This window comes from Reichenbachiella versicolor (assembly GCF_003171675.1).
GTDB classification, from domain to species: domain Bacteria; phylum Bacteroidota; class Bacteroidia; order Cytophagales; family Cyclobacteriaceae; genus Reichenbachiella; species Reichenbachiella versicolor.
This window is the reverse complement of the sequence record NZ_QFZQ01000005.1, coordinates 57,672-173,014: the sequence shown is the minus strand read 5'-3', so window position 1 is coordinate 173,014 and position 115,343 is coordinate 57,672. Positions and strand designations below refer to the sequence as shown.

The following is a 115,343-nucleotide window of genomic DNA, read 5'->3' as shown; positions in this document are numbered from 1 at the left end:
CGGGTCACCTTCTTTCTTGAAGCGCAGGATAGCGTCTTCTATTTTGTCTTGGTTCAAGTCTCCAGAAAAGAGACGAGTTTCTGATGGTATTGCTAACTCAGGGATGAACTCACTAACATCCTCGATAGAAATCTCATTATTAGTACAACCAATAGTAGAGAGTGACAATAGGAGAACTGCGATTGATACTAAGTAGTTCACTTTTATCATGATTCGTTTCTAATTGAATTTTTCAGGATGGCTCGAATTTCATTTGACTGGTTGTAGAAAGTAGGAATGATCCCTACAGAACCATCATAGTAAGCCAAGCAAAGCAGTCACATGGAATATCTCTGAAAAGTACAGGAAAGAACTTATTTACCTTGAAGCTTCTCTTCCAGTATAGCCAGCTTACCTTTTAGCATTTGTATCTCTTTGTCTTTATCCTTGATAAGTTCTGTATCCGCACCATAGTAGTAATTTGTCTGACTACCTAAGAATACCCCTCCTTGATTTTTTGTAATTGTAATGGTATCTGGTAAGAATTCCTGAATAGGCACATCGAGCGTAGAAGCTATTTCGACGATTTTGTCTAGTTCTAGAGTGGCTTTGTTGGCCTCCACCCTGCCGTAGGTAGAAGAAGAAATACCTAATAAGTGAGAAAACTCTGACTGAGACATGTTTTTTTCTTTCCTTAGTTCTAGCAGTTTATCGCCTACTCTCATTTTCATAGTGTTGTGATTGTTTGAGCCGTAAGTAACGAAAAAATACGGCTAACCCAAAATTGGGTCGAGGTATTGCAGGGCTGATTTGTGATGTCTCAGGACGCTTTTTTACTTTGTATCTGTACATAACCCTTAGAGGTTAGATTAATTGTTCGCCCCTGACATGTATGTGTCAGGGGAATGTTTTTTATACAGTCAGTTCGATTAGATTTCCTTCAGGGTCTGATATCACACTTTCATAATACCCATCTCCAGTGGTTCGAGGTTCTCCAATTACATCAAACCCATTATTTCGTATCAATTCAGTAAGCGAATCAACCTTTTCTTTTGAGCCTACGGATATTGCAAAATGAGTTAATCCTAATTTAGAATCAGCATTTTGAATAAACTCAGAAACATCGGGTCTATGCATTAGCTCTATCCGCGCACCATTTCCAAAGGATAAGAAATACGAGCTAAACTTTTTCCGAGGATTGTAATATTTCTCGTTTGATTTTAAGTCAAAAAACTGAAGGTAAAACGCCTTCATCTTTTCCAAGTCCAAAGTCCAAATGGCTATATGTTCTATTTTCATTTGTTTTTTGATTTCAATAAGGTCTCGAATACCAATAGCACGGAAGTTTTTTAATCTCTGAACCGCCCAGCGGTCACTGTTGATTATTATATGCTATCATTGACTCGTTATGTTATAAATATTCATAGCTTATCAAATATTGTAACCTAAAGCCGTGATTATCGCATTCTGTTATTCTTGGATTATTGTATATGGTTTCACAGCACTGATTGAGCTATCGAATGTTTGTTTCACGGATTCAATAGTTCGAATATTAGGAAGTTCGTTACGTTGATAGTTTTTCATCATTGGCACTGTAACCATGATTTTCATTAAGATTTCCAAGTTGTTGAGTGTTTGCTCTATGGAGTCTATCTGAGCTACTAAAGTATCTAGTTCTGACGTTTTTGTGGATTGATCGTCTTTTAGTGTTTCCACAAGTTTCAATAGATCTTTTTTAAGTGTTGTATCACTTATTTGATTTGTGTATTTAGATAAGGTGATCCAGTAGTTTTGGTTGGTTTGCATATAAATATGATAACGCTCTAGGCTATCGGATTTTATCTTTGGGACTTCTTGTAGCGATGAAGTTATTGCCTTTAACTTCTGATCCTTTTCTACAGCTTCGTCAAAAAGCTCTTGAATAATATCAGGACCATAGCCAGACCTTTTGTTAAAAGAGGACAACCCTAAATCATTTTTTTCATGGAGGGTTTGTGGTGTTTGTTCGTTAAAGTCTTCCGTTTCAGTTGTTTCTTTTTTCTCAGTACATGATATCATTGAAATGGAAACAAGAAAAATTAAAAGGTTCTTTTTCATAATGGATTCTGATCTTTCTTTAGCCCTTAGCAGAATGAGTTGAGTTTTCACTTTGTTGCTTGATTACCAGTCTATTTATGTCACAATCTAAGGAAATCTTTGATTTTGAGTGCTATTTTTTGATTCAGAGAGGAGAGCAGGAATTTTTCTGATACGAGTAAAAAATTAAGTCTTTGAGATCGGAGGCTTACTGTTTGTTATGTGCCCTAGTGAAGAGTCATCTTGTAGTATCAAATAATTTCATAAACGTTAGTATTTTAATTCATAGCCTGATCTGTAGAGCCTTCAGTATATCCAGATACATTTGAGCGTAAATATGAATTTATGATTGAAGTAAAACATTTGCGCTTGATCGATACAGTGTCAAAGGTAGGGTCATTAAACAAAGCTGCTGATGAATTATGTTTAACCCAGTCTGCGCTCAGTCACCAACTCAAGGAGCTTGAACTAAAGCTAGGTGTTGAAATTTTTTATCGGAACAAAAATCAATTGCTTTTTACAAAAGAAGGAAAAGAACTACGGGATGCTGGTGCTGGCATTTTAGATCAATTAAAAGGCCTTGAGAAAAAAGTAAAAGAAATAAGCCAAAGTCAATTGAAAAAATACGTTCACGGTTATTCTGAGTTTGAGAGTAGGAGATTGAACAATCAGGCCAAAACTATGTCTGACCTGCTTCACTATGATTCAGTTTGGGATGAAAATTCAACAGTATTAGAAGTTGGCTGTGGAATTGGTGCTCAAACGAGTATTATAAGTGTGAAAAACTTAGCGACCAATTTCACTTCCATTGACCTTTCAGAAAGTTCTTTGACGAAAGCCAAAGAAACTATAGATGCACTGGGAGTTGAAAATGTCACGTTTCGTCATGCTGATGTATATGATTTACCGTTCGATACTGGTTCGTTCGATCATATCTTTGTTTGTTTCGTTTTAGAACACCTGGCTGACCCTACCAAGGCACTTTTGGAAATAAAAAGAGTACTAAAAAAAGGTGGAACCTTAATGGTGATAGAAGGAGATCATGATTCGACGTATTTTTATCCAGAAACCAAAGCGGCAAAAAAAGCTATCCAAGCTCAAGTTGATTTGCAATCAAAAAATGGGGGTAATGCCAATATTGGAAGACAGCTATTTCCATTACTTAAAGATGTAGGCTTTTCCAACGTTCATGTAGATCCAAGACAAGTATATGTAGATCAGTCTAGACCTGAAATGGTCGAAGGATTTATAAAAAATACTTTCACAGCAATGATTGAAGGGGTCAAAGAAGAAGCCGTAAATGCAAAAATCATATCTAGTTTAGAGATGGAAGAAGGTATTAATGACTTACTCAAAACAGCAGATGGAGGAACGTTTTGCTATACTTTTTTTAAAGCCAAAGCATTTAAGTAGCATCCTTTGTTCCCAACCAAGCGCAACGACACTTGAGATGATTTACTAAAAAGACCGGTATCTCTAGACAAAGCTTATTTAATAATACACTGTATCAGAATATCGTGTCAGGAGTATTTTATCTTTCAAGAATAACTGTTCCCAGAACGGCTTTCAAAAATGCCTCAGGTTTTCTACTCTTTATCTTTAGCTTAGCTTAAAAAAACTAGGAGAAATCTAATGAACAAAACTGATCTCTAGGTTAGCAAGCACCATATACAGCATGACGGCAGCTAGGGATATTCTGTTAATTTTACAGTCCTATTTTCTCCCTGTATCAAAAAAAATCGAATATTTTCCTCACTGAATTAAAAAACACAACGATCAAAATAGAAGTTCTTCCTACATTGTAGCCAAAACTAAGCGTTAATACCACAAATGATAGGTGAGTATTAGCGGTAATTCTCTCACTAAATTGAAATAATGATAAGTACCGAAGTAATATCATATGAAGATAGCCAAAACGCCTATGAAGGTTTCATCGCTTACAATACCGAAATTAAAGCTAAAGCTCCTATTATTCTTATTGCTCATGCGTTTGGTGGACAGTCAAAATTTGAGGAAAGGAAGGCCATAGAATTAGCTCAATTAGGATATATAGGTTTTGCAATTGATATATATGGTAAAGGAAAAAGAGCAAGAGACTCAGAGGAAGCGCAAGAATTGATGGACTCCTTAAATTCTGATAGGAAATTGCTGTTAGAAAGAATGAAAGTATCTTTAGAATGCGCGAAAAAGATCAAACTTGCCGATATACACAGAATTGGAGCTATTGGATTCTGCTTTGGAGGTAAATGTGTTTTAGATCTGGCTAGGTCGGGGGAAAAGCTAAATGGAATAGTTAGCTTTCATGGACTGTATGATACTCCGGCGTTTAATCAAGATACAAAAATTACGACTCCTGTTCTTGTATTGCATGGATGGGATGATCCTTTAGCATCACCAAACGAGACAATTGCCTTAGCTAACGAACTTACGAGTAAGGATGCGAATTGGGAAATCAACGCTTATGGAAAGACCGGTCATGCATTTACAAATCCAAATGCCAAGTTTCCTGATAAAGGATTAATGTACAGTAAAAGTGCGAACGATAGAGCTTGGAAAAGAATGATGACTTTTTTTGAGGATGCATTCAAGTAAAAGTTCCGTTCCCTCCATTTCAGCGTATTGGTGTACATTCCAACTCTCCACGACCTAAAAAAAAGCGGCAGCATATAGACTCTGAATATCATGGTTAGATGTTTTAGTCTGCTCAATATGACCATTTTTTTACTTTATTTGGGATCCATATAAGGGGGGCAAATAGCGCACGTTAAAGTGCGATGGCAACGGAAATACGTGTACTGCCTTGATCTGTACGTCCTTCAGACTATAGCTCTTTGTTCTTTCAAGAGGAACCCTTGAAAGAACAGGGCGCCATAGACGGATAGGTCAATAACCTTAGATTAGATCATCTATGAATGATTTGACCTCCCTTATGTATTTTTCTTCCTGCTCGAGCCAGCCGTAGTGTCCACATTTATTGAGTAACACTAGCTTAGAATATTTGTAGATGTTGTGAGCCTTATAGGCTGTTTCAGAGCCCACTAGATCTTGTTGTCCCTGTATTATCAAGACGGGTGTTTTCAGTTTTGACATTGAGATACTCCAGTCGTAATTGTTCTTCGATAGATCCTTAAACATCAATCCCCCAATTTCTGGATTTGCTTGTGTAAGTCGGTGTGCTATTCGATCAATATGTTTTCTTTCATATAAATAAACAGGAGCTCTAAATTTTCCAGCATTGTATTTAGCATGATAAGTAGTGTCACCTTTCCTGATTTTGTTATTCCAGTAAGCCAAAGAATCCCGCTCCAAATCACTCATACGAATGTGCATGTTAGCGCCGAGATAAGAAAAAATCTCAAGGTCAATACCTCCAGATCCAGATAGAATCATCCCTTTGAGTCTTTTTTCATGTTTAGAGGCATAATGTTGGGCAACAAATCCTCCAAAAGAATGACCAAGTACAAACCATTTTTCTACTCTGAGATGCTCCCTTAATGTTTCCAGATCCTCGACTAATAGGTCCATGGAAAGCGTGGTTGAGTCAACTACGGTTAGTTCCGATTTTCCTGTACCCCTTTGGTCATAAAGAATAACTCTAAAATTATCATCCAAAAGAGTAGCCAGAGACGAAAAACCATTGCAGTTCATTCCAGGTCCACCATTAATTATGAGAAGCGGTTCACCTGACCCAAAAGTCACATAGTGAATTGTTCCAGAGTTGGTTTTAATAATGTTGCTCTTTTGTCCAGTAGCGAAATGAAAAGAAAAGAGGGCGATTAAAAGAGGAATAAAAAATAACTTTTTCATGATTGAGATTACTGGTGACTAAAGTGTACAGAACACTCAGTTTTTGTTTCAAGCTGATACACAATACTATAAACCACTACTATCAATTACAAATGACGGGAATAAGCTGTTTTGTTTCGGTGTAAGTGCTATGCTACTTGAAATACTTTATGAAAAAACCAGTCTCCCATCAGGGCTTGTTTAGCAAATACGGTTTTTTTATTCAACGGGTATATATAGATCAACTACAAACTTATTTTCAGGGTGCTCTCTGTAGTCACTTTGGTAAATTTCAAATGGATTTTCGTTGCTCTTTTTGTATCCGTTATCATTCATCCATACGAAGAGACTCGTCCAAGACTTTTCAAGTTCTACAGGTGTGATTTCAAAACGTCCAACGATACACTTTCCTTCTTTTATTGTGACCGTATTAATCTCGCCTTCCGCTTCAAAAGGCTCATTAGTCGCTAAAAAAATGCTCATTCGAACCTTGTCAGGTGCAGTGATTTTGAAACTATCGTAAAAAAACCTTCCCATCTTAGCTTCTGAATTGTTAAGTAACCCTTTAGGCATAGCCCATCTTGTAAGTTTTTCAAAAGCGGTTTCAATTCCAGTTACGCCTACGTGCGTAACTCCTGCTAATCTCAATTCTGGTGTTTCTCTAACTTCAATTTTTGCATTCATTTCTGTCCATTTTTTTAGATCATTAATGATGCAAATGTATTTTTCATGCTCAGGGTACTCTTGTCCATTCTTGCTTTCGAGTTGACGAATCTTGCTATGTCTGTTAGGGTTTTGCCTTTTAAATTCGGTAGGGCTTACACCGTAAAACTTTTTGAAAGCCCTTGAATATGATGAAATGTCACTAAACCCATATTTGTGAGCTATTTCAGATGTTGAAATATTTTTATGCAGTAGGTCAGAAGAAGATTTTTCAATTCTTCTTCTCATTACATATCCGTTTAGGGTTTCCCCAGTTATGAATTTGAATACTCGATGAAAATGAAATGGTGAAAAAAAGGCGATTTCAGAAACTTTACTCAGCCGCAAGTCAGATTCCAAGTTTTCGTCAATGAACTCAAAAACCCGATTGATTCGACTTTGGTAATCAGCTTGTAAATGTTTTTCAGTTTCTGTCATTTCTCTTATGCTGTACAATGATAAGGTAAGTTAGCTATGTGGTGTAGTGAGCGTTTTGGTTTTAATAATTGCTTTTTTAAAATTCTTAAAATCAAAATAGTGAATAAGTCTTACTGCTTGTTGTGTTGATTTTTTCTTTACGGCTTTGAAAGTCAACTTTTCTCTATTTTTCGAAAACCTTCTTTAATTCAACTCCCGCCGCCGGTCGGCGGCAACAAAAACGGGCGTCATTTTTCTTGCCGCCGAGTGAGGGACGAAAAACGAGCGTCGTTTTTGCTGCGGACGGATGAGGCTCCGAAAATGGCCGTCGTTTTTGTTGCGGACGGGTGAGGCTCGAAAAACAGCCGTCATTTTTCTTGCGGACGGATGAGGGAACAAAACTGACTCTCGTTTTTCTTCCCGCCGCATGAGGCTACCAAAACGACAGCTGTTTTCCTTGCCGCCGAGCTGCGACAGCAAAAAACCAAACAAAACCACTCCTCCTTAAGTTGTTTTCTTGGATTCGTGCCCAGTTTTTCAAGTGTAAGTGCAACGACGCCTGAAATACTTTATTAAAGACCAGTATTTCCCAACAGCGCTTGTTGAGCAATACATAGTGTCAGAGTGTTGAGTCAATAGGGACTCTTGAAAGGACAGGGTCTTGTTGAGCAGAGCGAAACATCTACCTAGCGTCTGCAGAGTCTCTTTGCTGTACCTGTTTTGAGGTGATTGAGAGTTGAAATGGTAAACCACCCTGAGTGTGGCGGGAACGGGGGTAAGGAGTATTTTATGTTGAGCAGTAGCGGACTACTAATATGAACATTGACTTTAAAACTCGGGTTAATCTGTTTACTTCTTCGTACATGGTTTTTTGAAAATCATCTGAGTATTCTTTGGGGTTAATTCGTGACTCATTGAGGCATTCAAGTGTATTTTGAAAATCAAGTATTGGTTGTTTGGATTCGGATGTGGCAATGTCGTAATATAAAGCAGTATAGCCACAGATCTCACCACCTCCAAGATTCACAAGTTTTGTTGGGGTATTAATCCAAGACTTATCGGAAGTGCTGAGTCTAGTAGATATGAAATAGTATGGATCACATAGGTAAATGTTCGAAACAAATACTTTGCTTATGCTATCGATATTTAATTTGAAAGGTTTTCCAATTGGTCTGATGACTTGAACGGTATATCTTCTAGGTTTGAATGTCAGAGTTTGTATGTCAGTAAAATACCTTGCTGAGTTTTGCTTAAGTGTTAACAAGTGCCATGAAAAAGCCGAGTCATAAGTAAGTTCAGTCCTGAATTCATCATGTCGTAAATGAGGAAGTTCTTTCCAGTCTCCATTTGACTTGTATTCATGCCTACCTTCGTAATGTCTAATAAGAAACTTGTAATCACCAACCGAAAAATAAGCGGAAGTAGATGTGCTGTCTAAAAAAGTAACTTTAGCTTCTATATAGTAACATGGTCCAAAGTCGGCGAAACAATTTGAGGCAAGGAATATAAGTGTTAAGGTTAAAAAAGACTTCATGTGGTAAATTGTTACTTCTAACAACCGAGTAAACATCACTCAGTTTTCTCGTCATATTGATGTACAATACTATAAACACCAACAAACAATTACAAACGGTATAGCTGACATATAGCTAATCCCAAAACAGCCAGTAATCTCATAAAAACACACCTAATCTCTCAAAAATGGTATCCCAAATTGTTCTAAGGATAAGTGAAATGACGCTTGAAATGCTTTATGCAATACCAGTATTTCCCGACAGGGCTTGTTGAGAAATACATAGTGTCAGAAGGCGTGCTCCGTTCCTAATGAAGGACGGAGCCGTCTACTCGATTGTAAGTAGTTTTTACTTCAACTTTTCAAATAATAATTCGGCAACTAATTCGGAAGATGCAGGGTTTTGTCCAGTGATTAATAAACCATCTTCAACTGCATGAGGATTCCAATCTGCTTTTTGAGAGTAAATTCCACCATTACTTTTTAGCATATCTTCTACCAAAAATGGAACAACAGAAGTTAGTTGAACAGCTTCTTCCTCACTATTTGTAAATCCAGTTACTTTCTTGCCATCAACCAAAGGCGTTCCATCTGTGCTCTTTGTATGCTTGAAAATAGCAGGAGCGTGGCAAACAGCAGCGACTGGTTTATTGTTTTTATAAAAATCTTCTATCAAGGCAATTGAATTTTCATCTTCAGCTAAATCCCATAAAGGACCGTGTCCACCTGGATAAAAAACGGCATCATAATCTGCTTGATTTACATTTTCCAGTTTTAACGTTTTTGACATCGCTTCTTGAGTTTCTTTGTCCTCGTTAAATCTAACGGTTGCTGGAGTTTGAAAATCTGCTTCGTTACTTTTTGGATCGATAGGAGGTTGTCCACCTTTTGGAGATGCCAAAGTAATTTCAATTCCTTTATCTTTTAATAAATAATAAGGCGCTGCAAACTCTTCTATCCAAAAACCAGTTTTGTGTCCAGTATCTCCTAAATCTTCGTGGCTTGTCAATACAAATAATACTTTTTTCATTGTTTCGTTTTTTTCTGAGTTCACACTTAAACCTTCTCCGTTAGAATTAGTCTCTTTTGTGCTTTTGCCACACGCAGAAATTAAAACTAAAGCGATTACAAATGTTGTTATTCTTTTCACTTGAGGTTTTTACTTTATTAAGAAGACAAAGCTATCGTCAAACTAATTGCTAAAAATTGATGTATGTTAATAAAATCAGTCAAGAGATATTTCTTTTCTGATTCTACTTAAGCTTTCGGTAGTAATTCCTAGATAAGAAGCTATATGGTAGTTTTTTACAGTCTGTTCGATATTTGGGTAAGTGTTGATAAAAGAAAGGTATCTTTCTTTAGCTGATTGCGCTAAACTCGCTAAGATTCTATTTTGAAAACTAGCAAAAGCTTTTTCCATTTTTTTCCTAAAGAAAGTTTCTAGCTGGGGGATCTCGATGAATAAATCTTCCATACTTGTTCTAGAAATTCTATATAAAGTTGCTTTCTGAATCGTCTCAATATGCATAATCGCTTTGGATGCAGTGAAGAAAGCTGTGTAATCACTTATCCACCAATCATTGATGGCAAATTGCAATGTATGTTCTTTGCCAGATTTGTCGATAAAGTAGGTTCTTAAACATCCATCGTAAACATAATATTGACTGTTTACTATTTCTTCTGCTTGTAGTATTGTAGTTCCCTTTTTAAGCTCGAGTTTTTTGAGTTTACTTTCGATAAGGTCGACTTCTTTATCTGAAAAAGTGATGTCTTTAAAAATTTCTAATATTATTGACTTTTCGATATCCATATACATTACTCACAAAAACCAAGTATACAACGCCCAGTCTTTAGTTTGATATTGGCGCACAATACTAAAATCGTCAACAACCAATTACAAACTGTAAAACGTGACTATAGTTAATTCCAAAAAGAGCCAGTACCCTTAAAAGGACAGGGTCATGTTGAGCAGAGCGAAACATCTAACTAGCGTGTGCAGAGTATCTTTGCTGGCCTGTTTTTATTTGACTGAAATGGTAAACCACCTGCAGCCTTGGCACAAATGGAGCTCTAAACATCTTCAGTGCAATCAATATCGTGTCAGAGGCACTACTGATTCATTTCCTGTTTCAAGACGCAGTCTTAAAACAATGAGGTAGGTTGTGATCATTTAGTTCTCATGATTTTTTGAATTTTCAGCCTCAACTTTGATGTAATTACAAATGTAATTTGTTTGAAAATGTATTTGCTAAATGAATTCTGAGGCATATTCAACTTGAATTTTTTGGCGAGTCTTGTCAATCTTTCATTGCTTTTATTGACTTGCTTTTCAATATCTTGAATCCATTCTTTTTCTTTCGGTTTATGTTTTTTTCGTATGTTTTTGGCAGTATTTTCAGAATATTTCTTTGCTTCAGTTACCTCTTCCATCATATTAGAAATGTGTTCAAAAAGAAGAGAGTTATAAAGCATATGGAATTTAAAATAACTAAAGTAGCTTTCTGATTTTAGAGATTCAATAATTAGGCTTTCCAGAATGTCATAGCATTCATCTAAAAAAGAATGGAATGTTAAAATATAGTTTGAATAGGCCATACTAATTTGATTGTAGGAAGGGTTAGGTAAATGAGTAAGAACTATGTTAGTGTTTTGAGCGTTCTTGTATAGCTTCAGGTACTCAATTTCTGCATCCTTACTTTTCCTAAAAGAATAAATTCTAGGGGGCTCGTCTTTGTTAGTTTCAATTAGAAAGTATCGATGGTTTTTTTGGTTTTCTATTTTGAACCATTGCTGTCGAACTTTCAAATAGTTTCTTGAGAATACATCGCTCAGTTTCCCGAAATAGTTGAAAGATTTAAGGGTTTTAGCAATTTCTCGTTTTTCTGAGGTGTTCAAGTTGGGTACTTTAGACAGTAAGTAATGAAATTCAACTAGTTCTGGGTTATCACCCAACTCCTTAATTTTTGATTCGTGTAACAGGTCAGTAATTTCTACTAAAGTTGCCCAATTATGATCTTTGGTGTTTCTAATTTGAACCTCGATTATCCTTTCATTGCTATTACACTTAATGAATAAATGAAGTGCTTTATATCCATTTTTTTGAGGTTCTTTTATATAATCATATTCTTTAACAATGGAAATTCGATTATCCTGTTCTATTAGAGCTTTGACTTTATAAACATGTATATCAGATCTTACTATGAATCTGCAGCCTCCAATGTCCCACATTCGGCTGAACCTCATTTTGGGATAGCGGTTTAATTTGCCAATTATTGATTCGAACCGTTTGATTCTGTATGTAACAATTGAAGTTGGGTGAATTTTACGGATATAAGAGCAGAGAATAGTGAAAATTGAGGATAAAGAGTCTTGGTGTGATATCCTATGTTCTTGAAGCTTATTTAGAGTGTCATCACTAATTGAAAAGTGCTCTTGTCTAATGAGGTTACCTAATCGGTCGATTTCTGCCTTAGATATACTCATAGTTTATTGATCATAACTGAACCACCCAGATTTCATTTTTAAATTGACATCCACAATATAAACGATAACAGTGGATTACAATTGAAGGACATACATTAATTATATTAATGTTCCCCACCAAAAAAAACAGCGAATACCCCTTCCAAAAGTGCGTAGAGCCATTTTTTTTAGCAAATAGGGGCAGAATAATAGCGAGTGGCGGTTTTTTATCGTTTTTGGTGAGATGATCGAACCAGTTCGTCAAACTCCATGTCCATGATGTCATTCACTGTGTGGGAAAGAATATGTGCATTTGCCCTAGACTTCCCATCCTTCAGCGCTCGGATAGTCCTACTTGGAATGAATATCAGATCCAGTAAGAACCCCACTATTGGGTAGAAGTTGCTCAGGTAAAAAACCTTTCGGCTCCCACTACCAAGTTCCCATGCCGCTATCTCAAACTCAGAAAGCCAATCAATTCCATATCCACTGAGGAGGTGATTGACATCGTGCAGTAGATATCCCTTTTTGCTGAGATTAGGAAAGTAGAATCCAAGCCGACCTATTTTGAATAGATTCCAAGAAGCATCGATCTTGCCATCTTTGCCAAGATTATTTTCCTTCCAGAAGACTTCTAGCTTTTCTTTTACTTTCATCCTGCATCGATTAAGGTTGTAAAGCTACCGAGTTAGCCTTGATAGAAAACCTATTTTCTGTAGAGTATATCTAGTGGCTTGACAAATTGTAGTGAAAAGACTGGCGCAACCGTTACATCTGAGGTCTATTCACAGCAGTAGTGAAGGGAATGCAGTGATAAGTAGACAATGGACTATGAAATCCGTTATGTTCTACTTAAATTTAGAAAACACTTCACCAACTAAAACCAATATGAAAAACTGCGCACTACGGAGGTTATATCCTTACATTCATACCTTCTATCCTACTTACTGTAAATAATTTCCTTTCAACCCTCAAAAGCTGCCAGCGATCGCATTACAAAACTGCGAGCCTCTGGCCAAACCTACATTTGTACCAATGATAAAATCAGGTAAACATATCAGAGAGAGTTTCTGGGCAGAAGGCCCATTACAAGGTCTTTACCGACAACGTATTTTGAAAGTTTTCTTTGTTATGATCGGACTGTTGTTTTCGATGGCATTGGTCTACAAACTACAGATGCTTGGTTCCATAGCCGTACTAGGATTGCCGATAGCCGCATGTGGAGGTTATCTGTTGTTCAAGTACCCAGGAGCAGCGGTTTGGGCTTCATTGATTATGGCATTTCTGACCTCAGGTATCGCGCGATACGTCAGTGCCCCATGGGGACTGTCGTTGGACATACTACTAGCCGCGGCATGGATAGCCCTGATCATGAACCCCAATACGCAATGGAAAAGGCTCGACAATGAACTATTCTATGCTTCAGCCATTTGGTTCCTGTACATCATGTTTGAGATCATCAATCCATTTGGCAATGGACTAGAAGCTTGGTTTTATGCTATGAGAGGTATAGGTTTTTATCAGGTGCTCAGTGTGGGTATAACATTGTTGCTCTTTCGGGAGCGCAAGCACTTGATTTTGTTTTGGAAAATACTCTTTATCGCTTCGGTGCTGGGAGCTTTTTGGGGATTGAAGCAGTTTAATGGAGTGTTAGATTATGCCGAAAATCATTGGCTTTTCGCTGAAGAACACCACGAAGAGCATATCCTACACGGCGTACTTAGGGTATTTTCATTTTATAGTGATGCAGGACAGTTCGGCGCATCTCAAGCCATGATGGTATTGGTTTGCGTCATCCTAGTCCTTAGTCCAGTACCCGTCATTACAAAAGTGTGGTACTCAGGTTTTGGGTTGTTGTTTTTAATAGGATTTGCCATCTCTGGTACCAGAGGAGCATTGGCAGTACCATTTTGTGGTGCCATTACCTATTTGATCATCAAAAAGAATTTTGCCTTGCTACTTACAGGAGTAGCTGCGATCGGGATAGTGTTTTTTATTCTCAAATACACCTTTATGTTTCAGAGTGTCGAGCAAGTGAGAAGAATGCGATCAGCACTAGATCCCAACAATAGATCGCTAGAAGTAAGGCTAGAAAATCAAGTGACTTTTGGAAGATACTTGGCCAATAAGCCCTTTGGAGGAGGAGTAGGCACCGCAGGATATTGGGGAGCCAGATTCAATCCAGAAAGCTTGATGGCCAATACAGCGACAGACAGCTGGTATGTAAAGATTTGGGCAGAAACAGGGGTGGTAGGCATTTGTCTCCACCTCGGTTTACTCGGCTTTTTGATGGGGCGAGGAGCCTATAGGATCAGTCAAATCGGAGACCCTGTCTTGAAAGATCAAATCATATCACTGTACGCTGCCATATCTGGAGTTTTATTCTCCTCCTATGGTAATCAAGTTTTTGGTCAGATGCCCACAGGTATGATCATGAACGTCGCTTTACACTTTGTATTCATCGCATACACATTCGAACCTTCAGACCAATTAAAACCTTCAGACCATGAAAATAATCATTGAAATACTTACCCTTTTGTTATTGACGTATGTCTCCCTATCTGTCATCTATCAATTTATACTTGCCATCAGTGCTAAGTTTTACAAGCCGCTGACGAGTAAAGTAGATGTTTACAATAAATTTTTAGTGCTAGTGCCATCATACAAGGCCGATGCGGCAGCTCTGAGAAGTACCAAGATGAATGTCAATGTGCAGTATCCCAAGGATAGCTTCGATATTGTGGTGATCAATGATGGGCTGGAGGATTCGACTCAAGTACAGCTTGAAGAAATGGGTGCCAGTGTATTGAATGTAAGTTTTGAGAAAAGCACAAAAGTTAAGGCATTGCAGGAAGCTGTTAAACGAATTAATTCCATTAGCTATGACGGAGTAGTTGTTCTGGATGTTGATAATATCATGCAGCCAGATTTCTTGACACACATCAATCATTCATTCAATGAGGGAACTTATGCGGTACAGGGTAGAAGGATCGCTGAAAACCTGACAAATAGTACTTCTGCGTTCGATGCGGTAGCAGAAACCGCCAACCACGAAATGCTCTGTAAGGGTGTAACGGTGTTCGGTCTGTCAAGTAAACTGTCTGGCTCAGGCATGGCTTTTCGACAAAATATTTTTCATGGAGTCATAGAGGAGTGTACTGCCATAGGAGGATTTGACAAGGAAATGGAATTGGTTTTGACTTACCTTGGGATCAAAATTGATTACAACGACGAGGCGATAGTATTAGATGAGAAGGTCGATTCTTATGAAGCTATGGCTAAGCAGAGAAGTAGATGGCTACAGGCTCAGTACAACTTTTTGGCTAAATTCTTAAAGTCTGGTTTTCGTAACCTTTTCAAAGGAAATTTCGACCACTTTCACAAGGTGTTGCAGCTGGCTCTTCCACCTAGAGCACTCATGGTAGTGATATTATTGATCGCTGGTATTATAGGTCTGGTACTAGGTACCAGCTATATAGTGATAATAGCCGCTCTAATGATCGTAGCTAATGTCATGACATACGTAATTACAGTACCTATTCAGTGGTTGTTGAAATTTGGATTCAAGATGATCATCGACCTCCCCAAGATGATCTGGTCGGCTATCAAAGCATTGTTTTTGATGCCAGCAGCAGCTAAGAAGTTCATACATACCCAACATTAAATCTAAGACACTATGGTTTCATTTTTAGGAGATGGAATGCCTTGGCCACTGATACTCGCATGCGTAGCAGTAGGATTTGTGATGGGCCTATATGGAGTCAAAGATGAAGATCAATCTAAACCAGAGTAAAATGGAAAAGAACCTAAAAATCCTTATGATTTGCAAAAGCCTCCCCTGGAGTTACAAAGGAGGGATTCAGAGTCACACTTGGGACTTGAGTAGAGAATTGGTGACACTTGGGCATGAGGTACACATACTCACAGCGGGTAGTCTATTGAAAGGTCAAAAGGCTTATCAAAAACAAGGAGTAGATATCGTAGAGATTCCATACATACCAGGAAGATACCTATGGCCTTTGAGCAAATTGGCAGAAGAGTTCTTTTTTAATTACGAAGCTAAAAATTGGATCAATAAACACGAGCAGGAGTTTGATGTCATTCATCTACAGGGACGAAGTGGGTATTTATACGGTAGACAAAAGACTAATAAGCCTGTAGTCAATACGGTACACGGATTATGTGCCAATGAACTGTCTCAAAACATGGGACTCCAAGATGAAATTTATAGGAAAGTAACTGCCGATGCAGAGCAGCAACTGATTGACAACGCCGACAAGTTAATTTCAGTAAGTCAAGCTTTGAAAGCTGAGATGATCGAAAAAAATAACTGCAATGCAGAAAAAGTGGCTGTGATCAACAATGGTGTCAATATGTCTACAGAACAGCTAGCTTCTAAATCATCAAAAAGTAATAAGCTTCTTTTTGTTGGTAGAATAGCTGAGGTAAAAGGGCTCGACACATTGATCGAGATGATGGAGTATGTCGATGAAGAGGTAGAGTTAAATGTTATAGGTGATGGCCCAATGAGAAGTTCTTTCGAGCGAAAAGTAAAAGAGTCTTCGTTCAGTCATAGAATCCATTTAGTAGGAGAAAAGACCAGAAGCGAAATAGATGAGTATATGAAGGATTCATTGGCTCTTGTATTGCCTTCTAGATATGAGACACAGGGTATCGTATTATTAGAGGCGGGTGTCAATGGAATTCCTGTCATCGCATCCGATTTGGAAGCGATCAGAGAATCGGTGCTAGATGGAGTCACAGGGTTTCTTTGCAAAGTAGGATTTGCTAACCAATTTGGTGAGGCGGCTGATTACCTCTACAAAAACCAAGAAAAAGCAGCTCAGATGGGTAAAGAAGCTCGGGAGCATGTAGCATCTAATTTCTCTTGGACCTCAATAGGAGCACGTACCGAGAAAGTGTATTTTGAACTATTACCAGTGGCATGAGATGATAAAGAAACTACAACATTTCTTCGCACAAGGGTCAATGGTATTTGGTAGTCAAATGCTCATGCTCGGGTCTAACTTTTTGATCTTTATCATATTGGTCAGGAGTAATTCACTAGAGCAAATGGGAGCATTTGCTATCTATATGGCTATAGTCACTATGGTGGATACACTCCGACAAGGCTTTATTCATCATGCATTTATCAAGGAATATTTAAACGCTACTGAGTCTAAGCCCCGCGTGGTGTCAGGTTTTTTAGTGATTAACTATGGAATGGTTTTCTTATTTACTTTACTATCCTTCTTATTCACTCAATTTGGATCTCTTATTGGTCTTAGCGATGGGCTACTTGATTTCTTGCCACTTTTTGGATTGACCGCTTTTAGTATGGCTACGCTTCAGTTGATGAATAGTAGGTCTACAGGCCAAGAAAAGTTCAGAAAGCAACTTATCTACAATGGTATTCATGCTGCTATCTTGATGAGTATAATAGGAGTGCTTTGGTGGTCTAATAAATTAACTATCTACAACTACTTCATTAGTCAGTTTGTAGCTTCTTCTATCATGTTCATCATAGCATTTGGGAAAGACTTAGTTCACTTTGTTTTACCATCAAAGGCTTGGTTCGCGAAAGTGTTGAACTATGGGAAATTTACTGCAGGCACCAACCTTTTGTCAGTCATATTTCACAAAGCAGACGTACTGATCATCAGCATCTTTTTGACTCCAGCAGCAGTAGCCATCTTTCATTTCGCGGCTAAACTGATCAACTACTGTGATCTTCCTATGAACGCACTGGCTCAAGTTATATTCCCAAAAATTGCCAAGACAGATAAGGCTGACTTAGTACCAAGGTATTTCTTTTCGGTGCTTTCGATCATGGCAGCTATGCTACCGGGAGTATTGATCACATTCTTCTTCTCGAAAGACATTATTCTGCTGATAGGCAATGAAGAGTATTTACCTTCAGGTACTGTGCTTCATATTCTTTTAGTGGCTAGTCTGATCAAGCCGTGGGGTAGGGTATTTGGAATGACCTTAGACGCACTTGGTATGCCAAGGGTCAACTTTGAAATGTTGGCACTGAGTACAATTATCAATGTGGTCATGAACCTGGTTTTGATACCGATATGGGGACTCAGTGGAGCAGCTATAGCAACTGTAGCCAGCATATTTATTACCATTTCGATAGGTCAAATCAGACTATATAGAATATTAAGATCTTGGAATTTGAATCCACTCAACCAGTTTATGGAAGTTATCTCAACCATTAAATCAAAGCTTCATGGAGTCCATGAGGCGATAACACAGAATTCGGCGTAAGGCGATAGATAAACCTAAATTCCCTAAATGAAGCTCCTCGAAGTGCAAGAGGTGTCTTCTGTATTTTTTGAACTCGGCTCTAAGGTCGAGAAATTAAAACCAATAGGCTTATGGCCTTGAGGTGAAACTTTTTTAAAAAAACTGATATGGAATTAACACTAGGAAAAGAACAGGTATTTACCAGCAAACGAATGATTAAGTACCCTCTACTGGGGCACGTATTTACTAAAATATTTGGGTATACTAATGTAGGAAATTACGCGAGATTTACCATTTTCAAGAAACTCGTCAATCAACTTCCCATTGATAAAATGGATAAAGTCTTGGATGTAGGGTGTGGCTATGGTGAATATGCCATCGGACTGGCCAAGGCTATGGAAGAAGCGGAGATTCATGCATTGGATATTGATTCAGAAAGGACAGAAACGGTAGTAAATGCTGTAGATAAATCAGCCATTCACAATATTCAAATTCATAACCGTTATCTCGAAACACTTAGGGAGGAAGATTTTGATTTTATTTATTCAATAGATGTATTCGAGCACATGCATCCTGATATGATGCCTTTCAAGGCGGCTCGTGAAAGGTTGAAAGAAGGAGGTTACTTTTTAGTCAAAATTCCTAACAAAGTTCAAAAGACGATTTTGCCAGAGCATTGGTTTGAGGATCATAATCACTGGCTGGAAGAGGAGCATATTGGTCAAGTATATGATTTAGATGGTCTTCAGGAAAGATTCGTGGAAGAAGGGTTTGAAATAGTGAGTGCTTCCCATTCAGATGGGTGGATATCAAGGTTTGCATGGGAATTAGCATATTTAGGAAAAAAAATGGGTGTGATTACACAGCTTTTGACTCTTCCATTGAGTAAATTACTAATACATGCCGATCGTATTTTCCACAACAATAAATGGGGAAATGCTATTCAAGTGATCGGTAAAAAACCAACTACCAATGATAGATCAACCTCAAATCTCAATTGTTACGGTTAACTACCATCAACCTACAGTTACTTGTGAATTGTTAAAGTCAATAGCATTATTAAGCTATCCTAATTTAGAAGTAATTGTTGTAGATAATGGGCAAAAGACCGATAACACTACTATTTACAAAAGTTATTATCCATATGTTACCGTAGTCACTAGCGAAGCTAATTTGGGCTTCGCTGGTGGTAACAATCTAGGTATCGAAAAGGCAAGTGGAGAATTTATTTTTTTACTAAACAATGATACAGAGATAAGTGATGGTACTATAGAGTCGATGCTCAAGGCTTTCACTGATGATACGGTCGGAGCGGTGAACCCGATCATTAGATACTACGATGAGCCTGATAGAGTTCAGTTTAGTGGATTCACAGCGATAGACCCGGTGACTGGCAGAAATGATAAGCTTACTGATGTACCTGATGATTATCGTGAGTCAGTATACTTTCATGGTGCCGCCGTAATGATTAGAAAATCTGCTATTGATAAAATGGGGCCTATGCCTGAGCGATATTTTCTCTATTACGAAGAGCTTGATTGGTCGGTAAGGTTATCAGAGTCAGGTTATAAAACGGTGGTGGATCCGTATTCTATCATCCTTCATAAAGAGTCAGTATCTACAGGTAAAATGAGCCCTTTGAAAACGTATTATCAAAGTAGGAACCGACTCTTTTTTATGTTCAAAAACAACCACTTTTTGAGCTTCTGTCTTTTTGCTAGCTATTATCTTTTTCTAGTAACACCAGTCAAATTATTTAAGCTGTTAATAGCTCAAAACTGGGCATTATTAGTGGCTCATGCCAAATCCATACCTGACTTTTTTAGACTGGTGATTCACCCGAATAGAGTTATTCAGTTTTAGTCGCAATGCGATAGTCTATGGGGTTTAATTCACAGACCCTGAGGTCAGTTTTAATCAATTTTTGAAAAACCTCACTTTTTTAGGTTGTGAGGAAACTAATCACCAAACACTTAAGATATGGAGTCTTTGTTTATCATTTGTTTAGCAATAGTGTTTTATACCTACCTCGGGTATGGAATAGTCTTATTCATCTTGACCAAATTAAAAAGAGCTTTACAAAAAGAAAGTCCGAGGGAAGAGTTTCAGGAATTACCAACGGTAAGCCTTTTGGTAGCGGCATATAATGAAGAGTCGGTCATTGAAGCAAAGATTCAAAATGCACTTGCGCTTGATTACCCCAAGGATAAGCTTCAAGTCTTGTTTGTCACTGATGGAACCACAGATGGAACTAATGAGATCATAAAAGCACATCCAGAGGTAAAATTGTTTTACTCACCAGAAAGAAAAGGCAAGATTCATGCAGTAAACCGAGTGATGCCTATGGTAGACTCTGATATCACTATATATTCGGATGCTAATGTGCATATGAATAAAGAAGCGGTTTCCTTGATGGTTGATCATTTTAGTGACCATAAAGTAGGAGCTGTCTCTGGTGAAAAAACGGTATGGTCTGATACTTCTGACAAAGCTAGTGCAGCTGGGGAGGGACTATATTGGAAATATGAATCTTATTTAAAGAGGAAGGATGCAGAGTTGAATACGCTGGTAGGAGCTGCTGGTGAGCTATTTGCGATTAGAACTTCATTATATGAAACGGTATCAGAGGATTCGATTATTGAGGATTTTATGATGACAGTTGGTATAGCTGCCAAAGGGTATAAGGTAGCCTATGAAAAAAACGCAGTAGCCCTGGAATCAGCCTCTGCTTCTATAGAAGACGAACAGAAGAGAAAGGTAAGAATAGCTGCAGGAGGAATTCAGTCCATAGTTCGTCTGAGGTCATTGTTAAACCCATTTAAACATGGTATGTTGACCTTCCAATATATTTCTCACAGGGTCTTGCGCTGGACACTTACTCCTTTGTGTTTGCCAGTACTTTTGTTGGCAAATATTGCCTTGGTTCAAGCAGGGACATTTTATCAGTTAATGATGCTGGGACAGATACTTTTCTACACCTTGGCATCAGTTGGTTTCTTTCTGAGAAGAAGAAAAATCAGAATCAAGATTTTTTACATACCATACTACTTCCTATTTATGAACTATTGTGTCATACTAGGATGGCAACGGTACTTCAAGAATAATCAATCCGTAGTCTGGGAAAAAGCACAAAGAGTAGTAGTCGAAGAAAGTAAAATGACTACTACAGAGAATTGATCTTTGAGAATAATATCGGTTTCTGGTTTCTAGAAACCGGTATTACATGATCATTGATCAATAGATTGTTTTCCTCGATATCTATGATTTTATCTACGTTCACGATAAAGGATCTGTGCACCTTTACAAACAGATCTGGATCTAGTTTCATTTCTACATTCTTGAAAGTAGTATGCACTATATATCCCTTATCAGTAGTCTTGAAAATCACATAATCACCCTTGGCTTCGGTATAGAGGATCTCACTCATTTTGATGCGTATCATCTTGGAGTTTGCCTTTACAAAAAGACTTTCGGAGTTGAATAGCCCCTTTTCCTCTTCAGGCTTCTGATTCTCTAGTAATTTATGATTTTCAATAGCTATTTCGATACTAGCATTGATATCCTTCATACCATATGGCTTTACGATATACCCATACGGGCTATGCTGAGATGCTTTTTTGATTGTTTCCTTATCAGCATAGGCAGTGGTGAAAATAAAAGGAATCAAAAAATCTGATTTGATTTTTTCAGCAACATCAATTCCAGTTTTATCACCTTTGATCTGGATATCCAGAAGCGCAATTTCAGCTGTTCCTTCAGATAGTAGTTTAACAGCGGCATCGTAAGATTCTGCTATGCCTACTACTTCATGATCTAAAATCTCCAACATATCAGATAGGGATTCTGCTATCTGAGGATCATCTTCTACTATTAGTACTTTGTGTGACATTTTGGTCAGTTTGGTTTATGTAAGTGAAATATAAACTAAAAAATGTTCCCTTTCCAACCTCATCAGACAGGTTTATTTATATATCTCATAGTTCTGCCGTATGTTTTTATTTTTAGACCGATTCTTTGCACAAAGCCTAGATTTTTTTGTTGTCTGCATATGTGATCGCAGTTAATGGCTTTAATGACATTCTTAAATAGAATAGTGTTTTCTTACTACCGTATTATCTTTGTGCATTCAGTAGTGTAAAGAGTTCTTTCAAAATGCAAATTGATCAAATGCCTGGGCTTGACCAAGCCAAGACTATTCTTAAAGAAACCTTCGGATACAAGGCATTTAGATTGCTTCAAGAGCAGATAATTTCAAATGCTCTTGAAGGAAATGATGGTTTGGTAATTATGCCTACTGGGGGAGGAAAATCCTTATGTTATCAGATTCCTGCGCTTGTTTTAGAAGGAGCTTGTATTGTGATATCTCCTTTGATATCCTTGATGAAGGATCAAGTTGAAGCTTTAAGGCAAAACGGAGTAACGGCTGCATATCTAAACAGTTCGCTTAGCGGAAAAGAACAATTACAAATCGAATCGGATTTTTGCGAAGGGAAAATAAAGTTGCTCTACGTTTCTCCAGAGAAATTACTCACGCGAGATTTCTTCAACGTCATGAAGTCTGTTCAGTTGAATTTGTTGGCAGTGGATGAAGCACATTGTATTTCACAGTGGGGACATGATTTCAGACCGGAATACACCAAGCTGGATTTTCTCAAAAAACAGTTTCCTAAAGTACCGGTGATGGCCTTGACTGCTACAGCAGATAAGGCTACGAGAAATGATATACTTAAGCAGCTAGGTGTAGAAGGAGCAGAGACATTTTTAGCGTCATTTGATCGACCCAATATTGATCTTAATGTACGTCCAGCTCAAGGTCGAATAGATGCTATTATATCTCATATCAAACAACGACCAGATGAATCTGGGATAGTTTATTGTCTGAGCCGTAAAAGCACAGAGAAAGTCGCTGCTAAATTACTAGCGGCAGGAATAGATGCTGACTTTTACCACGCTGGAATGCCATCAGATGTTCGTGACAAAACACAAGAAAGATTTGTTCGAGATGATCTCAAGGTTGTTTGTGCAACCGTTGCGTTTGGGATGGGAATTGATAAGTCTAATGTTCGTTGGGTAATTCATCATAACCTTCCTAAAAACCTGGAAAGTTATTACCAAGAAATTGGTCGTGCGGGTAGAGATGGTCTGGAATCTAAGGCTGTACTGTTTTTTAGCTACGGAGACATAGTACAGTTGCAAAGTTTCAATGCTGACAGTTCTCAAAAGGAGCTTTTAGATGCCAAACTGAAGCGAATGCAACAGTTTGCGGAGGCAACTACCTGTAGGAGAAAAGTGCTGTTGAGTTATTTTGGTGAACACCTTGAAGAAAACTGTGGCAAGTGTGACGTGTGTCGAAACCCTCCCAAATTCATGGATGGAACCATATTAGCACAGAAGGCTCTTTCGGCTAGTATTCGCACTGGAGAGAAAGTTGGTATCGGAATGCTAATCGATATTTTACGTGGGTCTGGAAGGCAGGAGCTTTTTCAAAAAGGTTATCACCAAATCAAGACATATGGGGCTGGAAGTAATGTTCCTTACTTTGACTGGCAACACTATATGGGTCAATTTCTAAATCTTGGCCTATTTGAGATTGCTTTTGATGATCACAATACATTGCGTACGACAGGTTTGGCTAAGAAAGTTCTTAAAGGGGACTTTCCCATTCACATCACTAGACCAGAAACTGCGGAACAGCGAAAAGCTAGGACAGATACTCCGAAGAAAACCAAGCAACAAGAGCGATCGGAAGAGCTTTTTGTTAAACTTAAGACACTCAGAAAAGAAATCGCAGAAGCTCAAGGTATTCCAGCATACTTAGTGTTTAGTGATGCTACACTAAATGAAATGTCTGCACAGCGTCCGACAACGGATGAGGATTTTATTGAAATATCAGGGGTCGGTCAGCAGAAGCTTGAGAAGTATGGTACGGATTTCATGAAAGAGATCATCGCCTACATCAAAGCCAAAACAGCAGAGGGTGAAAAGATAAAAGGTGCTACTCATTTGGTGACATATGAGTTTTATAAAGAAGGACTTTCTCCTGAACAAATTGCTGAAAAGAGAAACCTAAATCCAGTTACTATTTATTCTCATTTGTCAACCTTGTATGAACAGGGCAAAGAAGTAGATCTTGCTCAATTTCTTACAACAGAGGAGAGAGGAAGTATTACCAGAGGAATAGAAGAGCTTAAGATTGAAGATTCATTGAAACCACTCTTTGAACATTTCAAAGAAGAAATTCCATATCATAAATTAAGGGTAGCCTTGACACTTTATAAAAGTGAAAAGTAACCTATGCTTTTATTTAAGGAAGGCTGAGCTATGTTATAGAGTAAGTCAATAAATTATCTTAGCACATCAAAAATTATCAATATGTCTAACAGCAATTTCCCTAGTCAGTCATCCGATTTTACAATAGTATTTCTTCATGGTAATTCAAGTTCATCGAGGGTCTTTGAAGAAGTATGTGATTTGTTGACAGTATCATGTGATGTTCTATTGATTGATTTACCTGGGCATGGGGAAGGTCCTATGACGGGTGAGTATAAGATTTCTGATCATGCCGATTATGTACTTGAGTGTTGTGAAGATGTGACTGGAGATATTTTATTAGTTGGGAATTCATTAGGAGGTCATATTGCTATTCAAGCTCTCGAGAGATTGACTCAGGTCAAAGGGCTCGTTATATTTGGAACCCCTCCACTCAGGAAGCCTTTGAATATAGAAGAGGCCTTCAAGTTTTCTTCACATATGTCCACGTATTTGAGTGGACAAATTACAGAAGAGGCATTGGATGCAGCGATCGATGCTTCGATTCAGAATAAAGAAGTAGCCCCATTACTCAAGGAAGATTTTTTATGTACTGATCCTGCTGTTAGAGTTACAATAGGGAAAGAAACTAGCAAGCCTGATGAATATTATGATGAGGCGACAGTTTTTAAATCAGTGGAAATCAATAAATGGGTAATTTATGGAGAGCAGGACCCAACCTTTAAGTTGGAGTATTTGGATACTTTGAATGATGAAGCTGAGGTCAAGTTTGAATTAATAAAGATGGAAAACTGTGGGCACTATCCTTCAATAGAGAAACCGGATGAGTTCTCAGATATACTTTCAGATATTTCAAAGGAATGTTTTAATGTCTGATCAAAGGTTTGAAAAGCCTATTGCATCTATTGTTGTCTGATCAAAATCACTTTGATTTCTGATAATTAAAGACTTTTTCGCTAACTGTATTGGCTACATTGAATGAATAAGAATTTCAAACCAAAACAGTGCAGTCATGGATAATCAAGACACAATAGCGAGCATTATGACCAAGGAGCTGGTCACTTGTGATATTAATGATTCCTTACAAAAAGTCAGCAATCTTTTCGCTGAGTATCACATCAGACATATGCCCATCACCTCAGAGGGTAAACTGATAGGAATTGTGAGTAAGACTGATATTATGCGAATCAGCTTTGGTAATATTTATGGTGAAGATCAAATAGATGCTGATCATGCAATCTTGGACATGCTGTCTATCAATCAAGTAATGAAACATAGTCCAGTTAGTGTTGAAGCTCATCAATTGATATCGGATGCTTCAAGAATATTTACTGAGCATGAGTTTCATGCATTGCCAGTTATTCAAAATGATCAATTGGCAGGAATAGTAACTACGACAGATGTGATCAGTTACTATGCGCAGAAAGAAAGTACATTAGTTTAAAAGTCTGAAATAGTTTTTTCAATTATATCACAACATTCATGGATTTGTTCTTCTGTCATGACAAGCGGAGGAGCAAATCGGATAATATTGCCATGAGTAGGTTTGGCAAGTAGTCCGTTATCACGGAGTTTAAGACAAATATTCCAAGCTGTTTCAGAATCTTCAGTATCGTTGATAACTACAGCGTTCAATAAACCTTTTCCTCTTACTGATTTAACAATGTCATTTTTTGTGATGAACTGATTCATGCGCTTGCGGAAAATGTTTCCAAGCCGCTCTGCATTTTCTGCCAGTTTTTCATCTTTAATGATGTCAAGTGCAGTGATAGCTATCTTAGCAGCCATTGGGTTGCCTCCGAATGTAGATCCATGCTGTCCTGGGCGAATAACATCCATGATTTGGTCATCTGCAAGTGCACAGGAGATAGGATAAAAACCTCCGGATAATGCTTTGCCCAGAATCAGAATGTCAGGTTTCACTCCTTCGTGATCACAAGCGAGCATTTTACCAGTACGGCCGATACCAGTCTGGATTTCGTCTGCTATAAAGAGAGCACCATGTTTTTGGCAAAGGTCATAAGCTCCTTTCAAATAGCCATCATCGGGAACATAGACACCAGCTTCACCTTGAATGGGCTCTACTAAAAAACCAGCGATGTTTGGGAGTTTGAGAGCTTCGTCAAGAGCTTCTAGGTCATTGTATGGGATTCTAATAAAGCCGGGTGTGTGAGGTCCAAAGTTGTTATGTGAACCAGCGTCAGATGAAAAAGAAATTATAGTAGTAGTACGACCGTGGAAATTTTTCTCGCAAACAATGATCTGTGCCTGATTTTCGGGAATTCCCTTGACTTCGTAGGCCCACTTTCTTGTTAGTTTGATAGCTGTTTCTACTCCTTCGGCTCCAGTATTCATAGGGAGCATTTTATCATAGCCGAAGAGTTTTGTTATGTATTCCGAATATGGGCCGAGAACATCATTAAAAAATGCTCTCGAAGTAAGTGTCAAAGTTTGAGCTTGCTCTGTCATGGCTTGCACGAGCTTAGGATGACAGTGGCCTTGATTTACAGCACTATAGGCTGATAGAAAGTCATAGTATCGTTTCCCTTCTACATCCCAAAGAAAAACACCTTCACCTTTTGCTAGAACAACCGGTAAAGGATGGTAATCATGGGCTCCATATTGATCTTCGAGCTGCATCGCTCTTTCACTAGTCATTTCATCAGTCATATCGGATGCTTTAGGTTCGAAAAAAGCTACTCATGTATCATCAGCTTAGCAAAGCTCAGAAGCAAAGTCTTATCTCCAGCCTTGTCAAAACTGATGTGTGCCTTCTTATTGATACCTTGAATTTCGATTTTTGTTACATTACCGAATCCAAACTTAGGGTGTTCTACCTTCATACCTACCTCTAGTCTAGAAGTATCACTGGGTTTGAAATTACCTGATGGCTTATGCAACAAAGCATTCGGAGATGGCTGGGGTCTAGCTGCGACTTTATTATTTCTTACAAAGCTTTTAGAGAAACTAGAATTACCTCCATTCAAAGTAGCTAGCGGGCTTGCTTCAGTAGATTTGAATTTATGACTTGCCTTGAGGAAATGCGAATCAATATCTTCCAAGAATCTACTTGGTTCACAAGTTTTCAATCTTCCGAAACGGTAGCGCGTCAACGCATAGCTCATATATAGCTTCTTTTCTGCACGAGTTACGGCTACGTAGAACAACCTTCTTTCTTCTTCTAAATCTTGGCGTGAACTAATCATCATCTGTGAAGGAAAAAGGTCTTCTTCCATTCCGACAAGGAAAACGTTTTTGAATTCTAGCCCTTTAGACATGTGAATAGTCATCATAGTCACGACATCCTTGTCTTCGCCTTTTTCATTGTCAGCATCTGTAAGAAGAGCAATGTCCTGAAGGAAGGAAGCCATTTGTTTGTCTTCATTTTCAGGATTGTCAACGAATTCTTTGATTCCGTTTAATAATTCCTGTACGTTCTCATATCGATTTCGACCTTCAATTGTTTTGTCATCGTAGAGCTCCTTTAGTAGTCCAGAGTTCTTCGCAATCAAAGAAGCTGCTTCAAAAGCATCTCTTTTCTCGATCGAGATCATAAAGCTCTTGATGAGCGTTACAAATTGATCGATAGCAGTAGCAGAACGCCCACCTATAAAGTGCTGCGCATTTTCCAGTACATTCCAAATAGTTGTATTGTTCTCCGCAGCAGCTACTACTATTTTATCAACAGTAGTAGGTCCTATACCTCTCTTGGGAAGATTGATTATTCTACGGAAAGCTTGTTCGTCACTCTGGTTGACAGAGTATCGGATGTACGCTAAAATATCCTTAATCTCTTTTCTTTGGTAGAAAGACAAACCTCCAACTATTTTATACTTGATGTTGTTCTTTCTGAGAGCTTCCTCCAGTGCCCTAGATTGGCTATTGGTTCGGTAAAGAATGGCAAAGTCTGAGTTTCTTTCTTGATTGGTGACTTTGGATTCAAATATGGCAGAAGCTACTAATTTGCCTTCTTCATTGTCTGAAGTAGCTTTTATTACTTCAATGAGGTCACCTTCGTTATTGTCCGTCCAGACGCTTTTACGTAGCTGGTTTTGGTTTTTACTAATGACAGAGTTAGCAGCGTTGACGATGTTTTTTGTAGAACGGTAATTCTGCTCTAGTTTGATGACTTTCAGCTCAGGATAGTCTTTCTCGAAGTTTAGAATATTCTGAATATCTGCACCACGGAAAGCATAGATACTTTGAGCATCATCACCTACCACTGCAATATTTCTCCGGACAGCAGCTAATTTTTTTGTAATGACATATTGAGAAATATTGGTGTCCTGAAACTCATCTACCATTACATACCTGAATCGCTGCTGATATTTATTCAACACATCAATATGGTCTCTGAAAAGTACATTGGTATTGAATAGAAGATCATCGAAATCCATAGCATCTGCCTTGAAACATCGCTGGCAATATTCTTTATAGATTTTCCCCATTTCAGGCTTGCCGTTTTCATTGTCATCAGCTGCGTAGATGGGGTTGCGATTGTACTCTTGCCAAGAGACTAGACGGTTTTTGGCACTTGAGATTCTGTTGAGTACCACATTGGGTTTATAGACTTTATCATCAAGACCCATAGCTTTGACGATATTCTTGATTAATGATTTAGAATCATCAGAGTCATATATAGTAAAGTGACTTGGGTATCCCAATAAATGAGCTTCTGCTCTTAGGATTCTAGAGAATACAGAGTGGAAGGTTCCCATCCAGATATTGCGGGCATCATTTCCGACTACACCTTCAATACGTTCACGCATCTCACGAGCGGCCTTATTGGTAAATGTCAGAGCGAGGATAGAAAATGGGTCGACTTGATGGTATTTGATCAAGTGCGCTATTCTATATGTCAAAACACGAGTCTTGCCAGATCCCGCACCCGCAATAATCATCGCAGGGCCTTCAGTTGTTTCTACTGCTTCACGCTGGGGCTTGTTCAAGCCATCCAGATAACTAATATCTATTCCTTCCATTGAGCGTTATTCTTTTTCGGCTATTGTCTGCTCTAGTTTTTTGTACCACTCTTCGCCATACTTGCGAGTAAGAGGGCCTTTTAGAAATTTATAAACAGGTACTTTCAACTTGTCACCTAGTTTGCAAGCGTCACTACAGATGTCCCACCTGTCGTAGTTAAGCGCATCATAGTGATCATATTTGGTGATTCGGATAGGATAGAGGTGACAAGAGATAGGCTTTTGCCAATTTACTTTTCCATCGAGATAAGCTTGTTCTATTCCACATTTTAAAGTTTGATCGTTGTCATAGTAGGCATAAGCACACTCACGACCATTGATAGTAGGGGTAGAATAGTCTCCTTCCTCGTCTATAACATAGGCTCCTTGATCTTTTATAGCAGCTTGTCCTTCTGGAGGGAGATATGGCATTACTTCTGGGACAGAGTCTGTTAGTATCTGTAATTCTTCTTTTTCTAAAGGAGCTCCCAAATCTCCTTCAACACAGCACGCTCCTTTACATTTGGTCAGGTCACAGACGAAGTGCTGTTCTTGCAAGTCGTCAGATAACACGGCATTATCTACTATAATCATTGACTAAAAACTCTAATCCAAGCTGCAAAACTATTAAACCCAGACTACTTATAGAGTGTGTATTGGTAGAGTTTAAATGGATTTGTCAGAAACAAAAAAGACTTGCTATTTAGCAAGTCTTTAATTTCTTAGGCTGTTCCTATTTTAAATAGGTACTAATCTCATCAAGGATCTCTCCTGTCAGAGGTTTTGTGAAAAGTTTTTGTACTTCCCTGTATTGATCCGCCAGTTCTGCATCCTGATAGTATTGTGATGAGGTCAAAACAAAAAGTTTGATTTTTTCACTTTCTACAGCGGTCATCATTTTACGGTATTCACGAATAAAATCCCATCCACTGATAGTAGGCATATTGATATCCAAAAGAATGATATCAGGGAGTCCTTCTTTATTGTTTTGTACCAGATCTTCAAGGTAATCTAGTCCTCTGGCAGAACTAGTCACAGACTCTACCTCAAATTCTGAGTTATAGTCATTGATTACTTTGGTACAGATCAAATTATTGATCTCGTCGTCGTCGATAATTAGTACTTTAGTATGGTCACTCATTGAATAATGTCTGTACAGTGGTGGATAATGTGCGAGTTTCAATATACGTTAAAAACAGGAAAAAGCTGTAAATACTGCACAATTCCATTTTTTCGCTAACTTAAAAAAATAAATCTAACCTGAAGTTGACTAATAGCGTCTAATCACTAATCAAAATTAAAAAAAATGAATTTAATCCGTGTAAACAAAGTTTTAGTTCTGCTTATTCTTGGAATAGTTACAAGTTACACTCTTCAGGCACAGAAAAGAGCAAGTCCGATGAAATATGTAGATCAGTCATTGGGTGATGTGAATTTGAAGATTGCATACAGCAGTCCATCCGTAAAAGGTCGTACAATTTGGGGTGATTTGGTTCCTTACGACAAGGTTTGGAGAACTGGTGCCAATGAAGCTACCGTTTTTGAAGTCTCTGCTGACTGTACAGTCAATGGTGAAAAATTAAAGAAGGGTAAGTATGCTCTTTTTACTATTCCTAATGAAAAGAGTTGGACAGTTATTATCAATAGCGTGTGGGATCAATGGGGAGCTTATAAATACGATTCGTCCAAGGACGTTTTGAGGTTTAATGTCAAGCCTAGCCAGAGCTCAATGACTGAGGCTTTCACTATTGCAGCTAGCGAGGCTGGAGTTGTATCTCTTGCTTGGGATAAACTGAAGGTATCGTTTGAAGTAAAATAATCATGTCATTCTCTAGATGAGGATATTATTAAACTAAAGGTGTCTCAAAAGTAGTTATTACGAATTGTGACACCTTTTTTAATTCAACATGCTGTCGTGAAGCTATGTTCTCTTAAGTGGTTCAGGTCTAGGCATGGTAGAACTATTGATTTTGCCCCTATCCCTCAAGAAAGATGGACGTCTCGAGGTGAATAGAGATTTTAATATGGTCCTATCCCATTTTTTGTTGGTCCTGAACGATTTTTGAGTGGTACTATGTCATTTTACACCCGTCCTGAATGAATTTAGAGCCGTTCTCAGTCATTTTTTAGTGGTACTGAATGATTTCTGAACCGTCCTCATTTATTTATCAGTGGTACTCAGCCATTTTCTTGCAGTCCTTAATCAATACTTATAGGTTCTTAATCAATAAATAGCCGTTCTGTGACAAATTCTCACGGTTCTGAGGGTTTTACAGTCCTGTTCCAGTTCCTTGCATAGATGCATCATGATCCCACATGATGATCCAAGGGTCTCTTGTACGGAGCTGATATTCTTTAAGCTTTTGCTTCATGTTTTCAAGTAACTCTTCTTTCTCCGGTACCAATGCCAAATTGGTGATTTCATCAGGATCATTTGCTAAGTCGTAAAGCTCAAATTCTGACCTTTGTAAGTAATCATGAACTTTTCGCTTGCCATAGGTTTCAATACCATTTCTATAAATCGCCTGCCAAGTCGACGAAGCCCAAAGGTCAGAGGCGAAGGGGTATTCTAGCTGGTATGCAGTATTGAATATCAGCTTATAATCTCCACTGCGAATAGAGCGCATCGGATAGTACATAGTAATCTCATGAAAGGTATGTGAGGCATATACTTCTTGCCGACTAGCGTCTTCCTCTACAATTGCATTCGCAAAAGATACTCCATGAAAGCTCTCTTCATCAAACTCAGCTTTGGCCATATCTAAGATGGTTGGGGTTAAATCCACCCATGAAACCAAAGTATTATTGACGATTCCTTTTTTGTCCTTTGAAGGATCTTTGATGATACATGGCAATTTGATTCCTGGTTCATATAATGTGGTTTTAGCACCAGGGAAAGCAATTCCATTATCAGATATGTAGATGAAGATGGTGTTGTCGAGCTTTCCCGCTTCTGCTAGTAACTTATTAAGCTGACCTATACCTTTATCTATTCGTGATACGCTTTGATAGTACTGTGCCAACTCTTCTCGACACTGCTTGGTATCTGGTAAGAAGTCTGGAACAATGACATCTTCAGGTCTATAAATAATTTCTTCCACTCCTTCGTATCCCTCTGGTCTATTTCCAAAATTGTTAGGAGCATCCCAAGGATCTGGTTTAAATGGATTGCCTCTATGCGGATCCCCTGTGCAGAAGTATAAGAAAAAAGGTTCTTTGGAGTCAATTACTTCCTTACACTTATTGGCCATAGTGACTGTACTTCTTTCATTATCTTCTAGCACTGTATTGAAGTCATAGACAGACTCTGGAGCCAAATGATATTTGCCTATCCGAGCAGTATGATAGCCAACTGCGTCCAATAGTACGGGTAAAGACTTGACATCAGGAAAAGTGCTGAAATGATGGTAATCGTGTGTATGTCCATATGATCCCGTAGCATGTCCAAACTTACCTGTCAGTATCACTGATCTACTGGCTGCACAACTGGCGCTAGTGCAATATGCATTGGTAAACCGAACACCTTCTTCTGCCAGTTTATCCATATTCGGAGTTTGAATGACTGGGTTTCCATAAGCCCCGATTGCATCCGTTCCATGATCATCCGAAACGAATAAGATTATATTGGGGCGACCTATTTCTGGAACATTCTCCTGACCGGATTCTTTAATTTGTGAACAAGAAGCACTGATCAATAGTGCTATTAGTAATATGTAGTATTTCATCATCATTAGAAGTTAATCTAAGAGCAATTTAATACAGTAGACAACATGTTGTCTTACTTATTGCATTGGATGAGTATTCTAATAAGAAATGAGGTTGAATAGCTTACAAGAACATCTCCAAATCCGTGTGAGGAATCCCGTCTTCTAAATATTCTTTTGAACAAACTTTGAATCCAAAACCTTCATAATACGGAATTAAATGACTTTGAGCATTGAGTAAAATGCTTTTAGCTCCTTCTATTGATTTTATATCATTGATAGCTATTTCGATAAGTTTGGCTGCCAATCTTTGTCCGCGGTAATTATGGTCTGTTGCAATTCTACCAATAGCATATTGCCCTGATTTACGTTCGTAAGTTCTCAAACAAGCAGCTAGATCTTCTCCTTCTTGAAACCAATAGTGAGTGCTCTGTTGATCTTTCCCATCTAATTCTGGGTATGCACAATCTTGCTCTACGACAAATACATCTACTCTCAACTTTAAAAGTTGATAAAGTTCATCTATGGTTAAGAGTTGGAATGGTTTTTTAAATAACTGCATGGCTATAGAAATGTACGAAAAAGTAATATTTATAAAACACTAGTCTCAGCATATGGCAAATGGAATCAAAGTAATCTATTTAACAGGTATATCATTAAACGGATCACTTCGCTCCAAATAACCTTTCTACTCCTAAGACTATTAGTAGACTAGAAAGTACTACAGTTTTATCTTATTGATAGAGAAACTCATATCAGACACATCAGCCGAAGCTTCATGAATTCTAGAGTTGGTGTAGTACAAGTACCCACCACCAATTGTAAATGTATCTGCCCAAATGACTTCTGCACCAGAGACTACTTCTGAAACCTCTTTAGTCTTAAGATCCATTTTTAGGATTTTATGATTCTCAAGATCTGCGTAATAAATCGCCCCTTCATATATGATCATACCATCAGGTGCCGCAGTCTTGGCTACTAATTCAGCTTTTGACTGAATATCTTTTTCTGTGGCATTGATTAGTGCATTTGTAGGCACCCTATACAGATTATACCCTGTCAAAGAATGATAGTACAGCATTCCGTTTTCAGAATCTAGTGCTATACCGTCAGAATGAACCATATTACTCCATTTCTTATCGTTGATAGTCAGGTATCCAACTTCAGCAGTAGTCGAGATATGTTCATCCAATACTCGTTTAGCACTACCACTTTCTAAATCAAGAACGATAAGTCCAGCTCTTCCCGAATCCGTGAAAAAGGCTGTCTGAGTACCTTCATCTATTCTCACGTCATTGACATATGAGTTATCATAGAATACACTGTCAGAAAGTTGGTAAGCCTCAGAAAGTTTGTCTGTTTTTAAATCAAAAACATAAATCATAGGTGATTCTATTACTCCTTTGAATTGAGGGTTTCGAGTATCAATGACAAATAGTTTATCATTTGACATTACCACTGATTGTACACAAACGAAACTAGAGTCAGTAACTGCATTTCCTATAGTCCAGCTATTCCAAGATTCATTTGGATAAGCTTTAGATTGTACATCAGATAGGACTTCTACTACCGAATACTTTACTCCTTCTCTCCATCTTGGGAAATTCGCAAAGAGCCTTTCATCTCGACTAATCGTCACACCAGTCACCTGTTGTCCCTCAAAGGCAATTACCCTTTCCACCTTAGTTTCTACATCTTTTTTGGCTGTTGAACACGCAAAGAATACAACAGCTAATAGCATTAATTGGGTTATTTTTTTCATGTGGAGAAGTTAGAACTGCATAGAATGAATGACAAGATTCTTTATAAGTTCTTTAAGGACAAAATTCAGAATTAAGCGTGAATTGTCTTCTTCAATAGAGTCCCTTCTAAAAACAACTACTTTCGAACTGTTAATATGTCTCAAACGTTAAATGTCAGAGTAATAAATTTAAAATTTAAAGGATGTAAAATTTCTCTTACAAGTAAACTTAATCACCTGATGACAAAGAAAATTACCCTTGTTACACTCTTGATCTTAATTAGCAGCTGTGTTTTGATATTTTATCTCACAGAAAATCGCTCTTTCTGCCCTTCAGAGAATGAATTGGTCAAGAACAAGAAAATCATTCCCATTCAGTACTCAGTGCCTATTGAAGAAGCATTATCCTTCTATCCTGAGCTCAATGACATCCATATCAAATTCGAAGTAATCGAAAACGGAATTCCTTTTGTCTCTCGCCCAACAATATTCAGTACCTTATTTCGATCTGCGAAAAATAGAAGGTACCTAATTCTAATAGCTAAGAAGTCTATTCCTTTATTTGACTCAGCTTTGATGCATACAATGCCTCGCAATGCCCAAGTAGGCGTCATAGGTCATGAACTAGCTCATACATCTGACTTCATCAATAGAAATACTTTAAGAATGCTAAGAGTGGCTGTCGGTAATTTATCTTCAGAGTACCTAGATGAGTTCGAACAGCAAACTGATATTAGAACTATTGATCATGGTTTGGGTTGCAATTTGCTGGCTTGGAGCAGCTGGATAAGGACTCATATTAATCTAGATAGTAGTCCGAAGATCAAATCCATAATGGAGGACTTGGACAAAACGGAGCGATACTTAAAACCAACTTCTATCGTTAGAATAATGAAAGAAAAAGGATATACTCAATGTGAAGATTCTATGTACTACCAATAACTCTAATGAGCGGAAGTCGTACTAGATTCACGAGATAAAACCTAGCCTCTAATAAACTGTAATACTTAAATCGTCAATTAAAAAATGAAAACTCTCAGCATAGTTCTTGCCATCACAGCTCTATCGTTTGCTCCAAAAAAACTTCCTGATCTCAATGAAAAGATCATCAAATATGTGGATTCAGTTATGGGAACCAAAGTTGACCGAGGGGAATGTTGGGATCTAGCAGCAGGAGCATTAGCTTATTCTGAAGCATACTTTGACCGATCTTCTATGAAAACCATCACGACATACGGTCGTAGGCTGAATCCTGACAAAGAAGAAATTTTACCGGGAGATTTGATCCAGTTTGAAGGCGTATTACTCAAATGGAAAGAAAATAATACTACTTTCTCTGAAAGCATGGGGCAGCATACTGCTATAGTTTATAAAGTCAACGCACCAAAGAACTACGAAATAGCACATCAAAACACCAGTTCATGGGGTAAGAAAGTAGGTGTGAGTACATTCAGACTAGACCGAATGCAAAAAGGGAAGGTTTTTATTTACAGACCTATTAAAGAAAAGTGAGATATTCGTGTCTAGATGGCACGACTTATCACCATATCGAATAGAGTCACAGACTCCATCAAGCAGTTATTAGCCAATAACGTCCTAGGAACCCCTGGGCGAAGTATGGTTTATCAACAACTAAACACACTTATCAAGATTGGCCGTATCCCGTCTCCTATTTTCACTTCTATTGTTAGAAACGATAAGACATTAGGTACATGCTGTTTTTGCGAAAGAGAAGAGGAGAATCAAAACAATTATTACGTTCGGTATTTTTCATTTGATCATAATTACAGGTCCTCATCAGCCAAGCGGTATAAAACAAAGAAAAATTCTAGACTGAGAACAGAAATAAAGGACTTTCTGTCTGGTAAACTATTCAGTAGTAGTAGATCAAGTCTTTTCTATGCCTATGTCGACCCAAATAACACACGATCTCAGACTCTTTGTGATGAGTTTGGTTTTGAAACAATACGTAAATTTCGAACATACAACTTCTCTAGGTTTAACCCATCTCGGAATATCAAAGTAACTAAAGCTACTAAGGAAGAATATCCTCAGATACAAGAGTTGCTGCAAGACCAATATAAAAAGCACTCTTGCTATACCGAAGAAAACCTTTTTTATAATGGAGACTATTACATTCTTAAAAACTCAGACAACCAAATAATTGCGGGCGTACAAGCCAACCCAGAGTACTGGAATATAATTTCATTGGCCGGCAAGCACGGAAGAACCTTGATTGAAACAGTAAGTAAATTACCATTTGTCAACAAGTTGATTAACAATAACTTCAAGTTTGTGGCCCTTGATTATTTATTCTCGAAACAAGCAAGTAAAGAAGAAATTCAATCTCTAATAGAGTCTACATTAGTTATTCATCAAATGAACACAGCTATCATTTCAGTAGACTTAGATTCTTATGAAGCTGCCCTGATGTCAAGTATGAACTTGGGCTTACTCAACAAAATCAATTCCGCAGTAGATGCTTCCGTTATATGCAAGATCAATAACTTTTCTACCGAAAAACGTAAAGAGTTATTTAATAGACCGTTTTTTATTTCAACCTTTGATTTGACATGATTTCGTCCAAAACTATATTTGCAGATGAAGACATCAAATTAAGAGAGTATGAGTTGTCTTCAGAATGTTATTTAGGCTTGTTCCATGGGACAGAGAACTAAACCCAATGGGCTAGGCTATGCGATTAAATTATTAAAATATATCCGCCGATGAGAATCGCTTCACTTGCACGCAAAATCAAGATCGCGCCCTCTAAAATATCAACCTATGCAGAGTCTATCGAGATAGACCTAAGTAAGGGAAGTAATACTAAACTCAATGATGAAGAAGTTCAGCAGATTCTTGACTATTTCGACAAGACTTTAGAGGAGCCGAAGCAAGAAGTAATAGAAAATATAGTTGCCGAAGTTCAAGTGCATGAAGAAGAAACTATAGCAACTCCTTCCTTAAAACAAGAAAGTATTATTCTAGAGGAAATAAATCTTGTGGAAGAGGTAGAAATAAGACAAGAAATAGAAGCACCTATAGTTTCTAATGAAAAAGTAGAAACTACCAAAGAGGAGGAAGTCATTCCTCCAGTTAAAGAATCAGTAGAGGAAAGTATAGTAGAAACCGAACGTTCTGAAGAAGTCCATTCATCCCTAATTGAGCGTAATGATGATGAAGTTGAGGATCTTTCATATGCAGAAAAACTGGCACTTGATGAAAATACAAATGTCATCAAGCCTAAGAAAGTACAACTTCAAGGACTGACAGTCAAAGGGAAAATTGATCTTCCAGAGCCAAAGCCGAAAATGGAAGCTTCCTCTGAAGAGGATAAGAAAAAAGAGGAAACTTTAGCTGCGACAGATGAAATCCGTTACACCAAAGGCCCTGATCGCAAGCGTAGAAAACCACAAGACAGAAGGAGAAGAAGAAAAAACAATATTAACCCAGTTGAAGCTGAAAGAAGACGCAAACAGCGAGAAGCAGAAATAAAAGAAGAACAACGAAAAAAGAAGGTTAAACAACAAAAAGCTGAACACTATCAAAAATTAATGGCTGATCAAAAGCCACCCACTCAAAAAGTCAAGAGAAAGCCTTCTAAAAAAGCCCCTCAACAGCCACAATTGGAACCTACTAACAATGTTTTTAAGAAGTTTTGGAGATGGATGAATACTTAACTTCAATTGAGTTTGAAACTTCATGATTCGCATTCTATTATCCTAAATAAGTTTCACTGAAGCACCTTCAAATATTGTTTGTTGTTAAGTGTTGTTCTTTTATCTCAAGAATCTCTTTTCTTATCTGACTGCTTAGATTCAAATACTACTAAGTTTTGTATTTTTGGCTGGTTCAATTCCTTGATGAAAAAAGTATGATGAGACACTTACTGATAATTGCATTTGTACTATCAACTTTCCTTTCCTACTCACAAGCAGATACAATTCCACAATTAGTCCTAAAGCGTAAATTCTATCAGACGCAAATAGGGGAATCTGTTTACTTTGAAATTAATAAAACAACTGCCGGCTCCCATATCGAAATGGACAATGCTCCTGAAGGAGCCATGTTAGATTCTACCAAGTTTTCATGGGAAGTGCCGAATGAGTACGTTGGACAGAACATTATAATCGATTTTAGACTTGTGCAAGACGGAAAACTGTTAGACAAAAACTCAGTTTTCATCTCCATTGATACCGAAACTAATCCTCCTACCTTTTTGATAGAAAGCAACCTTCCCGATGACAAAGGGATTTATCATTTGACTCCAGACACTAAACTCACGCTAAAAATCACGGCTGAATCACAAGTGTCAAGGAAAAAGGATAAAGTGAGTTTCGACTATTTCTTCAATGAGAACAAAAATCTTAAGTCTCTAGATAGTGTTAGTATTAATATTGATAATAATGTACTTACTCTTGAGTGGACACCTCTAAGATCGCAGTTGGATGACAAATATTATAGTCTTACTGTACTTGCAGTAGATGAAGAGCATCAAGTCAATGAGAAGAATATTCTATTCATCCTCAATAGAAATAATCAGCCTCCATATTTTATCTATCCTGTAATGGATGAATATTATATCTCACCAAGTGAAAAGCTTGAAATCGACTTAGCGGCCAGAGATCCAGAAGGTGATTCTTTACTATACAAACTGGATATTCCTACCAAAATGGGAAACCCCAAATTATCAGGAGATGGAAAATTTACTTGGAAACTGAATCAAGATCAAATAATGCGTTTAAGGCGATTCTTCCCTGTTGAAGTCACAGTAGAAGCAACAGAAATTAGCTCAAACAATCCGCATACCATTATCAAGAGATTTAAAATCCAAAAGAACGTAAGAAATCAACCTCCAAAAATTCTAAACCTACAAAACCAACGCATCAAAGAAGGGTTGACTTTCCAGAAAACAGTTTTTATCCAAGATGGAAATGATGATCCTCAAGAGCTAGAAATAGATATAAGAGGAGCTCCTAAAGGAATGGACTGGACATTCAAAGACAACATGTTGAATATAGAATGGACGCCTGGGTTTGATGTAGTAGGAGTGGAAATGAAACCAGAGTCTTTCGATATGCTCCTTATTGTCAAAGATCCTTTTGGATATGTTGACCAACGTGCCTTTACAATCACTGTAGAGCATCGTGAAGATACAGAATTGACTTATCGAACCTATATGGAATATAGGAACGATGCTGTGCAAATGGTGGAGGTTCTTTCACAAATCAATGCTGAGATGCAGGATAGAGAGTACAAAGTCCAAACCATCAAAAAAGGACTCTCAATCGTATCAATGTTCTCTGCGACCTATACTGCAATGGGTAATGTCTATGAAGAAGATGGTACTGCTCAGAAATTAGTGCCATATGTCGGTGCAGTGGCTATTATTGCAGGTGGTATCAATGCTTTCGGATTCAACGACTTTCCTAAATATGTGGATTTAAGAGAAAAGTCTTACGTGCTTCATCAAAAGTTAAGATACGTACTGGGTGTTTTAGGAGAGTATCGTATCGATGGGCCTAATAGTCCAAACCTAGAAAATGCTGAGTTTAGAGACCAACTTAGGTCATTTGAACAAAGTATGATTAACGACAAACTAGACTTCAAGCGCTACTATGCCAAGTTCCATACATTGAACTATGTCAAAAAGCGAATGAGCAGGGAAAGAAGAATTGCAGCTAAATACAACCGCAAGCCACAGGGTATATTGTTTTTAGATATGGACGAATTTTAGTCTAATCTACATTTCGAATGCTAAAAATTGTTAAATAGATTTTGGAAACCTTGGGCAAGTAGAGCGCTATTATATATTTGCCATTCATCGAAAAAGTGTACGCATGGTTTGGAGTGGTGAACTTGGAATACTTGAGTTAAGCTTCATTTTAATATTCATTATACTATACATCGTTTATCTCTGGCGAACGATCAGTGCTGCGCGCGCACTTAACTCGGGCTATCGAAGAGTATTTTACAAAATTCTGCTTCGAAGTTCCTTTTTCATACTTTTGATCATTTCCCTATTAGGACCATCATTCGGTGAATCTGAAAAAGAAATCAAGTCAATAGGTAAAGACATATTTATTGCAGTCGATTTGTCGGAGTCTATGAATGCATTTGACATTCAGCCTAGTAGACTCGAAAAACTAAAGTTTGAACTTAAAGAAATCATAAATGCTTTTGCATCCGACCGTATTGGTATAATTATGTTCTCAAGCGAGGCCTATGTACAATGTCCTTTGACCTACGACAAGAGTGCGCTAGGATTATTTCTGGAGACATTACATACTAGTTTAGTCCCTAATGCAGGTACAGACTTTGGACCACCACTGGAGATGGCATTGGAGAAAATTAATGCTGAAGAAGAATCAGTAACCCGCCAGACATCTAAAATTATTATTCTGATTAGTGATGGTGAAGACTTTGGAGATAAGACAGCCGATATTGCTAAAAAAATAGAAGAGCAGGGTATAAAATTGTTTACACTAGGAATTGGTACAGAACAGGGAAGTAAAATTATGACTCGCCGTGGATTCAAAAAAGATAAAAACAGTCAGGATGTGATTACTAAACTTAACTCTAGTTCACTTAGAAAGCTAGCTTCAGCTACCAATGGTCAGTATTTTGAAATCAATGCACAACAAAACGATGTCAAAAAGCTCATCAACAAAATAGATGATATCGAAGGAGAACTAAGAGATGCTAAAAAGATGGATGTTTCTTCTAATAAATACTATCTGTTTCTCTTAGCAGCATTAATTCTATTCTTGATCGATGCATTAGTAAGAACTAAAACCATGACAGTATGAGGGGAGTCATAGTGATAATATTGTCTTTAATAGTGTCATCAAGTTTGGCCAATGATATCAGTAAAATTAATGGCCTCAAGAAGGACGCTGAAAAGGCTTTTAAAGCTAAAAATTACGAAAAGGCAATCAGCACATACGCTACCTTGTTAGACTCAATGGATGTTAGTGATGATGCCTCCAGACTTAATATGGCTCATGCTCAATTTGAGACTCAGGACGCTGAAGGTGCATTAAAAAATTACCAGAAATTAGTCTTATCGAAAGATGATAAAATCAAGTCTTTAGCCTATCAGCAATTAGGGAACCTATCTAGTAATCCGAAAGATCTTAGCAAGGCCTTGTCCTACTTTAAAGAATCGATAAAGTCCGACCCTTTCAATGAAGCTGCACGGTACAACTATGAAATGGTCAAGAAAAAACTAGAAAATCAGGAGGATCAAAACCAAGATCAAGACCAACAAAACGAAGATCAAGAGAATCAGGACGAAGAAAATCAGGAAAACCAAGAGAATCAAGATCAGCAAAATCAAGAAGGGGATCAAGACCAACAGGATTCTGATCAACAACAAGACCAGGAAAATTCGGAGGAACAAAATCAAGAAAACTCTGAACAGAATCAAGATCAAGAAAGCCAAGACCAATCTGAACAAGAAAACCAAGATCAACAAGGTCAAGAGGGAGAAGAAAATCAGGATCAACAAGAACAGGATCAGCAACAAGGAGAACAAGGCGAAGAGGGTGAGCAAGAGCAGCAACAGTCTCAGGAAGGCGAGGAACAAGAGGAGCAGGAAGGAGAAGAACAAGCTACACCTAGCACTAAACAGAAGTTAGAAGAAATGAATCTTTCCGAGGAAAAAGCCAGAATGATCCTAGAAGCTCTCAAAAACAGTGAGATTCAATACATCCAGCAAAATCAGCGTAGATCTACTCAAAAGCAAGATAGTGGCAAGCCTGACTGGTAAATAGTTTTGCTCCACAATTGTCACAATTAATCTTATAAAATGTCTGTAATAATAAATTGCAGATCGTATGAGTAAACACCCTCAGACAAAATTCGAAGAGATTTTTAATTCTATCTCACATGGGGTTACAGCATTGCTGGCAATTGCTGGTTTGGTAATCTTGATAGTGCTCGGAGCTCAAAGCCAAAAAGAGTGGAGTTTATTCAGTGCTTTGATATATGGTATCAGTCTAGTTGTATTGTATACGTTTTCCACGTTATACCATAGTTTAACTAACAAGACCGCTAAGAAGGTCTTTGAAGTATTAGATCATATAGGAATATTTTTGTTGATAGCAGGAACCTATACACCAATCGTGGTTATGAGCATAGGAGGTACAGTTGGGTGGACATTTTTCGGAATTCAATGGGGACTCGCAGCCGTAGGAATTGTACTAAAAATATTCTTGACAGGTAAATATAATTTACTATCGACACTGCTTTATGCTGCTATGGGTTGGTCTATCATGGTTAGGTTAGATGCATTAAATGTAGCATTAAGTGAAGAACCGTATTGGTTACTTGTGGCAGGAGGACTATCCTATACTATTGGGATTATATTCTATATCATTGACTATAGAATGAAACTTGCTCATTTCATCTGGCATCTATTTGTTACTGCAGGTAGCTTACTTCATTATGTTATGATGGTCGTCTATATTATTTAAACATCCTTTTGAAGAGTTAAATACGAAGAGAAGCCACGATTAAAAGGTTGAAGTTTTCTCAATCATCCTGACCATTGATTGTTCTTGAAACGTCAGTTCTCCGACCTGTTCAATTGAAACCCATTGGAGATCGTTAGATTCATGATTCTTTTGAATTTTATCGAAATCATGTGCAATAAAAGCATACCGAACATCATAATGATCATGGGTAGGAACTTCTTTTCTTTCGGGAATAGTATGAATATCTAAATCAAAGAAACTCTCTCCAATCAACTCCAAATTAGACAGTCCCGTTTCCTCTTCAACTTCTTTTTGAGCTACTTGGAGTAGGTTTTGATCTCCATCTGCATGCCCACCAGGCTGTAGCCATCTATCCAATTTGGCATGATGAAGTAGCAATACCTGATTTCGCTTTGGGTGTAATACCCAAGCCGAAGCGGTTAGATGTCTATCCAGTAGATTTCTTTCATAAGCATTAGGATAGTCGAGTATATCAACAAAAAGAGGAACAAATTTTTGCTCCTCTTGAAAAGTAGTTGCGTAATTATTGAGCTGATCTAAGAAAATCTTTCGTGTCATTCAATGATGGTATTTACTTTATTAGTTTTTCCCTCAAGCAATGTATTAGTCAGGACACCAGCACCGATATTCGACTTCTTATCAAGCTCAGCAAGAACGTAATATGGAATCGGCTCTAAATTCTTGAACTTAACGATTCCTTTCTCATCAGTCAACATAGTCTCGGTAACAGGGTTAGTTTCGGCTTTATAATCCTCTTTGGTCTTGTACAAAGTTACTTTTGCACTCTCTACAGGATTTCCTAGTTCATTGAGAACTGTGATTTTAAGAGATGTCGGTAACAGACCAATGTTGGCTCTGAACGAAGAAAGGGTCAAAAATGAAATAATTAGGAATGAAAATACTTGTAAATACTTATTCATAGCTTTGAAATTTATACTAGCCGATTTCCAGCACAAACCGTACCAGATACGAATCTAAAAATGAAAGTATTCCTACCCAAGGGTACGGAGTAGCTTATGAAGAGAAATTATACCTCTCTATATTCGAAAAATTAACTTAATAAGTTCCTTTCTACGATTAAAATTAGTCTAATGGGGAAATACAAAAGTCCTTTGATCATAGAAAAACCTTCTTGTAAAAGAAGAAACAGCTAGTTTACCTTTTTCAACACTTGAACACTTCTACTAACTGTATATATGCTCAGCTGATTTCCATGTTCTGTTTTTTCAGTAATAAAAGTCGTAGACGGGTCTATTCTAGCATGACCACCTAATTGTCCAGCATCAGAATCTAGAATAATTTCATACGTCCCTTTCTGATTACTTATGAACTTATAATCTGGGATAGATTTATCCGTACTAAAATTGAATACGAAAAGGAGATTATTCCTCTCGAAGACTATTACCTTATTCTCAGCATCCATATTCAATTGTTGAGCTCCATAGGCTGACAAAATATCATTATCCTTTATCACTGAAATCATTTCCTTGTCAAAATTATTCAGATATTGATATTTCAGTTTTTTGTTATCCACTAAGTGCCACTGTCTACGAGCGTATTTATAGCTCCAGCCATTACCCTCTCTAGGGAAATCAATCCACTCAGGATGACCAAACTCGTTTCCAATAAAGTTCAAGTAACCTTCGCCACCCAATGCCGCGGTGAACAGACGTAGCATTTTGTGAAGAGCCATTCCTCGATCTATGATTAGATTATCATCGTCCTTGGACATGTGCCAATACATCTCTTTATCCATTAGCCAAAAGGCCAAAGTTTTGTCTCCTACAAGTGCTTGATCATGCGATTCTGCATAAGCTATGGTTTTCTCTTTGTATCGACGATTCGTCAATACGTCCCACAGTTGATGAATGTCCCATCCTTCATCGGGCGTATGTTTAAGTAACTTGATCCAATAGTCAGGAATCCCCATGCCCAATCTATAATCAAAGCCAATTCCTCCTTCAGCTACTTTTCTAGATATACCTGGCATTCCACTCATATCCTCAGCTATTGTGATAGCTCCAGGTTTGATTTCATGGGCTAATTCATTGGCCAACTGAAGAAAGCAAATAGCATCCCAGTCTACCATATCTTTGAAATATTTATCGTAATGGTCAAATGAGACATGATCTCCATGATGATGGTACATCATAGACGTCACGCCATCGTAACGGAATCCATCAAAGTGAAATTCCTCAATCCAGTATTTTACATTGGAAAGCAGAAATTGAAGAACTTCAGTTTTGCCATAATCGAATAGTTTAGAATCCCAGCCTAAGTGATAACCTCTACCTCCTTCATGGAAGTACTGTGCGTCAGAACCATCGAAATTATTTAGCCCTTCGGCAATATTCTTGACTGCATGAGAATAGACAGCGTCCATGATCACGGCCACTCCAGCATTGTGTGCTTTATTGACTAAGTATTTAAGATCTTCTGGGGTGCCAAACCTAGATGACGGCGCAAAAAAATTAGATACGTGATAGCCGAAAGATCCATAATAAGGATGTTCTTGAACCGCCATCATTTGCAAGCAGTTGTATCCATTATCTACGATTCTAGGTAGAACATTATCAGCAAACTCTCTATAGGTGCCGACACCTTCCTTTTCTTGAGCCATGCCAACATGACATTCGTATATTATTGGTGCCCCTATAGAGGAAGGATCAAATTTCTTATCAGTCCAGCGAAATGCTTTAGCCGGCTTCCAAACTTGACCAGCAAAGTCATGCGTATCCGGATTTTGAACCGCCCGCTTGATGTAAGCAGGTAATCTATCGTTGACATCAAAGCCTTTTTGTACTTGTACCTTTAGTAGATCCTCATGTTTAATAGGATTGTCTGAATTGTCATCAATAAAGATACCCCATACACCGTGCTCATCTTGGGTCATGGGGTGAGTTAAGGGATCCCAATTGTTGAAATCGCCAATAAGAGATAGAGAATCTGCAGCAGGTGCCCATTCTCGGTACCACCAGCCTTTTTCACTCTTATCATAATTCAACCCAAAATAGGAATCAGCCGAAGCAAATTTCTTTAGAGAATTGTGTGATTTCTTGATTTGTTGAAGGCGATCTTTATAAAAGTCGTATCGTTGATTAATCTCATATTCGTAAGGTTTTAACCAGCCATCATCAGTGATCAACTGAAGTTCTGGAGTTTCTATTGTTGGCATATAGTGATAAGGTTTATTTTACCGAATTGGTCATTAAATATAGTATTTAGATATCACTACTAGATAGGGGCTGCTGAAAAACAGTTGAAAGAAGTTGAAAATGCTCTTTCATTCACCACGCTATGTTGATATAAAGATTAAATACTATGAAAGTGCAAGATGTATTGAACAAAACCTCAAAAAAGAAAGTAGAGAAATCTTCTAGTTTGAGCAAGGGTGAGTTTCTCATCAAGCTCTAGATACCAGCACCAGTATTTCTAAAATAGGGTCAAAACCTCGAAATCAATACAAAAGACCACCTTTGGTCCTTAGACTCAAATGAAATGAGTATCTGTCTGTTCTTATTCCCCCCATTCTTTCTTTGAACTGAATCAATGAAAATTGTGGTTTTCCATGAATAGAAGATATTCCTAGATCAATGACCTTATATCGATCCGCAGAAAACCGATAAAGCTCAGAAAACAAAAAGCTCAGTGGGCTGTAAGAACTAAATTGTCTATCAAATCCAGGTAAATATGAATAGATGACATGTTCATTTACTTCAATAGTGACCAGTGCCGCCATAATTTGGCCATGTTCATCTCGAACCGTATACATATTATAATGATCTGGAAAATTATTGACCAAGTTGTTGAACTTAACGGCATCTATATTGATAACGAGACCTTGTTGATCTCTACACCTTGATAAGAATTCATGAATTTCTATAGCTACATGAGGCGACTCTTGTACAAATGAAAATCCACTTTCCTTACACTTTCTGATTCTTCTTTTTTGCATAGGGTCGAGAATAATCTCTCCATCTTTTAACAAGACATGGTGATTGATCTCGCTACTCAATTGAAACTCATTAGTGGAAAATGCTTCACGTAAAGGCAGACTAGCAGGGTGAAAAAAATCTGGTGCTTGTTTGATAATACACTCACTAATATTTTCCGCTCTCAAAAAATCCTTCAATGACTCTACAAAGAATGAAATATCTTCTTGTATGAAAGTATTGGCAAATTCTACTCCAGCATATGGAGTCATCGGCAAGCTGATAGCCAAAGCAGCGTTATTTTCTGCTCTTGAAAAAACTATTTTAGAAATTTGACCATCTCGCTTCCACTCAAACTCCAGTGTATTGAGTATGCCGTTAATTCTATGAAATGAGGATTTGTTAAAGATCATTAATGCTAGACAAGTCTGTTAGTATCAATTCCTTTGACCTAAGTGAATACATTAAACCAATCGCCACAGTTATTCTGAGAGGCCGCTAGAGAAGTCCAGGTGATTTGAGTCAAATAATGACTCGGATAAACATAAAATCTCAATACTCTAGAAGCCGATTTGGCTCGACAATATTAACATAGGTTACATAATTGATATTCGGATTCGTTTTATTCTCTGTAAATTTAAACTTCGCCAAGATACTACGTTACTTAATTAAGTCCCTTTAACCTCTGCTCTATTATTTTTGTTCCACACCTCACTCGTAATTTGAACCCTCACCGCAGCCTGCAGCGGACTTTCAGACTTACCCGAAACCTTGCTGCAACCTGCAGCGACCTGTCGGGAAGACCTGAAAGCTTCCTGCAACCTGCAGCGACTTTTCAGGAACATCTGAAAGCTTCCTGCAACTTGCAGCAGACTTTCAGGAACGTCTGAAAGCTTCCTGCAGCTTGCAGGAGACCTTCAGATTGAAAAAACTATACTAATCATTCAAACGGGTACGTTTATGATTTTGGACAGGAATAATGATTATCCTCCGAATTGGCATCTAATTTGATGAGAACCTTATTTTTGTAAGCTAAACTAATGGCATTGATCATTCGAACATTACTTTTAACAACGCTCGCCTTATTTACGCTCGAAGTAGGATACTCTGAGAATTATCCTGTCTTTGATAGTCCTAAAATACTAGCTATCATGGACTATGGTGGAGATTTTATCTACAATGAGCAATACGATTCTGCAGAATATGTCATAGACTCATTAGAAGTTTTGATTCCTGATCACCCACTGATTTTCATGATGCGAGCTTTCAATGTATCATGGAAAGACCAACCCATTCGTACCACTAGCATCTATTTTCCTGAGCATCGTGCATATCTTGATACATGCTTAATGATGTCCGAAAAGCTACTGGACAAAAACCCTAAAAATCTTGAAGCCAAGTTTTTTAAAATGTCTGTTCATGGTCTATATGCAGAGTATTACGCCAAAGAAGGAAGTTACATGAAGGCCATGGGACATGCCCAAAAGACTTACGGACTTATCAAAGAAACCATGGAGAAGACTGATGAAAGTTCTGAACTGTACTTTCTTGCAGGTTTATACAATTACTTCCGAGAAAAATATCCAGAACGTCATCCAGTCTATAAACCGCTGCTATGGTTCTTCAAATCAGGAGATATAAAGCTGGGGCTGGAGCAATTAGATAAGGCAGTTTACGATTCTAAAATCGTCAAAATAGAGGCTTGCCTTTACGCCTCGTACATTTACTTGAGGTATGAAAATAACTTAGACAAGGCAGGACAATATCTCCAGAAAATCAATGCCGAATATCCAAGAAATAAATATTTCAAGGCCAAATACTTGGAATGCCTAGTACGACAAAAGAAATACGATGAAGCATTACCATTGATAGATTCATTAAAACAAAGTGAGGTTCCGTATTATCAACTGTGTGGATATACATATGAAGCTATCTATACAGAAACAAAGCTTCACGAAATCGAAAAAGCTGAAGAGCTCTATCTCAAGGCGATTGAAAATGGTATTAACTGTGTTCGCAGAGGAGAATACTATAAAAGTTTAGCGTATTTAGGACTTGGTCGTATTACAGAGTCAAGGAATGATCACCAAATCGCTGCTGCGTACTATAACAAAGCCATCGAAGAAGATGATGACCCTAGAGTATCTGCGGAGGCTAGAGAACGATTGAAAAGACTTAATTTATAATTGAGAGTTTACAATACCATTCAAGAACCCACCGAAGGACTGTACAAGGAAAAGGGTAGCAAATTTTTATCATTCGCATATCCTGTGGAGTCTGTCGATCAGGTAAGAGGAATCGTCAATGAGCTCAAAAAGGAGCATTATGAAGCAAGACATCACTGTTTTGCACATATCATCGACCATGCTGAACAACAAAAAGTTCGAGCCAATGATGATGGCGAACCGGGACACACCGCAGGCGACCCAATATTAGGACAGATCAAATCTTTTGAACTAACCGATGTATTGGTTGTAGTAGTAAGATATAGTGGAGGTACAAAACTAGGAGTCCCAGGATTGATCAATGCCTACCGAACTGCGGCTCAAGATGCCTTACAACAAGCTGAAATCATAACTGTAGAGGTCAAATCCAAGTTCCATTTAGAATATGGCTATGAAGTAACCAGTGAAGCCATGCGAATCATCAATGACTTTCAAGTTGATATTTTGGATCAGCAGTTTACCGAATCTTGTTTGCTAACGGGAAAAATTGAGCCAGAAAAAGTAAATCCTCTAAAAGATAAGTTGAGCCTGCTGGGGCTAAACTTAATAATAGACTGAATTACGACTTCTTGTTAGCCAGCTGTCCACAGGCAGCATCAATGTCTTTGCCCCTGCTTTTTCTCACATGAACATTCACACCACGATCTGTTAGATACTTCGAAAATTTATCAAGCGTGTGTTCATCAGCCTTTTGGTAATTAGCCTCTGAAATAGGATTGTACTCAATGATATTGATACGCGCAGGCACTCTTTTCCAAAATTCATATAACTCCTTAGCATCTTGGATAGAATCATTGAAATCGTAGAATAAGATGTATTCAAAAGTTATCTTGTTTCCAGTCTTCTTGTAGAAGTAGTTCAGGGCATCACGCAACGCATCCAATGTATTAGTCTCATTGATGGGCATGATTTTATCACGCTTTTGATCATTAGCGGCATGAAGTGACAGAGCAAGGTTAAACTTCACTTGATCATCCCCTAGTTTCTTAATCATCTTAGCTATGCCAGCTGTAGATATCGTAATTCTTTTAGGAGACATGTTTAGCCCATCAGGAGAAGTAATCCTTTCCACGCTATCCAAGACATTCTTGTAATTCAGCAAAGGCTCTCCCATGCCCATATAGACAATGTTCGAAAGCGGAATGTCAAAATGCTCCATTGACTGATTATGTACAGCCACTACTTGGTCGTAGATTTCTCCAGCGTCTAGGTTTCGAGCACGATCCATATAGCCCGTCGCACAAAACTTACAACTAAGAGAACACCCTACCTGAGAAGAAACACAAGCTGTCGTACGGCTATCCGTAGGAATAAGAACGCTTTCTACCAAGTGGTCATCATGCAGTTTGATAGCTGACTTGATAGTCCCATCAGTACTTTTCTGAGAGTGATCTATCTTGACAGCATTGATTACAAAGTCCTGCTGTAGGCGCTCACGAGTCGTCTTAGACAAGTTGGTCATTTCATCTATAGATTGAGCAGACTTTTTCCAAATCCATTCTTTTATTTGCTTAGCTCGAAATGGTTTCTCACCGATTTCTTTTAGATAGGATTTGAGATCCTCGTCAGATACCTTGCGAAGATCCTTTAATTTTTTTGCCTTTACTTCCACAGATTGACTCATCGTGCAAAGATAGAACGATTCCTTCCTTATTGATCTCTCGAACCCACAATTGAAATCGCTCCTGACGGACATTTTTTTACTTGAGCCTCAATTTCATCCAATGAAGCAGCATCCATATCTATCCAAGGAGTCTCCTTAGGCTTAAAAACTTTGCTAAGCCCTGCTACGCAAACTCCCGAATGAACGCAAATACTTGAATCCCATTTGATGGTTAATCCGTCTTTGGTGTAATGTCTAATTGGCATAATGATTGGATTTTATGTTAAGAAACCATACGTAAATTTATGGAAGCAGTTAAATTGCCAGTTCTATTATTATCAAACATCCTAAATTTAACATTGTCAGTCAAGCGAATATTTGTCTTCATCCTGCTAATACATGCTGTATCTGGTCTTAAAGCACAGTCTTTATACTACGATATCATCAAAGGAGATAAAATAGCAGGATACATGACTGTTAAAAAAGTAGTCTCTGGAGATAAGATAGATTACAGCATAGAAAGCCGAACAGCAGTCAGAGTAGTTTTCATGGTGAAGGTAAATTATGATTTATTTGAAAACTTTGAGAATGGCGTGCTCATAGGCGGAAAATCAAAGAGTACATTGAATGGAGCTACCCAAAAGAGTACTATTATCAAAAAGTATGATGATCGCTATGAGTTCGAACTAGAAAGTGATCGTGTCACATTGCATCAAAAAGAAATTACATATTCTATACCGGAGATATATTTCTCCAAACCCAAAGGTCACGTAAAAGTATTTTCTCAGGTGTTTGCACAGTATTTAGACTATGAAAAGATCAATGAGAACACATGGGTGTTAATCTCCGAAGATGGCAAAAATGTATCTACCTACAATGATGATGGGATATTGGAAATGGTCAATATTTCTAGAGTCTATGCCAACTTCAACCTCGTATTGAACAAAGAAAAATCAGAATTCTAGAGACCTAGAATCACTTCATTATGCAGCAGTCCAACAATTCAAACCATATCAGCCTGAGTGCAGTTGACTTTGTTGGTAGCTTCGCATGACCACTGAAACCAATTTTATTAGATGAAAATCACTACACAGTATTTATTAGTCTTTTGTCTAGCGTTTACTACGCTATTCGCTCACGGCCAAGTTGAAAATAAGCCACTTCCATTTGATGAGAGCATTCGTACAGGGACACTTGACAATGGGCTAAAGTATTTTATTAAGAAAAACGCCAAGCCAGAAAAGCGAGTAGAACTAAGACTTGCCGTCAATGCAGGGTCTGTTCTAGAAGACGAAGATCAATTAGGTCTAGCACACTTCACTGAGCACATGGCCTTTAATGGATCCGAAAACTTTGATAAAAATGACTTAGTAGATTATCTACAAAGCATAGGTGTCAAGTTTGGAGCACATTTGAATGCCTACACTTCTTTCGATGAGACAGTCTATATACTTCCAGTTCCTTCAGATGATCAAGAGATATTGGATAAGAGTTTGACTATCCTTAAAGACTGGGCGGGAGGAATAGCCTTTGAAGTAGAAGAACTTGAAAAAGAAAGAGGGGTCATTATAGAAGAGTGGAGAATTGGTCAAGGTGCTCAAATGAGAATGATCGAGCAATACCTTCCTGTCATATTCAAAGGCTCTAAATACGCTGAAAGAATTCCGATAGGTAAAAAAGATATTCTTGAAAAATTTGATCAAGCTACGATCCAAAGGTTTTATAAAGACTGGTACAGACCCAATCTAATGGCAGTCGTAGCCGTCGGAGATATCGATGTAGATGAGATGGAGGCTAAGATCAAAGAGAAGTTTTCAAGTCTCACGAATCCAAAAAACGAAAGACAAAGACCAGAATTTGACTTGCCTGACAATGTCAAGCCTATCGCTACAGTAGTATCAGATAAGGAAGCTACTAACTACGTTTTCAACATCATGTTTAAAACAGATACGGAAGACTTCAAGACTACAATGGAGTACCGTAAGATGATGATCAATAATCTTTTCTTGATGATGATCAATCAGCGTCTCAATGACAAAACTCAAGAAGCAAATCCTCCATACCTATATGCTACATCATACATAGGCTCTCCGGTGTCTAGAAAGAAGACAGCCTTTTCTGCCATCGCAGTTCCTAAGCCAGACGACATCGAAGGAGGTGTCAAAACATTACTCGAAGAGATAAGAAGAGTGCAGCAGCATGGATTCAACCCTTCTGAGTTGAAGACTGCTAAGCTTGATATGTATCAAGGCTATGAGAGTTCATACAAAGAAAGAGATAAGGCTTCCTCTAAGCCATTGGCCAATGAGTTGGTAAGACATTTCCTAGAAGGAGAGCCTGTACCAGGTATTGCTTTTGAGTTTGAATTTGTCCAAGAAGTGTTGCCAGGTATTAAACTAGAAGAAATCAATGCATTGATCAGCACTTTGATCAAAGAAGAAAACAGGGTGCTACTGATGACTGCACCCGAATCGTCTGATGTTACCTTGCCAACAGATCAAGATCTATTGTCTTGGGTATCTGAGATAGAGAAAAAAGACATGGATGCGCTCGAAGAAAGAGTAATCGACGAGAATTTGATCAAGGGTGAGTTGAAATCAGGTACAATTTTGAGCCATGATACCATTGAAAGTGTTGATGTTCAGAAGTTGAAACTATCAAATGGTGCTGTAGTATATCTCAAACAAACAGACTTCAAAGACGACCAAATTATATTCTCAGCATATCGAGAGGGAGGTATCTCATCAGAAGAAGATGATAAGTATTGGTCAGCGTCTATGACTACTGATGTGATCACTATGAGTGGTATCGCAGATTATAGTTTCTCAGATTTGGAAAAGGCGCTAGCAGGAAAGTCTGCTGGAGTAGCCCCATACATGAGGAATTTGGAATCAGGCTTCAGAGGCAAAGCTTCACCTGACGATATCGAAACCTTGCTTCAACTAGTTTATTTGTACTGCAATGAACCTAGAGAAGATAAGGATGCATTCCAGTCGATGATGCAGCGAAACGAAGCAGCGCTTTCAAATGTACTCTCAGATCCTAAGTATTTCTATCAAGACAAATTAGCTAGAATAATGACTCAGAATCACCTGAGAAGTGACGCTATCCCTACGATTGAGGATTTGAGAAAGGCTGATTTGGATGAAATCATGGCGATCTTCAAAAAACATTTCAGTAGTACTGGAGACTTTACTTATTGGTTTGTTGGGAATTTTGATACAGCGACACTTCTTCCTTTGATTAAAAAATACCTTGGTTCGCAAGACGCTAAGCGCGAAGAAATCAAATGGGTAGACAGAGGTGTCAGAACTCCTTCTGGAGTAGTAAAAGAAAAAGTGTTCAAAGGTTCAGACCAAAAGAGCAACGTCACTATACGCTATACTGGTGAGACGAAATACGACAAGGATCAAGCCTATTATTTGAGATGCTTAGGTGAAATTCTAAGTATTCAATTGATAGAAGAACTGAGAGAAGAAAAGGGAGGTGTCTATGGAATAGGCGCCAAAGGAGGAATGAGCAAAAAGCCTTACAGTAGATATAACCTCAAAATCTCCTTTCCTTGTAGTCCTGATAGAGCAGATGAGTTGATTGCCAGTGCTCAGCAATTGGTCAAAGACATCAAAAAGAATGGGATTGATCAAAAATACCTCGACAAGATCAAAGAGGCGCAAAGAAGAGACGTAGAGCTACATTTGAAAAGTAATAACTACTGGGCAGGAGCTTTGAAGACCTATCACATTAGCAATATCGATTACGATAAGCTAAATCACCTGACAGATAGAATAGAAAAGCTGACAACTAAGGATATTCAAAAAGCAGCGAAGAAATACATCAAGGATAAAAACTACATTCAGGTGGTATTGTATCCTGAGAATATGAAAGAATAACTAACAGTGCAAAAGATTCCATTAGCAGAGAGACTAAGGCCTACGACGCTCGAAGAGCTCGTAGGGCAGGATCATCTTAAGAGTATCCTCAAGCGTGCTGTGTCTTCTGGAATCGTGCCCTCAATGATTCTTTGGGGGCCTCCTGGTGTAGGCAAGACGACTATCGCCAATATCATTGCCAACTCTGCTAAGATGCCATTCTTTACCCTGAGCGCGATTAGTTCAGGGGTAAAAGACATTCGAGAAGTCATCCAGCGATCCAAGTTTGGGTCTAGAGCCATTCTATTTATAGACGAGATTCATCGATTCAACAAGTCTCAGCAAGACGCCTTGCTAGGAGCGGTAGAAAAAGGACATATAACCTTAATCGGAGCTACAACAGAAAACCCAAGCTTCGAAGTCAATGCCGCTTTGCTTTCAAGGTGTCAGACCTATGTGCTAGAAGCTCTCACAAAAGATCATCTCAATCAGCTCATCCAAAATGCGCTGATGAAAGATGAATTTCTAAAGAATGAGAAGATAGAAATCAAAGAAGACCAAGTGCTAATGCGCTTGTCTGGTGGTGATGGTCGTAAGCTGCTTAACCTCCTAGACTTGGTCATCGATTCGCTCGAAGAAGGAGATAAAGTCATTACCGATGATTTCGTCACTGAAGTAGCTCAAAAGAAAGCTGCTATATATGACAAGAGTGGCGAGATGCACTATGATATCATCTCTGCGTTCATCAAGTCCATCAGAGGTAGCGACCCAAATGCCGCGGTCTATTACTTAGCTCGAATGATCGAGGGAGGTGAAGATGTGAAGTTCATAGCACGTCGTCTGTTGATATTGGCTTCAGAAGATATCGGTAATGCCAACCCCACGGCATTGGTCATCGCCAACAATGCTTTTCAAGCTGTCAATGTGATAGGCTATCCAGAATCCAGAATCATTCTGAGTCAGTGTGTGACTTATTTAGCTTGTTCAGCAAAAAGCAATGCAGCCTATGAAGCGATCAATCAAGCCCAGCGATTAGTTCAGCAAACAGGGGATTTGTCTATTCCGCTAGATATCAGAAATGCACCCACCAAGCTGATGAAAGAAATAGGTTATGGAAAAGGCTATCAATATGCACATAGCTATGAAGGTAACTTCGTAGAGCATGAATTCATGCCTGACCAACTCAAAGGGACAAAACTGTACGACCCCGGAAAAAACCCCCGTGAAGAAGAAATGAGAAAGAAATTAAGATCCCAGTGGAAAAGTAAATACGGGTATTGATATCCTCTACGTGTTTTACGCAATACCTTGCTGTTTTAGGACTTGTTGTTTTAAGTCTTCCGGAGGGTGACTTAAAACTTGAATATGAGCTCCTAGTGTCTCCGGACACGGCTTGCTTATAAGATCTCCGTTTGTGATTAATTCCCGTCGTTTTTAGTATTGCGCACGAATGTAAAAGAAAAACTGAGGTGTTATACTCGGTTGTTTGCTATTAATAAATGAAACGGTTCCTTCAGGTAATAATTTTTATTCTACTTTCTACCTGCTCAAGGAGCAACATGTTTGCACAAAAACAGGGTGACTTTTATAAGGTGAGCAAGGTTAAGTTTCGCTATTTCGCTGGGGTTTATAATAAGGAGGCTGAACTGCACTTAAAGCAATATTTGGAAAGAAAATCACGTATTTTTAATCTTAGAGTGGAACACGTTCGAGATAACGCTATTGATACTCTAAATTCACTTTGGGTGGATAACAAGAGCAGTTCTTCAACAAACTACATAAACTTTGACAATGGTGAGAGGTGGGTATTTTCGCAGGGATTTCCAAAGTATCCTAACATTATTGACCGAACTAAATCTAAAGAATACGATTTAACTGAAGACGAAGAAGTTTTTACATGGGTGTTCTACATGCAGGTTCTTGACTATTGGCGAAAATATAAGAAATTTCCAAATCAAGTTGTTGAGGCTTTCGGGTACAGTGATACGCTGTTGTTTGAAAACAAAAATAGATATAGCTTCAAGTGTGAATACCTTTATGAAGGTGATTCTCTAGTAGATCTGCAAGTCCAACTTACATTGCTGAACGAATAAAAATCGCTATTGCTTTAATTCTTCCAAAGGATAACTTAAAACTTAAAAATGAGCTCCTAGTGTCTCCCGACACGGACTGCTTATAAGATCATCTCTATATCCAATAGCCCCTGCTGATTAGCATAATCTTTAGCACTAGAATAAACATAATTCTCAGGTTCATCAACTATCCTTGCCGCTACAGGATTATTATGAATGTAATCAACTTTTTGATCCATAAACTTATTAGAAATCAACTGTTCTGGATGACTATCCTGTCTCCAAAACTGATACTTTTTATTGTTTTCATTTTTTGACCCCACAGATTCGAATATCCAAAGCATCCAATTTCGACGACTTTCATGCTTATTTTCCTTAACTGCCTTCAAGATTGTAGTTGAGGTATACTTCTTGAAGTCTCTGACTATATCTGATAGTTGTTCCCCATCCTCTTTTCTTGAAATGATCATATGCAAGTGATTTGACATAATGACCCAAGCATGAATAATCAACCCTTTCTCTTATTGACAATATTTTAGACTATCGATTACAATCTCCTTGTACACATCTCTCGAAAACACATCCACCCACTCTACCACCGTGAATGTTACAAAATAATACCCTAAGGGGTCATTGAACTTATAAGCTGACATGAAGGTAAATTACCCAAACAGGGTGTCTCTGCTAAGAAATCTTCTTGAAAGATTAAATAACCTTAAGCCTCATTAATTGGTGCTTTGGTTTAACGATACTACTAGATAAACCGTGTCAGGAGACACTAGGGATTCATCTTCAATTTTAAGTGCCGTTGCACTTACACTTAAAATAACGGGATGTATTCCCGTCGTTTGCTATTGATTGTTAATGGTTTTAGTATTGTGTATCAATGTAAAAGAAAAACTGAGTGCTACAAACACGATTGTTATAGCCAATAGAAAAAACCGCCATGATCGAAATTTTACTAATTGTTCTTATTGCCCTCTCAATAATCAATATAGTTATTGCTGCAACCAAGAATACGAAAATTGATATCAAACCTCAACTCAAGGAGATTGAGAACTCAATCTTAAAATTCGATAATTCGCTCGAAAAGAATGAAAACTCAGTAAAGGATGAGTTTCAGCGAAACCGAAATGAAAGCAATGAAATTGCCAAAACTAATAGAGAAGAACTAGCAAATTCACTAGAGGTATTTAACAAACAATTGGCTGACGGAAGTCAGACGAATCGTGAAGAACTCGCAAAAAATTTAAAATCATTCGAAACCAAATTCTCTGAGAATATTAAAGGTCTTAATGAACTTTTGAGACAAAAGTTTGGCGACTTTAGTAAACAGCAAATCGAGCAGAATAAGCAATCCATTGATATCATCAAAGAAGTCAAAGGAGGGATTGAAAAACAATTAAAAGAAATTAGAGATGATAATACTAAGCAGCTTGATGAAATGAGAAAGACAGTTGATGAAAAGCTGCAAAAGACTCTAAATGAACGATTAAGTCAGTCCTTTGAAACAGTTGGGAAACAATTACAGGCTGTGCAAGAAGGACTTGGAGAGATGAAAAGCTTAGCCAAGGATGTTGGAGGGTTAAAAGATGTACTCAGCAACGTAAAGATGCGAGGAGGAATTGGAGAAATTCAATTGTCTATGCTTCTAGAACAGATTCTTGCACCTGATCAATATGAATCGAATGTCAAGACTAAATCTAATAGTTCTGAGGTCGTAGAATTTGCAATAAAACTCCCAGGAAGGGATGACTCTGGAAAAAATGTATGGTTACCAATAGATGCCAAATTTCCAAAAGATATATACGAACAACTCCAAGAATCCTATGACGAAGGAGATCAAAACAAAATCTTGGTTGCTCAGAAGAATCTTGACAGCACAATAAAAAAAATGGCTAAGGATATAAGCGGTAAATATCTCGACCCACCTAATACTACTGATTTTGGAATAATGTTCCTACCGTTTGAAGGTATCTATGCTGAAGTTGTTCGTAAAGCCTCATTACTTGAAGAACTACAACGGAACTTCAAAATCATAGTAACGGGTCCTACCACTCTCGCAGCAATTTTGAACAGTCTTCAAATGGGCTTCAAAACATTAGCAATTCAAAAAAGAAGTAGTGAAGTATGGCAGGTATTAGGAGCTGTAAAAAAGGAGTTTGAAAACTTCGGAGGCATGATGGAAAAGGCTCAAAAAAACATTCAAACTGGACTTAATCAATTAGATGATGTAATGGGTAAAAGAACTCGTGCAATTCAGAGAAAATTAAAGGGAGTAGAAGCACTTAGCGAGGCAGAGACAAAAAATATTTTACCAGAGATTGCCGATACAGCATTAATCATTGATGATGAAGTAGACGAATAAAATACTGGAAACAACATATAATGAACCAGTTATTTTAAGTCTTCCAAAGGATAACTTGAAACTTAAAAATAAGCTCCTAGTGTCTCCCGACACGGCCTGCTTATAAGATCATTTCTATATCCAATAATATTCCCTGCTGCTCAGCATTTTTCTTAAACTACTTTATTTTTCTGCAATTAGACTATTGGGTTCTTTGTCTCATGATAAAGAGAAACACCCTTATTGTACTTGTTTTGATGGCGATGGTTCATGGAGGCCATGCCCAGATAACACAGCTCGAGTTGGCTTCAGGATATGAGAAGACTGACTTTACCTTTCTTTCCATCAGCCCTCTTACTCAGAAATCTCAATTCTCTGTCGCCACATTGGCATTCTTTCAAAAGTTCCACCTTGCTGTTTTAAGTCTTCTGGAGGGTGACTTAAAAAATGATTCATTTTCAATTTTAAGTGCCGTTGCACTTACACTGAAAATAGCGGGGTTGTTAGATATCTCTTGAGGATGAAGCAAAGTGCCCTTTTAAAACAATATATGGCAAACCTAGAACGTTTAAAGTGGTAGTACCTAAAAGGGTTACGAGAACAGTATCACTTAAATCTAATTTAGACGATTCATTCTTGACTAAAATAAGAATTACACATAATAACCATAGACTAACTATAGTAGCCGTCCATATTGCCAACCATTTTCTATCTTTAGTATCAGATTCATATCTCTTCGATTCTAGTTTTTTTCGTTCAATTTGGGATGATAAAGAGTCCGAATCTATATCGCTATCTTCTAAGGATTTCTTACCTGAGCTGTCAAGTGAAATTAATAAATCCTCTAAATTCATTTATAACAAATCAAACTTTGTAAAATATTCTCTGATATACTCGTTTGGTATTTCAGTAACTCCCCACTTAAAACCTTCTTTTTTTGTGGTTCTGTCCCAAGGTCCTCCTTTTGAATGTGACCAATCAGATAACTGAGTAGCAGAAAACTTCGAATATCGATCAATAACCCCTATAATAGCTTGATTCAAATCCTTATCTTGACTGATTTCTGCAAAATACGGATCGTCAAGAGTCTTGACATTATCTAGCTTAACCTTTTTATGTACCCTTGGAAAAACAGGTCCATAAGGCCATGCTTTTGGAGATTCTTTCGAAATTTGTTTGCCAGACTCAGCCATAAACTTCCCATATACCAAATAAAGAAGTTTCTGTATTTTGGTCATATTAAGAACTATTCTTTTCTCGTAAGCAAGAGAAAGCATGTATTCAGCTATGGTAACACTGTCGAACATTAAATTAGTTTTACGAAGACTTCATGTACGAGATGCAATAATAGTCAAAAAAGACGTCTAATATTTTGGTCATCGAATCAATGTAGTAACCTTGTTGCTTTAAGTCTTCCAAAGGATGACTTAAAACTTAAAAATGAGATTCTAGTGTCTCCCGACACGGCCAGCTTATAAGATCCTCACGTTTGTGATTGATTCTTCTCGTTTTTAGTATTGTGCACCTATGTGAAAGAAAAAAAGGTATTATATACCCTATCCTAAAATATCAATTTGATAAACATACTATTTCCAGTTAAAGCCAGAAAATGATAAGTATAAGAGAGGCGACGAAGGATGATGTCGATATTCTTTATGATTTAATTATTGGAATCGCAAGATTCCATGACCAGGAAGAATTTGTTAATACCAACAAACAAGAAATGCGAAATGCAGGGTTTAACGAAAACCCTAAGTTCGGAGCTCTAATAGCTGAGGTTAATAATAAAGTTGCTGGATACCTTTCTTATACTTGGAATTATTCTATTTGGAATGGTACTGAATATATGAACCTTGACGACTTGTTTGTTTGGGAAGAATACAGAAGTCATAAAGTAGGCTTTAATTTAATGGTAAAAGCAAAAGAAATCTGTCTCGAAAAAAATATAAATCTAATTCGTTGGGAAGTCGAAAGTAATAACCAAAAAGCTATTGATTTTTATAATAGGGTCGGTGCAACTATGAAAGAAAAGGGAATTTTTAGGTGGGATTTATGAATGGGTAATTTTGTTTAACGATACCACTAGATAAACCGTGTCGGGAGACACTAGGGATTCATCTTCAATTTTAAGTGTCATTGCACTTACACTTAAAATAACGGGTATTTTATGGAATATCTAACAACCGCTTTCAGTAAAATCACAAGTATTGGAATATCACCCTCACCAACTAATCAACTGAACTATTTGAAAAACCGTCTAAAGAGTATAGGTTTGTATTAACACGTTCACCCCCCTTCCCATTTGAACAGGGCGCTCAGGGTGAACTTTTTTTTTGTATGGCCAAAAGAGATTATCACAAACCCGCGCTTACCGTCGAGCAGCAGCTGATCCGATTAAAAGAAAGAGGCCTCTCTATCGAGCATGAATCGAAAGCCGTACACATACTCCAAAACATCAGTTACTTTCGTCTCAGTGGATATTGGTATCCATTGTTACAAGAACCCAAAACAGACCATCGCTTCAAGGATGGAGCATCATTCGAACAAGCCTTCAAGCTCTACTGTTTCGATAGAGAATTAAGATTTTTGATTACAGGAGAACTTGAGAAAATAGAAATTGCTATCCGTACCCAGCTCATTTACCAGATGTCACATTACAAAGGTGCATACTGGTTTCAAGATGAATCACTATTTCGCAACAGAAATAAGCTTGATAATACGCTCGATAAGATGAGACACGAATATGCGAAAAGCGATGAACTATTCATTAGTTCTTTCAATGACAACTACTCCAACGAACTCCCTCCAAGCTGGATGCTGTTAGAAGTAGTGACGTTTGGCAAACTCTCAAACCTATATTCTAACCTCAATCCCGGTAAATCCAAGCGAAAAATAGCACGCTACTTTGGGTTGGATGACCGGATATTAACCTCGTGGCTTCACTCATTCAACTACATTAGAAACATATGTGCACACCATGCACGATTTTGGAATAAGACACTAGGTATTTCTCCAAAAGTTCCGTTTAGACCATCTAATCAGTTTTTGACTTTGAAAGACCATCAGAGATGGAGGAATGACAAACCTGCATTTGGTCTCTCCATGATCCTATATTTCTTAAACACCATCAATCCAAACCATACCTTTAAGCAAAGGTTTAACAGCTTATTAGAAAAATATCCTGATGTAGATGCATCTGCCTTGGGGTTTCCAACCGATTGGAAAAATCAGGAGCTATGGAAATAGGACATTATCCATTGGTAAACAAAAACTAACCCTGCTCAGCCACATGCATTGCCTAGTCGCACAATTTCCACTTTTTGTTTTAAATCTTCCGGAGAGTGACTTAAAACTTAAAAATGAGACACTAGGGACTCATCTTCAATTTTAAGTGCAGTTGCACTTACACTGAGAATAACGGGAGATTGCTGACAGCGAGCCTATTGGTGATCGTTATTTTAGTCTCGATAGGAGTGATTTGCTCTCCAGGAGAAAGAAGAAAAAATCATACGAAGAGTTTATCAATGGAATAGACCAAACCTTGATCAATCATTGATCACGGGCTTAAGAGAAAAATTGTTTCGCTCAATGATCAGCGGAATCAAGCCCCGGAGAATTTTTTTTTACTAGCCAGAGCTGATTTACGAGTCGAAAAAAGTTTTTTGGAGGACAGCTGCTGACTTGGAGCTCGTAAATTTTCTACGAGCTCTGCGCCGTTCGGATTACTCCAAAAAAAATATTTTTGGGTCCACTTAGCGCCGATTACTCCGCATAAATTATTATTTCGCTTCTCTCAGCACTGATTTTTCGATAAAAAAAATCTACGAGCTTCTAGCGGTGCGAATTACTCCTAAAAAAACTTTTTTTCGCTTTCGCCAGCCGGATTACTCAATCTAGAAAATTTACGTCCTTCAAGTCAGCAGATGTCCTGTGTGAAAATTTTTTGGAAGGCCAACTCCAGTAGTTTTCGTCCTATTCAAAATTTACAGCATAGCCGACAATAGAAAATACTCATCTCACAAAGTCAATTCAGACAAAGCACGGATAGATCACAAAGGATCTTAAATACTCTACCGGTAGCGACTCATAGACCTAGTGTTAAAAATTTAAAAAGTCATGTTGGGCATGCGTAACATCTACCAAAGTTTTAGAAGACTCATCGCTTAGCCTCAGGGGTACGATTTCTTTTTTCGCGATATAGTAGTGATGATTTCAAAACGATATTTGTCTTATTATTAGACACAAAAAAAGCCCGATCAAATGACCGAGCTTTCGTACTCCGTAGGGGAATCGAACCCCTGTTACCAGGATGAAAACCTGGCGTCCTAACCCCTAGACGAACGGAGCGTTTTGTTTTGGGAGTGCAAATATAGAATTTCGTTTTTCTTTTCCAATATGAGAATTCATATTTTTTTATGATTTAATAGTTTGGCATTTTAAAGAATCATGAAACGCTATTTAATGATCAATCTGTATTGAATACACGGGCTGAAATTCTAACTTTCCTGTCTTAATTAGCACGTATTGATGGAGATCAGAGAAGTAACTACAGAGGCCGATCGTGTCGCCTTTATTCAGTTTCCTGTAGAATTATATAAAAACGAACCAAATTGGATTCGTCCATTGGATAAGGATATCGAGTCGGTTTTTGACGAGAACATTAATCCCACCTTTAAGTTTGGAAAATGTACAAGATTTCTTCTCAGGAAAGAGGGAAAGGTCATTGGTAAGATTGCAGTATTCGTAAACGAGCGCACATCTAGTATGAATGACCAACCAACGGGAGGCGTCGGTTTCTTTGACTGTATCGATGATCAAGATGCTGCAAATATGCTCTTTGATCAGGCTAAAGATTGGCTAGTAGCTGAAGGGATGGAAGCTATGGACGGCCCTATCAATTTTGGTGAGAGAGATAAGTGGTGGGGGTGTCTAGTAGATGGGTACGATATCGAGCCCAATTATCAGTGCAATTATAATTTTCCCTATTACGAATCTTTGTTTGAGGCGTATGGTTTCAGGATTTATTTCAAGCAGTTTACATTTATTCGAAATACGTTTGATGCCTTTCACCCGAGAATTCTTCATAAGTCACGGATGCTCAACGAAGATCCTAACTACCACTTTGAGCATATGCGCCTGAAAAACATGTCGAAGTATGCTGAGGATTTTAGAGTAGTATATAACAAAGCATGGACTAGTCACGAAGGAGTAGCAGAGATGTCTAAGGAACAGGCAAAGGGCATTATGAAACAAATGAAGCCGATCCTAGACGAGAAGATAGTTTGGTTTGCCTACTACAAAGGCGAGCCGGTAGCTTTCTATGTTAACCTTCCAGAAGTCAATCAATTGTTCAAATATGTGAACGGAAAGCTCGACTGGAAAGGGAAGCTGAAGTTTGTCTGGCACAAATGGCGAAAGACAAACAAAAAGATGTTGGGCTTAGTGTTCGGAGTGGTACCAGAGCATCAAGGAAAAGGGCTTGATGGAGCACTGGTGATGGCTACAGCGCAGATGGTCCAAAAGGACTACAAACGCTATCCAAAGTTGGAAATGAATTGGATTGGGGATTTTAACAGACGAATGATACTGGTAGTGAAGCAAGTCGGAGGGGAGATAGGAAAGACGCATCATACTTATCGATATCTATTTGATAGGGACAAGCCTTTCTTACGAATGCCTATAAAGTAGTGCTCTGAAGAGGTTTAAGAATAAAATTCGGATATTTTCGTAATAAACCTGATATACGGGGTACTAACTACTTCGAACATGGATTCGAATTTTCAAACATTTCTGGATGATAATCATCGCGTAATCGCTAAGGTTTGCAGGATTTATACTGACTGTGGTGATGATTTTAATGACTACTACCAAGAGTGTATAGTACAGCTTTGGCGGTCTTACAAAGGTTTTCGTGGCGAGTCAAAAGCCTCGACATGGGTATATCGTGTATGTTTAAATGTCTGCTTGTCTCAATTGCGGATAAGAAAGCGAACGGTCTTGACCACCAGAGATGAAATTCCCGATGTTTGTGAAGATTTTGATTCTGAGAGAGAGGAGAGACTAGAGATGCTTTATCAGGCGATTAAGAAACTGAAAGAGGCAGATAGAGCGATAATGTTGTTGTATCTTGATGAGAAGAGTTATAAGGAAATGGCTGAGATTCTCGGTCTGACAGTAACGAATGTGGGAGCGAAGGTGAATAGAGTGAAGAACCAATTAAAGAAAATTATCAATGGAAGATCAGGAGATTAAAGATTTGTGGCAGTCTGCTGGTCGTGATGCACGATTCAAGTATTCTGAAGAGACACTAGCCCAAGTAATATCGAAAGGCTCGCAGAGCGTAGTACATAAGTTCGTCAAAACTCTCAAAGTAGAGCAGATCGTCAATGTGATTGCATTTTTGACATGGGTGGCCTACTTCGTGTGGTTTGGACAGTATTGGGGAGCGCTGGGTGCTTTAGTTCTCAATGTGGGCTTTTATGTAGGATATAAAAGATTTATAAACCGACTCGATATCCCAAATGCTGAGGAGGATGTAATAGGGTATTTATACAAAGTTGAAGGTCTGGTGAAGCAATTCGTAGGTCACTATAAAAAAGCTACAGTAGTTTTAGGTTTGCCAGTTTACTTGCTTGTACTGAGGTACTCTGAAGGTGTAGAGGTGTGGGATAAATTGACTAACAACTGGACTTATATATTGATCAACTTGGTAGGTCTAGTGGTCGCTTATGTTGTCGTACTGTGGATGATTCATCTCTTCTATGGTAGGAAGCTTCATAAAATTCAAGAATTGATTAAATCACTCCAAGAATCTGAATAAAATGCCTCCGCTACTTCAATGAAGTCTTGCGGAGGTTCAATGTTCTTTACTTAGAAACCAATTAAGCTTCCTGCAAGTTGTCATTCACTCTTTTTACCTCATGATAGGCAATACCCATGTGTGAATTGTCATAAATGGCTTTACCGTCCGAAATAATGATTATCTGAGGAGATTCGTGATCTACTCCAAATTCCTGAGCTATGGCATTTGAAATATCTCTATTGTTGATCAAATCAAGATAATAAGGTTTTAAATCTCCTAGTTCTTCCTGATTCCAAGCTCTCTGAAGTCTGTCTAATGCCATGCTGCTGATGCTACATCTCGTACTATGCTTAAAAAGCAATACTGGGTGATTAGAAGACTCTGATTTGATGGTGTTAAGCTGCTCCAGTTGAGTCAAATGATTCCAATTCATATTTAGTTTCTTGTGTATTCTCTTTCCTTATTGTTCCAAATTTCAGCCTCGTCCTTGTCGAACTTGACCTTCTTTGGTTGCTTCTTAACGCCATTTGGTTGGGTTTTGTTCCCAAATACTCTGACCCAAGTAATGCTAGTTTTACGTCTAACATTTCTAATGGCAGGAGTAGCATGCTTAGCAGCTATGTAGTTTGCACTAGGGTGAGCATCTTTTGGTTTTTTAGGTTTTCTGGTTTTCCATCCTTCCCATTCCGGAGCAAAAGGAGAGTAATGCATTGGCCAGTGTCTCCTGCTGTTGTCAAACATTAAGTGCCCATCTTTCTTTCCTGCTGGAAATTTTATGTAACTAGGAGGCTCACTGAATCTTGGATTTACATAATATCTAGTTTTGGTGTAAGTAGACTCCTTGGAGAACCGTGGGTTTATTTTGTATTTGGTATTGGTGTAAGTAAAAGAAGTAGTTCGCGGTTCGATTTTAAACTTCTCATTAGTGTAAGTATAAGACTCAGACCTTGGTTCGATTTTATACTTGATTTTGGTATAAGTAGGTACAGATGATTTTCTAGTTCTTACTCTGTATTTAGTGTCAGTGTAGGTAGGAGCTATGCTTCTTGGTTTGATCTTGAATTTATCGTTAGTGTACGTGGTAGATACGGAACGGTTGAGAGGTTTGAACTTCATGTGTGTATAGGTAGGTGCTACGGTGCGAGGTTCAATTTTAAATTTATCCTTGGTGTATGTGGTAGATACGGAACGGTTGAGAGGCTTGAACTTCATATGAGTGTAGGTCGGGGCGATAGTCCGAGGCTTTATTTTGAACCTGTCTTTTGTATAAGTCGTCGATACAGAATGATTGCGTGGCTTAAATTTCATATTGGTGTAGGTAGCTTCTTTTGAGTAGCGAGGAGTGACAATATAAATTTTATTAGTTGCCTTCCATTGGGACTCTTCAGGATGTCTAGCTTTCAAGTTCACGTTAAAGTTTCGACGTTCCATAGCGTTTGCTGGAGTGAATCTTGGATTTACCTTGAACTTCGTATTTGAGTAAGTGGCGTTTTTTGAAAAACGAGGAGCAACTATATATATTCTATTCGTTGCCTTCCATTGAGACTCTTCAGGATGCCTAGCTTTCAAATTGACATTAAAGTTTCGGCGTTCCATGGCATTAGCAGGGGTATAACGCGGGTTAGTAAAGAATTTGGTATTTGAAAAGGTAGCTTCCTTAGAATATTTGGGATTGATTGTCTTGACTTTTAGATCAGACTTTCTGGTTGGTTTAGAGTATTTGTCACTCAGTTTGACATTGTGATTTTCATTTTTGCCCGTATTCGGAGCACTGTACTTTGGGAAAACCTTTATTGCCTTTGTAGCTTTTGATTTTTTAGAAGGTTCTTTGACCTTGTCGTTTGAGAAGTTTTTACGAGGTCCAACTTCCGTTTTGAGTTTATTTCTGTCTTGCAGGAGCTGTCCATAACTAACCGTGGCAGTTAGAAAAAAGCAAATCGTAAGAAAAGTAATATATAGGAAAGCCCTATTCATACAGCTACACTCAATTTTATTCAACCGGAAAGATACTATAATAAGTCTAATTAGCCGATCAGCTAATCGACAATCAGTGAGTTGTTCCCAAAGTGGTTGACGCAATTTTTGAAGCCTTTGTAGATTCAACCTTTCTAGGGATTAATAATTGTGTAATTCTTGAATTTTCTTTTTGAACCGCTCTTTTGGAAGCCATTGTTCCTCTAGTTCTTTGGCAAAAGGAATAGGGGTGTCCAACCCACCTACTCGCATCACTGGTGCATCTAAATATTCAAATAAATGCTCACCTACCCAGCTTGCGATTTCACCTCCAATGCCTCCAGTTTTGTTTGCTTCATGTAGAATAATGACTTTGCCAGTTTTCTTGATTGATTTACGAACAGTCTTCCAGTCCCAAGGTTTGATGGTCACGAGATCTACAATTTCTATATCAATATCATCAAATAATTCGGAAGCTTCTTTTGCCCAATGAACTCCCATACCGTAGGTGATGACACTAATATCTTCTCCCTTTTCGATGATATTGGCATGACCAATCGCTAGGCTGTAATACCCATCAGGTACATCACCTGAGATCGAACGGTAAAGCGCTTTATGTTCAAAAAATAGAACGGGATTAGGATCGTCTATTGCTGCTAAAAGTAAGCCTTTGGCATCACGAGGATTAGAAGGGTAAACAATTTTGAGCCCGGGCACATGAAAGAACCAAGATTCAGGAGATTGAGAATGGAAAGGACCTGCTCCTACACCACCACCACAAGGTAGTCTAACGACTACGTCGGCGTTTTGCCCCCACCGATAATGTGAAGTGCCGAGATTATTGACGATTTGGTTGAAACCACAGCTAACAAAATCTGCAAATTGCATTTCTACAACTGATTTCATATTGTCAATAGATAGACCAAGACTTGCTCCTAATACTGCTGATTCACAAATGGGAGTATTGCGAATTCTATCCTTGCCATAATCATCTACAAAACCTTCAGTTACTTTAAATACACCGCCATATTCGGCGATGTCTTGTCCCATGATAATAAGATTTGGGTATTTGACTAATGCTTCGCTCAATCCATCACTAATCGCATCTACGAATCTTAGTTCAGTAGTTTCAGTAGAAGTTGGTAGAAAACTCGCAGCTCGTTTAGCAAAGACTTGTTCAGTTTCTTTACCAAAGTTAGGAGAAGGTCTTGGGTAAGAATTTGCTATAGATAAACCTTCCTCTATTGAGTTTAATGTTTTAGTCTTTAGAGCTTCTACTTGATCCAATGATAATAGCTCACTGTCTAAAATGAATTTTTCATAGTTTTCAACAGGATCTTCTTTTTGCCATTTTTCAACCAGCCCTTCAGGATAGTATTTAGTGCCGCTTGCTTCTTCATGACCACGAATTCTAAAGGTTTTGCATTCTAAAATATAAGGCTGAGATCTTTTTCGAATGGTACTGACGATTTCAGAGACCTTATTGAATACGTCTAATATATTATTGCCATTGACTTGTTCTGCTTGGATTCCATAACCAATACCTTTGTCAGTGAAGCTCTTACATTTAAATTGTTCTTCACTAGGAGTAGAAAGTCCCCATTGATTGTTTTCAATCAGAAAGATGACAGGTAGTTCCCAGACGGCCGCAAGGTTCAGCGCTTCATGAAAATCACCCTCGCTTGCACCTCCATCTCCTGAAACTACCAAAGTAGCGCGAGGCTGTTGCTTGAGTTTTTTACTAAGAGCAATTCCATCTGCCACACCAAGCTGAGCACCTAGATGAGATATCATACCCACAATTCGGTGTTCTTTGGACCCAAAATGAAAAGAACGATCTCTACCTTGAGTGAAGCCTTGACTCTTACCTTGAAACTGTGCAAATAGTTTGTCCAGAGGAATGCCTCTAGCGGTGAACATGCCTAAGTTTCTATGCATTGGGAGGATATATTCATTTTTCGCCATCGCTTTAGCGGCACCTACCGAAATAGCTTCTTGTCCATACCCAGAAAACCATTTGCTAATTTTCCCTTGACGAAGATTGATAAGCATCTTTTCCTCTATGAGTCTAGGAACTAATAAAGCTTCGTACAAGTCAATAAGCTGCTGATCCGTGAGATCTTTTCGATCAAAATGCATAGAAAATATAGTTGGAATACAAAGTTACTTTCATTGAATCAAACCAACGAGTGTTGATCGAAAACTCAAGTTTTAAATAGTTTAGAAGAGGCTATTTTTATCAGGTTGACAGGACTAGAAAGAGTCCATATATGACATTAGTCAATGGTTTAGACACTGTCCCAAGTTTTAAGATAAGTTCTAGAATCTTTCATGATGATTCATTTCTCATTTTCAATTGTAAGTTTGCAGTTATGCAATACGAAAGCTTCCAACTCGATAACGGATTGACAGTGATAGTTCATGAAGATCATAGTACTAAGACAGCTGTTTTAAACCTGTTATATAATGTAGGTTCTAAGGATGAAAATCCAAATAAAACAGGGTTTGCGCATCTATTCGAGCACTTAATGTTTGGAGGGTCTAAGAATATAGATTCTTTTGATGAGCCTTTACAGAAAGTAGGTGGGGAGAATAATGCATTCACTACACCTGATATTACGAATTATTACGTAACTGTCCCATCTGCCAATATAGAAACTGCATTTTGGTTAGAATCAGATAGAATGCTTTCACTTTCTTTTGATCCGAATGTCCTTGAGGTACAACGAAAGGTCGTAATTGAAGAATTTAAACAGCGTTATCTAAACCAACCATACGGGGATGTTTGGCTGAAACTTAGACCAGAAGCATATAAGGTTCATCCATATTCATGGGCAACAATTGGAAAGGAAATAAGCCATATAGAAGATGCTACTATGCAGGATGTAAAGGAGTTCTTTTATAAGTTTTACATTCCGAATAATGCTTACTTGGTAGTAGCGGGAGATGTGACCGTCGAACAAGTTAAAAGATTATCTCAAAAATGGTTTGGCCCGATACCTGCCGGTAAAGAATATGTTAGGGATTTACCTCAAGAGCCTGTGCAAAACCAAGCGAGAAATATCGAAATTTCTTCAGACGTTCCGTTGAATTCACTTTACAAGGTTTTTCATATGGAAGGAAGGTTAGGAGCTGACTATTATTCCTCTGATCTTATGTCTGACATATTAGGTAGAGGTAAGTCTTCAAGACTCTATTCGTCATTGGTCAGTGATCAAAATATGTTTAGTAAAATCGGTGCAAGTATTTTAGGGTCTCATGATCCAGGGTTGGTTGTTATCAGTGGCGATATGAATGACGGAGTGTCTTTTGATGAGGCTGAACAGGCCATAGAAAATGAATTAGTAAAGATCATTAATCTAGGTGTAACAGAAGAAGAGTTGGCTAAGGTTAAGATGCAAGCAGAATCCTCCCATGTTTTTGGAGAGATGGAAGTTTTGAACCGCGCGATGAATCTTGCTATATCAGCATCTTTAGGAGATATAGAGATGGTCAATAGAGAGTTAAATGATATTATTTCTGTCTCTACAGATCAATTAAAAACTAGTGCCTCGAGGATCTTACGACCGGATAATTGCACGACTTTAAGATATTACGCCGAAGGCAAGAAGTCGTAATATTTAGGAAAAACTGCCTTAATTAAGCGTATAGGGGATTTACCTATAGTAGATGTTTAGAAAATGTATACTGATATTAATCAGCCTTTTAATAATACAATAATGTTTTTTGGCTAGACTTTTCCACAAATAAAAAAGTTATCCACATTGTTGATATGTCGGGGGTTATCTTTCAGGTTTACAGGTGTTTATGTTTTTTTCTTTTTTTTGATTTTGTTGATAACGCGAAATAAATCAGACTTTTAACGGTTAAGGAAGTTGAAATAGTTCAAAACCAGTTAGTTGTGATTATTCTTTGTCTTGGTGGATTAATTTATTGCGATATGCGTTGAAAATCGTTGATTTTGATAACATACCTAGGTACTTGCCATTTTCAATCACAGGTAGATTCCATGCCTGAGTTACCTCAAATTTGCTCATTACCATTTCCATAGTATCCTTAGGGTCAATTTCGGCAGGAGGTAACTGCATGATTTCCTTGACGATGATTCTTTGACGAGCATCAGACTCAAAAATTATCTCTCTTATCTCGTGTAAAGTGATGACACCTTCTAGCCCGCCTACATAATTTAAAACAGGGAAAAGGTTTCTTTTAGATTTTTTAATTAATGGTACTAAATCTTCGAGTAAAGCATCATACTTGATAGGATGAAAGTCGGATTCAATTAGCTTTCGAATATTGATTTCTCTTAAGACTTGTTTGTCCTTGTTGTGCTGAATTAAATCGCCTTTTTCTACCAAACTCTTGGTGTACAAAGAGTATGGCTCAAAGTAATTGATCGTCATATAGGCTATGGCTGATACCAGCATCAATGGAACGAACAGTGTATAGCCTCCAGTAATTTCTGCAATTAAGAATATTGCAGTCAGAGGAGCATGTAGAACCCCGCTCATGACACCACACATACCTACCAAGGTGAAGTTGCTAGTGCTGATAGAAACAGGAAGAGCATAGTTGATTGTTCGGGCGAATAAATATCCAGCAATACCTCCCATGAATAAAGATGGAGCAAATATTCCACCACTACCACCAGATCCAATTGTTAAGGCAGAAGCAACAGGCTTAATGACCAAAATCGCAAAGAGTAAAATTATTATCAGAATGGTCTGATCTGTAACTCCATATATGAGTGTGTTGCGAAATATAATTTCGTCATTACCAATCAAAAGCTGTTTGATGACACTATAACCTTCTCCATAGATTGAAGGAAACACCAAAATGATAAGAGCTAGACCTAGCCCACCAAGTAAGGCTCGATTCCAGTCATTCTTGATCTTATGAACTAAATCTTCGACTAGATATGTCAATCTGGTAAAGTGAACCGAAACGATTCCACAAAAAATACCTAAAAAGATATAGTAGTGAGCATGCTCTGCTAAAAACGGATCTGTTAGTTTAAAGCTGAAAAGCATTTCATCAGCTTGTAGAGACATGGAAATCAATGATCCAGTAACGGAAGAAATTAGAATCGGGATGAATTTGTTAATCGTTACATCAGTAAGAATAACCTCAATAGCGAATATTACTCCAGCTATAGGGGAATTAAAGATGGCCGAAATAGCGCCAGCGGCCCCACATGCGATTAATAATGTTCTTTTTTTATAGTTAAGGTGAGTAAGTCTAGCAAGGTTTGATCCGATAGCTGATCCTGTTACTACGATTGGTGCCTCTAGTCCAACTGATCCACCAAAACCTACCGTAATGGCACTCGTAATCATTCTCGAGTACATCAGAGATTGCTTGACTACACTTGATTTACGAGATATGAAATACAATATTTGAGTGATCCCGTGCCCAAGCCTTTCTTTGAAAATAAATTTAGAGATGCCCACTGTTAATAAAATTCCAACTAGAGGGTATACTAAAAAAAGGAAGTTGATACCAGCTGTACCTGTGATAGTATGGCTTAGGAATTCGTGAATAACATGAACTGACCCTTTTAAAGATACGGCAGCGAATCCAGCTACAACACCGACTATGCCACTCAACAGGATGACAAAATTGTCATTGCTGATATAGCGCATCCTCCATACTAAAAATCGTACCAGTAATTCGTTAAATTTTAATCTCATGCTTCTATTTGAACTATAAGTTCCAGGAGGGGTGCAGTTGGCTGCAAAACTACGATTTTGTTAGGCATTCTAAAATTGAACTTAAAAAAATACTGATATCCATATTGAGTACTGATAACTCACTTTAGCCATTGTTCTCTATTTCGCTGCTGTTCTGAAGTAATGTTGTTAATTTTTTGTAGGTGATAATTCCAAAGAAAGCTTGATCCATCTTGAAGAAGTTCGAGGTTGATAGTTTTCTCATCTCGTTTTAGTTGAATTCTTTTAGGAAAGGAATTTGACCTGATATCGAAAGGCTTATTGTTTACTTCAATGATTTTATCTCCAATTGATAACTGATTCAGGAAAGGACTCTGATCAACTATGTCAACAATTTTCTGGTTAGAAACTTTAACACCAGTGAAATGGCAAAACATGTCTTCTGGACTTTTTAGTTTGAGTTCAAGCCCAACTAATGCTAGAGCATTTTTAAGATATGGCTCTACATCATCTGCTGTTTCATAAAGTATATGAGCTAATTCTAAAATTTGCTGTCCGCCATATTTTTTGAAAAGACTAAAAATATCTTTTTTAACATAACCACCTTGATCAAAGGTGTAATACTCCATCATTTCTTTTACTACATCAAGAAGTGAGTATTTATGATTACTTCCGTGTCGTATTTCCAAATCAAGTATCAATGCACATAAAGCTCCTTTGACATAAATAGACACTTTTTGACTAGACGGTGTGTTTTTGTAGCCATCTATCCAGAGGTTTAATGAGGAATCAATTAGAGATGTTCTATGTCTTCCGAAATTTTGAAAATGACGATTGCAAAGCGAATTGAGTTCTTTTAGGTACATATCCAGCGAATACGTATCGGATGTTTTCAAGAATAGCTCTCCATAATAAGTGGTGAACCCTTCAGAAGCAAATCCAGTTGGATGACTGATTTCATTCTGGTATTCATAAGGAGACATTTCCTTTGGGCGAATCCTAGTTACATTCCAAGTGTGAAATAGCTCATGGGAAGCAACTCCCATTAGTTTTTCATAATAGTCGTTTTTACTTTCAGGGTCATTTGGTCCTAAAATCAATACAGTCGAATTTTGGTGCTCAACTCCATGGTAGTGCTTGTAGTCCAGAGACTGAACTATGAATTGGTATTTTTTCGTAGGAAAATATCCGAAAGATTGAATTTGATCCCTTGTGAACTTTTTAAAATCGGAAATGATTTTTTCATCGCTCAGAGGGTGTTTTCCATTGATCCAAACTTCAAATTGATAGTCATCTACTTGGTAGGGTAATTTTTTTAGTTTTTTTGAGGCTAGAAATGGAGAGTCAACCAGCACATGATATGAGGAAGCTTTGAGTATTCTATTTTCAAATGGAAGAGGACAAGCAACTTCATAAGTTCTAGGTATATCTATTGAGACCTCTACAGGTTGATTAATTAGTTCAGGGATATAAGCGATACAACTTATGAAATTGAAATAAACTTGAAATTCGTCAAATACAGAATTACCCGCATCCATTTTGAAAGCATAATAGTCATATGAAAAAGTGAACTCTCTAACTTCACTTGTATTGATTTCCCATTTGTGGGATAGAGATTTTAAAACCTGAAGTTCATTTTCTTTATGTCTTGCAATTACCTTTCTAAAGTTGTTAGCAAAGTCAGCTCTTTCGTACCTTCCAGGTCGCCATAGAGGAATATAGACATTAGTATTACTATTTGAAACAGGGAATGTAATGTCAATATGGACTAGGTGAGAAAGTGGAGATTGTAAAGTAATATCTATTTTTATCATAACTGTTGTTCTTAGATGCCTCTAGCTAAGAGCTTTAAGAGAAAGTATTGATACTATAGTTTGTAATTAATCAATTACTCTCTATTTTTGCACTCCGTTTTTTAAAAGTGAGGCTTAAAGGCTGTTTTTCAGCCCGAAAATATAAAATTCAGAAAGATGACTAAAAGAACATTTCAACCTTCGCAAAGAAAAAGAAAGAATAAGCACGGTTTCAGAGCTAGAATGGAGGATGCTAATGGTAGAGCAGTTCTTGCAAGAAGAAGAGCTAAAGGCAGAAAGAAGCTGACTGTATCTAGCGAAAGAGGAAGTAAGAAATAATTTCTTTTTTAGTTTTATTCCTTCCGTTGATATAATAAATGAAGGAAAAAACTGACATAGCGACTAGCTATTCGTTTCCTAAGAAAGAGCGAATAAGCAGTAAAAAATTGATAGATGCTCTTTTTAACAAGGGAGCATCTTTTCATATATATCCCTTCATGATCAAATATCTGCCCAACTCGGAGGTAGATGCAGTTTGTCATCAGGTACTGGTATCAGTTTCTAAAAAGCGATTCAAACGAGCGGTAGATCGGAATAGAGTAAAAAGGTTAGTCAAAGAAGCCTATAGGCTCAACAAGCCTCATCATCTACAAAAAGCTAAAAGCGGTAATTATTGGTTGATTGCGTATATTTACGTAGGAAAGAAGATTCACTCGTATCAGATGATTGAGAAAAAACTAATTGAATCGTTTCACCGTTTAGCAGCTAAGGATTCTGAGAATCCTACTCCTCAATCAAAGTAGTATGAAGAAAATAATTAGTGGACTAGTAGTGTTGATAGTAGCGTTTGGATTGTTTGCTTTTAGCGTAGACGAGTATCAATTCGAAATCTCTCGTAACCTCAATATTTTTGCTACCTTATACAGAGAGTTGAATACACACTATGTCGACGAACTACCAAATGAGAAAATAATCACACAAGGTATCAACGCGATGCTATCGTCTCTTGATCCATATACAAGTTACATTCCTGAAAGTGAATTAGAAAGCTATAGAACTAGTACCACGGGTGAGTACGGAGGGATAGGCGCTGTGGTAGGGAAAAGGGATAATATTAATACGATTTTAATGCCTTATGTTGGATTTCCAGCTCATAAATCGGGTCTTTTAATTGGGGATCAAATTGTAAAAATCGATGGTAAGGATGTAAAGGATGATACCAATAGTCAAATCAGTGAGCAGCTCAAAGGTCACCCAGGAACCAAGCTTGTTTTGACTATCAAGAGGTTGGGGCAGGATGAGAGTTTTGATGTCACTATTACACGTGAGAAAATTGTCATAAGCAATGTTGCTCATTACGAGATGTTCAATGACAAAGTGGGCTACATTCGATTAAGTGACTTTACTACGAATGCTGGTGCAGAAGTAAAAAAGGCTCTCCAAGAACTGAAAGGAAAAGGAGCTAAAGGAATAATTCTTGATTTGAGAGATAATCCAGGAGGTTTATTAGAAGAAGCTATCAAAGTAGCGAATGTATTTATTCCTCAAGGAAAGGAAGTAGTAAGTACCAGAGGTAAAGTAAAGTCTTGGGATAAACAGTATAAAGCTCCATATCAAGTTGTAGATAAAGATATTCCATTGGCCGTATTGACTAGTGGAGGTACAGCTTCGGCGGCTGAGATAGTTTCAGGTGTAATACAAGACTATGATAGAGGTGTATTGCTTGGTACTCGGACTTTTGGGAAAGGGCTTGTTCAGGCGACTAGGCCTTTGCCGTATAATGCTCAGCTTAAAGTGACTACAGCTAAATATTACATTCCAAGTGGAAGATGTATTCAAGCGATTGACTACTCTATTAAAAATGAAGATGGAAGTGTAAAAACGATTCCTGACTCTTTGAAAGTTGCATTCAAAACTAAGAGCGGGCGTACTGTTTATGATGGAGGAGGGATCAAACCAGATATTGTAATCACTCCAAGAGAATACTCTAGTTTATTATTCAATATTGTCAATGATAATTTGATGTTTGAGTATGCAGGACAGTACTACTTGAAGAATAAAACTATCCCTGCTGCCAGAGATTTTCATTTGACAGATGTAGAGTACAAAGAGTTTGTGGATTGGCTCAATGGAAAGAATGTTAGCTTTTCTTCTCAGATGGATGATGCTATTGTGTCATTAGAGAAAATGGCTCGGAAGGAGCAGTATCATCAAGGAATGGAAGAAAGTCTTGAAAACCTTAAGACTAAAGTTGATGAAATTAAGTCAAGCTATTTAATGACTTTCCAAGATGAAGTAAAGTTGATGTTGGAACAGGAAATCGTAAGCCGGTATTATTTTCATGAAGGAATAATAGAGTCTGCTATTCATGAGGATATGGCTGTAGCTAAAGCTGTTGAAGTCCTTAATGATCCAGCTGAATACAAGAAAATTCTGAACTAAATGCTAATCAATTGGCTTTAATCCTTGCGTTAGAAACATCTACGTCTTGTGGTTCTGTAGCACTTTTACAAGACGATAAATTGATTGGGTATCAATATTATAACATAGACAAATCTCATTCTTCACTTCTACATCCGATGATAGATCAGTTGATGAAGAACTGTCAATTTAAATTATCTGAACTAGATGCTGTAGCCATTTCTGAAGGGCCGGGTTCATATACAGGGTTGAGGATTGGGACTTCAGCTGCTAAAGGCCTGTGCTTTTCATTAGATATTCCGCTTATCTCTATTAACACTTTGGAGGCAATGGCGCACCAAGTTAAGTCCATGGGTAATACTTTTGATTTGTATTGCCCAATGATCGATGCTAGAAGAATGGAAGTATATACATTATTGTTAGATACTACCTCTACCATTCGGCTGCCTACAGAGCCTATGATTTTGGATGAGTCTTCTTTTGAAAAAGAATTGGAAGCTAATAAAATAGCCTTTTTTGGTGATGGAGCATTTAAATTTAAAGATATTGTAGATTCTTCTAATGCTGTTTTTATTGATAAAGTAACACCTTCAGCTGCGGAGATTGCTTTTCTTGCAACTCGTAAGTATCAAGAAGCGTTGTTCGAGAACGTTGTTTCGTTTGAACCGTTCTATTTAAAAGAATTCAGAATTATTCCATCTAAAAAGAACTATGCAGGGGGAAATAAAAAATAAGGTTGCTGAGAGTTCATTAATCACTTTTGATTTAGAACGATATTATAATCATAGCAAACGAGTGCAAATTGATATTAAGGATAATCTTTATCAGGGGTTTGTATTACGAGAAAAGGATTTTCGTGAGTTTGTCAAAACTACTGATTGGACTCAATATCAAGGTCAAAATGTAGCTATTTATTGTAGTGAGGATGCTATTGTCCCTACTTGGGCGTACATGTTATTGTCTTCCGCGTTGACGCCTTATGCTAATAAAGTCGTTTTTGGAGATCTGTCGCATCTTGAAAATGCTCTTTTTCAAGATGCTTTGATGAAAATTGATTTAGAAGAATTTAAAGATGGTAGAGTGATTATCAAAGGGTGTGGAAATTACCCTGTTCCAGAGTTCGCCTACGTGGAGATTACTAGACTTCTTCAGCCTGTTGTCAAAAGTTTGATGTATGGAGAGGCCTGTAGTGCCGTGCCACTTTATAAGAAACCTAAAAATATAAATTGACGGATCTCTCTTTATCTAGAATTCATCATTGAACAAGGCTTACAATACAATACTCTTTACACAATATATACTTCTAGTCTATTAAATATACCTTTGGGGTCTATTTGATCATAGTGCATTGAAATTCGAAGTTAAACTCCCGCTGTTTGAAGGTCCTTTTGATCTGTTACTCTTCTTCATAGAGAGAGATGAACTTGATATACATGACATTCCTATTTCTAAAATCACAAATGATTTTTTGGATTATGTCAAACATCTTGAGAAAATGAATATTGAAGTTGCAAGCGAGTTTATTCTAGTGGCAGCTACATTGATGAGAATTAAAGCAAAAGTTTTATTGCCTAGGCCGTCATTGGATGAGGAAGGGAATGAGATTGATCCTAGAGAGGAGCTCGTTAAGCACTTATTGGAGTACAAACGATACAAGTCAGTAATAGGCGAGTTGGTTAAGATGGAGTCAGATCGTCTAGATCGAGAACGTCGAGGAAATGTGGTGAGGGAAATCAGGTCATTGGCTGAGTCTACCAATGTGGAGGCAGAGCTTCAAGATGTAGATTTGTTCAAGATACTCAAAGTCTATAAGAAGGTGATCGATCGCTATGAGATGGAAAAAAATAAGGTGGTGCACAAGGTAGTACAATATCCATACACGATTGAGGGGCAAAGAAATTTTGTACTAGACTCTCTACAAACTAGTGGTCGAATGGCGTTTACTGATATGATAGAGAGTAAGCCGGAAAAGATTTACGTAATATTTAACTTCTTAGCTATTTTGGAACTTCTCCAAATGCAAAAAATCAAACTTCACCTAGGGGAAGGGTTTAATAATTTTTGGATTGAAAAAGCCGAGGGCGTTGCTGTTGATTAATGGAAAAAACTAACAACGACGTACTTCAGGTACTAGACCCAAAGAAGATCTGGTTGCCAATATCTGTAGGTGTGATCATAGTAGTATTAATGTTCTATTTTGATCCGAATGTTACTTCAGAGAATTTAAAACTTATTTTTGATGCTAAAATTTCAGGTATTTTAGTAGCATTTGTAGTACTGCTGGCAAGAGATGCTGGATACATGTATCGTATTCGTACTCTTACTAATCAAGAATTAAGTTGGAAGAGTAGTCTTTTTGTAATCATACTTTGGGAGTTTGCGTCAGCGGTGACGCCATCTGTGGTTGGAGGTACAGCAGTAGCAGTATTCATTCTCAATATGGAGGGAATTAATGTAGGTAAGTCGTTGGCCTATGTAATGTTGACTGCAATATTGGATAACTTATTTTTTGTTACCGCAGCCCCTATAGTTATGTTACTGACTCAAGGAGTAATATTCCCTGAGGTCAAGACTATGGAAATCCAGCTAGGTAGTAGTCTTCAGTATCTTTTCTTTTTGAGTTATGGATTGATAGCGATATACACGTTGATTATGTCATACGCATTGTTTGTCAGACCTAGGGCTTTTAAATGGTTTTTATTAAAAGTTACTTCTTTTGGATTTATGAAGAAGTGGAGAGTAAAAGCCAATCAATATGGGGATGAAATTATCATGGCTTCTGGTGAGATGAAGGGCAAAAAAGGTTTGTATTGGGTAAAAATTGGTTTAGCTACAATTTTTATCTGGTGTGCTAGGTATCTTATGCTCAATAGTCTCGTTGGCGCATATGCCACTGATCTTAATATTGGCGATCATATGGTGATTTTCTCCCGTCAGATCATTATGTGGATTGTGATGTTGATTTCTCCCACTCCAGGCAGTTCAGGAACTGCTGAGTTTTTCTTTTCTAGGTTTTTTGTAGAATATTTGGGAAGCTATACGTTTGTTACAGGGATCTTTTGGAGACTGATGTCATATTACCCTTACTTATTACTAGGGGCAATATTTCTTCCTAGATGGATTCAGAGTAGGTTTTTCGCCAAGAATAGGAAAGGTTAACCGTCACTACATGTGCAGTGACGATTAAGATCAATTTTTAGAATTGTTCATCATCAGCGAAATGGAAGTCGCCTTCGATTTTTGCATTTTCGTCAGAATCTGACCCATGAACAGCATTCGCCTCTAGAGATTTAGCAAATAGATTTCTGATAGTTCCTGTAGTAGAGTCAGCAGGGTTAGTAGCCCCTATTAATTCTCTAAAGTCAGCAACAGCATTTTCCTTTTCAAGGATGGCAGCTACGATAGGACCCGAAGACATGTATTTGCAAAGGTCGCCATAGAAAGGTTTTTCCTTGTGAACTGCGTAGAATTCACCTGCTTTTTCTGCCGATAGTTGTGTTAGTTTAAGAGCAACGATCTTGAATCCAGCTCTTTGGATGATTTGAAGAATTTCACCTGTATGTCCATCAGCATAGGCATCAGGCTTGATCATAGTTAAGGTTCTATTTGTAGCCATTTAATTATGTGGTTTGAATAAAATTTTGCCAAAACTAGGTCTTAATGTTCAATGCATTAATATCAAAATGACGATATGTTGAAGATGATTTTAGCTCTTTGGTTTTAATTATAAATTGTTCACTTTTGCCACTTCGTATAAATTCGTAATGCAAAATCTAGCAGCATTTAAAGAACTCCTAAGTCTTCCTAAACGGATCGTAATTACGACTCACGTTTATCCTGATGCAGACGCACTTGGGTCCTCATTGGCGCTAGCTGGTTATCTTTTGAAAACTGGACACCAAGTCAATGTTATTGCTCCTACTGATTATCCAGATTTCTTAAAGTGGATGGAGGGTAACGAGAATGTTCTGATTTTTCAAGGAAACGAAGAAAAGGCTCAATATCAGATTGAAAATGCTGATTTAGTCTTTTGCTTGGATTTTTCAAGCTTGAAACGAATAGGCAAGTTAGGAGAAATGGTCGCTGACTCCGATGCTGAAAAAGTATTAATTGATCATCATCTGAATCCAGAAACCTTTGCGCAGTATGTACTGTGGTCAACAGAAGCCGCAGCTACTGCTGAGTTAGTGTATGATCTAATAGAAATGTTAGATGGCACTGAAAAAATTACTAGAAGCATGGCTGAAGCTTTATATGCAGGACTCGTAACAGATACTGGCAATTTCAAGCTTCCTTCTACTACCCCTCATGTACATGAGATCGTAGCTAATTTAATGGAACTAGGGGCAGATGTGTCGAGAGTAAGTCATAATATATATGATCAAAACTCTTTTGGTAGAATCAGACTTATGGGCTTTGCTCTATTGGAAAGATTAGAGCTGATAGAAGATACGAATGTGGCCTTCTTTTATTTGTCATTGGAGGATAAACAGAGGTTTAATTATAAACCTGGAGATAGTGAAGGTTTAGTTAACTACGGGATGTCAATTGAAGGAGTAAACGTATCGGCAATATTTATAGAAGAGCAAGAAGAAGTTAAAATATCCTTTAGGTCATTTGGAGAAATACCAATTAATGACTTTGCAAGAAAATATTTCAATGGTGGTGGACACAAAAACGCAGCTGGGGCTACGTCTACAGATAGTTTGGAAGACACCATTGCCAAGTTCAAACAATTAGTAACAAATCAAACAAAAGAACTCAATTATGAAGTTTAGCTCAGTTTTGGCCATGGTAATGGCTGTTGTTGTTTTTGCAGCATGTAACCAAGGTGGAGAATCCACCACAGTTACTTTCAAAAAAGTAGAAAATGTGAAGACAGATTCTTTAGGAGTTACCTCTGCCGATACTACTCTAGTAGATATCAATGTAAATTATATCTCTCAAGGTGCTGATACAGTTATCGCACCAGGTGACGTAATTTTTTACAACGTAATTTTTCAAACTAATAAAGGGCAAGATCTTTACAACTCAATTGAGAATGGTATGCCAACTGGTTTTAGCTATGAGCAAATCGATCAAGGAGCTAGTTCAAGTGCCTTTTTCTCAGTGCTTAAAACTTTGAAAGGTGGCGATAGTGTCTACTTCGAATTGGATGCTGAGTATTTCTTGAAAAATACCTTTGGAGTAAGAGAGCTTCCTGACACCATTGATTACCCTTCTAATTTGTCTTTCCAAGTTGGTATAGAGATGGTAACTGACAGAGAAGGTGCTCAAGAGTACGCTCAGAAGTTGCAAAAGAAGCAAATGAAAAAGCAGAGTAAAGAGGTTTTCGAAGAGACTAAGAAGAGAATGGCAGATGCTAAAGAGCAGATTGATTCTGAGAAAGAAGCAATTGAGGCTTACGCAAAAGAAAACGGTTTAGAGCTTCAGTACACGGAGCAGGGTCTTGCATATATTATTACTGAACAAGGTGAAGGTGATAATGCTCAGCCTGGAGACAATATCGTAGCACATTATACAGGGACATTACTGGACGGTACTAAATTTGATTCATCTGTGGATAGAAATCAGCCTTTTAATTTCATGGTTGGCGTTGGACAAGTAATTGCTGGATGGGATTTAGGGTTTACATTGTTAAATCCTGGATCTAAGGCAACTTTTGTTCTAGCAAGTCCATTAGCATATGGAGAGAGAGGAGCTGGAGCTGATATAGGTCCAAATTCTATTTTAAGATTTGACGTTGAATTGATCGAGATTCAATAACAATTTACCCGAGAGGGAAAAAACTTACATGAATAGAAAATATTTCGATATTAGTTTATGGATGCTACTAGGTTTGGTAGCATCCATTATTGCTTGTTCAGACCCAGCAGAAGAGGCACGAAAGGAAGAAGAAGATAGAGTGGCAGATTCTGTTGGTCAAGCCGAAATGGATCAAGCTGATTTACTGAGTTATATCGAAAGTCGCGGAGTCGACAAAAACAAAATTGATACTGCTAGTATAACTGACAATGAGCTTAACCTAGTTTATTACACTATTTTGGAACTTGGGGAGGGAAGAGCGGTATTACCCAACGATATTTTATCGGTAGATTTTATAGGCCGATTCACCGACACAGTCAATTTTGATACTAGTATAGAAGAATGGGCTATTACGAATGATACAATTGCTTATCCTGCAGCTGGATTAGATTTTGAATCCATTCTTGATCATTTTGAAGGAGATTTAACAAAGGCTTTGGACAGTGCTCAAAAGACTGAAACGTTAGATTATAATTTGTACGTAAACGGGAAGTCATATTCACCTTTTGTCTATAATCACATAGAGGACGGATCAGGTTTTGGAGGTGCTATTCCAGGATTTACACTGGGAATGCAAAAACTGATTCCTCAATTACAAGAAGGAGGAAGAGGTGAAATTTATATTCCTTCAGCTGTAGCCTATGGTACTGCAGGTTTCCCAGATGGCGCAATTTTACCGAATACACCACTAGTTTTCGAGGTAAGATTATCAGATATAAAGCCTACAAGAGAATGAAAATTTGCTTCGCTACTCACAATCAAAATAAACTTAAAGAAATCAATCAGATTTTAGGTAATGATTTTGAAGTAGTTGGTTTGACAGATATAGGGTGTACGGAGGAAATAATAGAGGATGGTAATACTTTAGAAGAAAACTCAGCTATTAAAGCCCGTCATGTTTTTAGTAATTATAATATTCCATGTTTTGCAGATGATACTGGACTAGAGGTAGAGTCTTTAGGAGGTGCACCAGGTGTTTATTCTGCAAGGTATGCGGGTGAACCTTCTAATAGCCAAAATAATATAAAGCTTCTGTTACAGAACTTAGATGGGGAGTCAAATCGTACTGCTCGTTTTAGGACTGTAATAACCTTAATATGGAATAGTGAAGAAATTCAATTTGAAGGAATTGTTAGAGGAGCTATTGCAGACAGTCTAAAAGGAACGGATGGCTTTGGGTATGACCCAATTTTCATACCCGAAGGACAGTCAAGGACTTTTTCAGAAATGTCATCGAATGAGAAAAATGCTATTTCACACAGAGGTAGAGCAGTAGCTAAACTGGTAGATTACCTAAAGTCAGTGTAAGTAGCTTGCTGCATTCAAATCAATAGTACTACCAGTAGCGTGATCAGCCATTCCACTTGCTAAGAATGTCACCATAGGAGCAATGTCTTTAGGTTCGGTCATTCTTTCAAGAGCGATATCTTTAGTAGCCTTGTCATTTCCTTTGGTTTCAATGATTCCATTTCCCATTTCTGTACGGACAATACCGGGAGAAATATTGAAAGCTTTAATACCTTTTTTACCGTAGCTCTGAGCTATTGTTTTTGTTATGGATATCAGTCCAGCTTTTGAAGCTGCATAGGCCATGTATTCTGCAGAATCTCCTTTGAATCCAGCATTGTCAACTATGTTGATAATTCTACCTGTGCTGTTTCTTTTTAGCATAAATTCTACAGTCTTTTTACAAAGAATAGCACAAGAAGAAAGATTTACCTGAAGAGTATTATTCCAAATATCCAACCAATCCCCTTCCTTTGAAGAGATATCTGATGCAGTGGCCATCCCGGCATTGTTTACAAGAATCTCTATGCTACCCATTTCTAAGGCAACTCTATCGAAAAGGTTTGCAGCTTCATCGGGTTTAGATAAATCTGCTTGGAAAGCCCGAGATTCATTGCCTAGCACACTAGCAAGGTTTTCTGCCTCCCTGACATTCTTGTTGTAATGGATAGCGATAGTGGCACCGGCTTCAGCCAGTTTAGTAGCTATGGCTTTTCCGATTCCTTTACTTGCTCCGGTGACTAGTATATTTAGTCCTGATAAATTGATGTACATATGCCAATTTAGAAATTCTTCAATTTAAAAAGACATATTGAATTGGACTAATCAATCTGTGATCAAGGAACATATATTTCCGTATTAGGGTAAAAAGCAGGCCATGAAAACCAATACCCGATAAATGATTCTGTAGGTTCGAGTTTCTCTCCAGTGTTAGGGCCAGAAACAGCTTTACCAAAAATATCATAAGTGTTTCCAAGTTGATCTTTTAAAATTTCACCATTCGAAAAGCCATTTTCTTCAGAATGTGAATCAGGAAGCTCAAACTCTAATTCAGTGGTTTCAATTTTTTTGATTTTAAATGAGAGAATAAAATTTTGTTCCGTTTGTCCCACTATTACCACTTTCTCATTTTCTATAACATCATGAATTACCAGATTGTTTATTTGATTGAATCTGTAAACTTTGACTTTGTTGTCTACTATTATTCCGTGAACTCTTTCTTTTCTATTTAATGAGGTGTTTTCATTATTTACCGGAAAAATAAGAGAGCTGCTCGTTTTGTAATCTCCATATGGGTATCTATCATAATTACGAGAATGTCCAGTGTTAGTAGAGACTACTTTAGTGTTAGGATAAAAGGTCTTCCAAGTTTTCCATGTAGTTTCAACAAGTTGATGAGTAACTATCGTTTCTCCGATCTTTGTACCATTCACACTTTTTAAGCCTATTTGTGACCAGTTACTGTCGGTAGCTCGATCATATGGAATCAGATTACTATTGTATAGTAGGCCTGATACACCAAAAGTCGTCTTATTTCCGTCCAATATTCTGTCCCAACCTATTGCAGTCCCAGTTAATGGACAATAAGTAATAGCAATACTCTTATTCCCAATATCATCATTGATAATTTCATGCCAATCCAGAATCTTGTGAGGGTATGCCCTTATTTCGTCTTCATCAATGATTCCTATGATTAGATCTTCATCTTCAAGATATCCTGCTGTTTCAGCTTCTATCAATTCAGGGTTTATAAGTGCAGGAATACCATCTTTTCCAGGACCTCCATCTCTGATTTCGTTTATTGGTATTAGCCAATCTCCGCTAATGCTAGCAGACTCATTAGCTTCATCACACGACCAAAATGTTAGTAAAATAAGTACTGCTAGAGGAAATGTCATTTTCATAGTTTTTGGGTTTGAAAGGTGTAAATAATTGAAAAGTTAAGTCTCATAGTTGGAGTAACTTGAGTTCCTTCTACATATGCATAAACAGGGATGTCAGCCACTGAACTGAATATCATTTCTGGTAAAATATTCCAGCCAATGCCAGGCCTGAAGAATAGCCAATTACCCCCAGTACTTGGGACATTATTATTTTCCACTTGATCAGAATCAACTGTTCGGTATCTAAGTCCTAGAGAGGGAGTAGTAATCAGTTTGCCAATAATTAACTGATCTGCAATTCCTAAAGTCATTTGAAACTCATTTCCAAACTCATAAGTCTGCGTATCGAAATATTCATTGTTACTTCCTGTGGAACGGTAGGTGGTTACCAAGGATAAAGTAGTAGAGGGGCGACTTTTTAAATTTTCTTGTAGGCTTAGCCAATAAATAATATCCCATGAACCAGATCCTGGTTGCATGTCGGCATTAAGAGTAAGGCCTCTATCATTGATTTCGGTTGTAGAACCAGTAGGTAACTTTACTCCTATGCCCAATTGATAGGATCGGAAAAAACTGTATTTGCTTAAAAATACTATATCTCCGATTCCATTTGATGAATTAAAACTAGAAGGTTGTCCTATAGGAGTTATTTCACGTTCCTGTCTGACATATGGAATTAGGATATCGGCAGAAAATTTTTTGTTAAAAGAATATCCAAACTGCGTCAATGCTGTATGAGTTATTCTTTTACGAGTATTATTGTCTAGTTTATTATTCCCGTCTTGAAGAGTATTGAGAAGGTTGAAATCATAACTTAAAAAAATCTGCCAAGTCTTAGCATCAGATAGAGGTAATCCAAGGTTGTTGCTGATAGGAACTCCTCCAGAGCAACAGGATTGTGCTGCGCTTTGAAATGGTAGAAGTATTATTAAAAGAATGATAGACAATGTTTTCATGCTCCTATTAAACATCGGATAACAGAAGAAAATTCACTGGAAGGAATTATTTCTTCTAAAATGTCGTTCTATCAACAAGAAACTTATCCACGAAGGCATGAAGAAATTATACGTTTTAATCCTCTTATTTCTCAGTTTTTCAGCTAGTGCTCAAATACAATGGGTGACACTAGAGGAAGCTCAACTACTTGCTTTAAAAAATCCAAAACCTATTTTTATGGATTTTACTGCTACTTGGTGTGGATGGTGTAAAAAGCTCGACAAAACTACTTTTGAGGAAGAACGAGTGGTGCAAATGCTAAGTACAGACTATTATGCTGTGAAAGTTAATTTTGACGACAAGTCTTCAATTACTTTGGGAGGAAAATCATATGATACGCACAAGGAGTTAGCTAAGTCATTTGGTATTACAGGCCTTCCGACGATGGTGGTTTATGATTCAGAAAAAAAGAAGTCAAAGACAATTGTTGGGTATAAGAATGGGAAAGCACTCATTAGAGAGCTTAAATGAGTTTATATTGGAAGAGAGTCTTGAGTTAAGACTTTAAGTAAAAAGTTAATACTACTTATAAAACTTTTTCTTTATACGCAATTTATAAACAATGGTTAGTAATTTTTGTGACAAAAAATAAAGCCTGGATCAATGATCACAGGCTTAGTTTTGGATTATTTTTTATGCTTTTACTTGAGCCATGCTTTGTACATCCAAAGCGTTTTCTCTTGTTCTTCTATAAATGCAGACATTTGATCCTCCGTACCTCCATCATCTAAGCTGCCAGCAGTTTCTTTGATATCTTTTTCCTTAGCTATAATACTTTGAAGATTGTCAATTATTGTTTTTACAGCTGTTTCACCATCATGTACATTTTTGACTGGTTTGATCTCTGCTGTACTTAAATAATCTTCAAAAGCATGAATCGGGGTACCTTCTACCGTTAAGATACGTTCTGCTATATCATCGATTTTAACAGCTGTATCATTGTATAACTCTTCAAATTTTGCATGAAGCTCAAAGAATTCACGACCTTGTATGTTCCAGTGAAAACCTCTTAGATTTTGGTAATAAATTTGAAAGTCAGAAAGTAGACTATTCAATTTTTCGATTATCTCTTTATTGTTTACCATGGTTAATAATGTTTTTATTCACACAATTATACGGTCACGACTAAGAGGGGTCTGAAAATACTAATAAGAAGAATCAATCTTCATATAGCACCTATTGATTAATATTGATTGTAAACGATTTTGAAGTTATATGCCTTGAGTTTCAACTAAGGTTTAGAATTATTTTTGATGAACTTAGTGAGGAATGTATTTCTTGAATAAGCTGCTCAATTTCATTTGGATTACACCAAAAACTGCTTCCTTGAAGATTCCTTTAGACATTTTACTAGTACCTTTTGTACGATCTGTAAATATGATAGGGACTTCCTGAATGTTGAAACCAAATTTCCAGGCCGTGAATTTCATCTCAATCTGAAACGCATACCCAATAAACTTAATAGCACTAAGATCAATCGTTTCCAGAACTTTTCTAGTATAGCACTTGAATCCAGCAGTGGTGTCATTGATAGACATGCCTGTGATAAACTGAACATATTTGCTAGCAAAAAAAGACATAAGAACCCGATCCATAGGCCAGTTTACTACGTTGACACCGGATACGTATCTAGAGCCAATAGACATGTCCGCACCATTTTCGCATGCTTCACGTAAGCGAATTAAGTCTTTAGGATTATGAGAAAAGTCGGCATCCATTTCAAAAATGTATTCATATCCATTATCAAGAGCGTAGTGAAATCCAGTAATATATGCAGTACCTAGCCCTAGCTTTCCTTTTCGCTCTATGATATGAAGACCTCTGAATTTTACTTGAAGCCTCTTTACTATTTCAGCAGTTCCGTCAGGAGAGCCGTCATCGATGATTAATACTTCAAAATCAGCATTGAGGCCAAAGACAGCATTAATAATGTCTTCGACGTTTTCCTTTTCATTGTAGGTGGGTATTATTACTAGGCTTTTGCTCAATACTATTTTTTTAAATAATCCGGGAAATTAGTATAAACCTCCCAACGAGGCAATTTATGAAAGGTTTCGGCTACTATTTATAGCCTAAAACCTTTAACATTTCTTCACTAGATTGTTCTTCTGCAAATAACCAGTCAATTTGATTGCCTTCATCATCGAGGTCTATGATCACGTGTTTGGGTGCAGGAATTAAACAATGTTGGATACCTCCATACCCTCCAAGTGATTCTTGATAAGCTCCAGTATGAAAGTATCCGAAGTACATAGTCTCTTTCTCATTGATTACTGGAAGAAACACTTCAGCTATATGAGCTTCGGAGTCATAATAGTCCATACTATCACAAGTCAGGCCGCCAATGTTTACCTTGTGAAAGTGGTTTTTCCATAGGTTTACAGGGAGCATAATGAACTTAGAATTTAGCCCCCAGACGTCCGGCATATGTGTGATGAATGAACCATCCATCATATACCATAATTCCTTATCATTTTGCAGCTTTTGATCTAATACAGAGTAGATAGTAGCGCCACTTTCTCCGACTGTAAAGCTTCCAAATTCAGTGAATATATTCGGGACAGGGACATGATTCTTATTGCAAATCCATTTAATATTCGAGATGATTTCTTCGGCCATGTATTTGTAATCGTATTCAAATGCCAATGAGTTTTTGATTGGAAATCCTCCGCCTATATCTACAGAGTCTAGTTCAGGACATATTTTCTTTAGTTCACAATATTTATACATAAAACGGCTTAGCTCACTCCAATAATAAGCGCTATCCTTGATGCCAGTATTGATGAAGTAGTGTAGCATCTTAAGTCTACACTTGGGGTTGTCTTTGATTTTATCCTTATAGTAGTCTACTATGCTATTGTATCGAATGCCAAGTCTCGAAGTGTAAAATGCAAAATTGGGTTCTTCGTCTGATGCAACTCGAATGCCAAGGTCGAATGAATTTTCTACTGTGTCTACGTAATGATCCAGTTCATTGATATTGTCAAGTATAGGAATGCAATTTTTAAAACCTGAATTGAGTATTTCGGCGATTCTCTCCAGATATAAAGGGCGCTTGAACCCATTGCATATAATGTATGTGTTTTTGTCAATTAATCTTTCCTTGTATAGGTTGTCAATGATTGCTATATCATAGGCTGAACTAGTCTCAATATGTATGTCATTAGTGAGAGCTTCTTCAAGTACGAATTGAAAATGAGAAGACTTAGTACAATAGGCGTATGTGTAGGAGCCTTGATAGTTCAACTTATCAATTGCTTCATTGAAGTATTTTTTTGCCAGTTGAATCTTTTGAGAAATCTTAGGTAAATAAGTCAACTTAAGAGGTGTACCATACTTTTCTATCAGGTGCATAAGGTTTACACCATTGAAGTGGAGGTTATCCTTTTTGACCTCAAACTCTTCCGTAGGAAATTGGAACGTTTGGTCAATTAAGTCAGCATACTTTTTCATTAGCAATTCATAAATAGAGTAAATATTTGAAAGTTGGAAATGTGTCAATAGTGGGTGCTATTGAACCGACCAATGCCTAGCATTTTTCGGGCTCAATTTTTGAGCGCAACAAATATGATTAAAAACCCAGATTTTGAGACTAAAAACTTGTTGTCTGATAAGAAAAAAGTACTCCTAGTGATGCTTTACCGAGGAATTGTTGTGGAATTCAGTTGTTTTAAGAGGTGAGGTTGTTTTAGAATTAACCATCTAGCTCAAAACTGTACGAAAAGCTACAATGACACTCATGAAGAAGTATATGAGTTGTCAAATACTTACAGGACAACCAAATTCGATCTCAATATCATTTAATGAGATCTCAATGAATCAATACTCCCAGACCCAAAGTGAGTGGTATCTTCGGAACTCCATTTAAACTGACCAAGGACTACGGAATTAAACCTAATAGGCTATCGCCCTGCGATTAAAAAAATCCTTTTCTTTGCGGTTCTAAATTTTAAGATGATATGAACGTAGCATCAGATATTCAATTAACACTTTCAGAGGGACTGAAATCCTTATATGATCACAATGTTGACGCAGGCCAATTGGCTTTGCAACCAACAAGAAAAGAGTTTGCAGGGACTTACACTTTCGTGACATTTCCATATGGGAAGATTTCAAAGAAGAACCCTATGCAAACAGCAGAAGAGCTAGGAGAATTCCTCAAGTCTAATTGTAAGGCGGTAGCCGGTTATAATGTCGTAAAAGGTTTTTTGAATATCGAACTTGATGGATCGATATGGAATAGTATTCTGAATGGGATTTTAGATGACAAAACGTTAGAAACCCCAGTTTCTAATGGTAAAAGAATGATGGTAGAATATTCTTCTCCGAATACGAATAAACCGCTTCATTTAGGCCATCTCAGAAATAATTTCCTTGGTTATTCCGTTTCGAAAATTTACGAAGCATTGGGCTATGATGTTGTTAAAGTTCAAATCATAAATGATAGAGGAATACACATCTGTAAATCTATGATTGCTTGGTTGAAATTTGGAGATGGAGAAACTCCTGAATCAAGTGGGCTCAAAGGTGATAAGCTTGCCGGTAAATACTATGTGGCTTTTGATAAAGCTTACAAAGAGGAAATAGCTAAACTTCAAGAAGAAGGTATATCTAAAGAGGAAGCGGAAAAACAAGCCCCTCTATTACTAGAGGCTCAGGAAATGCTTCGAAAATGGGAGGCGAAAGATCCTAAAGTCTACGCTCTATGGCAGAAAATGAACGGTTGGGTCTATGATGGGTTCAATACTACCTATAAGCAAATGGGAGTTGAATTTGACAAGCTTTACTATGAGTCAGATACTTATTTATTGGGTAAGGATGAAGTAGAAGCTGGTTTAGAAGGAGGTCAGTTCTTTGAAAAGGAAGATGGATCTGTTTGGATTGACCTGACAGCTGATGGATTGGATGAAAAGATTGTTCGTAGGTCCGATGGAACTGCTGTTTACATGACTCAAGATATTGGTACGGCTATTCAGAGGAATAAGGAATTTGAAGGTCTTGAAAAAATGGTCTACACTGTAGGGAATGAACAGGATTATCATTTCAAGGTACTTTTCTTGATTTTGAAAAAACTGGGATACAATTGGGCTGATGGATTATATCATTTGTCGTACGGCATGGTAGACCTTCCATCGGGAAAGATGAAGTCTCGTGAAGGTACGGTAGTGGATGCAGATGATCTGATGACAGAGATGGTGAAGACGGCTGAGGATCATACCAGAGAACTTGGCAAAATAGAAGGTTTTACTACCGAGCAGGCAAATGAACTTTATGATACGCTTGGGCTAGGAGCATTAAAGTATTTCTTACTCAAGGTGGATCCAAAGAAACGTATGCTTTTCGATCCTAAAGAGTCTATCGAGTTCCAAGGGAATACAGGTCCATTTATTCAGTATACACATGCACGTATTTCTGCGATAAAAAGGAGAGCAGATGAATTGGGTATAACTTATGGTGCTGTTGATACTGGGTTGGCTTTAGATTCTATAGAGTCAGAACTGATTTTCTTATTATCTGATATTAAGTCTAAAATATCATTAGCAGCAGAAGAATACAGTCCTTCTATAATAGCACAGTATGTATATGACTTAGCCAAAGATTACAATAAATTTTATGCAGAGAAGCAGATCTTCGGCGACGATAATGATAAAGTAGTTCAATTTAGAGTAGCTCTATCTGTACAAGTAGCTCGTCAGATTAAATTTGGAATGTCGCTATTAGGTATCAAGGTGCCAGAAAGGATGTAAGTAGTTGATTGCTATAAATCATAGGTCAGAGATTTAATTTTATTTCTAATGAAAAAATGGATTCAGGCTTTTAGGCTGAGGACACTTCCGCTATCGTTGTCATGTATTCTTATGGGGAATTTTCTGGCTGCTTGGGTAGGGAGGTTTGATTGTTGGGTTGGATCTTTGACTATTCTGACTACTGTCTTTTTACAGATTCTTTCGAACTTGGCCAATGACTATGGGGATTCTATTCATGGTGCGGATTCTGACCATAGAGAGGGGCCATCTAGAGCAGTACAAACAGGTAGTATTACTCTTGTTCAAATGAGAAAAGCTATCTACTTGTTTGCAGGGCTTTCATTATTATCAGGTATTCTTCTTATATGGATAGTCTTTCAAGATCAAATAGTAATAGCATTGTCATTTCTAGCTTTGGGTTTGATGGCCATTTATGCAGCGATTACTTATACAGCGGGTAATAATCCTTATGGATATGTAGGTTTAGGAGATATATCTGTATTTATTTTTTTTGGTTTAGTAGGAGTAGTAGGTTCATATTATATGCAGACCAAATCTTTTAATTCAATTATACTACTGCCAGCGATTAGTTCAGGTTTTTTAGCTACAGGAGTTTTAAATGTCAATAATATTAGAGATATAGAATCAGACATTAAGGCAGGTAAGCGTTCCATACCAGTTCGTATAGGGAGAAAGGCAGCTGTTGCTTATCATACTATTCTGATAATTGGAGCTATTATAACGGCTCTTTTGTTTACTGGCTTAACTTTTACTTCTTGGGCACAATTTCTTTTCTTGTTGATTACTCCTTTATTGTTGAAGAATGTTGTTGCGGTTAGATCCAAAACCAATGCAATGGAGTTAGATCCCTATTTGAAGCAGTTAGCAATCAGTACATTACTATTTGTATTGTTATTCGGATTAGGGTTAAACCTCACTTAGTCATAACTTAGAATCTATTTATTACATTAATTCTGAATTATATATTGACTAATAGTAAAATGTCGACATTTTGAATTTCTGGTGTAATCTTTTTGGTTGATTGGTAGTCTTAGTAGTAAAGCCAATACGTTAAGGCTGTTGTTGTAAACTTAAACCATATCAATCATGTATACTTCAAAAATTTCTACACTAATAGTAGTAGTACTTTTATCTGCGAGTTTTGCTTTCGCAGGAACCAAAGAAAAAGCTGTTTTAAAAGCCATTGAAACTGTAGAAAATGGCTCTCCAGATGACTGGAAATTATTAGCTGCTCAAGCGCAATATCTTATTAGTAAGAATGCAGGTTATAGTCAAGCGAAAGACTGGATAGATAAGTCGATAAGCATTAAAGAAGATGCCTACAACTTTGAAGTTCTCGGGGACTATTACCTTAAAAGTAATCTACCTTCAAAGGCTATGGAAAGTTATGTAAAAAGTATCCAGCTTACACAGCAGCAAAAAGATGGAGGAGATATTTCAAGAGTTCAATTCAAACTATCTAAACTCTATCCTAGTAGTTGAACTTATATATAGCTAAGTGAATAAATAGTCAGCAAGTTTACTGGACTTTTCTAGTTCAGGTACTTGCTGTTTTTGTTTTATAACTATAGTAAGTTGATTAGTCTAATAAGTGCTAATTTTGGATTATGGCTAAAAAGAACAAGTTTAAGAATAGAGTAGGTGTAGTTTATTCTACTGATGATTCTTTTGACTACACAGAAGATGAATGGGGTGAGGAAGAAACATTAGCTCCTTCAGAGCAAAGTCTAAAGGTTATGCTGGATAAAAAGAATCGTGGGGGAAAGCAAGTAACTCTAGTGACTGGATTCGTAGGAAATACGGAAGACTTGAAAAACTTAGGCAAACTTCTTAAATCTAAATGTGGAGTAGGAGGTAATGTTAAGGAGGGGGAGATCATGATTCAAGGAGATTTTAGAGATAAAGTTCTTGAAGTTCTATCTAAGGAAGGTTATAAAGCTAAAAAGTCTGGAGGCTAATAAGTTGAATACTTGACTGTTGAAGGTGAACTTCTCTTTAAAATCTTTATGAACTTTTAGAGTCTCTTCGTGATTTTCAATAAAGTTTCTCTATATTTGCACTCCGATTTTTGAAAATCGAATAAAAAGACGAGAAGAGATGTCAAGAGTTTGTCAAATAACAGGTAAAAGGCCAAGAGTAGGAAACAACGTTTCCCATGCCAACAATAAGACTAAGAGAAAGTTCTATCCGAACCTTTTCAAGAAAAGATTTTATATCCCTGAGGAAGATAGATGGGTGACGTTGAAGGTATCTTCTACTGCGTTGAAAACAATCAACAAGAATGGTATCTCTGCGGTATTGAGAAAAGCAAAAGCTAACGGCGTAATACTATAATCAATAGAGTAAGATGGCTAAGAAAGGAAATAGAGTACAAGTAATCCTAGAGTGCACTGAGCATAAAAACAGTGGTCAGCCTGGTACATCTAGATATATTACGACTAAAAACAGGAAGAATACTCCTGATAGAATCGAATTGAAGAAATACAATCCGATCTTGAAAAAATATACTGTTCACAAAGAAATTAAATAAAGATGGCTAAGAAGGTAGTTGCAACGCTGAAGAAAAAAGATGGTGTAAAGTACGCTAAAGTGATCAAAGCAGTTAAGACTGAGTCTGGTGCTTACTCTTTCAGAGAAGAGATTGTGACTGAAGATAGAGTAAAAGAAGTATTAGCTTCTAAATAATCTTAGTCATTTCAAAGTATTTTTAAGTCTCCTGGTTCTGTCAGGAGACTTTTTTATTTTCTATAAACCACTGTACCCTTATGGCATTGTTCAAGATTTTTTCAAAGGAGAAAAAGGAAACTCTAGATAAAGGACTAGAAAAGTCTAAAGAGAGCTTTTTTAATAAGTTAGGTAAAGCAGTCGCAGGTAAAACAACTGTAGACGATGAGGTCTTGGATGAGTTAGAAGAGGTGTTAATTACATCTGATGTAGGAGTAGATACGACTGTAAAGATTATAGAACGTATCGAAGATCGAGTCGCTCGTGATAAGTACCTAGGGTCTGAGGAGCTAAATCAAATTCTCAAAGAAGAAATAGCTGGTCTGCTCTCAGAAAATAATACAGAAGACTTAGAAGATTTTGATGTTCCTAAACATGATGGCCCTCATGTTATTCTTGTGGTTGGTGTGAATGGAGTAGGAAAGACAACAACTATAGGGAAGTTGTCATCTCAGTTTCATAAAAAAGGCAAAAAAGTTATTTTGGGAGCAGCAGATACGTTTAGAGCTGCTGCGGTGGATCAATTAAAACTTTGGGGAGAACGAATAGGTGTTCCGGTGGTAAACCATGGAATGAACACTGATCCAGCCTCTGTGGCTTTTGATACTGCTAAACAGGGTAAAGAGGAGAATGCAGATGTCGTTATAATAGATACAGCTGGCCGCTTACATACAAAAGTTAACTTGATGAATGAGTTGACTAAAATTAAGAAAGTTGTTCAGAAGTTTATTCCTGACGCTCCTCATGAGATTCTACTAGTGTTGGATGGATCGACAGGGCAAAATGCTTTTATACAAGCAAAAGAGTTTACTAAAGCTACAGATGTCTCTGCGTTAGCAATTACTAAACTTGATGGAACTGCTAAAGGAGGTGTAGTAATTGGTATCTCTGATCAATTCAAGATCCCAGTAAAGTATATCGGAGTAGGTGAAGGTATTGATGATCTTCAGGTATTTAATAAAACTGAATTTGTAGATTCTTTTTTTAAGAAATAACAAATACTCATTAAAGATGTATGGGATAATAGTTGAATGAAGGTCTGTAAATTATCTTCTAAAACTATTATAGCTGTATAGGATTAATCATTCAATGAGATCACCTCATAATTGAAAAATTAACTATTACCTTCTTCTTTTTTTACCGCCACCTACTTTTAGTTCGGAAGGGCCTCCTTCGAATGTGATGTAGAAAGTGATAGTATGAAGAGCTAATCTTTGTATTGGGAAGCTGTATAAGTTTGGTTCACTTCTGTCCAATAAATCTAATAATCCCCAAGAATAACGAACCTCCGGAGAGAATTTGAAAAGAGACTGGTACAAATCAAATCCAGCTCCAAACTCAAGGTTCAAGTTGAAATTGTTGAGAAGTAGCCTTTCAGTATTATCTTCCTTCTCTTTAGTACCACTTACTTTGAACGAAGGATTAACTCCAACCAATCCATACATTCTGGTGTTTTTTCTCCTAACAGATTTGTATTTAAGTAGTAGAGGTAGTTCTACAAATGTAGGGTCGGATAAAGACTCTATAGTAGAACCATCTGTATATCGATAATCGAGTTTAAGTTGATTGAAACTAACAGTAGGACTGAAACGTGCATCTAATACATCATTGAAATGGTAATCTACTATAAAGCCAAGTTTAAATCCCGCAGCACCTTTTGCGACAATAGAATGTAAGGTGTCAAGTTCCGTTGAAGCATAGGCACTATCGTATTTCATTTTGAAATTGGATATACCAACACCTAATAAAAACCCGTAATGAATTTTTTGACTATCAAAAAAAGGGAGGTTCAATACTGAACGATCTTGTGCCTGACTAGTAATTGAATTCGCCAAGCAGGCGAAAATCGCTAGAGTAAGAATTACTTTACTGCTGTGTAAATTGAGCTTATGCCAAAGGTAAGCGGGATACATTTAGTTTCTTTTAAACCGACTTTAGTTAATACTTCCAAGAATCCATCACCATAAGGGAATTCTTGAACAGACTCAGGTAAATAAGTGTACGCTGCATTGTCTTTAGAGACTAATTTACCAATCAATGGCAAAATAGCCTTAAAATAGAACCCGTATAATTGTTTCATTGGGAATTTTGTTGGTTTTGAGAATTCAAGCACCATCAACTTTCCTCCATCTTTGAGTACACGTTTCATATCAGCGAGACCTTTTTCTAGATTTTGAAAGTTTCTCACTCCAAAAGCAACGATCACAGCATCAAACTTATTGTCTTCAAATAGTAACTGTTCTGAGTCTCCCATTTGCATCTCAATTTTTTCAGATAGACCAAGTTTCTTCATTTTCTCAATTCCAACATCGAGCATTCCTCTGGAAATATCTACTCCTATTACCTTGTCAGGTTGTAGTGATTTTAATGCTTCGATTGCTAAGTCTCCAGTTCCTGTAGCTACATCTAGTATGAGTTTTGGTTGATTGGCTTTGAGTTGTTTCATTGCCTTCTTTCGCCAAATAATATCGATCCCCATACTCAAGAAATGATTAAGGAAATCATACTTCTTACTGATGCTATCAAACATCTGTGAAACCTGTTCTTTTTTACTTCCTGTTTGGTCTTTATATGGTAATACTGTCAATGCCTATCGATTTAATGCTGCGCAATATTAATGACTATCCCTCGAATTGATCTAAACTCCAAAGAAATATGTCTGACAGGGACATTAGTCCAGTGGATTTAGCAATTTTGCGACTTTGCTGAGAAAGAAGATATGAAAATCAAGAGTGCGGAATTCGTCATAAGTAATCAAGATTACAAGAAGTGTCCAAAGTTGGACGAGCCAGAGTATGCCTTTATTGGTAGGTCTAATGTCGGTAAGTCCTCGCTCATAAATATGCTTACCAATAAAACAAGTTTAGCCAAGACATCAGGTAAACCAGGTAAGACACAATTGATTAATCATTTTTTTATTAACAAAGAGTGGTATCTAGTGGATTTACCTGGATATGGATGGGCTCAAGTCAGTAAAGTCCTTAAAGAGAAGTGGGATAAGATGAACAAAGATTATTTGTTGTTTCGAGAGAATATGGCAAGTATGTTTGTTTTAATAGATTCACGTATTCCTCCGCAAAAGATTGACTTAGAGTTTATTCAGTGGGCAGGAGAAAATGGGATACCTTTTGGGATAATCTTTACTAAAGCTGATAAACCTGGTAATTCAAAAATTCAAGCTAACATAGCAGCGTTCAGACGTGAGCTAAAAAAATCTTGGGATGAGTTACCTCCTAATTTTGTGACATCATCTGCTCAGAAGGTGGGGCAGCAAGAAGTTCTGAACTATATTCAAGCTATAAACGAAAGTTTGTAGATTAATAAGTAGTATTCTGTCTATTTACCAGTTTAGGAATATGAGCTAAATCTCTAAAATTTACTATATTCCAGCTGGACGATACCAGCTTTCAATTAGTTAAACTACAAAGTCGAATTACGAATGATCAGTGATCTTATACTTGAAGTAGAATCTAGAGTTCGAGAAACCAGAGAAAAGCGGTACGAAAACCAACCCAATGGCTATGAACTAGGAATGCAATTACTGTTCGCTACTCAAGAACATGTATCAGCATTAAAAGATATTGATTCTCAAGAGAAGTTGATTTCAGAAAAGGTGATTGATCATTTAGCTACTGAAATTCTCCAGTGTGGCATTGACTATTTCTTAACTACGAAAGATAACCCGAACTTTTCAGAAGCTAATGCTTTAGAAGTTTTGAATTCGGCTAAGTCCTTGACAAATAATTCCCAAATTAAGCAAAGGGTTGATGAAAACGTTCAAGGAATAGCAGACTGGATAAGGACTCAGGCTTACAGATATAACCAAAACAAACTTTATAATTTTAGTCGTATTATGCTTAATACGGCATTTGCCTTTATGACATGCGATGGTCATATTCATAAGAAGGAAATTGATCTAATTAGGAAGATTACTACTGAAAACGAACTTTTTAAAGGAATCAATATCGATGTGGAATTAGATGCCTTGATTATGGGGATCAACGCCATGGGATTGGAATTTTTGAAAGATTATTTCAAGATGGTGGATAGTGCTGAGCTAACTGAACATGAAGAGCTTCAATTAGCAGAGATGGCAATAAAGACTTTACTAGCAGATCAGAGGCTTGATTATAATGAGAAGAAGTTTTTTAAAATTTTCAGGTCTCTTCTTAATGTGACAGATAAGCAAATCAAGGACTATGTTCCGGATATAGCTGATGAGTTTTTTGAAAGGGATATTTTTTCCCACTCTTATTTAAGTCAATTGTTCGATGATTACTTTGGTAACATGTCAATCCCATCTTTTAGAAAACTAAATCAAAGAGAGGATATAGGAGTTTCCTGACTCTATCTCAATGGTTATAATATTCTACCTTAGCGCTCATGGATAAGAGAGTGCTATACTTTAGCCAGTTTATACTGTCTATTGTGTTTATGAGTTCTTCTGGAGCTCTAGGAAGGTTTATTGATTTACCCGTACCGGTAATTATTTGGTCACGATGTATTCTAGCAGCTGTTGCACTATTTTCAGTGCTGAAAATCACCAAACAATCAGTTTCACTCAAGAGTAAGTCGGATTTTTTTACAATACTAGTGACAGCACTGTTGTTAGGTTCTCATTGGGTGACTTACTTTCTTGCATTGAAATATTCAAGTGTAGCGATAGGAATGCTGTCTATGTTTACCTATCCAGTAATGACCGCAGTCATAGAACCTCTGCTTTTCGGTTCTAAGTTTGATATTCGTTCAGTTCTTTTGGCACTATTCAGTTTTTCAGGTGTTGTTTTCTTAGTTCCTGAGTTTTCGATTGGAAATCAAGTGACTATAGGAGTATTGTTTGGCCTGTTTTCAGCTCTAACATATGCAATTCGAAACATTCTTTCGAAGAGAATTGTGTCGGGGTATTCAGGCTTGACAGTGATGATGTATCAAGCAATGTTGATAGCAATAATGCTAACTCCTTCTATTTTTTTTATGGGTGACAATGATTTTGTAGCTCTAGAAATGAATGGTTGGATAGCAGTTGTACTTTTAGGTATTTATACAACAGCTGTAGGTCACAGCTTATTGGTAAATAGTTTTGCCCACTTTCCAGTGATTACTTTGAGTACCATATCTTGTTTAACTCCTCTATTCGGAATTATTCAAGGGTATTTATTTTTAGGAGAAAAGCCCACCCATCAAGTAATGATAGGTGGGGTGATTATTCTAATTGCTGCGGTTCTGGAAAGCCTGAGGCTGTTGAAGCGTACTAATTAGAATCCGAGCCAGCTAAAGCTAATCTGCTAATAGAGCTTGGTTTCTGAGTTGTAGGATGTTGTCTACCTCCAGTTAATTCTCTTACTCTTTCAGCAAGGTAGTAATCTAGTTCACGTAGATATATAACTCCATCCGGTTTGATATCAGCCTTTCCTTGTCCCAAACCTTCTAGAATAGCTAATGTAAATGCTCCATGTCCCCAGTCAGGATGCTCAAGGGAATATTCATAGCCAGTAGCTGCAGCCATTACTACTACTCCATATTCTTTAGAAGATATTTCTCGAACAGCCTCTGTATTATCTTGTTCTTTTGGACCAATACTATTCCCAAGCTGACCACTATGACAAGTGTCAATAAATAAAACCGTCTTGGCAGGTATGTTACTTATTTTGTCAGAGAAGTCTTTCCAATCTACGCAACTGACATTCGGATTTCTACCATTTCCATCATGAGGTAGGAAATAGTATTTATTCTTGAAATTGATACCGTGTGAAGCCATGAAAATTACTACCAAGTCATCCATAGTAGTATGCTCTTCGAGTTGCTTGAACGTTTCTATAATTTTATCCTTGGTAGCATCTATATCTGTAATTTTAATACTCTTGATATTATCATACATTTTACCCTTTTGATTTTTCCACATATCTGAAATGGCAGCGGCGTCTGCTTCTGCATAGTTCAAATTGTAAGTAGGGTTTTCAAATTTAGAAACACCAATAGAAACCACATAGAGGTTTTTTGGTCCTGATTGGTCGTCATTTACAGGGTCCAGAGTGAGTCTATTTCTAGTGCTTGCATCTGTAGGAGGGGTATAAACAGGAGCAGGTTCAGCAACTGCTTTTACTTCTTCAAAATCACCACTTGGCATTGGTTGGGGTATGAATCTAATGCTTTTGTCTGTACCTGTAATTTTCGACTTAGTATCCATTACGTATAGACTGACTTCGTACGAACCATTGCTTCCATTTGGTACTTTTAGCTCCATTTCTAGTTTTTCAGGGGTATTATCTCCTGATAGGGTTAGATCCTTTCTTGTCACTATAGGTTTACCATCTACAAGTAATCGTACCTTGTTCACTGGACTTTGAGAAGTAATGTTGAAAGAGAGAGTAGTACTATTGCCTTTAACAATACTATTCTTCACTACTGGATATACCCACTCTATTGTAGGAGGCGTGATTTCTTGTTCTGGTTTAGGATTTAGGTTCATTTCTTGAGCTACTTGTTCAAAGTTTTTTATCTCAAGAACTTTCAAAATCACATCTCTTCGATGATAATGTTTACTGAATGCTGACACATCATGAAAGTCAGCTAGTTTTTTCTCTCCTTTATTGATGTGCCATCCTATATATTTTTCACCACCTGCTGAAGCTTCATAGAATCCTTGAGGGGTCCAGATCACCCATTCATTGTCTGTTGATACAAATAGTGTGGCTAGATTTTCTCCACTATTGATATTCCATATTTTGATTGTTTGGTCTCCATTCCCAGATAATAGTAATTGTTCGGAAGGTATCTCAGATACTGCCCAAGTTTCTCCTTCATGTCCAGAATAAGTACCTAATTGTTGTCCATCAGAGGTGAATTTTTTCAAAGTGAATGAAGACCCTACTACAATACCCGCATTATTCTGTACATAAGAAAAAGATCTTACAGCACCATCTTTGGATTCGTCCATTTGGATGGTTTGTCCACCAATGGCGAAAGAGGTACTGGATTCTTTAGTGAGTAATTTGCCATTTCCATTCAGTCTACGACGTTTGTAATCCATTTGATCTACTTCAGATAGATCAAGTTTTAAGTCTGTTAATGAAAAAGCTTTTTCAATTTTAGTGTCATCAAGACTTCCAGTTGGATTACTTTGTCCAAAACCAATCTTTTTGTCAGAACCTGCGCCTACGGCGTAGACACTTTGTCCATTACCTACAAGGTTTCTAACTAGTTTACCCGTTCTTTGATCCCATATTAGGATGTTTTTGTCATCTCCGCCGGCAGATGCAATATAGTAACCTTCTTGACCATCGAATGATCCGAATGGAGCAGTAGTAGTAGCAGTGACTGAATTGGTATGTTCACTGAAAGTAGACATTACAATCTGAGAAGAAAGGTCTAATGTGACCCCTACACGTCCCATTACAGTAAGATACTTGTCATTAGGACTTATTTCAACTACACCAGCAGCACCAGGAAGTGTCTTGATAACTCCCATGAAACGACCATTACTGGTCCATTTAATAAGTTGACCGTCGTCTCCACATGAGTAAGCATTGTCCCCTGTAGACGTGAACTTGATAGATCTTACTTCATCAGTATGGATTTTAGCTCTGCTTGATTGAACGGAATTTGGATTAGATAAATCATATGATCTTAAAAAACCTTCAGCGTCTCCTGCTAAAACCATTTTTCCATTAGGGCTTATGGCTATACAGTTCGGAAGAACAGGAGAGTCTATGTCTGCAATTAGCTTGGGAGGAGAGTTCTTACCTAAGTCTGCTATATTCCAAACTTTGATTGTATGATCAGCACTTGAAGTTACCATTCTATATCCATCAGCAGATATTGTCATATCTAGGATGACATTAGTATGGGCGTTGATGAGTTGAGCGACTGATTCATCATAGAGATTTAGCATCCTAATTTGGCCAACTTTGGTTTCAGAGCCGCCAATATTATCAAAGAAGCCTCCCAAGAATAAGTATCTCTGATCTTTAGAAAGAGCAGCAGCATAGATTTTGCCCTTTGCACCAGACTCTTGTTCAAACCTGTAAGTTTTTTTTAATGAACCAGCTGCAATATCCCATAATCGGACAGTTTTATCTTCTGAGGTAGAGATCAAGAATTTACCTCCTTCTACGAAAAAAATGTCATGTATCAGCCCCGAATGCCCTTGATTGTCAATTACAAGTTGCTGAGCACTGGATGACAAGTAGGCTGTCAAAATAAGAAGAATAGTCAGTTTGCCTTTCATAATAAGTATAATTTTAAACGGCCGATATTAGCGTCTCATGGTAGTGAATACTAATCTCTTTTCTGCTTTTACCTCTTCTGTACTAGTGCTTTTAACTCTTTTAAAGCCTCTAGACTTTACTTGAATTGCAGCAATTCCTTCAGTGATGAATTCATATCCATATTGCTCTTCTGTATATAATTCTTCAAATGGTTCATCTTGAGCATTCATTTGTAAAGTTTCTACTCCAAATGGCTCTGCACATTCAAACTCATACGGAAGTTCATAAGTCTTATTGATCAAGTCTCGATTGATATAGTAATTGTCAAGCAGTAATACCTTGCTACCGTCCGCCAGATAATAGACTATTCTCAGGTAGCATTCTTTGTTAGCTCTTACGAAAAGTTTCAAGATTTCACCTTCAGTGTAGATTAGATTGTCTTTGCCTTTATTGGTCCAGATTTCAATATTTAAATTTCCTCCGGTGACTTCATTCGCAGCAAACTCTTTCATGTTGATCAAAGCCTGCTTGTAGTTTTCAGGCTTAAATACAATGCCATTATTTATCAAAGTAGATTTAGGTAAGTAGCATTCACTACTGGATACCGCTTTTGAATCTTTTTTGGATCTTAGGATAGTTACGATTTTTAGCTTATCAGATTCCTCCCAATAAGTTCCATTAAGAACTAAAATATCATTTTCGGTTGCTGCATTGTTAGTAACGGAGAAGCCTTCTAATGTAAGTTTTTGTTCTATGGCAAATTTCAACCTTCTTGAAAATGGACTACCCATCGGGGTATCTTCATAAGTGAAGTTATTGATGCTAATAGGGGTAGACTTATCTGTTAGTTGAGTACTCATAGCAAATGCTATATAGTAAGCAGCATCTTCAAGAGAAAACTGTTGATTGCTTCTAATACTATTGATTTTCTGCTCTACTTTGGCTTTAAATGAGTTGATTTCTGACCTTTTTGTTGAGGGTAAATTGTAGTTGCCAGTCAAGGTCACTAAGATCATTTGAGCATGCTCAATTTCTCTAAAATCTGTTTGGAATCCGAATAAGATTTTTAGCGCTTTTTGATTGTTGCCTTGAGAAATATGATTCTCAACTATTCCAAAGTCTGAATTGAATTTATCTATAAAAGATTTTATAGCATTTTCATAGTATTGTATAACTTCAGTTTTTTTTGCGTATGCAAATGCATAAGCCGTCTTCTCTTTTTTTCCTTCCGATATATAGGTTTCTACTTTAAGCCCTGCTATTGTAGCGTTAGCAGCGGAAACACTTGCTGACTTTAAATCTTCGTTTGTGGTTCCATTTGAAGTGTTAATTTCTAGGGTGACTGTAGATTGGATATCTGTGACGATGCTTTGTACTAGTTTATCTTTGGCGTATCCAGATAATCTTTCAAGAATGTCTTCTCTTGGTTCTTCTTTAACAATTAATTCTGAGCTAAATCCAGTTAAGTATTTGCTTTCAGGATACATCGCATTTCTTCTAGAATAGTTTGTCCAAGAAGCTTCTTGAGCGAATGATGCTAGGTTAGAAAAGATTAGTAAAAAGGCAATTAGTGAATTTTTCATGGTGAATGAAAATAGGTTTAGAATAACAAAGGGAAGCTGTAAACTTCCCTTTGTATAATATTTATTTTAATAGAATGAACAAATTAGAAGTTCATCAATTTATCAAGCTTCTCTCTAGTGATATTAGATTTTTCAGCTAGTGATTGCTTGATTACATCTTGTGCAGCTTGCTTAGCCAATTCAGCACTATACGCGATTCTTAAATTACATTCGTAATTCTTTTTATTTTTTCTATATAGCTCTGTTAGCGTGATTACTCTAGCCAGCTTTTGAGAAATTACTTCAGTAGAAGCAGAGATTGTTTCTTGAACAGTAGCAGCTTCATCAGCTGTCAATTGAGTAGTACTCAAATTAGTCTCAACAATAGATGCGATACTTGAGCTTATTCTACCTGCTAAATCTTGCTTAGCGATAGTAGATGCTTGAAGTTTAGCAGCAGACTGAGTACCTGCTAAAGCATTACCTATACCTACATAATATTTAGGATAGCCCATGTCATCAGTCTCGTACTGTTTCATCCAAGCTTTTTCGATTTGCTTTTCTAGAGGTAAAGAACCAGGTTGTGTAAACCATTTTTCTTTGCCAAGTGCCTTAGCCTCTTTTCTTGCGTCTTTAATCGCTTTTTCTTTGATCTGCTTTCTTAGTTCTTTTTCAGATTGTTGTGCTACAGCTACGCTTGCGAATAATACCAAGATAGCAGCAATGAATGTAGTGAATGTCAGTTTCATGATTTTTCGATAATTAAATTTTTGGGGTGATTAAGTTAGCAATTTTATTATTTAAGATTTTAGATGCACTCTTTTTTCGATGAATATAGCTTAGTGTTATTTGGACAGGTGACATTCCTCTATAAGTACCAAATTTAGGTTTGTTTGGACAGCATTCATATAAGTTTATGAATTAACAAGAATTTAAAATAACTAACCATAGTGCAGAATACTGAAATTGAGTTGATTCTAAGTTTTTGTTAATCAATATTTTAAACGTAATAGAATAATTATTCCTATTTATCTCTTTGTTTGAATCTTACAGATTTATTGCAATTTAAATTGTTACAATAAAGTTCCAATTTAAAATCCGGGTTAAAACACTAAATTTGCGCCGCATGAAAGAGGACGAGATTAACGACGAGTTATACGAGCATCATCGTATAGATGTAGATCCCGGTCAAGAGCTACTGAGATTAGACAAGTTTTTGATGGATAAACTACCTAATACTACTCGAAACAAAGTCCAAGACGCAATTAAAGATGGTTTTGTTTTAGTCAATGACCAGAATACTAAATCCAATTATAAAGTTCGTCCTAATGACGTAATTACAGTATCTCTTCCAGAGCCTCCGTCTGATACTGATGTTGTTCCAGAAGATATTCCTTTGAATATAGTTCATGAAGATGATGATATTCTTGTGGTTAATAAAGAACCTGGGATGGTTGTACACCCAGCTTATCAAAATTGGTCTGGAACGTTGGTCAATGCTTTGGCGTATCATTTTCAAAACTTGCCAACAATGACTGGAAATGATGGACGTCCAGGATTAGTTCATAGGATAGATAAAGATACATCAGGACTATTAGTAATAGCGAAGACAGAGAAAGCTATGACAAGTCTAGCAAAACAGTTTTTTGACCATAGTATAGAGAGAACTTATTACGCTCTGATATGGGGAGAGCCTGTAGAGGAAAAAGGAACCATTGATGTTAATCTAGGTCGAAGTTTGAAAGATCGCAGGATTACGACCGCTTTTCCAGAAGGTGATTTTGGTAGAGTAGCAATTACACATTATGAGGTAATTAAGACATTGAGATATGTGTCATTGATTAAGTGTAATCTTGAAACAGGTCGTACACATCAAATTAGAGCCCACATGAAGTATTTAGGACATCCATTATTCAATGACACTACTTATGGTGGGGATAGGATTTTGAAGGGGACTACTTTCACCAAGTATAAGCAGTTTGTGGACAATTGCTTTAAACTATTACCAAGACAAGCTTTACACGCTAAGTCGCTTGGATTTGTCCATCCAACCACCAACAAGTTTGTTCAATTTGATTCTGAAATTCCTAACGATTTACAAACTGTGATCGATAAATGGGAAAACTACGTTAATACGGTAGACTAATGGGAGTGATACAACGCATCTGGTATTTTTCATTTTGGTTTTTTGTTAGAACGGCACTGATGATTTATTACCGTGAGATAAAAATCTCTGGCAAAGAAAACCTTAAAAAGAACGCACCTATGATCTGGGGTGCTAATCATGAAAATGCACTTATAGACCCATTGATTATGACTACTCGTTTCCCTCTTAGTATTCATTATTTGGTAAGAGCGGATGTGTTTAATAATCCAATTGTTAGAGCGTTTTTGAATTCGCTTAATTTAATGCCTGTTTATAGGATGAGCGATGGTGTTAATTCGGTTAAGGCTAATGAAAAAATATTTGACAATTGCTTTAAGATTTTTGCAAAGGGAGAGCATTTGATTCTTTTTCCAGAGGCTACTCACGATGATCGTAGACTAGTGAAAAGGGCAAAAAAAGGGATTAGCAGAATCGCTATAGGGGCAATGAACTATAAAGACGCTCCTGATGAATTGTATATCATACCAACGGGTATGAACTACTCTAGACATCAATATTTTCGATCTTCAGTGCATATCATGTTTGGGACTCCGATTAAAGTTGAGAAGCAAGAAATGACAAGTGAGAATATTGATAAGATCAAAGACCTTTACGATGCAGGGTTACAAGAAGTGTCAGTAGCACTACCAAGAAAAGATTTTGAGGTTTACAATTCGATATTTTTTCATGATCAGAATCCAGGAGAAGTTCTTGATCCTGTAGATATTAACACTAAGGCTTCAGAGATAAGTCAATACATCAGCGAAGAGCAAAAAGAACAGGTCTTGAAAAAGACTAAAGAACTAGAGAAGGCTGGAGTAAAGTTTCCTTTTGAAGCAAAGAGTAATTATTGGAAACATGCTCTTTTGGCAATTATTCTATCTCCATTTGCATTCGTAGGTTTTCTATCAAATTTACCAGCATTGTTAGCTGGGAATATCTTGATGAAAGGCTTCAAGGATAAGGTTTGGAAGGATACAATTCACTTTGCTATAGGAATGGTACTTGTTCCCACATTTTGGTTGGTACTATTCTTTATAGTCAAAGGTCTATCAGATGTTTGGTGGATTGGGGGAGGAGTGGTTTTGTTTTCATTAGTTTGTTTGATTTTAATGAAAATAGTAACTCGTCACTGGAGAGTATTTACCAGCAACAGGAAGGTTTTTGGAAATCCTGAATTAAAGAAAAAATACGAAGAGTTTATAAATCTAATTGCTCAGTTTAGGGCTTAACAGCTGAAGCGAAACGCTGCTTGTCATTGATGTCGTTGTGGATTTTTGGGTGTTCAAATCCATGATGCTGTAATAGTAAAAGTATATTCTTGCCGAATTGTTCGTTGATTTCAAAAAAAAGCGCGCCGCCACTTCTTAGAGAGATATGCGCTTCTTCCATTATTGTTTTATAGAATATTAATGGATCATTATCGGGAACAAATAGCGCAAGTTCTGGTTCATAATCTAATACATTCCTTCTCATTTGATATTTTTCATGATTAGTAACGTATGGAGGATTACTGACAATAATGTCAAACTCCTCAGTTAAGTTTTGAGTCAGAATATCTATCTCGTGAAATTGAACATCAGAATTTAGTTTAGAGTTGTTCTTAGTTGCTACTTTAATAGCATCCATACTAATGTCATACGCATGGACAGTTGAATCATTGATCTCAAGGTCTAAGGTACAGGCAATACATCCAGAGCCTGTTCCGACATCAGCGATTTTGGGACGATGCCAGTTGTCGTAGTTTTTGATTAGTTCTATTAATGATTCTGTTTCCTGTCTAGGAATTAATACATTAGGGTTTACATAGAACTTCCTACCAAAGAAATCAGCTTCTTTTAGAATGTATTGAATGGGCTCATTGTTAGATAAGCGATTGATAATAACCTCGTATTTGAGTTGCTGAGCATCCGTAGGTAAGAAAGGCTCATCAATGATGATGTCTACTCTATTTAACCCAAAGACCTTATGAAGAATCATGTATGCGATTGATTCAGACTCTGGAATATCCATATAAGATTGTAAGATTTTGGCTGTGTAGCTCAGTGTCTTACGAGGAAAATACTGGAACATCCTGCGAATTTATAAGGAATAATTGCCTTATTTACTAAAGCAAATAAAAAAGGTCAGCTCCCGCTGACCCTTTAATAATTTCGTTATGCCCCTTGAACGCTATTAAGATTATAACGTCACTTCTAATTTAAAAATGTCATTTATAGCTTTGTCTCCCAAATCTTCGAAAAAGTTAGAAGAACCGTATTTTACGTTGTATTTGGTTCTATCTATTTCTACAACAGCTGTGTAACTAACTTTACCGTCTTGTTCTGTTTTAGTTACCTCAAAAGCTTCCTCTAGAGTAGTCTCCTTTATAGTTAAATCAGCTGTAACTTTAATTACATCACCTTCTCCTGCTTCTATCGATTTGATAGCCAAAGTGGATGTAGGGAAAGTAGCAGTGCCAAAGAAGTCATCAGAGTTAAGATGTCCTTCTAGCTTTTGCTTCCATTCACCTTCTAAGTCAGTATCTGTTATGGTAGTCATATCAACTATGATCGATCCACCAGTTAATTGACCTTCTTCAAAAGTTAGGTTGTTTTCTTTAATATCAATAGTTCCAGTGTGAGAGTCGCCTGTAATTTTTGTGCCAGTCCATGTAATGGTTCCTAAAGATTCTGTTGATTCTTTAGTCTCCTCTATCACAGCTTCTGTCTCTGTTGTTTCTACTTCAGTAGTTTCGGATTCAGCTTTTTTTTGTTTGGTACACGCTGTAGTAATGAATAATACAGATGCTACTAAAGATAAGATCTTAGATGAATTCATAGTTTATTGGATTTAGTTAAAAGTTTAATTCAATGTTTGAGTACTTGAAGTTAGCTTAAATAAATATTTGTTGTAACAAGATTGAATTTTTATTTGTATGTAGAGTCCTTGACTAATGATATATTTTTGGGTTATGAGTATTCAGGAAGATATTGCATTCATGGACAGGGCGTTTCAGCTAGCTTTAAAAGGAACTGGTAATGTTAGCCCCAATCCAATAGTAGGGTGTGTCATAGTACATGATGGTAAAGTAATAGGTGAGGGGTGGCATAAAAAATATGGTGAACCTCATGCAGAGGTCAACGCAGTTAATTCTGTTGAGGATAAAAGTTTACTTTCTAATAGTACAGCTTATGTAACATTAGAACCCTGTGCTCATTTCGGAAAAACTCCTCCATGTGCAGATTTATTGGTCAGTCATCGACTAAAGAAAGTTGTAATAGCCAATCGAGACCCATTTGAATTAGTTGATGGTACTGGTATTTATAAACTAGAGAAAGGGGGAGTGGAAGTAGTTGTAGGAGTTGGTCAAGAGAAAGGTCTTGAAATAAACAAGCGATTTTTTACTTATCACCAAAAGAAGCGTCCATATATCATTCTTAAATGGGCACAAACAGCTGATGGTTTCATAGCTAGAGAAAATTATGATAGCAAGTGGATCAGTAATGAATACTCTAGAAAACTAGCGCACAAGTGGCGTGCTGAAGAGGACTCTATTCTGGTAGGTACTAATACTGCTCTTTATGACAATCCTTCACTAAGTGTCCGAGATTGGCGAGGTAATCACCCTATTAGATTGGTCATAGATAAATCCTTAAAACTAGATAAATCACTAAACTTATTTGATCGCTCCATTCCTACTTTGATTTACAATCTTTCTAAGGACGATAAGGGGCAAAATTTAGAGTATAAAAAATTAGATAATAATAAGTTTTTAGAATCGATTATGGGTGATCTGTATGAAAGAAAAATAGGGTCTGTATTTGTTGAAGGAGGAGCAGGTGTATTAAATTCTTTTATCGAGGCAGGTCTTTGGGATGAGGCTCGTGTTTTTAAATCTTCAAATGAGTTTCAAAAAGGAATACTAGCTCCTAGAGTTGAAGGAAGGTTAGAGAACAGCTTTGATTCTAAAGGAGATATTGTCGATATAATTAAGAATGTCCAATATTAACTCCTCTACTTCATGCAATAGAAAACTTACTCCGAGTCTAAACAAATTCAAATCAGTCGTTTCACTAAGTTTTGATCAATCTCTGTAGTAGAGTGCTATGCTTCTTTCTCAAAACTCACTTTATTGTTGTTTAAAATCTCATTACAAAATTTCAATCTATGAAGAGGGTTAAAGAAACTTTTTGTCCTTTCTAGAGGTAAGATTCCTTTATTATTAGTATCAAGTCAGTTCCTCTACCACTGATTATTACTTGTGACCTAAACATTATTTAGAAAGAGATGAGGTTTGTTAAAACAAATCCTCATCTCTTTCTAGCATTAGAATTGCTGACTGGGGTACAATAAAATACTTTTCATCTTGATATTGAATTTCATAAGCATTATTGAGAAGAAAAATAGCTTTATCCCCTTCTTCGGCTTGTAGAGGAATGTATTTTATTTTTTCTTCTTCAGGTTTCCAGTGATCATCTTCGTCAGTTGTGGTCGGTAGAACATAACCTGGTCCTGTTTTTACAATATAACCAGATTGAATTTTTTCTTTCTCTTTTACTCCTGGAGGTAGATAAATGCCAGAAGCCGTTTTACCAGCGTCTTTTTCAGGTTTGATGAGTACACGATCCCCTACAATAATCAGCTTGCGCAACTTATTATCTTTTGTCAATTCCATCTTCACAAATTTAGAGTGCGCAAAAGTATAGAGTCATTTTTATACAAAAAAGCCCTTAAACTATCTGTTTAAGGGCTTTTAAATAATATTTAAAAGAGTTTTAGCTACCGCATCCGATACATTCGAAATCTGAATTTGCTTGACCATCTCTATCAGTTAAAGCTGCAGCTTCAGATTGTGTTTTTGCATCTTTTTGAACTGTAAACTTGATAGCGTCAGCAGCAGCCTTAGTTCTCAAGTAGTACATTCCAGTTTTTAGCCCTTTTTCCCATGCATAGAAATGCATAGAGGTCATTTTACCAAAGTTTGGCTCTTGAAGGTGAATATTCAAACTCTGACTTTGACAGATATAAGCACCTCTATCAGCAGACATATCAAGGACGGCTTTCTGAGATATCTCCCAAACAGTTTTATAAAGGTCTTTAATGCTTTGTGGAATCTCTGGAATACCTTGGATAGAACCATTCGCTTGCATGATTCTATTCTTCATGCTATCATCCCAAAGGTTTAGCTCAATTAAATCATTCATTAAGTGTTTATTCACTACAATGAATTCGCCAGACAATACTCTTCTAGTGTATATGTTAGAAGTATACGGTTCAAAGCATTCGTTATTTCCTAGGATTTGTGAAGTAGAAGCTGTAGGCATCGGAGCTACTAGCAACGAATTTCTTACACCGTGTTTCTTTACTTCTTGTTTCAAAGTAGTCCAGTCCCATCTATCTGTTGGAGTTACACCCCACATGTCAAACTGGAAAATTCCTTTAGATACAGGTGATCCTTCGATAGTTTCATAAGGACCATCTTTAATAGCTAAGTCTTTTGAAGCCGTCATTGAAGCGAAATAGATCGTTTCAAAAATCTCTCTGTTTAATGTTCTTGCTTCTGGAGAGTCAAAAGGCATTCTCAATTTGATGAACGTATCAGCCAGTCCCTGAACACCAAGACCAATAGGTCTATGCTTCATATTAGAGTTTCTTGCTTCCTGTACAGGGTAGTAATTGACGTCAATTACTTTATTTAAGTTCTTTGTGATCACATAAGTGATATCGTAGAGCTTTTGATGATCAAATTGACCATCTTTTATATACATTGGAAGCGCTATAGAAGCCAAGTTACAAACAGCAACCTCATCAGGAGAAGTGTACTCCATGATTTCAGTACATAGATTACTTGACTTAATAGTACCTAAGTTCTTCTGATTTGATTTTTTATTTGCGTGATCTTTATAAAGCATATAAGGAGTTCCTGTCTCGATTTGAGACTCTAGAACTTCAAACCACAAATCTTGAGCTTTGATAGTTTTTCTTCCCTTTCCTTCTGCTTCATATTTAGTGTAAAGCTTTTCGAACTGATCACCATAAGCATCAGACAATCCAGGACATTCATTTGGACACATCAATGTCCAGTCACCATTTTCTTTAACTCTTTTCATGAAAAGATCTGGAATCCAAAGTGCATAGAACAAGTCTCTTGCTCTTAATTCTTCTTTACCATGATTCTTTTTTAAGTCTAAGAATGCAAAGATATCCGCATGCCAAGGCTCAAGATAGATAGCAAAACTACCTTTTCTTTTCCCCCCACCTTGATCTACATATCTGGCAGTCATGTCGAAGTTTCTAAGCATTGGCACGATACCGTTAGATACTCCATTTGTTCCTTTGATGTATGACCCTGTAGCTCTTACATTATGAATGCTCAATCCTATCCCCCCAGCGGATTGAGAAATTTTAGCAGTTTGCTTTAGTGTGTCATAGATACCATCGATACTGTCATCCTTCATAGTCAATAAGAAGCATGAAGAAAGTTGTGGTTTAGGCGTACCAGCATTGAATAAAGTTGGAGTCGCGTGAGTGAACCACTTTTCAGATAATAAATGATAAGTCTCAATAGCCGCATCAATATCTTCTTTGTGAATACCAACAGCTACTCTCATCAACATGTGTTGAGGTCTCTCTACTATTTGACCATCTAGTTTCATTAGATACGATCTCTCTAGAGTCTTAAAGCCAAAGTAGTCATAGCTAAAATCTCTATCATAGATAATAGTAGAGTCTAGTAATGCAGCATTTTCTTTGATGATGCCATATACGTCAGTAGCAATTAATGAAGCATTTTCACCAGTCTTAGGATCGATGTAAGTATACAATCTCTTCATAGTATTAGAGAAAGACTTACTAGTTGTCTTATGCAGGTTTGAAATAGCTATTCTTGCTGCTAGTTTAGCAAAATCAGGATGAATCGTAGTCATTGATGCGGCG

At 37.3% G+C, this 115,343-nt stretch carries 111 protein-coding genes and 1 tRNA gene (2 of these 112 cut by a window edge); 61 read left to right on the top strand and 51 right to left on the bottom strand.

Annotation, left to right across the window (positions count from 1 at the left end; all coding sequences use genetic code 11):
- The 4 genes from DKG80_RS11245 to DKG80_RS11230 form a co-directional block, all read right to left on the bottom strand.
- Positions 1-210 carry the 5' end (the start) of a hypothetical protein gene (locus DKG80_RS11245; protein WP_109831439.1) on the bottom strand. 834 nt of this gene lie to the left of the window's left edge, so only the first 210 of its 1,044 coding nucleotides appear in the window; its start codon is at positions 208-210; the stop codon falls past the left edge of the window.
- Between the two features lie 143 nt (positions 211-353).
- On the bottom strand, positions 354-710 hold the full coding sequence (locus DKG80_RS11240; RefSeq protein WP_109831438.1) for a helix-turn-helix domain-containing protein: 357 nt from the start codon (positions 708-710) through the stop codon (positions 354-356).
- 181 nt (positions 711-891) lie between these two features.
- Entirely contained in the window at positions 892-1,278 is a 387-nt protein-coding gene (locus DKG80_RS11235; RefSeq protein WP_109831437.1) for a VOC family protein, read from the bottom strand.
- A 171-nt stretch (positions 1,279-1,449) separates the two neighbouring features.
- Positions 1,450-2,076, bottom strand: a complete 627-nt coding sequence (locus DKG80_RS11230; RefSeq protein WP_162555830.1) for a hypothetical protein — start codon at positions 2,074-2,076, stop codon at positions 1,450-1,452.
- 324 nt (positions 2,077-2,400) lie between these two features.
- On the opposite strand from DKG80_RS11230, the gene DKG80_RS11225 reads away from it, so the two are divergent.
- Together DKG80_RS11225 and DKG80_RS11220 are read left to right on the top strand one after the other, a co-directional pair.
- The gene (locus tag DKG80_RS11225; RefSeq protein ID WP_109831435.1) at positions 2,401-3,468 is read left to right on the top strand and encodes a methyltransferase domain-containing protein; all 1,068 of its coding nucleotides are present in this window, start codon (positions 2,401-2,403) and stop codon (positions 3,466-3,468) included.
- Between the two features lie 462 nt (positions 3,469-3,930).
- Positions 3,931-4,647: a dienelactone hydrolase family protein gene (locus DKG80_RS11220; RefSeq protein WP_109831434.1), complete on the top strand. Its 717-nt coding sequence runs from the start codon at positions 3,931-3,933 to the stop codon at positions 4,645-4,647.
- 300 nt (positions 4,648-4,947) lie between these two features.
- Here the strand turns inward: DKG80_RS11220 and DKG80_RS11215 are convergent, their stop codons facing one another.
- From DKG80_RS11215 to DKG80_RS11185, 8 genes are all read right to left on the bottom strand, one after another.
- On the bottom strand, positions 4,948-5,862 hold the full coding sequence (locus tag DKG80_RS11215; protein ID WP_109831433.1) for an alpha/beta fold hydrolase: 915 nt from the start codon (positions 5,860-5,862) through the stop codon (positions 4,948-4,950).
- Between the two features lie 198 nt (positions 5,863-6,060).
- A complete protein-coding gene (locus DKG80_RS11210; RefSeq protein ID WP_109831432.1) occupies positions 6,061-6,981 on the bottom strand; it encodes an AraC family transcriptional regulator in 921 nt (306 codons plus the stop codon).
- 183 nt (positions 6,982-7,164) lie between these two features.
- The gene (locus DKG80_RS21155) at positions 7,165-7,452 is read right to left on the bottom strand and encodes a hypothetical protein (RefSeq protein WP_162555829.1); all 288 of its coding nucleotides are present in this window, start codon (positions 7,450-7,452) and stop codon (positions 7,165-7,167) included.
- A 295-nt stretch (positions 7,453-7,747) separates the two neighbouring features.
- The gene (locus tag DKG80_RS11205; RefSeq protein ID WP_109831431.1) at positions 7,748-8,494 is read right to left on the bottom strand and encodes a hypothetical protein; all 747 of its coding nucleotides are present in this window, start codon (positions 8,492-8,494) and stop codon (positions 7,748-7,750) included.
- A 328-nt stretch (positions 8,495-8,822) separates the two neighbouring features.
- On the bottom strand, positions 8,823-9,623 hold the full coding sequence (locus tag DKG80_RS11200; protein ID WP_109831430.1) for a type 1 glutamine amidotransferase domain-containing protein: 801 nt from the start codon (positions 9,621-9,623) through the stop codon (positions 8,823-8,825).
- A gap of 75 nt (positions 9,624-9,698) precedes the next feature.
- The gene (locus DKG80_RS11195) at positions 9,699-10,283 is read right to left on the bottom strand and encodes a Crp/Fnr family transcriptional regulator (protein ID WP_109831429.1); all 585 of its coding nucleotides are present in this window, start codon (positions 10,281-10,283) and stop codon (positions 9,699-9,701) included.
- Between the two features lie 356 nt (positions 10,284-10,639).
- The gene (locus DKG80_RS11190) at positions 10,640-11,956 is read right to left on the bottom strand and encodes a nucleotidyltransferase family protein (RefSeq protein ID WP_109831428.1); all 1,317 of its coding nucleotides are present in this window, start codon (positions 11,954-11,956) and stop codon (positions 10,640-10,642) included.
- 206 nt (positions 11,957-12,162) lie between these two features.
- Positions 12,163-12,591, bottom strand: a complete 429-nt coding sequence (locus DKG80_RS11185; protein WP_109831427.1) for a hypothetical protein — start codon at positions 12,589-12,591, stop codon at positions 12,163-12,165.
- Positions 12,592-12,970: 379 nt separating this feature from the next.
- Here DKG80_RS11185 and DKG80_RS11180 point away from each other — a divergent pair, with 379 nt between their 5' ends.
- The 7 genes from DKG80_RS11180 (at position 12,971) to DKG80_RS11150 (ending at position 21,364) form a co-directional block, all read left to right on the top strand.
- Positions 12,971-14,458, top strand: coding sequence for an O-antigen ligase family protein (locus DKG80_RS11180; RefSeq protein WP_109831426.1), 1,488 nt, complete (start codon positions 12,971-12,973; stop codon positions 14,456-14,458).
- Positions 14,442-15,599, top strand: a complete 1,158-nt coding sequence (locus tag DKG80_RS11175) for a glycosyltransferase (RefSeq protein WP_109831425.1) — start codon at positions 14,442-14,444, stop codon at positions 15,597-15,599. The genes DKG80_RS11180 and DKG80_RS11175 overlap by 17 nt, the downstream gene beginning before the upstream one ends.
- A 130-nt stretch (positions 15,600-15,729) precedes the next feature.
- A complete protein-coding gene (locus DKG80_RS11170; RefSeq protein WP_162555828.1) occupies positions 15,730-16,884 on the top strand; it encodes a glycosyltransferase family 4 protein in 1,155 nt (384 codons plus the stop codon).
- A gap of 1 nt (position 16,885) precedes the next feature.
- A complete protein-coding gene (locus DKG80_RS11165) occupies positions 16,886-18,208 on the top strand; it encodes an oligosaccharide flippase family protein (protein WP_109831423.1) in 1,323 nt (440 codons plus the stop codon).
- 146 nt (positions 18,209-18,354) lie between these two features.
- Positions 18,355-19,197 carry a class I SAM-dependent methyltransferase gene (locus DKG80_RS11160; RefSeq protein ID WP_109831422.1) on the top strand — a complete coding sequence of 281 codons (843 nt, stop codon included), beginning with the start codon at positions 18,355-18,357 and terminating at the stop codon, positions 19,195-19,197.
- Complete coding sequence (locus DKG80_RS11155) at positions 19,160-20,050, top strand: glycosyltransferase family 2 protein (RefSeq protein WP_109831421.1); 891 nt, start codon at positions 19,160-19,162, stop codon at positions 20,048-20,050. The genes DKG80_RS11160 and DKG80_RS11155 overlap by 38 nt, the downstream gene beginning before the upstream one ends.
- A gap of 117 nt (positions 20,051-20,167) precedes the next feature.
- The gene (locus DKG80_RS11150; protein WP_109831420.1) at positions 20,168-21,364 is read left to right on the top strand and encodes a glycosyltransferase family 2 protein; all 1,197 of its coding nucleotides are present in this window, start codon (positions 20,168-20,170) and stop codon (positions 21,362-21,364) included.
- Here DKG80_RS11150 and DKG80_RS11145 read toward each other — a convergent pair.
- A complete protein-coding gene (locus tag DKG80_RS11145) occupies positions 21,351-22,076 on the bottom strand; it encodes a LytR/AlgR family response regulator transcription factor (protein WP_109831419.1) in 726 nt (241 codons plus the stop codon). The genes DKG80_RS11150 and DKG80_RS11145 overlap by 14 nt on opposite strands.
- Positions 22,077-22,339: 263 nt before the next feature.
- Here DKG80_RS11145 and recQ point away from each other — a divergent pair, with 263 nt between their 5' ends.
- The 3 genes from recQ (at position 22,340) to DKG80_RS11130 (ending at position 25,901) form a co-directional block, all read left to right on the top strand.
- Positions 22,340-24,478: a DNA helicase RecQ gene (gene recQ, locus DKG80_RS11140; RefSeq protein WP_245906998.1), complete on the top strand. Its 2,139-nt coding sequence runs from the start codon at positions 22,340-22,342 to the stop codon at positions 24,476-24,478.
- An 81-nt stretch (positions 24,479-24,559) separates the two neighbouring features.
- Positions 24,560-25,333, top strand: coding sequence for an alpha/beta fold hydrolase (locus tag DKG80_RS11135; protein ID WP_109831418.1), 774 nt, complete (start codon positions 24,560-24,562; stop codon positions 25,331-25,333).
- Between the two features lie 136 nt (positions 25,334-25,469).
- Entirely contained in the window at positions 25,470-25,901 is a 432-nt protein-coding gene (locus tag DKG80_RS11130; RefSeq protein WP_109831417.1) for a CBS domain-containing protein, read from the top strand.
- On the opposite strand, the gene rocD is transcribed toward DKG80_RS11130, so the two are convergent.
- The 4 genes from rocD to DKG80_RS11110 all read right to left on the bottom strand — a co-directional run bounded on the left by rocD (position 25,898) and on the right by DKG80_RS11110 (position 30,559).
- Positions 25,898-27,127, bottom strand: a complete 1,230-nt coding sequence (gene rocD, locus DKG80_RS11125; protein ID WP_109831416.1) for an ornithine--oxo-acid transaminase — start codon at positions 27,125-27,127, stop codon at positions 25,898-25,900. The genes DKG80_RS11130 and rocD overlap by 4 nt on opposite strands.
- Before the next feature lie 26 nt (positions 27,128-27,153).
- On the bottom strand, positions 27,154-29,424 hold the full coding sequence (locus DKG80_RS11120; protein ID WP_109831730.1) for an ATP-dependent helicase: 2,271 nt from the start codon (positions 29,422-29,424) through the stop codon (positions 27,154-27,156).
- Between the two features lie 21 nt (positions 29,425-29,445).
- A complete protein-coding gene (locus DKG80_RS11115) occupies positions 29,446-30,012 on the bottom strand; it encodes a DUF3109 family protein (protein WP_109831415.1) in 567 nt (188 codons plus the stop codon).
- A gap of 139 nt (positions 30,013-30,151) precedes the next feature.
- Positions 30,152-30,559 carry a response regulator gene (locus DKG80_RS11110; protein WP_109831414.1) on the bottom strand — a complete coding sequence of 136 codons (408 nt, stop codon included), beginning with the start codon at positions 30,557-30,559 and terminating at the stop codon, positions 30,152-30,154.
- A 165-nt stretch (positions 30,560-30,724) separates the two neighbouring features.
- On the opposite strand from DKG80_RS11110, the gene DKG80_RS11105 reads away from it, so the two are divergent.
- Positions 30,725-31,237 (top strand): DUF2911 domain-containing protein, encoded by a 513-nt coding sequence (locus DKG80_RS11105; protein WP_221409113.1) that lies wholly within the window; start codon positions 30,725-30,727, stop codon positions 31,235-31,237.
- Between the two features lie 451 nt (positions 31,238-31,688).
- Here the strand turns inward: DKG80_RS11105 and DKG80_RS11100 are convergent, their stop codons facing one another.
- The 3 genes from DKG80_RS11100 to DKG80_RS11090 all read right to left on the bottom strand — a co-directional run bounded on the left by DKG80_RS11100 (position 31,689) and on the right by DKG80_RS11090 (position 34,884).
- The gene (locus tag DKG80_RS11100) at positions 31,689-33,143 is read right to left on the bottom strand and encodes a sulfatase family protein (RefSeq protein WP_221409112.1); all 1,455 of its coding nucleotides are present in this window, start codon (positions 33,141-33,143) and stop codon (positions 31,689-31,691) included.
- A 103-nt stretch (positions 33,144-33,246) separates the two neighbouring features.
- Positions 33,247-33,684: a GNAT family N-acetyltransferase gene (locus DKG80_RS11095; RefSeq protein ID WP_109831412.1), complete on the bottom strand. Its 438-nt coding sequence runs from the start codon at positions 33,682-33,684 to the stop codon at positions 33,247-33,249.
- Between the two features lie 159 nt (positions 33,685-33,843).
- Positions 33,844-34,884: an L-dopachrome tautomerase-related protein gene (locus DKG80_RS11090; RefSeq protein ID WP_109831411.1), complete on the bottom strand. Its 1,041-nt coding sequence runs from the start codon at positions 34,882-34,884 to the stop codon at positions 33,844-33,846.
- 219 nt (positions 34,885-35,103) lie between these two features.
- Between DKG80_RS11090 and DKG80_RS11085 the strand changes: the two genes are divergently transcribed.
- From DKG80_RS11085 to trhA, 8 genes are all read left to right on the top strand, one after another.
- Entirely contained in the window at positions 35,104-35,805 is a 702-nt protein-coding gene (locus DKG80_RS11085) for a hypothetical protein (protein WP_162555827.1), read from the top strand.
- Positions 35,806-35,889: 84 nt separating this feature from the next.
- Positions 35,890-36,375, top strand: coding sequence for a hypothetical protein (locus tag DKG80_RS11080; protein WP_109831409.1), 486 nt, complete (start codon positions 35,890-35,892; stop codon positions 36,373-36,375).
- A 15-nt stretch (positions 36,376-36,390) separates the two neighbouring features.
- Entirely contained in the window at positions 36,391-37,440 is a 1,050-nt protein-coding gene (locus DKG80_RS11075) for a hypothetical protein (RefSeq protein ID WP_109831408.1), read from the top strand.
- A gap of 149 nt (positions 37,441-37,589) precedes the next feature.
- Complete coding sequence (locus DKG80_RS11070) at positions 37,590-38,543, top strand: hypothetical protein (RefSeq protein WP_109831407.1); 954 nt, start codon at positions 37,590-37,592, stop codon at positions 38,541-38,543.
- 197 nt (positions 38,544-38,740) lie between these two features.
- Positions 38,741-40,600: a hypothetical protein gene (locus DKG80_RS11065; protein WP_162555826.1), complete on the top strand. Its 1,860-nt coding sequence runs from the start codon at positions 38,741-38,743 to the stop codon at positions 40,598-40,600.
- Between the two features lie 103 nt (positions 40,601-40,703).
- Entirely contained in the window at positions 40,704-41,672 is a 969-nt protein-coding gene (locus tag DKG80_RS11060) for a vWA domain-containing protein (RefSeq protein WP_109831405.1), read from the top strand.
- A complete protein-coding gene (locus DKG80_RS21150; RefSeq protein ID WP_162555825.1) occupies positions 41,669-42,634 on the top strand; it encodes a tetratricopeptide repeat protein in 966 nt (321 codons plus the stop codon). The genes DKG80_RS11060 and DKG80_RS21150 overlap by 4 nt, the downstream gene beginning before the upstream one ends.
- A 67-nt stretch (positions 42,635-42,701) precedes the next feature.
- A complete protein-coding gene (trhA, locus tag DKG80_RS11050; protein ID WP_109831404.1) occupies positions 42,702-43,340 on the top strand; it encodes a PAQR family membrane homeostasis protein TrhA in 639 nt (212 codons plus the stop codon).
- Between the two features lie 39 nt (positions 43,341-43,379).
- Here trhA and DKG80_RS11045 read toward each other — a convergent pair whose 3' ends face one another.
- The 4 genes from DKG80_RS11045 to DKG80_RS11030 form a co-directional block, all read right to left on the bottom strand.
- Entirely contained in the window at positions 43,380-43,919 is a 540-nt protein-coding gene (locus DKG80_RS11045; protein WP_109831403.1) for an NUDIX hydrolase, read from the bottom strand.
- On the bottom strand, positions 43,916-44,281 hold the full coding sequence (locus DKG80_RS11040) for a carboxypeptidase-like regulatory domain-containing protein (protein WP_109831402.1): 366 nt from the start codon (positions 44,279-44,281) through the stop codon (positions 43,916-43,918). The genes DKG80_RS11045 and DKG80_RS11040 overlap by 4 nt, the downstream gene beginning before the upstream one ends.
- Positions 44,282-44,511: 230 nt before the next feature.
- Positions 44,512-46,536, bottom strand: coding sequence for an alpha amylase C-terminal domain-containing protein (locus tag DKG80_RS11035; RefSeq protein WP_109831401.1), 2,025 nt, complete (start codon positions 46,534-46,536; stop codon positions 44,512-44,514).
- A gap of 282 nt (positions 46,537-46,818) precedes the next feature.
- The gene (locus DKG80_RS11030) at positions 46,819-47,706 is read right to left on the bottom strand and encodes a GNAT family N-acetyltransferase (RefSeq protein WP_109831400.1); all 888 of its coding nucleotides are present in this window, start codon (positions 47,704-47,706) and stop codon (positions 46,819-46,821) included.
- 627 nt (positions 47,707-48,333) lie between these two features.
- Between DKG80_RS11030 and DKG80_RS11025 the strand changes: the two genes are divergently transcribed.
- Both DKG80_RS11025 and DKG80_RS11020 read left to right on the top strand, forming a co-directional pair.
- Positions 48,334-49,479, top strand: a complete 1,146-nt coding sequence (locus tag DKG80_RS11025; RefSeq protein WP_109831399.1) for a tetratricopeptide repeat protein — start codon at positions 48,334-48,336, stop codon at positions 49,477-49,479.
- Positions 49,480-50,076 carry an IMPACT family protein gene (locus DKG80_RS11020; protein ID WP_109831398.1) on the top strand — a complete coding sequence of 199 codons (597 nt, stop codon included), beginning with the start codon at positions 49,480-49,482 and terminating at the stop codon, positions 50,074-50,076. It abuts the gene before it with no gap.
- Between the two features lies 1 nt (position 50,077).
- Here DKG80_RS11020 and rlmN read toward each other — a convergent pair whose 3' ends face one another.
- Positions 50,078-51,142: a 23S rRNA (adenine(2503)-C(2))-methyltransferase RlmN gene (gene rlmN / locus DKG80_RS11015; RefSeq protein ID WP_109831397.1), complete on the bottom strand. Its 1,065-nt coding sequence runs from the start codon at positions 51,140-51,142 to the stop codon at positions 50,078-50,080.
- Positions 51,143-51,168: 26 nt separating this feature from the next.
- Positions 51,169-51,387: a (4Fe-4S)-binding protein gene (locus tag DKG80_RS11010; RefSeq protein WP_109831396.1), complete on the bottom strand. Its 219-nt coding sequence runs from the start codon at positions 51,385-51,387 to the stop codon at positions 51,169-51,171.
- 39 nt (positions 51,388-51,426) lie between these two features.
- On the opposite strand from DKG80_RS11010, the gene DKG80_RS11005 reads away from it, so the two are divergent.
- The 4 genes from DKG80_RS11005 to DKG80_RS10990 all read left to right on the top strand — a co-directional run bounded on the left by DKG80_RS11005 (position 51,427) and on the right by DKG80_RS10990 (position 57,083).
- The gene (locus DKG80_RS11005; RefSeq protein WP_109831395.1) at positions 51,427-52,086 is read left to right on the top strand and encodes a DUF6134 family protein; all 660 of its coding nucleotides are present in this window, start codon (positions 51,427-51,429) and stop codon (positions 52,084-52,086) included.
- Between the two features lie 111 nt (positions 52,087-52,197).
- Complete coding sequence (locus tag DKG80_RS11000) at positions 52,198-55,011, top strand: M16 family metallopeptidase (protein WP_109831394.1); 2,814 nt, start codon at positions 52,198-52,200, stop codon at positions 55,009-55,011.
- A 6-nt stretch (positions 55,012-55,017) separates the two neighbouring features.
- On the top strand, positions 55,018-56,271 hold the full coding sequence (locus tag DKG80_RS10995; protein ID WP_109831393.1) for a replication-associated recombination protein A: 1,254 nt from the start codon (positions 55,018-55,020) through the stop codon (positions 56,269-56,271).
- Positions 56,272-56,549: 278 nt separating this feature from the next.
- On the top strand, positions 56,550-57,083 hold the full coding sequence (locus tag DKG80_RS10990) for a hypothetical protein (protein WP_109831392.1): 534 nt from the start codon (positions 56,550-56,552) through the stop codon (positions 57,081-57,083).
- An 80-nt stretch (positions 57,084-57,163) separates the two neighbouring features.
- On the opposite strand, the gene DKG80_RS10985 is transcribed toward DKG80_RS10990, so the two are convergent.
- Positions 57,164-57,574: a transposase gene (locus DKG80_RS10985; protein WP_317048733.1), complete on the bottom strand. Its 411-nt coding sequence runs from the start codon at positions 57,572-57,574 to the stop codon at positions 57,164-57,166.
- 434 nt (positions 57,575-58,008) lie between these two features.
- Between DKG80_RS10985 and rmuC the strand changes: the two genes are divergently transcribed.
- Positions 58,009-59,430 (top strand): DNA recombination protein RmuC, encoded by a 1,422-nt coding sequence (gene rmuC / locus DKG80_RS21370; RefSeq protein ID WP_109831391.1) that lies wholly within the window; start codon positions 58,009-58,011, stop codon positions 59,428-59,430.
- A 200-nt stretch (positions 59,431-59,630) separates the two neighbouring features.
- Complete coding sequence (locus DKG80_RS10975; RefSeq protein ID WP_109831390.1) at positions 59,631-59,927, top strand: hypothetical protein; 297 nt, start codon at positions 59,631-59,633, stop codon at positions 59,925-59,927.
- Here DKG80_RS10975 and DKG80_RS10970 read toward each other — a convergent pair.
- Positions 59,913-60,263, bottom strand: a complete 351-nt coding sequence (locus DKG80_RS10970) for a hypothetical protein (RefSeq protein WP_109831389.1) — start codon at positions 60,261-60,263, stop codon at positions 59,913-59,915. The two genes, DKG80_RS10975 and DKG80_RS10970, sit on opposite strands and share 15 nt — an antisense overlap.
- On the bottom strand, positions 60,264-60,716 hold the full coding sequence (locus DKG80_RS10965; RefSeq protein WP_109831388.1) for a Panacea domain-containing protein: 453 nt from the start codon (positions 60,714-60,716) through the stop codon (positions 60,264-60,266).
- Positions 60,717-61,018: 302 nt separating this feature from the next.
- On the opposite strand from DKG80_RS10965, the gene DKG80_RS10960 reads away from it, so the two are divergent.
- Positions 61,019-61,465, top strand: coding sequence for a GNAT family N-acetyltransferase (locus DKG80_RS10960; RefSeq protein ID WP_109831387.1), 447 nt, complete (start codon positions 61,019-61,021; stop codon positions 61,463-61,465).
- 281 nt (positions 61,466-61,746) lie between these two features.
- Complete coding sequence (locus DKG80_RS10955; RefSeq protein WP_109831386.1) at positions 61,747-62,655, top strand: Abi family protein; 909 nt, start codon at positions 61,747-61,749, stop codon at positions 62,653-62,655.
- A gap of 1,029 nt (positions 62,656-63,684) precedes the next feature.
- On the opposite strand, the gene DKG80_RS10950 is transcribed toward DKG80_RS10955, so the two are convergent.
- A tRNA-Glu gene (locus tag DKG80_RS10950) sits at positions 63,685-63,756 on the bottom strand.
- Positions 63,757-63,936: 180 nt separating this feature from the next.
- Between DKG80_RS10950 and DKG80_RS10945 the strand changes: the two genes are divergently transcribed.
- The 3 genes from DKG80_RS10945 to DKG80_RS10935 all read left to right on the top strand — a co-directional run bounded on the left by DKG80_RS10945 (position 63,937) and on the right by DKG80_RS10935 (position 66,229).
- A complete protein-coding gene (locus DKG80_RS10945) occupies positions 63,937-65,097 on the top strand; it encodes a hypothetical protein (RefSeq protein WP_109831385.1) in 1,161 nt (386 codons plus the stop codon).
- A gap of 78 nt (positions 65,098-65,175) precedes the next feature.
- A complete protein-coding gene (locus DKG80_RS10940; RefSeq protein ID WP_109831384.1) occupies positions 65,176-65,661 on the top strand; it encodes an RNA polymerase sigma factor in 486 nt (161 codons plus the stop codon).
- Positions 65,642-66,229 carry a hypothetical protein gene (locus DKG80_RS10935; RefSeq protein WP_109831383.1) on the top strand — a complete coding sequence of 196 codons (588 nt, stop codon included), beginning with the start codon at positions 65,642-65,644 and terminating at the stop codon, positions 66,227-66,229. The genes DKG80_RS10940 and DKG80_RS10935 overlap by 20 nt, the downstream gene beginning before the upstream one ends.
- 61 nt (positions 66,230-66,290) lie before the next feature.
- Here DKG80_RS10935 and ytxJ read toward each other — a convergent pair whose 3' ends face one another.
- From ytxJ to DKG80_RS10920, 3 genes are all read right to left on the bottom strand, one after another.
- Positions 66,291-66,644, bottom strand: a complete 354-nt coding sequence (gene ytxJ, locus DKG80_RS10930; RefSeq protein ID WP_109831382.1) for a bacillithiol system redox-active protein YtxJ — start codon at positions 66,642-66,644, stop codon at positions 66,291-66,293.
- A 2-nt stretch (positions 66,645-66,646) separates the two neighbouring features.
- Positions 66,647-68,185, bottom strand: coding sequence for a hypothetical protein (locus DKG80_RS10925; protein ID WP_109831381.1), 1,539 nt, complete (start codon positions 68,183-68,185; stop codon positions 66,647-66,649).
- Positions 68,186-68,326: 141 nt separating this feature from the next.
- The gene (locus tag DKG80_RS10920; RefSeq protein ID WP_109831380.1) at positions 68,327-70,303 is read right to left on the bottom strand and encodes an alpha-ketoacid dehydrogenase subunit alpha/beta; all 1,977 of its coding nucleotides are present in this window, start codon (positions 70,301-70,303) and stop codon (positions 68,327-68,329) included.
- 233 nt (positions 70,304-70,536) lie between these two features.
- Here DKG80_RS10920 and DKG80_RS10915 point away from each other — a divergent pair, with 233 nt between their 5' ends.
- A complete protein-coding gene (locus DKG80_RS10915) occupies positions 70,537-71,781 on the top strand; it encodes a M16 family metallopeptidase (protein WP_245906997.1) in 1,245 nt (414 codons plus the stop codon).
- 288 nt (positions 71,782-72,069) lie between these two features.
- Here the strand turns inward: DKG80_RS10915 and DKG80_RS10910 are convergent, their stop codons facing one another.
- Complete coding sequence (locus DKG80_RS10910) at positions 72,070-73,854, bottom strand: chloride channel protein (protein WP_109831378.1); 1,785 nt, start codon at positions 73,852-73,854, stop codon at positions 72,070-72,072.
- A gap of 119 nt (positions 73,855-73,973) precedes the next feature.
- Positions 73,974-75,647, bottom strand: coding sequence for a M61 family metallopeptidase (locus DKG80_RS10905; protein ID WP_109831377.1), 1,674 nt, complete (start codon positions 75,645-75,647; stop codon positions 73,974-73,976).
- Positions 75,648-75,803: 156 nt separating this feature from the next.
- Here DKG80_RS10905 and rpmH point away from each other — a divergent pair, with 156 nt between their 5' ends.
- From rpmH to DKG80_RS10870, 7 genes are all read left to right on the top strand, one after another.
- A complete protein-coding gene (gene rpmH, locus DKG80_RS10900) occupies positions 75,804-75,965 on the top strand; it encodes a 50S ribosomal protein L34 (RefSeq protein WP_109831376.1) in 162 nt (53 codons plus the stop codon).
- 38 nt (positions 75,966-76,003) lie between these two features.
- Positions 76,004-76,429: a ribonuclease P protein component gene (gene rnpA, locus DKG80_RS10895; protein WP_109831375.1), complete on the top strand. Its 426-nt coding sequence runs from the start codon at positions 76,004-76,006 to the stop codon at positions 76,427-76,429.
- A gap of 1 nt (position 76,430) precedes the next feature.
- Positions 76,431-78,068 (top strand): S41 family peptidase, encoded by a 1,638-nt coding sequence (locus DKG80_RS10890; RefSeq protein WP_109831374.1) that lies wholly within the window; start codon positions 76,431-76,433, stop codon positions 78,066-78,068.
- An 11-nt stretch (positions 78,069-78,079) separates the two neighbouring features.
- Entirely contained in the window at positions 78,080-78,781 is a 702-nt protein-coding gene (gene tsaB / locus DKG80_RS10885; protein WP_109831373.1) for a tRNA (adenosine(37)-N6)-threonylcarbamoyltransferase complex dimerization subunit type 1 TsaB, read from the top strand.
- Positions 78,759-79,277, top strand: a complete 519-nt coding sequence (locus tag DKG80_RS10880; protein WP_109831372.1) for a DUF2480 family protein — start codon at positions 78,759-78,761, stop codon at positions 79,275-79,277. The genes tsaB and DKG80_RS10880 overlap by 23 nt, the downstream gene beginning before the upstream one ends.
- Before the next feature lie 118 nt (positions 79,278-79,395).
- On the top strand, positions 79,396-80,145 hold the full coding sequence (locus tag DKG80_RS10875; RefSeq protein WP_109831371.1) for a segregation and condensation protein A: 750 nt from the start codon (positions 79,396-79,398) through the stop codon (positions 80,143-80,145).
- The gene (locus DKG80_RS10870; RefSeq protein ID WP_109831370.1) at positions 80,145-81,206 is read left to right on the top strand and encodes a lysylphosphatidylglycerol synthase transmembrane domain-containing protein; all 1,062 of its coding nucleotides are present in this window, start codon (positions 80,145-80,147) and stop codon (positions 81,204-81,206) included. Before DKG80_RS10875 ends, DKG80_RS10870 begins: the two co-directional genes overlap by 1 nt.
- A 37-nt stretch (positions 81,207-81,243) precedes the next feature.
- Here DKG80_RS10870 and DKG80_RS10865 read toward each other — a convergent pair whose 3' ends face one another.
- Positions 81,244-81,663 carry a nucleoside-diphosphate kinase gene (locus DKG80_RS10865; protein WP_109831369.1) on the bottom strand — a complete coding sequence of 140 codons (420 nt, stop codon included), beginning with the start codon at positions 81,661-81,663 and terminating at the stop codon, positions 81,244-81,246.
- Positions 81,664-81,811: 148 nt separating this feature from the next.
- Between DKG80_RS10865 and DKG80_RS10860 the strand changes: the two genes are divergently transcribed.
- From DKG80_RS10860 to DKG80_RS10845, 4 genes are read left to right on the top strand one after another with little or no spacing between them, the layout of a single operon-like run.
- A complete protein-coding gene (locus DKG80_RS10860) occupies positions 81,812-82,825 on the top strand; it encodes a DHH family phosphoesterase (protein WP_109831368.1) in 1,014 nt (337 codons plus the stop codon).
- Positions 82,815-83,813, top strand: coding sequence for an FKBP-type peptidyl-prolyl cis-trans isomerase (locus DKG80_RS10855; protein WP_109831367.1), 999 nt, complete (start codon positions 82,815-82,817; stop codon positions 83,811-83,813). Before DKG80_RS10860 ends, DKG80_RS10855 begins: the two co-directional genes overlap by 11 nt.
- A gap of 28 nt (positions 83,814-83,841) precedes the next feature.
- On the top strand, positions 83,842-84,588 hold the full coding sequence (locus DKG80_RS10850) for an FKBP-type peptidyl-prolyl cis-trans isomerase (protein ID WP_109831366.1): 747 nt from the start codon (positions 83,842-83,844) through the stop codon (positions 84,586-84,588).
- The gene (locus DKG80_RS10845) at positions 84,585-85,160 is read left to right on the top strand and encodes a non-canonical purine NTP diphosphatase (protein ID WP_109831365.1); all 576 of its coding nucleotides are present in this window, start codon (positions 84,585-84,587) and stop codon (positions 85,158-85,160) included. Before DKG80_RS10850 ends, DKG80_RS10845 begins: the two co-directional genes overlap by 4 nt.
- Here DKG80_RS10845 and DKG80_RS10840 read toward each other — a convergent pair.
- The 3 genes from DKG80_RS10840 to DKG80_RS10830 form a co-directional block, all read right to left on the bottom strand.
- Positions 85,152-85,913 carry an SDR family NAD(P)-dependent oxidoreductase gene (locus tag DKG80_RS10840; protein WP_109831364.1) on the bottom strand — a complete coding sequence of 254 codons (762 nt, stop codon included), beginning with the start codon at positions 85,911-85,913 and terminating at the stop codon, positions 85,152-85,154. The genes DKG80_RS10845 and DKG80_RS10840 overlap by 9 nt on opposite strands.
- A 62-nt stretch (positions 85,914-85,975) precedes the next feature.
- Positions 85,976-87,043 carry a DUF3179 domain-containing protein gene (locus tag DKG80_RS10835; RefSeq protein ID WP_109831363.1) on the bottom strand — a complete coding sequence of 356 codons (1,068 nt, stop codon included), beginning with the start codon at positions 87,041-87,043 and terminating at the stop codon, positions 85,976-85,978.
- Positions 87,040-87,978: a transporter gene (locus tag DKG80_RS10830; protein ID WP_162555824.1), complete on the bottom strand. Its 939-nt coding sequence runs from the start codon at positions 87,976-87,978 to the stop codon at positions 87,040-87,042. The genes DKG80_RS10835 and DKG80_RS10830 overlap by 4 nt, the downstream gene beginning before the upstream one ends.
- A gap of 97 nt (positions 87,979-88,075) precedes the next feature.
- On the opposite strand from DKG80_RS10830, the gene DKG80_RS10825 reads away from it, so the two are divergent.
- Positions 88,076-88,489, top strand: coding sequence for a thioredoxin family protein (locus DKG80_RS10825; protein ID WP_109831361.1), 414 nt, complete (start codon positions 88,076-88,078; stop codon positions 88,487-88,489).
- A 170-nt stretch (positions 88,490-88,659) separates the two neighbouring features.
- On the opposite strand, the gene DKG80_RS10820 is transcribed toward DKG80_RS10825, so the two are convergent.
- From DKG80_RS10820 to DKG80_RS10810, 3 genes are all read right to left on the bottom strand, one after another.
- Positions 88,660-89,103, bottom strand: coding sequence for a Dps family protein (locus DKG80_RS10820; RefSeq protein WP_109831360.1), 444 nt, complete (start codon positions 89,101-89,103; stop codon positions 88,660-88,662).
- Between the two features lie 174 nt (positions 89,104-89,277).
- Positions 89,278-90,006 (bottom strand): polyprenol monophosphomannose synthase, encoded by a 729-nt coding sequence (locus DKG80_RS10815; RefSeq protein WP_109831359.1) that lies wholly within the window; start codon positions 90,004-90,006, stop codon positions 89,278-89,280.
- A 73-nt stretch (positions 90,007-90,079) separates the two neighbouring features.
- A complete protein-coding gene (locus tag DKG80_RS10810) occupies positions 90,080-91,471 on the bottom strand; it encodes a type III PLP-dependent enzyme domain-containing protein (RefSeq protein ID WP_109831358.1) in 1,392 nt (463 codons plus the stop codon).
- A 506-nt stretch (positions 91,472-91,977) separates the two neighbouring features.
- Here DKG80_RS10810 and argS point away from each other — a divergent pair.
- From argS to ftsY, 8 genes are all read left to right on the top strand, one after another.
- Positions 91,978-93,765: an arginine--tRNA ligase gene (gene argS, locus DKG80_RS10805; protein WP_109831357.1), complete on the top strand. Its 1,788-nt coding sequence runs from the start codon at positions 91,978-91,980 to the stop codon at positions 93,763-93,765.
- A 48-nt stretch (positions 93,766-93,813) separates the two neighbouring features.
- Positions 93,814-94,707: a 1,4-dihydroxy-2-naphthoate polyprenyltransferase gene (locus DKG80_RS10800; protein WP_109831356.1), complete on the top strand. Its 894-nt coding sequence runs from the start codon at positions 93,814-93,816 to the stop codon at positions 94,705-94,707.
- 158 nt (positions 94,708-94,865) lie between these two features.
- Complete coding sequence (locus DKG80_RS21465) at positions 94,866-94,973, top strand: hypothetical protein (RefSeq protein WP_109831727.1); 108 nt, start codon at positions 94,866-94,868, stop codon at positions 94,971-94,973.
- A 420-nt stretch (positions 94,974-95,393) separates the two neighbouring features.
- The gene (locus DKG80_RS10790; protein ID WP_109831355.1) at positions 95,394-95,744 is read left to right on the top strand and encodes a translation initiation factor; all 351 of its coding nucleotides are present in this window, start codon (positions 95,394-95,396) and stop codon (positions 95,742-95,744) included.
- Between the two features lie 139 nt (positions 95,745-95,883).
- Entirely contained in the window at positions 95,884-96,120 is a 237-nt protein-coding gene (gene rpmB / locus DKG80_RS10785; RefSeq protein WP_109831354.1) for a 50S ribosomal protein L28, read from the top strand.
- Between the two features lie 13 nt (positions 96,121-96,133).
- Positions 96,134-96,316 carry a 50S ribosomal protein L33 gene (gene rpmG, locus DKG80_RS10780; protein ID WP_109831353.1) on the top strand — a complete coding sequence of 61 codons (183 nt, stop codon included), beginning with the start codon at positions 96,134-96,136 and terminating at the stop codon, positions 96,314-96,316.
- A 2-nt stretch (positions 96,317-96,318) separates the two neighbouring features.
- Positions 96,319-96,471, top strand: coding sequence for a DUF4295 family protein (locus DKG80_RS10775; protein ID WP_109831352.1), 153 nt, complete (start codon positions 96,319-96,321; stop codon positions 96,469-96,471).
- Positions 96,472-96,551: 80 nt separating this feature from the next.
- Entirely contained in the window at positions 96,552-97,505 is a 954-nt protein-coding gene (gene ftsY, locus DKG80_RS10770) for a signal recognition particle-docking protein FtsY (RefSeq protein ID WP_109831351.1), read from the top strand.
- A 126-nt stretch (positions 97,506-97,631) separates the two neighbouring features.
- Here the strand turns inward: ftsY and porT are convergent, their stop codons facing one another.
- Entirely contained in the window at positions 97,632-98,423 is a 792-nt protein-coding gene (porT, locus tag DKG80_RS10765) for a type IX secretion/gliding motility protein PorT/SprT (protein ID WP_109831350.1), read from the bottom strand.
- Positions 98,372-99,097, bottom strand: a complete 726-nt coding sequence (ubiE, locus tag DKG80_RS10760) for a bifunctional demethylmenaquinone methyltransferase/2-methoxy-6-polyprenyl-1,4-benzoquinol methylase UbiE (RefSeq protein WP_109831349.1) — start codon at positions 99,095-99,097, stop codon at positions 98,372-98,374. Before ubiE ends, porT begins: the two co-directional genes overlap by 52 nt.
- Positions 99,098-99,229: 132 nt before the next feature.
- Between ubiE and yihA the strand changes: the two genes are divergently transcribed.
- The 3 genes from yihA to DKG80_RS10745 all read left to right on the top strand — a co-directional run bounded on the left by yihA (position 99,230) and on the right by DKG80_RS10745 (position 101,769).
- Entirely contained in the window at positions 99,230-99,826 is a 597-nt protein-coding gene (yihA, locus tag DKG80_RS10755) for a ribosome biogenesis GTP-binding protein YihA/YsxC (RefSeq protein ID WP_109831348.1), read from the top strand.
- A gap of 123 nt (positions 99,827-99,949) precedes the next feature.
- A complete protein-coding gene (locus tag DKG80_RS10750; RefSeq protein WP_109831347.1) occupies positions 99,950-100,855 on the top strand; it encodes a tellurite resistance TerB family protein in 906 nt (301 codons plus the stop codon).
- Positions 100,856-100,893: 38 nt separating this feature from the next.
- Entirely contained in the window at positions 100,894-101,769 is an 876-nt protein-coding gene (locus tag DKG80_RS10745) for a DMT family transporter (RefSeq protein ID WP_109831346.1), read from the top strand.
- On the opposite strand, the gene DKG80_RS10740 is transcribed toward DKG80_RS10745, so the two are convergent.
- The 3 genes from DKG80_RS10740 to DKG80_RS10730 form a co-directional block, all read right to left on the bottom strand.
- The gene (locus DKG80_RS10740; RefSeq protein WP_109831345.1) at positions 101,762-104,737 is read right to left on the bottom strand and encodes a caspase family protein; all 2,976 of its coding nucleotides are present in this window, start codon (positions 104,735-104,737) and stop codon (positions 101,762-101,764) included. The genes DKG80_RS10745 and DKG80_RS10740 overlap by 8 nt on opposite strands.
- 27 nt (positions 104,738-104,764) lie before the next feature.
- Positions 104,765-106,300 carry a DUF4384 domain-containing protein gene (locus DKG80_RS10735; RefSeq protein WP_109831344.1) on the bottom strand — a complete coding sequence of 512 codons (1,536 nt, stop codon included), beginning with the start codon at positions 106,298-106,300 and terminating at the stop codon, positions 104,765-104,767.
- Positions 106,301-106,383: 83 nt separating this feature from the next.
- Positions 106,384-107,028 (bottom strand): hypothetical protein, encoded by a 645-nt coding sequence (locus DKG80_RS10730; protein WP_109831343.1) that lies wholly within the window; start codon positions 107,026-107,028, stop codon positions 106,384-106,386.
- A 377-nt stretch (positions 107,029-107,405) separates the two neighbouring features.
- Here DKG80_RS10730 and DKG80_RS10725 point away from each other — a divergent pair, with 377 nt between their 5' ends.
- Complete coding sequence (locus DKG80_RS10725) at positions 107,406-108,425, top strand: RluA family pseudouridine synthase (protein WP_109831342.1); 1,020 nt, start codon at positions 107,406-107,408, stop codon at positions 108,423-108,425.
- Complete coding sequence (locus tag DKG80_RS10720; protein WP_109831341.1) at positions 108,425-109,657, top strand: 1-acyl-sn-glycerol-3-phosphate acyltransferase; 1,233 nt, start codon at positions 108,425-108,427, stop codon at positions 109,655-109,657. The genes DKG80_RS10725 and DKG80_RS10720 overlap by 1 nt, the downstream gene beginning before the upstream one ends.
- Here DKG80_RS10720 and prmC read toward each other — a convergent pair.
- Together prmC and DKG80_RS10710 are read right to left on the bottom strand one after the other, a co-directional pair.
- Positions 109,647-110,498, bottom strand: a complete 852-nt coding sequence (gene prmC / locus DKG80_RS10715) for a peptide chain release factor N(5)-glutamine methyltransferase (RefSeq protein WP_109831340.1) — start codon at positions 110,496-110,498, stop codon at positions 109,647-109,649. The two genes, DKG80_RS10720 and prmC, sit on opposite strands and share 11 nt — an antisense overlap.
- Before the next feature lie 108 nt (positions 110,499-110,606).
- Complete coding sequence (locus DKG80_RS10710) at positions 110,607-111,245, bottom strand: YceI family protein (protein WP_109831339.1); 639 nt, start codon at positions 111,243-111,245, stop codon at positions 110,607-110,609.
- 133 nt (positions 111,246-111,378) lie between these two features.
- Here DKG80_RS10710 and ribD point away from each other — a divergent pair, with 133 nt between their 5' ends.
- A complete protein-coding gene (ribD, locus tag DKG80_RS10705; protein ID WP_109831726.1) occupies positions 111,379-112,416 on the top strand; it encodes a bifunctional diaminohydroxyphosphoribosylaminopyrimidine deaminase/5-amino-6-(5-phosphoribosylamino)uracil reductase RibD in 1,038 nt (345 codons plus the stop codon).
- A gap of 288 nt (positions 112,417-112,704) precedes the next feature.
- Here the strand turns inward: ribD and DKG80_RS10700 are convergent, their stop codons facing one another.
- Together DKG80_RS10700 and DKG80_RS10695 are read right to left on the bottom strand one after the other, a co-directional pair.
- Positions 112,705-113,082: a co-chaperone GroES gene (locus tag DKG80_RS10700; protein ID WP_109831338.1), complete on the bottom strand. Its 378-nt coding sequence runs from the start codon at positions 113,080-113,082 to the stop codon at positions 112,705-112,707.
- A 100-nt stretch (positions 113,083-113,182) separates the two neighbouring features.
- On the bottom strand, positions 113,183-115,343 hold the 3' portion of the coding sequence (locus DKG80_RS10695; RefSeq protein WP_109831337.1) for a ribonucleoside-diphosphate reductase subunit alpha. It continues 188 nt past the right edge of the window; the window shows 2,161 of its 2,349 coding nt (coding positions 189-2,349); the start codon falls outside the window, past its right edge — the gene reads right to left on this strand; its stop codon occupies positions 113,183-113,185.

Bases quoted from the DNA above. Each gene is read 5' to 3' on its own strand.
- DKG80_RS11240 (WP_109831438.1), bottom strand. From the start codon at position 710: ATGAAAATGAGAGTAGGCGATAAACTGCTAGAACTAAGGAAAGAAAAA.
- DKG80_RS11235 (WP_109831437.1), bottom strand. From the start codon at position 1,278: ATGAAAATAGAACATATAGCCATTTGGACTTTGGACTTGGAAAAGATG.
- DKG80_RS11230 (WP_162555830.1), bottom strand. From the start codon at position 2,076: ATGAAAAAGAACCTTTTAATTTTTCTTGTTTCCATTTCAATGATATCA.
- DKG80_RS11225 (WP_109831435.1), top strand. From the start codon at position 2,401: ATGATTGAAGTAAAACATTTGCGCTTGATCGATACAGTGTCAAAGGTA.
- DKG80_RS11220 (WP_109831434.1), top strand. From the start codon at position 3,931: ATGATAAGTACCGAAGTAATATCATATGAAGATAGCCAAAACGCCTAT.
- DKG80_RS11215 (WP_109831433.1), bottom strand. From the start codon at position 5,862: ATGAAAAAGTTATTTTTTATTCCTCTTTTAATCGCCCTCTTTTCTTTT.
- DKG80_RS11210 (WP_109831432.1), bottom strand. From the start codon at position 6,981: ATGACAGAAACTGAAAAACATTTACAAGCTGATTACCAAAGTCGAATC.
- DKG80_RS11205 (WP_109831431.1), bottom strand. From the start codon at position 8,494: ATGAAGTCTTTTTTAACCTTAACACTTATATTCCTTGCCTCAAATTGT.
- DKG80_RS11195 (WP_109831429.1), bottom strand. From the start codon at position 10,283: ATGGATATCGAAAAGTCAATAATATTAGAAATTTTTAAAGACATCACT.
- DKG80_RS11190 (WP_109831428.1), bottom strand. From the start codon at position 11,956: ATGAGTATATCTAAGGCAGAAATCGACCGATTAGGTAACCTCATTAGA.
- DKG80_RS11185 (WP_109831427.1), bottom strand. From the start codon at position 12,591: ATGAAAGTAAAAGAAAAGCTAGAAGTCTTCTGGAAGGAAAATAATCTT.
- DKG80_RS11180 (WP_109831426.1), top strand. From the start codon at position 12,971: ATGATAAAATCAGGTAAACATATCAGAGAGAGTTTCTGGGCAGAAGGC.
- DKG80_RS11175 (WP_109831425.1), top strand. From the start codon at position 14,442: ATGAAAATAATCATTGAAATACTTACCCTTTTGTTATTGACGTATGTC.
- DKG80_RS11170 (WP_162555828.1), top strand. From the start codon at position 15,730: ATGGAAAAGAACCTAAAAATCCTTATGATTTGCAAAAGCCTCCCCTGG.
- DKG80_RS11165 (WP_109831423.1), top strand. From the start codon at position 16,886: ATGATAAAGAAACTACAACATTTCTTCGCACAAGGGTCAATGGTATTT.
- DKG80_RS11160 (WP_109831422.1), top strand. From the start codon at position 18,355: ATGGAATTAACACTAGGAAAAGAACAGGTATTTACCAGCAAACGAATG.
- DKG80_RS11155 (WP_109831421.1), top strand. From the start codon at position 19,160: ATGATAGATCAACCTCAAATCTCAATTGTTACGGTTAACTACCATCAA.
- DKG80_RS11150 (WP_109831420.1), top strand. From the start codon at position 20,168: ATGGAGTCTTTGTTTATCATTTGTTTAGCAATAGTGTTTTATACCTAC.
- DKG80_RS11145 (WP_109831419.1), bottom strand. From the start codon at position 22,076: ATGTCACACAAAGTACTAATAGTAGAAGATGATCCTCAGATAGCAGAA.
- recQ (WP_245906998.1), top strand. From the start codon at position 22,340: ATGCAAATTGATCAAATGCCTGGGCTTGACCAAGCCAAGACTATTCTT.
- DKG80_RS11135 (WP_109831418.1), top strand. From the start codon at position 24,560: ATGTCTAACAGCAATTTCCCTAGTCAGTCATCCGATTTTACAATAGTA.
- DKG80_RS11130 (WP_109831417.1), top strand. From the start codon at position 25,470: ATGGATAATCAAGACACAATAGCGAGCATTATGACCAAGGAGCTGGTC.
- rocD (WP_109831416.1), bottom strand. From the start codon at position 27,127: ATGACTGATGAAATGACTAGTGAAAGAGCGATGCAGCTCGAAGATCAA.
- DKG80_RS11115 (WP_109831415.1), bottom strand. From the start codon at position 30,012: ATGATTATAGTAGATAATGCCGTGTTATCTGACGACTTGCAAGAACAG.
- DKG80_RS11110 (WP_109831414.1), bottom strand. From the start codon at position 30,559: ATGAGTGACCATACTAAAGTACTAATTATCGACGACGACGAGATCAAT.
- DKG80_RS11105 (WP_221409113.1), top strand. From the start codon at position 30,725: ATGAATTTAATCCGTGTAAACAAAGTTTTAGTTCTGCTTATTCTTGGA.
- DKG80_RS11100 (WP_221409112.1), bottom strand. From the start codon at position 33,143: ATGAAATACTACATATTACTAATAGCACTATTGATCAGTGCTTCTTGT.
- DKG80_RS11095 (WP_109831412.1), bottom strand. From the start codon at position 33,684: ATGCAGTTATTTAAAAAACCATTCCAACTCTTAACCATAGATGAACTT.
- DKG80_RS11090 (WP_109831411.1), bottom strand. From the start codon at position 34,884: ATGAAAAAAATAACCCAATTAATGCTATTAGCTGTTGTATTCTTTGCG.
- DKG80_RS11085 (WP_162555827.1), top strand. From the start codon at position 35,104: ATGACAAAGAAAATTACCCTTGTTACACTCTTGATCTTAATTAGCAGC.
- DKG80_RS11080 (WP_109831409.1), top strand. From the start codon at position 35,890: ATGAAAACTCTCAGCATAGTTCTTGCCATCACAGCTCTATCGTTTGCT.
- DKG80_RS11075 (WP_109831408.1), top strand. From the start codon at position 36,391: ATGGCACGACTTATCACCATATCGAATAGAGTCACAGACTCCATCAAG.
- DKG80_RS11070 (WP_109831407.1), top strand. From the start codon at position 37,590: ATGAGAATCGCTTCACTTGCACGCAAAATCAAGATCGCGCCCTCTAAA.
- DKG80_RS11065 (WP_162555826.1), top strand. From the start codon at position 38,741: ATGAGACACTTACTGATAATTGCATTTGTACTATCAACTTTCCTTTCC.
- DKG80_RS11060 (WP_109831405.1), top strand. From the start codon at position 40,704: ATGGTTTGGAGTGGTGAACTTGGAATACTTGAGTTAAGCTTCATTTTA.
- DKG80_RS21150 (WP_162555825.1), top strand. From the start codon at position 41,669: ATGAGGGGAGTCATAGTGATAATATTGTCTTTAATAGTGTCATCAAGT.
- trhA (WP_109831404.1), top strand. From the start codon at position 42,702: ATGAGTAAACACCCTCAGACAAAATTCGAAGAGATTTTTAATTCTATC.
- DKG80_RS11045 (WP_109831403.1), bottom strand. From the start codon at position 43,919: ATGACACGAAAGATTTTCTTAGATCAGCTCAATAATTACGCAACTACT.
- DKG80_RS11040 (WP_109831402.1), bottom strand. From the start codon at position 44,281: ATGAATAAGTATTTACAAGTATTTTCATTCCTAATTATTTCATTTTTG.
- DKG80_RS11035 (WP_109831401.1), bottom strand. From the start codon at position 46,536: ATGCCAACAATAGAAACTCCAGAACTTCAGTTGATCACTGATGATGGC.
- DKG80_RS11030 (WP_109831400.1), bottom strand. From the start codon at position 47,706: ATGATCTTTAACAAATCCTCATTTCATAGAATTAACGGCATACTCAAT.
- DKG80_RS11025 (WP_109831399.1), top strand. From the start codon at position 48,334: ATGGCATTGATCATTCGAACATTACTTTTAACAACGCTCGCCTTATTT.
- rlmN (WP_109831397.1), bottom strand. From the start codon at position 51,142: ATGAGTCAATCTGTGGAAGTAAAGGCAAAAAAATTAAAGGATCTTCGC.
- DKG80_RS11010 (WP_109831396.1), bottom strand. From the start codon at position 51,387: ATGCCAATTAGACATTACACCAAAGACGGATTAACCATCAAATGGGAT.
- DKG80_RS11005 (WP_109831395.1), top strand. From the start codon at position 51,427: ATGGAAGCAGTTAAATTGCCAGTTCTATTATTATCAAACATCCTAAAT.
- DKG80_RS11000 (WP_109831394.1), top strand. From the start codon at position 52,198: ATGAAAATCACTACACAGTATTTATTAGTCTTTTGTCTAGCGTTTACT.
- DKG80_RS10990 (WP_109831392.1), top strand. From the start codon at position 56,550: ATGTTTGCACAAAAACAGGGTGACTTTTATAAGGTGAGCAAGGTTAAG.
- rmuC (WP_109831391.1), top strand. From the start codon at position 58,009: ATGATCGAAATTTTACTAATTGTTCTTATTGCCCTCTCAATAATCAAT.
- DKG80_RS10975 (WP_109831390.1), top strand. From the start codon at position 59,631: ATGATAAAGAGAAACACCCTTATTGTACTTGTTTTGATGGCGATGGTT.
- DKG80_RS10970 (WP_109831389.1), bottom strand. From the start codon at position 60,263: ATGAATTTAGAGGATTTATTAATTTCACTTGACAGCTCAGGTAAGAAA.
- DKG80_RS10965 (WP_109831388.1), bottom strand. From the start codon at position 60,716: ATGTTCGACAGTGTTACCATAGCTGAATACATGCTTTCTCTTGCTTAC.
- DKG80_RS10960 (WP_109831387.1), top strand. From the start codon at position 61,019: ATGATAAGTATAAGAGAGGCGACGAAGGATGATGTCGATATTCTTTAT.
- DKG80_RS10955 (WP_109831386.1), top strand. From the start codon at position 61,747: ATGGCCAAAAGAGATTATCACAAACCCGCGCTTACCGTCGAGCAGCAG.
- DKG80_RS10945 (WP_109831385.1), top strand. From the start codon at position 63,937: ATGGAGATCAGAGAAGTAACTACAGAGGCCGATCGTGTCGCCTTTATT.
- DKG80_RS10940 (WP_109831384.1), top strand. From the start codon at position 65,176: ATGGATTCGAATTTTCAAACATTTCTGGATGATAATCATCGCGTAATC.
- DKG80_RS10935 (WP_109831383.1), top strand. From the start codon at position 65,642: ATGGAAGATCAGGAGATTAAAGATTTGTGGCAGTCTGCTGGTCGTGAT.
- ytxJ (WP_109831382.1), bottom strand. From the start codon at position 66,644: ATGAATTGGAATCATTTGACTCAACTGGAGCAGCTTAACACCATCAAA.
- DKG80_RS10925 (WP_109831381.1), bottom strand. From the start codon at position 68,185: ATGAATAGGGCTTTCCTATATATTACTTTTCTTACGATTTGCTTTTTT.
- DKG80_RS10920 (WP_109831380.1), bottom strand. From the start codon at position 70,303: ATGCATTTTGATCGAAAAGATCTCACGGATCAGCAGCTTATTGACTTG.
- DKG80_RS10915 (WP_245906997.1), top strand. From the start codon at position 70,537: ATGCAATACGAAAGCTTCCAACTCGATAACGGATTGACAGTGATAGTT.
- DKG80_RS10910 (WP_109831378.1), bottom strand. From the start codon at position 73,854: ATGAGATTAAAATTTAACGAATTACTGGTACGATTTTTAGTATGGAGG.
- DKG80_RS10905 (WP_109831377.1), bottom strand. From the start codon at position 75,647: ATGATAAAAATAGATATTACTTTACAATCTCCACTTTCTCACCTAGTC.
- rpmH (WP_109831376.1), top strand. From the start codon at position 75,804: ATGACTAAAAGAACATTTCAACCTTCGCAAAGAAAAAGAAAGAATAAG.
- rnpA (WP_109831375.1), top strand. From the start codon at position 76,004: ATGAAGGAAAAAACTGACATAGCGACTAGCTATTCGTTTCCTAAGAAA.
- DKG80_RS10890 (WP_109831374.1), top strand. From the start codon at position 76,431: ATGAAGAAAATAATTAGTGGACTAGTAGTGTTGATAGTAGCGTTTGGA.
- DKG80_RS10880 (WP_109831372.1), top strand. From the start codon at position 78,759: ATGCAGGGGGAAATAAAAAATAAGGTTGCTGAGAGTTCATTAATCACT.
- DKG80_RS10870 (WP_109831370.1), top strand. From the start codon at position 80,145: ATGGAAAAAACTAACAACGACGTACTTCAGGTACTAGACCCAAAGAAG.
- DKG80_RS10865 (WP_109831369.1), bottom strand. From the start codon at position 81,663: ATGGCTACAAATAGAACCTTAACTATGATCAAGCCTGATGCCTATGCT.
- DKG80_RS10860 (WP_109831368.1), top strand. From the start codon at position 81,812: ATGCAAAATCTAGCAGCATTTAAAGAACTCCTAAGTCTTCCTAAACGG.
- DKG80_RS10855 (WP_109831367.1), top strand. From the start codon at position 82,815: ATGAAGTTTAGCTCAGTTTTGGCCATGGTAATGGCTGTTGTTGTTTTT.
- DKG80_RS10850 (WP_109831366.1), top strand. From the start codon at position 83,842: ATGAATAGAAAATATTTCGATATTAGTTTATGGATGCTACTAGGTTTG.
- DKG80_RS10845 (WP_109831365.1), top strand. From the start codon at position 84,585: ATGAAAATTTGCTTCGCTACTCACAATCAAAATAAACTTAAAGAAATC.
- DKG80_RS10840 (WP_109831364.1), bottom strand. From the start codon at position 85,913: ATGTACATCAATTTATCAGGACTAAATATACTAGTCACCGGAGCAAGT.
- DKG80_RS10835 (WP_109831363.1), bottom strand. From the start codon at position 87,043: ATGAAAATGACATTTCCTCTAGCAGTACTTATTTTACTAACATTTTGG.
- DKG80_RS10830 (WP_162555824.1), bottom strand. From the start codon at position 87,978: ATGAAAACATTGTCTATCATTCTTTTAATAATACTTCTACCATTTCAA.
- DKG80_RS10825 (WP_109831361.1), top strand. From the start codon at position 88,076: ATGAAGAAATTATACGTTTTAATCCTCTTATTTCTCAGTTTTTCAGCT.
- DKG80_RS10820 (WP_109831360.1), bottom strand. From the start codon at position 89,103: ATGGTAAACAATAAAGAGATAATCGAAAAATTGAATAGTCTACTTTCT.
- DKG80_RS10810 (WP_109831358.1), bottom strand. From the start codon at position 91,471: ATGAAAAAGTATGCTGACTTAATTGACCAAACGTTCCAATTTCCTACG.
- argS (WP_109831357.1), top strand. From the start codon at position 91,978: ATGAACGTAGCATCAGATATTCAATTAACACTTTCAGAGGGACTGAAA.
- DKG80_RS10800 (WP_109831356.1), top strand. From the start codon at position 93,814: ATGAAAAAATGGATTCAGGCTTTTAGGCTGAGGACACTTCCGCTATCG.
- DKG80_RS10790 (WP_109831355.1), top strand. From the start codon at position 95,394: ATGGCTAAAAAGAACAAGTTTAAGAATAGAGTAGGTGTAGTTTATTCT.
- rpmB (WP_109831354.1), top strand. From the start codon at position 95,884: ATGTCAAGAGTTTGTCAAATAACAGGTAAAAGGCCAAGAGTAGGAAAC.
- rpmG (WP_109831353.1), top strand. From the start codon at position 96,134: ATGGCTAAGAAAGGAAATAGAGTACAAGTAATCCTAGAGTGCACTGAG.
- DKG80_RS10775 (WP_109831352.1), top strand. From the start codon at position 96,319: ATGGCTAAGAAGGTAGTTGCAACGCTGAAGAAAAAAGATGGTGTAAAG.
- ftsY (WP_109831351.1), top strand. From the start codon at position 96,552: ATGGCATTGTTCAAGATTTTTTCAAAGGAGAAAAAGGAAACTCTAGAT.
- porT (WP_109831350.1), bottom strand. From the start codon at position 98,423: ATGTATCCCGCTTACCTTTGGCATAAGCTCAATTTACACAGCAGTAAA.
- yihA (WP_109831348.1), top strand. From the start codon at position 99,230: ATGAAAATCAAGAGTGCGGAATTCGTCATAAGTAATCAAGATTACAAG.
- DKG80_RS10750 (WP_109831347.1), top strand. From the start codon at position 99,950: ATGATCAGTGATCTTATACTTGAAGTAGAATCTAGAGTTCGAGAAACC.
- DKG80_RS10745 (WP_109831346.1), top strand. From the start codon at position 100,894: ATGGATAAGAGAGTGCTATACTTTAGCCAGTTTATACTGTCTATTGTG.
- DKG80_RS10740 (WP_109831345.1), bottom strand. From the start codon at position 104,737: ATGAAAGGCAAACTGACTATTCTTCTTATTTTGACAGCCTACTTGTCA.
- DKG80_RS10735 (WP_109831344.1), bottom strand. From the start codon at position 106,300: ATGAAAAATTCACTAATTGCCTTTTTACTAATCTTTTCTAACCTAGCA.
- DKG80_RS10730 (WP_109831343.1), bottom strand. From the start codon at position 107,028: ATGAAACTGACATTCACTACATTCATTGCTGCTATCTTGGTATTATTC.
- DKG80_RS10725 (WP_109831342.1), top strand. From the start codon at position 107,406: ATGAAAGAGGACGAGATTAACGACGAGTTATACGAGCATCATCGTATA.
- DKG80_RS10720 (WP_109831341.1), top strand. From the start codon at position 108,425: ATGGGAGTGATACAACGCATCTGGTATTTTTCATTTTGGTTTTTTGTT.
- prmC (WP_109831340.1), bottom strand. From the start codon at position 110,498: ATGTTCCAGTATTTTCCTCGTAAGACACTGAGCTACACAGCCAAAATC.
- DKG80_RS10710 (WP_109831339.1), bottom strand. From the start codon at position 111,245: ATGAATTCATCTAAGATCTTATCTTTAGTAGCATCTGTATTATTCATT.
- ribD (WP_109831726.1), top strand. From the start codon at position 111,379: ATGAGTATTCAGGAAGATATTGCATTCATGGACAGGGCGTTTCAGCTA.
- DKG80_RS10700 (WP_109831338.1), bottom strand. From the start codon at position 113,082: ATGGAATTGACAAAAGATAATAAGTTGCGCAAGCTGATTATTGTAGGG.